At 42.8% G+C, this 115,343-nt stretch carries 101 protein-coding genes, 1 tRNA gene and 3 pseudogenes (2 of these 105 cut by a window edge); 58 read left to right on the plus strand and 47 right to left on the minus strand.

Annotation, left to right across the window (positions count from 1 at the left end; all coding sequences use genetic code 11):
- A protein-coding gene (gene serB / locus ACHEVO_RS09685) for a phosphoserine phosphatase SerB (protein ID WP_394124772.1) crosses the window boundary here: on the minus strand, positions 1 to 561 show its 5' portion. 630 nt of this gene lie to the left of the window's left edge; the window shows 561 of its 1,191 coding nt (coding positions 1-561); the start codon lies at positions 559 to 561; its stop codon lies beyond the left edge, outside the window.
- Positions 562 to 1,113: 552 nt separating this feature from the next.
- Here serB and ACHEVO_RS09690 point away from each other — a divergent pair.
- The 6 genes from ACHEVO_RS09690 (at position 1,114) to ACHEVO_RS09715 (ending at position 6,189) form a co-directional block, all read left to right on the plus strand.
- A complete protein-coding gene (locus tag ACHEVO_RS09690; RefSeq protein ID WP_394124773.1) occupies positions 1,114 to 2,571 on the plus strand; it encodes a hypothetical protein in 1,458 nt (485 codons plus the stop codon).
- A gap of 186 nt (positions 2,572 to 2,757) precedes the next feature.
- Positions 2,758 to 2,994, plus strand: a complete 237-nt coding sequence (locus tag ACHEVO_RS09695) for a PA3496 family putative envelope integrity protein (RefSeq protein ID WP_057761656.1) — start codon at positions 2,758 to 2,760, stop codon at positions 2,992 to 2,994.
- Positions 2,995 to 3,292: 298 nt separating this feature from the next.
- Positions 3,293 to 3,850: a YecA/YgfB family protein gene (locus tag ACHEVO_RS09700; protein WP_057761653.1), complete on the plus strand. Its 558-nt coding sequence runs from the start codon at positions 3,293 to 3,295 to the stop codon at positions 3,848 to 3,850.
- Between the two features lie 113 nt (positions 3,851 to 3,963).
- Positions 3,964 to 4,404, plus strand: coding sequence for a YbjQ family protein (locus ACHEVO_RS09705; protein ID WP_227522968.1), 441 nt, complete (start codon positions 3,964 to 3,966; stop codon positions 4,402 to 4,404).
- 48 nt (positions 4,405 to 4,452) lie between these two features.
- Positions 4,453 to 4,959, plus strand: a complete 507-nt coding sequence (locus ACHEVO_RS09710; protein ID WP_394124774.1) for a YbjQ family protein — start codon at positions 4,453 to 4,455, stop codon at positions 4,957 to 4,959.
- 306 nt (positions 4,960 to 5,265) lie between these two features.
- The gene (locus tag ACHEVO_RS09715; protein WP_394124775.1) at positions 5,266 to 6,189 is read left to right on the plus strand and encodes a bile acid:sodium symporter family protein; all 924 of its coding nucleotides are present in this window, start codon (positions 5,266 to 5,268) and stop codon (positions 6,187 to 6,189) included.
- A 173-nt stretch (positions 6,190 to 6,362) separates the two neighbouring features.
- Here the strand turns inward: ACHEVO_RS09715 and ACHEVO_RS09720 are convergent, their stop codons facing one another.
- The gene (locus ACHEVO_RS09720; protein WP_394124776.1) at positions 6,363 to 7,502 is read right to left on the minus strand and encodes a formate/nitrite transporter family protein; all 1,140 of its coding nucleotides are present in this window, start codon (positions 7,500 to 7,502) and stop codon (positions 6,363 to 6,365) included.
- Positions 7,503 to 7,762: 260 nt separating this feature from the next.
- Here ACHEVO_RS09720 and ACHEVO_RS09725 point away from each other — a divergent pair, with 260 nt between their 5' ends.
- The 4 genes from ACHEVO_RS09725 (at position 7,763) to ACHEVO_RS09740 (ending at position 14,123) form a co-directional block, all read left to right on the plus strand.
- Positions 7,763 to 10,732: a valine--tRNA ligase gene (locus ACHEVO_RS09725; RefSeq protein WP_394124777.1), complete on the plus strand. Its 2,970-nt coding sequence runs from the start codon at positions 7,763 to 7,765 to the stop codon at positions 10,730 to 10,732.
- A 172-nt stretch (positions 10,733 to 10,904) separates the two neighbouring features.
- On the plus strand, positions 10,905 to 12,026 hold the full coding sequence (locus tag ACHEVO_RS09730) for a hypothetical protein (RefSeq protein WP_394124778.1): 1,122 nt from the start codon (positions 10,905 to 10,907) through the stop codon (positions 12,024 to 12,026).
- A gap of 107 nt (positions 12,027 to 12,133) precedes the next feature.
- Positions 12,134 to 12,808, plus strand: coding sequence for a hypothetical protein (locus ACHEVO_RS09735; protein ID WP_394124779.1), 675 nt, complete (start codon positions 12,134 to 12,136; stop codon positions 12,806 to 12,808).
- A gap of 19 nt (positions 12,809 to 12,827) precedes the next feature.
- On the plus strand, positions 12,828 to 14,123 hold the full coding sequence (locus tag ACHEVO_RS09740) for a VWA domain-containing protein (RefSeq protein ID WP_394124780.1): 1,296 nt from the start codon (positions 12,828 to 12,830) through the stop codon (positions 14,121 to 14,123).
- A gap of 92 nt (positions 14,124 to 14,215) precedes the next feature.
- On the opposite strand, the gene ACHEVO_RS09745 is transcribed toward ACHEVO_RS09740, so the two are convergent.
- Positions 14,216 to 15,112: an ABC transporter substrate-binding protein gene (locus ACHEVO_RS09745; RefSeq protein ID WP_394124781.1), complete on the minus strand. Its 897-nt coding sequence runs from the start codon at positions 15,110 to 15,112 to the stop codon at positions 14,216 to 14,218.
- 235 nt (positions 15,113 to 15,347) lie between these two features.
- Here ACHEVO_RS09745 and ACHEVO_RS13425 point away from each other — a divergent pair, with 235 nt between their 5' ends.
- The 3 genes from ACHEVO_RS13425 to ACHEVO_RS09755 all read left to right on the plus strand — a co-directional run bounded on the left by ACHEVO_RS13425 (position 15,348) and on the right by ACHEVO_RS09755 (position 16,696).
- Entirely contained in the window at positions 15,348 to 15,551 is a 204-nt protein-coding gene (locus ACHEVO_RS13425; protein ID WP_449301509.1) for a hypothetical protein, read from the plus strand.
- A 269-nt stretch (positions 15,552 to 15,820) separates the two neighbouring features.
- Complete coding sequence (locus ACHEVO_RS09750) at positions 15,821 to 16,243, plus strand: YbaN family protein (protein WP_394124782.1); 423 nt, start codon at positions 15,821 to 15,823, stop codon at positions 16,241 to 16,243.
- Positions 16,244 to 16,486: 243 nt separating this feature from the next.
- Entirely contained in the window at positions 16,487 to 16,696 is a 210-nt protein-coding gene (locus tag ACHEVO_RS09755; RefSeq protein ID WP_045453470.1) for a cold-shock protein, read from the plus strand.
- A 240-nt stretch (positions 16,697 to 16,936) separates the two neighbouring features.
- Here the strand turns inward: ACHEVO_RS09755 and ACHEVO_RS09760 are convergent, their stop codons facing one another.
- On the minus strand, positions 16,937 to 18,058 hold the full coding sequence (locus ACHEVO_RS09760) for a YeiH family protein (protein WP_394124783.1): 1,122 nt from the start codon (positions 18,056 to 18,058) through the stop codon (positions 16,937 to 16,939).
- Positions 18,059 to 18,283: 225 nt separating this feature from the next.
- Here ACHEVO_RS09760 and ACHEVO_RS09765 point away from each other — a divergent pair, with 225 nt between their 5' ends.
- Positions 18,284 to 19,219 carry a LysR substrate-binding domain-containing protein gene (locus ACHEVO_RS09765; protein ID WP_394124784.1) on the plus strand — a complete coding sequence of 312 codons (936 nt, stop codon included), beginning with the start codon at positions 18,284 to 18,286 and terminating at the stop codon, positions 19,217 to 19,219.
- Positions 19,220 to 19,339: 120 nt separating this feature from the next.
- On the opposite strand, the gene ACHEVO_RS09770 is transcribed toward ACHEVO_RS09765, so the two are convergent.
- Positions 19,340 to 19,801, minus strand: a complete 462-nt coding sequence (locus ACHEVO_RS09770; protein ID WP_057761630.1) for a universal stress protein — start codon at positions 19,799 to 19,801, stop codon at positions 19,340 to 19,342.
- A 99-nt stretch (positions 19,802 to 19,900) separates the two neighbouring features.
- Entirely contained in the window at positions 19,901 to 20,362 is a 462-nt protein-coding gene (locus tag ACHEVO_RS09775) for a universal stress protein (protein ID WP_238052790.1), read from the minus strand.
- Positions 20,363 to 20,658: 296 nt separating this feature from the next.
- Here ACHEVO_RS09775 and ACHEVO_RS09780 point away from each other — a divergent pair, with 296 nt between their 5' ends.
- Positions 20,659 to 23,724, plus strand: coding sequence for an insulinase family protein (locus tag ACHEVO_RS09780; protein ID WP_394124785.1), 3,066 nt, complete (start codon positions 20,659 to 20,661; stop codon positions 23,722 to 23,724).
- A gap of 82 nt (positions 23,725 to 23,806) precedes the next feature.
- Here ACHEVO_RS09780 and ACHEVO_RS09785 read toward each other — a convergent pair whose 3' ends face one another.
- Positions 23,807 to 24,370: an NUDIX hydrolase gene (locus tag ACHEVO_RS09785; RefSeq protein WP_296208167.1), complete on the minus strand. Its 564-nt coding sequence runs from the start codon at positions 24,368 to 24,370 to the stop codon at positions 23,807 to 23,809.
- A 569-nt stretch (positions 24,371 to 24,939) separates the two neighbouring features.
- Between ACHEVO_RS09785 and ACHEVO_RS09790 the strand changes: the two genes are divergently transcribed.
- Positions 24,940 to 25,674, plus strand: coding sequence for an NUDIX hydrolase (locus tag ACHEVO_RS09790; RefSeq protein ID WP_394124786.1), 735 nt, complete (start codon positions 24,940 to 24,942; stop codon positions 25,672 to 25,674).
- Positions 25,675 to 25,806: 132 nt separating this feature from the next.
- Here ACHEVO_RS09790 and ACHEVO_RS09795 read toward each other — a convergent pair whose 3' ends face one another.
- From ACHEVO_RS09795 to nhaA, 3 genes are all read right to left on the minus strand, one after another.
- On the minus strand, positions 25,807 to 27,180 hold the full coding sequence (locus ACHEVO_RS09795; protein ID WP_394124787.1) for an oxygenase MpaB family protein: 1,374 nt from the start codon (positions 27,178 to 27,180) through the stop codon (positions 25,807 to 25,809).
- Positions 27,181 to 27,257: 77 nt separating this feature from the next.
- The gene (locus ACHEVO_RS09800; protein WP_394124788.1) at positions 27,258 to 27,860 is read right to left on the minus strand and encodes a DUF2799 domain-containing protein; all 603 of its coding nucleotides are present in this window, start codon (positions 27,858 to 27,860) and stop codon (positions 27,258 to 27,260) included.
- Between the two features lie 210 nt (positions 27,861 to 28,070).
- Positions 28,071 to 29,273, minus strand: coding sequence for a Na+/H+ antiporter NhaA (gene nhaA / locus ACHEVO_RS09805; protein ID WP_102091810.1), 1,203 nt, complete (start codon positions 29,271 to 29,273; stop codon positions 28,071 to 28,073).
- A 464-nt stretch (positions 29,274 to 29,737) separates the two neighbouring features.
- Between nhaA and ACHEVO_RS09810 the strand changes: the two genes are divergently transcribed.
- On the plus strand, positions 29,738 to 30,493 hold the full coding sequence (locus ACHEVO_RS09810) for a TSUP family transporter (protein WP_101206038.1): 756 nt from the start codon (positions 29,738 to 29,740) through the stop codon (positions 30,491 to 30,493).
- Positions 30,494 to 30,611: 118 nt separating this feature from the next.
- On the opposite strand, the gene ACHEVO_RS09815 is transcribed toward ACHEVO_RS09810, so the two are convergent.
- The 3 genes from ACHEVO_RS09815 to radC form a co-directional block, all read right to left on the minus strand.
- Positions 30,612 to 31,988, minus strand: coding sequence for a dicarboxylate/amino acid:cation symporter (locus tag ACHEVO_RS09815; RefSeq protein WP_057761609.1), 1,377 nt, complete (start codon positions 31,986 to 31,988; stop codon positions 30,612 to 30,614).
- Between the two features lie 514 nt (positions 31,989 to 32,502).
- Positions 32,503 to 35,433 (minus strand): acyl-CoA dehydrogenase, encoded by a 2,931-nt coding sequence (locus ACHEVO_RS09820; RefSeq protein WP_394124789.1) that lies wholly within the window; start codon positions 35,431 to 35,433, stop codon positions 32,503 to 32,505.
- A gap of 349 nt (positions 35,434 to 35,782) precedes the next feature.
- Entirely contained in the window at positions 35,783 to 36,466 is a 684-nt protein-coding gene (radC, locus tag ACHEVO_RS09825) for a RadC family protein (RefSeq protein ID WP_394124790.1), read from the minus strand.
- A gap of 128 nt (positions 36,467 to 36,594) precedes the next feature.
- Between radC and coaBC the strand changes: the two are divergent.
- The 3 genes and pseudogenes from coaBC to ACHEVO_RS09840 form a co-directional block, all read left to right on the plus strand.
- Positions 36,595 to 37,392 (plus strand): annotated as a pseudogene (coaBC, locus tag ACHEVO_RS09830) (bifunctional phosphopantothenoylcysteine decarboxylase/phosphopantothenate--cysteine ligase CoaBC); the annotation flags it as partial.
- Positions 37,393 to 37,506: 114 nt separating this feature from the next.
- Positions 37,507 to 38,013 (plus strand): annotated as a pseudogene (locus ACHEVO_RS09835) (phosphopantothenoylcysteine decarboxylase domain-containing protein); the annotation flags it as partial.
- A gap of 68 nt (positions 38,014 to 38,081) precedes the next feature.
- On the plus strand, positions 38,082 to 38,864 hold the full coding sequence (locus tag ACHEVO_RS09840) for a sulfite exporter TauE/SafE family protein (RefSeq protein ID WP_101206033.1): 783 nt from the start codon (positions 38,082 to 38,084) through the stop codon (positions 38,862 to 38,864).
- 33 nt (positions 38,865 to 38,897) lie between these two features.
- Here the strand turns inward: ACHEVO_RS09840 and ACHEVO_RS09845 are convergent, their stop codons facing one another.
- The 3 genes from ACHEVO_RS09845 to ACHEVO_RS09855 form a co-directional block, all read right to left on the minus strand.
- Positions 38,898 to 39,812: a histone deacetylase family protein gene (locus ACHEVO_RS09845; protein ID WP_394124791.1), complete on the minus strand. Its 915-nt coding sequence runs from the start codon at positions 39,810 to 39,812 to the stop codon at positions 38,898 to 38,900.
- Positions 39,813 to 39,956: 144 nt separating this feature from the next.
- Complete coding sequence (locus ACHEVO_RS09850; protein ID WP_379543196.1) at positions 39,957 to 40,781, minus strand: hypothetical protein; 825 nt, start codon at positions 40,779 to 40,781, stop codon at positions 39,957 to 39,959.
- 30 nt (positions 40,782 to 40,811) lie between these two features.
- Complete coding sequence (locus ACHEVO_RS09855) at positions 40,812 to 41,921, minus strand: hypothetical protein (protein ID WP_394124792.1); 1,110 nt, start codon at positions 41,919 to 41,921, stop codon at positions 40,812 to 40,814.
- Positions 41,922 to 42,096: 175 nt separating this feature from the next.
- Here ACHEVO_RS09855 and ccmA point away from each other — a divergent pair, with 175 nt between their 5' ends.
- The 5 genes from ccmA to ccmE all read left to right on the plus strand — a co-directional run bounded on the left by ccmA (position 42,097) and on the right by ccmE (position 45,584).
- Positions 42,097 to 42,726, plus strand: coding sequence for a heme ABC exporter ATP-binding protein CcmA (gene ccmA / locus ACHEVO_RS09860; RefSeq protein ID WP_394124793.1), 630 nt, complete (start codon positions 42,097 to 42,099; stop codon positions 42,724 to 42,726).
- 84 nt (positions 42,727 to 42,810) lie between these two features.
- The gene (locus ACHEVO_RS09865) at positions 42,811 to 43,518 is read left to right on the plus strand and encodes a heme exporter protein CcmB (RefSeq protein ID WP_379544889.1); all 708 of its coding nucleotides are present in this window, start codon (positions 42,811 to 42,813) and stop codon (positions 43,516 to 43,518) included.
- Between the two features lie 286 nt (positions 43,519 to 43,804).
- Positions 43,805 to 44,593, plus strand: coding sequence for a heme ABC transporter permease CcmC (gene ccmC / locus ACHEVO_RS09870; RefSeq protein WP_290175925.1), 789 nt, complete (start codon positions 43,805 to 43,807; stop codon positions 44,591 to 44,593).
- Between the two features lie 16 nt (positions 44,594 to 44,609).
- A complete protein-coding gene (ccmD, locus tag ACHEVO_RS09875; RefSeq protein ID WP_394124794.1) occupies positions 44,610 to 44,840 on the plus strand; it encodes a heme exporter protein CcmD in 231 nt (76 codons plus the stop codon).
- 243 nt (positions 44,841 to 45,083) lie between these two features.
- Positions 45,084 to 45,584 carry a cytochrome c maturation protein CcmE gene (gene ccmE, locus ACHEVO_RS09880; RefSeq protein WP_102091822.1) on the plus strand — a complete coding sequence of 167 codons (501 nt, stop codon included), beginning with the start codon at positions 45,084 to 45,086 and terminating at the stop codon, positions 45,582 to 45,584.
- A 100-nt stretch (positions 45,585 to 45,684) separates the two neighbouring features.
- Here the strand turns inward: ccmE and ACHEVO_RS09885 are convergent, their stop codons facing one another.
- The 7 genes from ACHEVO_RS09885 to ACHEVO_RS09915 all read right to left on the minus strand — a co-directional run bounded on the left by ACHEVO_RS09885 (position 45,685) and on the right by ACHEVO_RS09915 (position 54,171).
- Positions 45,685 to 46,533, minus strand: coding sequence for an aldo/keto reductase (locus tag ACHEVO_RS09885; RefSeq protein WP_394124795.1), 849 nt, complete (start codon positions 46,531 to 46,533; stop codon positions 45,685 to 45,687).
- Positions 46,534 to 46,859: 326 nt separating this feature from the next.
- A complete protein-coding gene (locus ACHEVO_RS09890) occupies positions 46,860 to 47,837 on the minus strand; it encodes a MetQ/NlpA family ABC transporter substrate-binding protein (RefSeq protein ID WP_394124796.1) in 978 nt (325 codons plus the stop codon).
- Between the two features lie 170 nt (positions 47,838 to 48,007).
- Positions 48,008 to 48,694, minus strand: coding sequence for a methionine ABC transporter permease (locus tag ACHEVO_RS09895; RefSeq protein WP_057761583.1), 687 nt, complete (start codon positions 48,692 to 48,694; stop codon positions 48,008 to 48,010).
- 19 nt (positions 48,695 to 48,713) lie between these two features.
- On the minus strand, positions 48,714 to 49,484 hold the full coding sequence (locus tag ACHEVO_RS09900; protein ID WP_057761581.1) for a methionine ABC transporter ATP-binding protein: 771 nt from the start codon (positions 49,482 to 49,484) through the stop codon (positions 48,714 to 48,716).
- Positions 49,485 to 49,740: 256 nt separating this feature from the next.
- Positions 49,741 to 51,879: an ATP-binding protein gene (locus tag ACHEVO_RS09905; RefSeq protein ID WP_394124797.1), complete on the minus strand. Its 2,139-nt coding sequence runs from the start codon at positions 51,877 to 51,879 to the stop codon at positions 49,741 to 49,743.
- A gap of 85 nt (positions 51,880 to 51,964) precedes the next feature.
- The gene (locus ACHEVO_RS09910) at positions 51,965 to 52,687 is read right to left on the minus strand and encodes a response regulator transcription factor (protein ID WP_057761578.1); all 723 of its coding nucleotides are present in this window, start codon (positions 52,685 to 52,687) and stop codon (positions 51,965 to 51,967) included.
- A 260-nt stretch (positions 52,688 to 52,947) separates the two neighbouring features.
- Entirely contained in the window at positions 52,948 to 54,171 is a 1,224-nt protein-coding gene (locus ACHEVO_RS09915; RefSeq protein WP_394124798.1) for an efflux RND transporter periplasmic adaptor subunit, read from the minus strand.
- Between the two features lie 678 nt (positions 54,172 to 54,849).
- On the opposite strand from ACHEVO_RS09915, the gene pilG reads away from it, so the two are divergent.
- The 9 genes and pseudogenes from pilG (at position 54,850) to ACHEVO_RS09960 (ending at position 67,951) form a co-directional block, all read left to right on the plus strand.
- On the plus strand, positions 54,850 to 55,227 hold the full coding sequence (gene pilG / locus ACHEVO_RS09920; protein WP_114701589.1) for a twitching motility response regulator PilG: 378 nt from the start codon (positions 54,850 to 54,852) through the stop codon (positions 55,225 to 55,227).
- A 170-nt stretch (positions 55,228 to 55,397) separates the two neighbouring features.
- Positions 55,398 to 55,760, plus strand: a complete 363-nt coding sequence (locus ACHEVO_RS09925) for a response regulator (protein WP_296208133.1) — start codon at positions 55,398 to 55,400, stop codon at positions 55,758 to 55,760.
- Positions 55,761 to 55,763: 3 nt separating this feature from the next.
- On the plus strand, positions 55,764 to 56,294 hold the full coding sequence (locus ACHEVO_RS09930) for a chemotaxis protein CheW (RefSeq protein WP_296208131.1): 531 nt from the start codon (positions 55,764 to 55,766) through the stop codon (positions 56,292 to 56,294).
- Positions 56,295 to 56,609: 315 nt separating this feature from the next.
- Positions 56,610 to 57,884 (plus strand): annotated as a pseudogene (locus tag ACHEVO_RS09935) (methyl-accepting chemotaxis protein); the annotation flags it as partial.
- A 70-nt stretch (positions 57,885 to 57,954) separates the two neighbouring features.
- Entirely contained in the window at positions 57,955 to 58,890 is a 936-nt protein-coding gene (locus ACHEVO_RS09940) for a CheR family methyltransferase (protein ID WP_394124799.1), read from the plus strand.
- A 30-nt stretch (positions 58,891 to 58,920) separates the two neighbouring features.
- Positions 58,921 to 65,784 carry an Hpt domain-containing protein gene (locus ACHEVO_RS09945; protein WP_394124800.1) on the plus strand — a complete coding sequence of 2,288 codons (6,864 nt, stop codon included), beginning with the start codon at positions 58,921 to 58,923 and terminating at the stop codon, positions 65,782 to 65,784.
- Positions 65,774 to 66,769: a chemotaxis protein CheB gene (locus ACHEVO_RS09950; RefSeq protein ID WP_394124801.1), complete on the plus strand. Its 996-nt coding sequence runs from the start codon at positions 65,774 to 65,776 to the stop codon at positions 66,767 to 66,769. Before ACHEVO_RS09945 ends, ACHEVO_RS09950 begins: the two co-directional genes overlap by 11 nt.
- Before the next feature lie 17 nt (positions 66,770 to 66,786).
- Complete coding sequence (locus ACHEVO_RS09955; protein ID WP_394124802.1) at positions 66,787 to 67,284, plus strand: hypothetical protein; 498 nt, start codon at positions 66,787 to 66,789, stop codon at positions 67,282 to 67,284.
- Positions 67,285 to 67,423: 139 nt separating this feature from the next.
- Positions 67,424 to 67,951 carry a cytochrome b gene (locus ACHEVO_RS09960; RefSeq protein WP_394124803.1) on the plus strand — a complete coding sequence of 176 codons (528 nt, stop codon included), beginning with the start codon at positions 67,424 to 67,426 and terminating at the stop codon, positions 67,949 to 67,951.
- Positions 67,952 to 68,036: 85 nt separating this feature from the next.
- Here ACHEVO_RS09960 and minE read toward each other — a convergent pair whose 3' ends face one another.
- From minE to ACHEVO_RS09985, 5 genes are all read right to left on the minus strand, one after another.
- Complete coding sequence (minE, locus tag ACHEVO_RS09965; protein ID WP_057762631.1) at positions 68,037 to 68,327, minus strand: cell division topological specificity factor MinE; 291 nt, start codon at positions 68,325 to 68,327, stop codon at positions 68,037 to 68,039.
- Positions 68,328 to 68,329: 2 nt separating this feature from the next.
- Positions 68,330 to 69,142: a septum site-determining protein MinD gene (gene minD / locus ACHEVO_RS09970; RefSeq protein WP_057761560.1), complete on the minus strand. Its 813-nt coding sequence runs from the start codon at positions 69,140 to 69,142 to the stop codon at positions 68,330 to 68,332.
- A gap of 289 nt (positions 69,143 to 69,431) precedes the next feature.
- The gene (minC, locus tag ACHEVO_RS09975) at positions 69,432 to 70,256 is read right to left on the minus strand and encodes a septum site-determining protein MinC (RefSeq protein WP_296208120.1); all 825 of its coding nucleotides are present in this window, start codon (positions 70,254 to 70,256) and stop codon (positions 69,432 to 69,434) included.
- Between the two features lie 71 nt (positions 70,257 to 70,327).
- Entirely contained in the window at positions 70,328 to 71,425 is a 1,098-nt protein-coding gene (locus ACHEVO_RS09980) for a hypothetical protein (protein WP_394124804.1), read from the minus strand.
- 381 nt (positions 71,426 to 71,806) lie between these two features.
- Positions 71,807 to 72,769 carry an acyltransferase gene (locus ACHEVO_RS09985; protein WP_394124805.1) on the minus strand — a complete coding sequence of 321 codons (963 nt, stop codon included), beginning with the start codon at positions 72,767 to 72,769 and terminating at the stop codon, positions 71,807 to 71,809.
- Between the two features lie 375 nt (positions 72,770 to 73,144).
- On the opposite strand from ACHEVO_RS09985, the gene ACHEVO_RS09990 reads away from it, so the two are divergent.
- The 7 genes from ACHEVO_RS09990 to ACHEVO_RS10020 all read left to right on the plus strand — a co-directional run bounded on the left by ACHEVO_RS09990 (position 73,145) and on the right by ACHEVO_RS10020 (position 81,974).
- The gene (locus ACHEVO_RS09990; RefSeq protein WP_057761553.1) at positions 73,145 to 73,801 is read left to right on the plus strand and encodes an OmpA family protein; all 657 of its coding nucleotides are present in this window, start codon (positions 73,145 to 73,147) and stop codon (positions 73,799 to 73,801) included.
- Positions 73,802 to 74,139: 338 nt separating this feature from the next.
- Positions 74,140 to 75,600 (plus strand): imelysin family protein, encoded by a 1,461-nt coding sequence (locus ACHEVO_RS09995; protein ID WP_394124806.1) that lies wholly within the window; start codon positions 74,140 to 74,142, stop codon positions 75,598 to 75,600.
- Between the two features lie 285 nt (positions 75,601 to 75,885).
- Positions 75,886 to 77,580, plus strand: coding sequence for a di-heme oxidoreductase family protein (locus ACHEVO_RS10000; protein WP_394124807.1), 1,695 nt, complete (start codon positions 75,886 to 75,888; stop codon positions 77,578 to 77,580).
- Between the two features lie 83 nt (positions 77,581 to 77,663).
- The gene (locus tag ACHEVO_RS10005; RefSeq protein WP_394124808.1) at positions 77,664 to 78,815 is read left to right on the plus strand and encodes an imelysin family protein; all 1,152 of its coding nucleotides are present in this window, start codon (positions 77,664 to 77,666) and stop codon (positions 78,813 to 78,815) included.
- Positions 78,816 to 78,818: 3 nt separating this feature from the next.
- On the plus strand, positions 78,819 to 80,381 hold the full coding sequence (locus ACHEVO_RS10010; RefSeq protein WP_394124809.1) for a DUF1513 domain-containing protein: 1,563 nt from the start codon (positions 78,819 to 78,821) through the stop codon (positions 80,379 to 80,381).
- 96 nt (positions 80,382 to 80,477) lie between these two features.
- Positions 80,478 to 81,131, plus strand: coding sequence for a M48 family metallopeptidase (locus tag ACHEVO_RS10015; protein ID WP_394124994.1), 654 nt, complete (start codon positions 80,478 to 80,480; stop codon positions 81,129 to 81,131).
- Between the two features lie 240 nt (positions 81,132 to 81,371).
- Complete coding sequence (locus tag ACHEVO_RS10020; protein WP_394124810.1) at positions 81,372 to 81,974, plus strand: methyltransferase domain-containing protein; 603 nt, start codon at positions 81,372 to 81,374, stop codon at positions 81,972 to 81,974.
- Here the strand turns inward: ACHEVO_RS10020 and ACHEVO_RS10025 are convergent.
- Both ACHEVO_RS10025 and ACHEVO_RS10030 read right to left on the minus strand, forming a co-directional pair.
- Positions 81,952 to 82,623 (minus strand): HD domain-containing protein, encoded by a 672-nt coding sequence (locus ACHEVO_RS10025; RefSeq protein ID WP_394124811.1) that lies wholly within the window; start codon positions 82,621 to 82,623, stop codon positions 81,952 to 81,954. The two genes, ACHEVO_RS10020 and ACHEVO_RS10025, sit on opposite strands and share 23 nt — an antisense overlap.
- A gap of 40 nt (positions 82,624 to 82,663) precedes the next feature.
- Entirely contained in the window at positions 82,664 to 83,575 is a 912-nt protein-coding gene (locus ACHEVO_RS10030; RefSeq protein ID WP_201568716.1) for a hydrogen peroxide-inducible genes activator, read from the minus strand.
- Between the two features lie 268 nt (positions 83,576 to 83,843).
- Here ACHEVO_RS10030 and ahpC point away from each other — a divergent pair, with 268 nt between their 5' ends.
- A complete protein-coding gene (gene ahpC / locus ACHEVO_RS10035; protein ID WP_057761534.1) occupies positions 83,844 to 84,410 on the plus strand; it encodes an alkyl hydroperoxide reductase subunit C in 567 nt (188 codons plus the stop codon).
- 170 nt (positions 84,411 to 84,580) lie between these two features.
- On the opposite strand, the gene ACHEVO_RS10040 is transcribed toward ahpC, so the two are convergent.
- Positions 84,581 to 84,829: a YdcH family protein gene (locus tag ACHEVO_RS10040; RefSeq protein WP_057761532.1), complete on the minus strand. Its 249-nt coding sequence runs from the start codon at positions 84,827 to 84,829 to the stop codon at positions 84,581 to 84,583.
- Positions 84,830 to 85,268: 439 nt separating this feature from the next.
- Here ACHEVO_RS10040 and ahpF point away from each other — a divergent pair, with 439 nt between their 5' ends.
- Both ahpF and ACHEVO_RS10050 read left to right on the plus strand, forming a co-directional pair.
- A complete protein-coding gene (gene ahpF / locus ACHEVO_RS10045) occupies positions 85,269 to 86,846 on the plus strand; it encodes an alkyl hydroperoxide reductase subunit F (RefSeq protein ID WP_394124812.1) in 1,578 nt (525 codons plus the stop codon).
- Between the two features lie 257 nt (positions 86,847 to 87,103).
- A complete protein-coding gene (locus tag ACHEVO_RS10050; protein WP_394124813.1) occupies positions 87,104 to 88,552 on the plus strand; it encodes an alanine/glycine:cation symporter family protein in 1,449 nt (482 codons plus the stop codon).
- A 74-nt stretch (positions 88,553 to 88,626) separates the two neighbouring features.
- On the opposite strand, the gene ACHEVO_RS10055 is transcribed toward ACHEVO_RS10050, so the two are convergent.
- The 6 genes from ACHEVO_RS10055 to ACHEVO_RS10080 all read right to left on the minus strand — a co-directional run bounded on the left by ACHEVO_RS10055 (position 88,627) and on the right by ACHEVO_RS10080 (position 93,835).
- Complete coding sequence (locus ACHEVO_RS10055) at positions 88,627 to 89,379, minus strand: glutathione S-transferase family protein (RefSeq protein ID WP_394124814.1); 753 nt, start codon at positions 89,377 to 89,379, stop codon at positions 88,627 to 88,629.
- A 195-nt stretch (positions 89,380 to 89,574) separates the two neighbouring features.
- Positions 89,575 to 90,438 carry a bile acid:sodium symporter family protein gene (locus ACHEVO_RS10060; RefSeq protein ID WP_394124815.1) on the minus strand — a complete coding sequence of 288 codons (864 nt, stop codon included), beginning with the start codon at positions 90,436 to 90,438 and terminating at the stop codon, positions 89,575 to 89,577.
- A 396-nt stretch (positions 90,439 to 90,834) separates the two neighbouring features.
- Positions 90,835 to 91,167, minus strand: a complete 333-nt coding sequence (locus ACHEVO_RS10065) for a TIGR01244 family sulfur transferase (protein WP_057761521.1) — start codon at positions 91,165 to 91,167, stop codon at positions 90,835 to 90,837.
- Between the two features lie 67 nt (positions 91,168 to 91,234).
- Positions 91,235 to 91,561, minus strand: a complete 327-nt coding sequence (locus tag ACHEVO_RS10070) for a beta-lactamase hydrolase domain-containing protein (protein WP_057761519.1) — start codon at positions 91,559 to 91,561, stop codon at positions 91,235 to 91,237.
- Between the two features lie 236 nt (positions 91,562 to 91,797).
- The gene (locus ACHEVO_RS10075) at positions 91,798 to 93,501 is read right to left on the minus strand and encodes a SulP family inorganic anion transporter (protein WP_394124816.1); all 1,704 of its coding nucleotides are present in this window, start codon (positions 93,499 to 93,501) and stop codon (positions 91,798 to 91,800) included.
- Positions 93,502 to 93,547: 46 nt separating this feature from the next.
- The gene (locus tag ACHEVO_RS10080; RefSeq protein ID WP_057761516.1) at positions 93,548 to 93,835 is read right to left on the minus strand and encodes an ArsR/SmtB family transcription factor; all 288 of its coding nucleotides are present in this window, start codon (positions 93,833 to 93,835) and stop codon (positions 93,548 to 93,550) included.
- Positions 93,836 to 94,213: 378 nt separating this feature from the next.
- Here ACHEVO_RS10080 and ACHEVO_RS10085 point away from each other — a divergent pair, with 378 nt between their 5' ends.
- The 3 genes from ACHEVO_RS10085 (at position 94,214) to trxC (ending at position 96,298) form a co-directional block, all read left to right on the plus strand.
- A complete protein-coding gene (locus ACHEVO_RS10085) occupies positions 94,214 to 95,086 on the plus strand; it encodes an MBL fold metallo-hydrolase (protein WP_394124817.1) in 873 nt (290 codons plus the stop codon).
- A gap of 30 nt (positions 95,087 to 95,116) precedes the next feature.
- On the plus strand, positions 95,117 to 95,737 hold the full coding sequence (locus ACHEVO_RS10090; RefSeq protein ID WP_394124818.1) for a class I SAM-dependent methyltransferase: 621 nt from the start codon (positions 95,117 to 95,119) through the stop codon (positions 95,735 to 95,737).
- Between the two features lie 123 nt (positions 95,738 to 95,860).
- The gene (gene trxC / locus ACHEVO_RS10095) at positions 95,861 to 96,298 is read left to right on the plus strand and encodes a thioredoxin TrxC (protein ID WP_394124819.1); all 438 of its coding nucleotides are present in this window, start codon (positions 95,861 to 95,863) and stop codon (positions 96,296 to 96,298) included.
- A 206-nt stretch (positions 96,299 to 96,504) separates the two neighbouring features.
- Here the strand turns inward: trxC and ACHEVO_RS10100 are convergent, their stop codons facing one another.
- The 4 genes from ACHEVO_RS10100 to ACHEVO_RS10115 form a co-directional block, all read right to left on the minus strand.
- Positions 96,505 to 96,900, minus strand: coding sequence for a hypothetical protein (locus ACHEVO_RS10100; RefSeq protein WP_057761508.1), 396 nt, complete (start codon positions 96,898 to 96,900; stop codon positions 96,505 to 96,507).
- Positions 96,901 to 97,065: 165 nt separating this feature from the next.
- Positions 97,066 to 97,425 (minus strand): SirB2 family protein, encoded by a 360-nt coding sequence (locus ACHEVO_RS10105; protein WP_057761505.1) that lies wholly within the window; start codon positions 97,423 to 97,425, stop codon positions 97,066 to 97,068.
- A 74-nt stretch (positions 97,426 to 97,499) separates the two neighbouring features.
- On the minus strand, positions 97,500 to 97,820 hold the full coding sequence (locus ACHEVO_RS10110; RefSeq protein WP_394124820.1) for a BolA family protein: 321 nt from the start codon (positions 97,818 to 97,820) through the stop codon (positions 97,500 to 97,502).
- Between the two features lie 284 nt (positions 97,821 to 98,104).
- Positions 98,105 to 98,917, minus strand: a complete 813-nt coding sequence (locus ACHEVO_RS10115; protein ID WP_057761502.1) for a M48 family metallopeptidase — start codon at positions 98,915 to 98,917, stop codon at positions 98,105 to 98,107.
- 530 nt (positions 98,918 to 99,447) lie between these two features.
- Here ACHEVO_RS10115 and ACHEVO_RS10120 point away from each other — a divergent pair.
- Positions 99,448 to 99,522, plus strand: a tRNA-Gly gene (locus ACHEVO_RS10120).
- 210 nt (positions 99,523 to 99,732) lie between these two features.
- Positions 99,733 to 101,139: a Na+/H+ antiporter NhaC family protein gene (locus ACHEVO_RS10125; protein ID WP_394124821.1), complete on the plus strand. Its 1,407-nt coding sequence runs from the start codon at positions 99,733 to 99,735 to the stop codon at positions 101,137 to 101,139.
- Positions 101,140 to 101,173: 34 nt separating this feature from the next.
- Here the strand turns inward: ACHEVO_RS10125 and ACHEVO_RS10130 are convergent, their stop codons facing one another.
- Positions 101,174 to 102,079: a LysR family transcriptional regulator gene (locus ACHEVO_RS10130; RefSeq protein ID WP_394124822.1), complete on the minus strand. Its 906-nt coding sequence runs from the start codon at positions 102,077 to 102,079 to the stop codon at positions 101,174 to 101,176.
- Between the two features lie 137 nt (positions 102,080 to 102,216).
- Here ACHEVO_RS10130 and ACHEVO_RS10135 point away from each other — a divergent pair, with 137 nt between their 5' ends.
- The 3 genes from ACHEVO_RS10135 (at position 102,217) to ACHEVO_RS10145 (ending at position 104,374) form a co-directional block, all read left to right on the plus strand.
- Positions 102,217 to 102,597 carry a DoxX family protein gene (locus ACHEVO_RS10135; protein WP_394124823.1) on the plus strand — a complete coding sequence of 127 codons (381 nt, stop codon included), beginning with the start codon at positions 102,217 to 102,219 and terminating at the stop codon, positions 102,595 to 102,597.
- Positions 102,598 to 102,943: 346 nt separating this feature from the next.
- Positions 102,944 to 103,657, plus strand: coding sequence for a pirin family protein (locus tag ACHEVO_RS10140; RefSeq protein ID WP_394124824.1), 714 nt, complete (start codon positions 102,944 to 102,946; stop codon positions 103,655 to 103,657).
- A 105-nt stretch (positions 103,658 to 103,762) separates the two neighbouring features.
- The gene (locus ACHEVO_RS10145) at positions 103,763 to 104,374 is read left to right on the plus strand and encodes a nitroreductase family protein (RefSeq protein WP_057761493.1); all 612 of its coding nucleotides are present in this window, start codon (positions 103,763 to 103,765) and stop codon (positions 104,372 to 104,374) included.
- A 201-nt stretch (positions 104,375 to 104,575) separates the two neighbouring features.
- Here ACHEVO_RS10145 and ACHEVO_RS10150 read toward each other — a convergent pair whose 3' ends face one another.
- The 3 genes from ACHEVO_RS10150 to nadR all read right to left on the minus strand — a co-directional run bounded on the left by ACHEVO_RS10150 (position 104,576) and on the right by nadR (position 107,301).
- Complete coding sequence (locus ACHEVO_RS10150) at positions 104,576 to 105,010, minus strand: Mpo1 family 2-hydroxy fatty acid dioxygenase (protein ID WP_394124825.1); 435 nt, start codon at positions 105,008 to 105,010, stop codon at positions 104,576 to 104,578.
- A gap of 221 nt (positions 105,011 to 105,231) precedes the next feature.
- Positions 105,232 to 105,963 (minus strand): nicotinamide riboside transporter PnuC, encoded by a 732-nt coding sequence (pnuC, locus tag ACHEVO_RS10155; RefSeq protein WP_394124826.1) that lies wholly within the window; start codon positions 105,961 to 105,963, stop codon positions 105,232 to 105,234.
- Between the two features lie 279 nt (positions 105,964 to 106,242).
- A complete protein-coding gene (gene nadR, locus ACHEVO_RS10160; protein WP_394124827.1) occupies positions 106,243 to 107,301 on the minus strand; it encodes a multifunctional transcriptional regulator/nicotinamide-nucleotide adenylyltransferase/ribosylnicotinamide kinase NadR in 1,059 nt (352 codons plus the stop codon).
- A 935-nt stretch (positions 107,302 to 108,236) separates the two neighbouring features.
- Between nadR and ACHEVO_RS10165 the strand changes: the two genes are divergently transcribed.
- The 4 genes from ACHEVO_RS10165 to ACHEVO_RS10180 all read left to right on the plus strand — a co-directional run bounded on the left by ACHEVO_RS10165 (position 108,237) and on the right by ACHEVO_RS10180 (position 112,620).
- A complete protein-coding gene (locus tag ACHEVO_RS10165) occupies positions 108,237 to 108,449 on the plus strand; it encodes a PspC domain-containing protein (protein WP_057761485.1) in 213 nt (70 codons plus the stop codon).
- A 492-nt stretch (positions 108,450 to 108,941) separates the two neighbouring features.
- On the plus strand, positions 108,942 to 109,928 hold the full coding sequence (gene glyQ, locus ACHEVO_RS10170) for a glycine--tRNA ligase subunit alpha (protein ID WP_394124995.1): 987 nt from the start codon (positions 108,942 to 108,944) through the stop codon (positions 109,926 to 109,928).
- Between the two features lie 9 nt (positions 109,929 to 109,937).
- Positions 109,938 to 112,031: a glycine--tRNA ligase subunit beta gene (gene glyS, locus ACHEVO_RS10175; RefSeq protein WP_394124828.1), complete on the plus strand. Its 2,094-nt coding sequence runs from the start codon at positions 109,938 to 109,940 to the stop codon at positions 112,029 to 112,031.
- A gap of 298 nt (positions 112,032 to 112,329) precedes the next feature.
- Complete coding sequence (locus ACHEVO_RS10180; protein ID WP_394124829.1) at positions 112,330 to 112,620, plus strand: hypothetical protein; 291 nt, start codon at positions 112,330 to 112,332, stop codon at positions 112,618 to 112,620.
- 78 nt (positions 112,621 to 112,698) lie between these two features.
- Here ACHEVO_RS10180 and ACHEVO_RS10185 read toward each other — a convergent pair whose 3' ends face one another.
- Together ACHEVO_RS10185 and ACHEVO_RS10190 are read right to left on the minus strand one after the other, a co-directional pair.
- Complete coding sequence (locus tag ACHEVO_RS10185) at positions 112,699 to 113,160, minus strand: cell division protein ZapA (RefSeq protein ID WP_394124830.1); 462 nt, start codon at positions 113,158 to 113,160, stop codon at positions 112,699 to 112,701.
- 108 nt (positions 113,161 to 113,268) lie between these two features.
- On the minus strand, positions 113,269 to 113,709 hold the full coding sequence (locus ACHEVO_RS10190) for a hypothetical protein (RefSeq protein WP_394124831.1): 441 nt from the start codon (positions 113,707 to 113,709) through the stop codon (positions 113,269 to 113,271).
- 212 nt (positions 113,710 to 113,921) lie between these two features.
- Here ACHEVO_RS10190 and ACHEVO_RS10195 point away from each other — a divergent pair, with 212 nt between their 5' ends.
- Complete coding sequence (locus ACHEVO_RS10195; RefSeq protein WP_057761477.1) at positions 113,922 to 114,575, plus strand: UPF0149 family protein; 654 nt, start codon at positions 113,922 to 113,924, stop codon at positions 114,573 to 114,575.
- A 48-nt stretch (positions 114,576 to 114,623) separates the two neighbouring features.
- Positions 114,624 to 115,343, plus strand: partial view of an acetylornithine deacetylase gene (argE, locus tag ACHEVO_RS10200; protein WP_394124832.1) — the 5' portion only. It continues 561 nt past the right edge of the window; 720 of the gene's 1,281 nt are visible here — the first part of the coding sequence; its start codon is at positions 114,624 to 114,626; its stop codon lies off the right edge, out of view.

Here is a 115,343-nt window from a genome sequence, read left to right on the forward strand (position 1 = left end):
AAAGCAGGCAAGCTTGTGTGTCCGTAGCATATGACCGACAGACAGGATATGACAGTCCACGACATTTAGGTTATCGGCGCTGTCGGCACTGCGTATATTGTTATATTCTTCAGTTAGGTCACGACGCAGGCGAGCGGTCAGCTGATCATCAATAATGTGAGCGGCTGCGGTTTTTTTACCAGGGTGCATCAGTGTGTCAGTGACTGGTACCAGCAGATAACGGTACACCTGAGTATGGGTAAAGGGTAGGCGCTGTGCGTCTGCTGCTGTAGGTTCTGTATCAGACACCGTGATATTGACGAAGCTAGCGTCAGTATCTTCGGCAACGGTCACTAGATGCCAACTTGGCTGTTCATCGACCCACGACTGAACGTATTGATGAATATCTAATGCGGACACCTGAGTCGGCAGTACTACGATGAGCGCAAAAACAGGTAGCGACTGTAGCGCATCAAAGTCTTGCAAATTGGTATCTTCGGGTAATAATGCCGCAATAGAATCAACGGCTTGTTGCCATGCTTTGCTGTCTTTTGGTAACGAATAAGATGTATTTTTTGGCATGGCTCAATTGTCCCTTGTATGCTCATATAAGATTAGGAATAATAACAGTTTTACTGGGCAGCGCCTATAGATGACGCGCAAAGTAACAATGATGCTAAAAAACAGATTTTATGGCGTAAGAAGCCATAGAAAATGCAATAAAGTTATTATGATAAATTTATAAAGTGCTCACGCTATAAGGCTTATTATGGTGATATAGTAGATGAGATAAGCTGGCTGTTTATCAAAGGTGCTTTCTTATTAACGATGCCTTCGCAAAAGATTGCAAGGTACAAGGTAGTAATGTTGGCAACTGTATTGCCGGTATTGTTAGCATCAATGTCATCGTTCGGAACCTGCACTAATATATAGATGCTATTTTGCACAGTAGTGCTTTGAGTGAAACAGTATCTCAGATGTGATAGTGCTGTTGATAGTCGTTAATAATCAGTACTGCTTTATCACTATGTGTGTACTACCATTGGCGCGCATCACAATTGTTTAAAAATTAGCCAAAAAATGAGCAATAGCCTCGTTTTTTAATTTCTTCTCTCCAAAAAAGTTTAACATATCATGACGTATTTAGCGCCGCGGCAAGGGTTGTTTGCCATTATTCTTCTGGTTAGTTTTTGTTTGCAGACGCTGTTATTGGTCATTAGTACTGACCAACAGCTGAGCAATAGTCGTGCGTTAAAAGGCGAGCAGATGGTCGCCCAGCTGATTGATGAAGCAAGGTTGTCTTTAGAAAATAAAGACCGTGTGAGCTTAAGCGTTATTGCCAATCGCTATACTAGCGAGCAAGACGTCACACGGATACTGATTAAAGACAACAACGATGATATCTTGGTGCCAGTAGGCAATGCGCCGATGCAGCAAGGTGACACCATTCGTCAAATCGCCACCAATGGCGATGCAGTCATCGGTAGCGTTGCACTGACCTTAAAAGACGTCAGCAAAGGCGAGATCATCGCCATGCAATGGCCGTTTGTCATCGGTACTATGCTGCTACATTTACTACTGTGGCTGATTTATGGTTACCTCGCTCGTCCGACCAAAGAGCAAATCAATGCGTTAAGTCGAGATATCCAAGAGCTGTATCGTGACCAATATAGACCAGTCGATCAACGTGGCTACGACCGTGAGCTTGAGCGCCAGTCAACGGGTCAATCAGCGTCTCATTTAGCAAACAGTCAAGTAGCGACAGATAATACGGCTAATGTCACAAATGACGAAGTGACTAATGCCCGCAAGTTTAATGTGCATAATGAAGTGAACGAGTATCTTAGAACTCAGCAAAACCAAGAGACAGGTAGCGATACTGACAATCTAGCGAGTGCGAGTGAAGGTAGCGAAAGCGAAATAGCAGATACAGACGGTGTTGCTTCTCAAGCTACCAGCCATACGTCTAAGTTATCTGCCACACGGTCTGTTGATAGCGTCAAAGTTCAAATCGTATTCCATGATGAGTTCAATATGCTTGAACGCCTTGCACCTGCGCAGCGTCTTCCGTATTTAGCGCTCTGCACTCAGCTGCTGAATCAGGCCGTGACTGAGTTGCTAAGACAACCATTGCTACTAGGTGTGAGTGCGATGAATGAAGCTCACTTCGAAGATAATGGCGCAAGTGTGGTACTAAAGGCTGATAATAGCCATGCAAAAGTGGCACTCGCAGGCGTGATGCTTGCCAAGCTATATTTAATGCTCAACAAAATTATCCACGATAAGCACATTGAGCTGTCGCGCTTTGCTTTGCCAGCGAAAGCGGGCGTGAGTGATGACGCGCAGTCAGAGCCAATGACCCATTTGCTCCAGAGTATCGGCAAAAAAGAGCAGCTATTAATACTATTGCCAAATGCCGGTCTCAAGCAAATCAGCAATCATGTACAAGTACATAACATCATGCGCCCAACCACTGTCTATGAGCGCGAGTGTGCGATATTTGATGGTGCTAACGACTCATTGATTCAGCGTTTGGCTGATGTGCGCAACGCAGTTCTAATGATTGAAGATGAGGATGAGCTACACATTTAATGCCGACTGTATTTGGTCATTTATATTACAATTGTCTGTTATATAGCCTACTGGACTATCTTAATCGTAGAGTTGAAATGTACCATATTGCGAAAAAGGATTGACAACATTCAATAGAGACTTTATAAGGCATATATATATTGATGTATTCTTAATACCCTTGCCTAAAAATGATAGGAGTTTGTCATGAGTGACGCTGATATTGACGACGATTTTGATGATGATTTTGTCGACGATGATGATGCAAAGATGGTTGAAGAAGCTGAGACGAGCGTACGTACACGTTTAAGTAGTCTTGAAAAACGTCGGCTAATCGATAATTTGCTAGAAGAAAAGCGTTTGGCTAAAGAGTTAAAAGACGATCTAGACGACATAGACAACTTCGATGAAGACGGCGATGATTGGGATGATGACGATTTTTAATTTGTCAGCATCAGTCGTTTCAGTGGACTAAAGTGCTTTAGTGGCTACTTTTATGGTAGTGGCTATTTTAATGACTAAAATCATTTAACCAGTCAAGTTGGTTGCCTTCTGTTTGCTACTTTTCTAACTTTCTATGGTTGCTCGCAACCCATTCATCTCGATAATACTTACCTGATAGAGGTTGCTTGAGTTTCATTAATTAAGCAGCCTTTAGTCTCTACTTAAGTACTCGTCCTCTTTTATTTAACCGATCGCCCACTGCGATTGATGACATCTATCTGCTAAGGAAAACCAAATTATGAGTAACCAACTAAGTTTTGATGAATTACTAGACTATTTGGACAATCAAGAAAGCCAGTTCGTGCTAGATAGTGTTGCAGCGCATGGTTTTTTGACAGCGACGGTCATCGGTCGTCCATTGCCTAACTGGATGGATGCCCTGTTCGAAGGTCACGTAAGTGAGATTCCAGAAAACGTCATCGACGGTATCAAACGCTGGCGCGATTCGATCATGGCTGAGCTAAAAAACGAGACGCCGATCGAATTACCATTTGGTGAAGATGCTGGTAACGAAGAAGTGGCAGTTGATTTCTCTGACGAGTCAGACATCGTTGCTTGGTCAATTGGTTTTGTCGATGCCATGTATGGTGATGAAGCAAGCGACTGGTTTGAAGATCAAGAAACGGCAGAAGACGTTGCAGTATTGACCTTGCCAATGATCGTACTTAGCGGTATCGATGATGAAGATCCAGAGCTGTCTGAGATGCGTAAAGACGAAGACAAAATGGTACAGATGGCCAATAGCATCGAAGGCAATTTGACTGAATTATTCTTACTATTTCATACCAACGATTAGTAATGCTAAGAAACAGCGCTGCTAGTAGTGCTGTTTCTGTCTTGTTTTGTTTATACTGTATCGCAGCGCTTTGATTTACTATATATTTTATAAGTCACCGATAAGGTCATCCTATGACTGTGCAACTCTCCAATCTTGAGCACCTACCTAACTATCAAATCACGGAACGCCTAGACGTGGTGTACGGTAGTACCGTGCGTTCAAAGCACGTCGGTAAGGATCTGTTCGCTGGGTTGAAAAATATCGTTGGCGGCGAGCTGACGGCTTATACCGAGCTATTAGAAGAGTCACGCCAAGAAGCAATCGATCGCATGATTGTCAAAGCAGAGGCGCTAGGGGCTGATGCAGTGGTCGGTCTGCGTTTTTCGACTTCTAGTATTGCCCAAGGTGCCTCAGAGTTGTTTGTCTATGGTACGGCGGTCAAGGTCGCGCCGATATCACAGCAGCAATATCAAAACCCACCAAGCGATGGTTACAACCATTCTAGTCAAAATGTGAGTACTCAGACCCAAGTCGCACCCGATGATTTACCGCGCTTCAATCCTTTTGGTTAATCCTATAATGCTAAAAGCACCGATGCTTTTTATGATGAGAAACGTGCTATGAATGATTCACTCACGCAAATGCTCATCAATTACGGGCCGTTTGTCTTCTTATTCGCGGCTGGCTGGTTCTTCGGATCACGCCATGAGCGTCAGCATTTGGCACAGCTAACAGTAGCAGAGCAAGCATTGGGCGATATCACTGTCTCAAGCGAACGTCTATACCGTCCCAAGTTAGCAGCGGGTAGTGAAGGTGAGCTAGTGCTTGGTAGTGTCGTCATCGCTCAAGATTACTTCAAAATGATCATCGCTCGCGTACTAAGCGTCTTTGGCAAAAACTTAACCACCTATGAGACTTTGCTAGATCGTGCCCGCCGCGAGGCCATCGTTCGTATGCGGACTGAGGCAAAAGCCAAAGGCTACACGCATATCTACGGGTTACGTCTTGAGGTAACCAATGTCAACCAATTAGGCAGTATGGTCGAAGCCATCGCCTACGGTACAGCTGTTATCAGTATCGACCATATTCACTCTACATCTGCTGTAAATCACAAAACCTTCGCTTAAATCATTTCTACGTTATTTTCAAGTGTAAAAACCTATAATTGACTGACGAGTAGTCAGAAAAATCAAAACCATGCACTTTTACAACGATATACTGAATTTTGCCGTTCCGTTATTATTTCGGTTCGTAGTAACCAGTTTTATCAAAAATTGTCGGTTTAAAAAACACGACTGTATGGAAAAGTGTCATATAAAGAGCTGACAACGTCGGTGGCTTTTACCCAAGATATCAGCAGGATTGGCTGATTGAGCATGACGAGGTTGTCATAAACCTGCCCGTGTAAGGGCACTATCTACAAGGATGTAGTTATGGAAGGTGTTGAGTTAGTCACGTTTGTAAATGCAAAAGTCATTCCTATTAGTATCTTTTTGATTATGATGGGAATGGGATTGTCCTTAGTTACCAATGATTTTAAGAGAGTCGTCAAATACCCTAAAGCAGTCGCCATAGGCTTGACCAATCAGCTAATATTCTTACCGCTCGTAGGTTTTGCTTTGGCAACCACCATGTCTCTCGAGCCAGAGTATGCCGTTGGGGTCATGTTGCTGGTATTGTGTCCTGGTGGCACGACATCAAATCTATTTACCTATTTAGCCAAAGGTGACGTCGCACTTTCGGTCACCATGACCGCTATTGCTAGTGTCATTACCGTATTTACCATTCCTATCGTCCTCAGTTTTTCGCTTGTATACTTCATGGGTGCGGGTAGTGAGTTTCAGTTGCCAGTGGTCAAGACCATGATCAGCCTAATTGCTCTGACTATCTTACCCGTCAGTATTGGTATGTTGATCAAACGCTATGCCCCTAACGCGGCAGATAAGGGACAGGTGATGGTGTCTCGTTTTGGCGTGATATTTTTGAGCTTCTTGGTACTTTTCTTAAGCTATGTGCAACGAGACATTATCGTTGAAGCATTAATCGCTACTGGCCCTGTGGCATTGATATTGAACGTATCGACGATGGCGCTTGGTTATTACACCAGTAAATGGTTCGGTCTAAATCCTGCGCAAAGACGCTCGATTACTATGGAAGTCGGCCTACAAAACAGTACGCTTTCAATGTTTATGGCACTGACGCTATTGGCTAACTATAAGATGTCGATGACGCCAGCCATTTATACGCTAATCATGTTCTTGACCGCGGGTATCATGGTCAGAGTATTCACTGCCCAGCATAATAAAGCCAAAAGAACCGAGATAGAAAACAGTGTATTGGCAGCACGTAGAATGTAAGAGGTTTAGGATAACCGTAGTAACGCATTGTTGCGCCCGTTGAGACAGTACTTGGCAAAAATCAACAATGTATGGTTTAGTAAAAAAGCCCATAATCCGCTTTTTATAATCAAGCGTGTTATGGGCTTTTGTGTTTAGTGTTAGTTCTAACTCAAACCAGTTTTGGCTTAAATCTAGAATCTTCGTCTGTCCATTTTCGCTCTTGCCTCGGCAGCTTGCTCTTTGACTTTTTCAATTTCAAATAAGAATGTGCGGTTTTTAAGCACCGCGACGAATACCACGCCGCCGACCGTATTGCCCACCAGTACCACGACTAAAAATACCAAATAGCGCCAAAGACTGACGGTATTGCCGTACAGTAATGCTGAAAACACCTCGATATTGCCCACGATACTATGATGCAAACCTAAAAATCCAATACTACCAGTGATAAGCGTCACCAGTACGATACGACTAAGCGTATCTCGTGCAGAGGTCACCAGCCATGCGGCCACGCCCATCATCCAGCCTGCCAGTACCGCGCTGCCAAAGATAACCCACCACTCAAAGCCCAAAATATGCTCGGCATAGACATCGATAGCATGGTCTGTAAACAGATGCATATGCAGCCCTAAACCAATCATTAATGCTGCAAATATACAACCGCCAACGATATTACCAGCGATGACAATGCCCCATAGCCGCAGAAGTTTGTGCAGCGGCTCAATTTTATTTAAGACAGGCAAGCTCAAGAGGGAAGTCTGTTCTGTGAATAATAACGATTGACCAATCACCACGATAATAAAGCCGATCGGATACAGTAACGACGACAGCACCATGGCATAGCGACTTGGTATCACGTCATTGAGCAAGGCAAACGCTGATAAAATCATAAAAAAGCTGATACCAATCTCTAGCCCAGCCGTAAAGGCACTGGTAAATAGCGAGCCAAGTGAGCGCTCAAAAGTTTCTTTTGCGTGGATAACTTGCTCGACTAAGATGCTGGCGTAGCTTTTTGCTTGGCTTAGATTGTCGTCGCTGGCAACCTTTTTGATGGTTTCTTTGTCTTCGTCGCTGATTTCTTTTGGCAGGTCATCGTTTTCTAAGTCTTCAGTGGCTTTGATAGGTTCGTCTACGTCGCCATCTGAAGTTTCGTTTGCATGACTGTCTGTAGTGTCGTCTGCGTCCTTATCTACCTCAATGTTTTTAGAAGGGCTGCTTTCTTCTAACGTATGATTATCTTTAGGCATAGGAGGGGTAGTGTTCACGCTCAGACGCTCGCTGTCTGATAGATTAGCCTGAGAATCATGGTCATGCTCGGTATCTTGGGACACGGTTGGCTCGCTCGTTATAGGCTAATGATTTTGCTGCATAAGTAATCTCTATTATATTTCCCATTCTTCTGATTGCTGTTGTTAATTGATTAACAATTTGAGTAATAAATCGCCTTCAGGCTTTATAAATTGCCTTACCATCTAACAAAATCTGCCTATCTGCGTTAAAATCACACTATCAACTATTTTTCCTGTTTTTATAGCGTTTTACGCTATCTCATTTTGACCACATTCATTATCAACAATAAGATCACCCTATTATGAGCAATCCTAATACCGATACCAGCATTGATAGCAATGCGAAAAACAATCTGACCCAGTCGATCCAAGCGGCGCTAAGCCAATTAGAGAGCGCCTATAACCCTGCGGAAGTCGAAGCAGGTATGTATCAAGGCTGGGAAGAAAGCGGCTATTTTCAGCCGACTTTTGATAAAGACGAGTCGTTTTCTATCGCGCTGCCACCGCCGAACGTCACTGGCTCGCTACACATGGGTCATGGTTTTAATAACGCTATTATGGATGCGCTCACCCGTTATCACCGCATGGATGGTGACAATACGCTATGGCAACCAGGTACGGATCATGCGGGTATCGCAACCCAGATGGTCGTTGAGCGTCGATTAGAAGCGCAAGGTATCAAGCGCCGTGATATGACACGTGCAGATTTCATCGATAAAGTATGGGAATGGAAAGAAGAGTCGGGCGGCAATATCACTAGCCAAATTCGCCGTTTGGGTAGCTCGGTTGACTGGTCGCGTGAGCGCTTTACCATGGATGATGGTCTATCCAATGCGGTAAAAGAAGTGTTCGTACGCCTGTTTGACGATGGACTTATTTATCGTGGTAAGCGTTTGGTGAACTGGGATCCAAAGTTCCAAACTGCGCTATCTGATTTAGAAGTAGAAAACCATGATGAAAAAGGTAGCCTATGGCATTTCCGCTACCATTTCACGGATACAGAACTAACTACTCAAGATGGTAAAAACTATCTTGTCGTTGCCACCACGCGTCCTGAGACTTTACTCGGTGATACCGCTGTCGCCGTTAATCCTAGCGATGAGCGTTACGCGCATTTAGTCGGTAAAACCATTACTTTGCCGATTACGGGCCGTGTCGTGCCTATCGTCGCCGATGATTATGTCGAAAAAGACTTCGGTACGGGTTGTGTCAAAATCACCCCAGCGCATGATTTTAACGATTATGAATTGGGTCGTCGCCATAGCTTGCCATTGATTAACATCCTTGATGAGCGCGCCAATATTTTGCCAGCGATGGAAGTTTATCCTGACTTGCAAACACGTGAGCCAGAGCTAGAGACCACGCCGAGCGAATACGCAGGACTTGAGCGTTTTGCTGCGCGTAAGTTCCTTGTAGAGCAGGCAGGTGAGCAAGGATGGCTAGAAGATATCGAAGACTATGCACTAAAAGCCCCGCGTGCTGAGCGTGGTGGCACGATTGTTGAGCCGTGGTTGACCGATCAGTGGTATGTCGCGGTCAAAGAACTTGCCAAGCCTGCGATTGACGCAGTAGAAGACGGCAGCATTGAGTTCGTTCCTGCGCAGTACAAAAACATGTATATGGCGTGGATGACCGATCTGCAAGATTGGTGCATCAGCCGTCAGCTCTGGTGGGGACATCGTATCCCTGCATGGTATGACGATGCGACAGGTGAAATCTATGTCGCCCGTGACGAAGCTGAAGTACGCACTAAATACAACCTAAGCGACGATGTAAAACTGCGCCAAGACGATGACGTACTCGATACGTGGTTCAGCTCTGGTCTATGGACATTCAGTACGCTTGACTGGGCAGACGTCAACGCCGATCCACGCGTGATGGACACTTTCCACCCAACCAGCGTGTTGGTGACAGGTTTTGATATTATCTTCTTTTGGGTTGCTCGCATGATCATGATGACCATGCACTTCGTGAAAAACGAAGATGGCACGCCGCAAGTACCGTTTAAGACCGTCTATGTGCATGGTCTGGTACGTGATGGCAACGGTCAAAAAATGTCAAAATCAAAAGGTAACGTCTTAGATCCGATTGATCTAATCGACGGTATTGAGCTAGAAGCACTGGTCGAAAAACGCACCAGCAATATGATGAATCCAAAAGACGCGGCCAAAATCGAAAAGCAAACGCGTAAAGAGTTCCCAGAGGGTATCCCAGCGTATGGTACCGATGCGCTGCGCTTTACCTTTACCTCATTGGCCAGTACTGGCCGCGATATCAACTTTGATCTAAAGCGTGTTGAGGGCTATCGTAACTTCTGTAATAAAATCTGGAACGCTAGCCGTTTTGTCCTGATGAACTGTGTGGATGGTGAAGGCAGTGCTAAGCCTATCGACCAAGCGGCGAACCCTGACGTATGGGAATTACCAGAAAAATGGATCATGAGTCGTTTGAACTCTAGCATCAAAGACATTCATCAGCATTTTGCTCAGTATCGTCTCGATATGGTCAGCCAAGATATCTATGAGTTCATCTGGAATGAGTACTGTGATTGGTACGTTGAGCTTGCCAAAGCCAGTCTAAATGATGACTCGGTGTCTGACGAGCGTAAAGCGCAAATTCGCTATGTGCTGCTACATGTACTAGAGACTGCGCTACGCTTCACCCATCCAATCATGCCGTATCTGACTGAGCAAATCTGGCAGACCATCGCGCCGCTACTGGGTCGTAAAAACACCGACAGCATCGTGGTCGCTGACTATCCACAGACCGATGCCAGCCAAATCAGTGAGCAGGTTGAGGCGGATATGGCGTGGCTACAAGAGCTAATCGCGAGCGTCCGTAACATCCGTGGTGAGATGAAATTGGGCAATGCGGTACGTCTGCCAGTGCTACTACAAAACGTCTCTAGCGATGAAGATGCGCGTCTGTCACGTATCAAAAACCAGTTTAAAGCGCTTGCCAAAGTCGAGAGCCTAGAGATTGTCAAAGAAGGCGATGAAGTGCCGCTATCGTCATCAAGTATGGTCGGTCAGCTACGTGTACTCGTACCGATGAAGGGGCTAATCGATCCAACAGCTGAGCTAGCACGTCTGGACAAAGCGCATGAAAAACTGCAAAAGCAAGCCGATGGTATCGCGCGTAAGCTAGGCAATGAAGGCTTTGTCAGTAAAGCACCTGCGGAAGTAGTCGATGCTGAGAAGGCGAAACTGGCTGAGCTAGAAGGGCAGTTGACGGCGATGACGGCGCAGATGGAGCAGTTGAAGGCGTTGTAATGAAACGGTTGTAATAATCTGATAATGGTAAAAAACGCCTCCGTAATGGAGGCGTTTTTTTTGGATTGGTAGTTGGTTTTTTAATAATTAGATAAATAATTGTGTGGTATTATTCGACTATATTTTATACTTCATTATTACTTTTTCAAGGTCAATGTATATGACGTGCAGCATGCCAGATTGTAAAAATGAAACATTTGAAAATTTAGATAAGTGTGCGTTGCACTGTTCTTATAATGATATTAATATAAGAAAATATTTAGATTATGAATCAACTTTTAGAAAGGAGTTTCATCAGTATATATTAAATAAAATAAAAAAATTCAATAGACATAAAGAAGAAAATAGTGAAGAAGAGAAAAAGATAAGAAATGGAATAATTAATAATATTAAAAATATAAATAAAGGATTTATTGATCAAAATATTGAACTAAATAAGATTTTAGAAGATAATGAAGTATGTATAGAAAATATAGAGTTTCCCGTTTTTATAGATGAATATTTATGTGGATACGGCTATGTGCTAAAAAATGTAGGAAAAGTTTTTTTTAAAAAATGTAAATTTTATAATATCTGTAAAAGCGAAGATAGTAATATTTTTTACGAATATTGCTTATTTCTGGATAAGTTAAATATATATGCAGACTCGATTTTCAATGAAAATGATGAATTTTCTTTGAAAGTAAATGCAGGTGATAGAGATTATAGATACAATAGATGTGTTTTTAATAAAGATGTAAGTATAGAAAATTATAAAAATATAAACCTGATAACTTATAATATATTTGATAGGTGTGAATTTAAAAAAGATGTATCTATAAAGAAAGTAAAAGTAGCTAAAATATTTTTGAATATTCCTGAGTATAAAAAAGAAGGCAGGATTATTGAAGAGTATGAAGTAGCTGATTATAAAGAAAAGGAAGAGATAAATAATATATTTACCTTCAAAAAAATAAGTATATATGAGTGTGAGTTTTTTTACAAATTCAAAATAAATGGTATAGGAAAATACGATAAGAAAAAGTATTTACAAAGTAAAAATAGAGGAGGTGATAGTCTACATATACCTAGTCTAGAAATAAAAAGTCTTAAGATAGAAGATACTAAGTTTAAAAGTAAGTTTGAAGTAAAAAATGCTACATTGGAAAAAATGGAGTTTTATGATTCTAATGTAGAGGGTATTTTTGATATAAGCGAGTGTCGTATAAAAAAAGCTAATTTTTATAAAAGTATATTTGAAGAGTTTGCAGTTTTAGTAACGTATATTTTGGAGACGATACTGAGAAAAATATAACAGATTTTACAAACACTACCTTCAAAGAGTTTTCTAGCTTTAGAGAAGCTAACTTCACCTCAGGATTGAGGTTTTCTCAGGCAAACACAAAGCAAGAGCCTAATTTTTTGAATGCTGATATAAATACAAAGTATACGGATAGAGAGACCTTAAGAATAATAAAAAACTCATTCGAAAAAGTAAATAATAAGATAGAAGCAAATAAATTTTTTATATCTGAAATGAAATATTATAAAATAAATATTAAGAGTAACATTTCTGATAAAATTCCTTTTTTTTATCGCGCTAAGATCATCTTGTTAGTTATCATATTAACGATAGTATTATTGATTTCTATAAAAATGTGGATGGCTTCGCTAGTAATCTTCTTGCTTTTGTTTATTGTTACATTAATAGCATTTTTCTCTTTAGATGATTTCTCAAGCTATTTTGTATTATGTGCTAATTATTATATCTCTAGATTTGGTGAAAGCTATATTCAGCCTTTTATAATATTCTTATCTTCGATAGGTGTTTACACTGGTATCTTAGAAGTACATAAATATATTTTTAGTGAGGAACCTATAGCAAGGTATGTTGTATCACTTAGAAATTTTGTAACACAAGACTGGTTTATATTTCTATCAAAACTTTTAAATGCTTGTGCCGCCAATGTTCCTCTATTCAGTAAGGCACTTGAAAAGAAAAGCGGTATAGAATTTATCAGCCTACTGTTTTTTATATGGTTCGGCATACTCACATGGCAAATCATTATTGCTGTTAAACGAAATACGCAACATTAAATAAGATTGGGATGACACCATGAACCACCTCACCGTTGGACAACGCGCGCCTTTAAGTAATCTTGCTATTGACGACACCGCGCCCATCACGCTTAAGTTCACTCGCCAAAGCCCAATAGAGATGGATATCAGCTGCTTTGCCTTAGATGCAGCGGGCAAGCTGATCAATGATGATTACATGGTGTTTTATAATCAGCCAACCTCACCTTGCGGGCAAATCAAGCTTACCCATTACGAGTCACAGCCAACGGCAAATAAAGGCATCCAAGCCGAGTTTGAGGTTAATTTATCCAAACTGGATGCGAATATAGACAGCTTGTTTTTTGTGTTATCAGCCGACACGCCGCTGAATCAAATTCAATCGTTAGAGATTGGCATTTGGCAGCAGTCGCAAAAAGCGCAGGCAGAATATCAAGCAGCAGACTTTGCCCAGCAGCAAGCCAGTATGTTGATGCAGCTTTATCGTAAGAGTGGGGTTTGGCGAGTATCTAACGTCGCGCAAGGCTTTAATGGTGGACTTGCCGCTATCGTCCAGCATTTCGGTGGCGATGTAGAAGAGAGCAGCCCACAAGTACTCGAGCCGACCGCCACGCCAGTTCAAGCAAAACCGTCGTTAGAGAAGGTCATGCTAGATAAAGCGCCAAAACTGGTCAATCTGGCCAAAAAAGCCACGATATCGCTTGAGAAACGCCAATTGCAGCAATTAACCGCAAAGGTAGCATTGGTGTTAGATGCCTCAGGCTCAATGAACAGACAGTACAAAAAAGGCCGCGTGCAAGAGGTAGTCAACCGCATATTGCCATTGGCAGTGAACTTCGATGACGACCAAGCGTTAGACTGCTGGGCGTTTGCCCGAGATCCGCAGTATTTGGGCGAGATTGGACTGAGCAACTATGATGGTTTTATCAACAACGCTCATGGCGGTTGGCGCAAATGGGCACTTGGCCCGCGCATCAACAACGAAGCCGAAGTCATGAAAGCCGTGACGGAGTTTTATCAAAAGGACGGCTTGGATGTGCCTGTCTACGTGCTATTTATCAGTGATGGCGGGGTAAATGACAATCGCGGTATCACCAGAGTCATGACGGAAGCGGCGAAACTGCCGATATTTTGGCAATTTGTAGGCTTGGGTGGTCGTGGTTATGGCATTCTAAAAAAACTAGACGACATGACAGGGCGCGTGATTGATAATTGCGACTTTTTTGAACTAGATGATTTGGACGACATTAGCGAAGAAGCCTTGTATGAAAATATGCTAGAAGAGTTCCCAATGTGGCTCAAAGAAGCGCGCCAACTGGGTATCGTGCAGCAATAATTTTATGATTCGATTACAGCTCAATAAAAAACCGCCACAGCAAATACGATGGCGGTTTTTTACTATTCAAAATATTGTAACTTCTAAAATCTCTATAGCGCCCAAAGCGACTGATATTGCTCATCAGTCAAGGTCACGATATCGATTTCGGCCAGCATCTCACGCAGCTCTTCCCACTTACTTGCACTTGGTTTGATTGGCGTGACTAATCTACCCAGCGTATTATCAATGATGGCATCCATCAGCGCATCGACTTCGGTTTTACTATAGTCGTAATACATACGGTGGGCAGTGGCTGGCTCATTTTTACACAGTTCGGTCATTTGATTGGTCACTTGGATAAAGGTATCTATTGCGTCTTTTTTCGCGCTATAGATCTCATCTGTCGTCAGAATCTCTAACGCCGAAAAGTTCGGATAGGGTGACAGATGCTGATCGATAAAGGTAAAGTCTAAACCCTCATGAGTTGCCTCAACACCCTCAAAGTTATAAAAGCATAACCATGCACCATCTAGGCTTGGGTCTTCTTGCAGATTTTTTATATGATAAAAGTCTTTTTGCACAAAGCTCACATTATCACGGCTGATACTAAAGCCATTTTTTTTGGCATAGCGCGCCAATATCTCAAAGCCAATACGATTGGTTTTTTCTTCAGCAGCAGGGGTGCAGATGCGAATCGGCTGATTGTTTTTTAATTTATTCATGCTAGCGCGTTGCATTAATATGCCGCCATCGGTCTCAAAAAAGCAGCCTAGCGCACGTAGATTAGGCGCGTAATGTTCAAACAGATGGATAGGCTCATTGACATGCAGATCGATGCTCTGGTTCTGTAGTTCGGCAAAGCCATCATAGTGGTCATCTGGCTCGATGATAGTAATATCAAGCCCTGCTTGCTCATATGCGCCCGTGGTCACACCAGCGATAAAGGGCAGATGATCAGGGTTTAAAAACCATTCGAGGGTCAGTGTAAGTTTGGTAGTCGGCTGCATGGTTGTTTCCTTTTTAAGTATAGAAAACAATCAGACTGATACGATTAAGTAAAACAAGAAAGGCCAAATAAGAAAGGTGAAGTCTCGATGCTAACTGTCAGATGCTCGGCGTTTGATATGGTTATCACCAGTACATCGTATATAGACTGCGCTTATTTATAGACCTCTGAGGGCGTGTCACGCTTGTTTCCTACGTCAGTGCTAACTGCTTCAGGTTCACGGGTATGTCTCAGCGATGATGTGGGCTGTATCTACAGCGTTAAATCAAAGCACCCCGACAAGATTGATTGGTATTGCATTGTTTTTGATCAGTACTGCTAATGTATCCGTACTGCTAATGGCTATTATCGATAGCTACTGCGTCATCATAGACGACTTACAAGATGGGATGCAAGCGTATCGGGAAAGACGATGGCAGGTGATGACTGATGTTCGATAGTCGTGCTTTATAACAGCTGTTGCTTATCACGGCTTTTTATAAGCGCTTTCAATCGACGTGTTAATAGAAGAGTACAGCATTTATTATTGGTACTTACCCAATTACTAACCAAACACACCTATCAATAGCAAAAACCTTATATAAACAGTCTTGTGCACAGACGGGCGATGTTGCATGATTAGCCTTCTATGCCGCTGCTTATCTAATAGGCGCTATTCTAGACAATCGACATTTGGCATAACTGACAACTTATACGACCGACAACTTATATGACCGACAATAAAAAAGCGTTCTATTACCGACCTAAGACCGATCAATCCAACAGCCCTATGCTGCGTTGGACCTTTGTGACGCTTGGTTGGCTGTTTTTTATCTTAGGTATTATCGGTATATTGTTGCCAGTGATGCCCACCGCGCCTTTTATTTTGCTAGCAGCAGGTTGTTGGGCACGTAGTTCTCGACGCTTTCATTTTTGGCTGATTAATCATAAATATTTTGGCAAATTTGTCCGTGATTGGGAAGAGAGTCATGCCGTTCCGCTTTATGCTAAGTGTTTAGCGACGATTATGATGGCAGCATCAACAATTATGTTATTTTATCGTTTACCTGCCGATATGATGTGGGTGGCATGGGCGGTAGCCGCTGTCTGTAGTGGGGTAGCGATATATTTGTTCCGTTTACCAAATGCTTAAATCCGTTGCAATTTGCGCCAAAATCGGTCAATAAACGGCTCTGGTTACACGAAACATGAGATAAGACTTGCGATACTGGGATGTACCCCTTATAATACGCCCAAGCTTAAGAGCAGTTCTGCACCAAATCATTACCTCGTAGTATTAGTTATAATCCTTCGTTTTAATATTTATCGTTCAGTAGCTATTTGCAAGCGTTACCGGTCACTAGACCATTAATAAATTTAAAAGTAGGATTATACTATGTCAGACGTTCAAAAAGGTACAGTTAAGTGGTTCAACGAAGCTAAAGGCTTTGGTTTTATCGCTCCAGAAACTGGCGCAGACGTTTTTGCTCATTACAGCGAAATCACTGGTTCAGGTTTCAAAACTTTGGCTGAAGGCCAAGAAGTTGAGTTCACTGTAACTCAAGGCCAAAAAGGCCCACAAGCACATAACATCGTTGCTATCTAATTTGTCTTTATAGACAGATAGATGAATAGATGTAGAAAAGCGAACCTTCGGGTTCGTTTTTTTTCGTCTGCTATTTAATATTTAAGATATGAGTACTTAAGCGAGTAGAAGTCTTATTTGAAAGGTTTTAATTAATCATATTAGACCGCGACCAATGCAAAAAGGCCTCCGACTATAGATAGTTGGAGGCCTTTTATATTATGCAGTGAAGTAAGAAGCTAAAAATAAAAATTCGGATTACTACATAAAGCTAATGCCGATATTAATCAGACCACCGCCCAGTATTAACCAGCCAAACATAATAGCACCCAAGATAAGCGGTCTAACGCCAGCTTGCTTGATCGCACTTAGATGAGTGGTCAAACCTAATGCAAACATAGCCATCGTCAGTAATACATCATCTAGAATCACCATATTGCGTACGACACTCTCAGACATCGGCACCCAAGTATGTATCAACACAATGCCGATAAAGATAAACGCGAACCATGGCACTTTGACTTGTTTGACCCGAGTCATAAATGACTCTGTCTCGTCTTTATTATCTTCTTCTACAGCTGCACTATCTACGGTGCGCTCTTTGGTTAGCGCAAACGATAACACAAGCAGGAAAGGCGCGAGCATCATAACGCGTATCATCTTGGTCACGACAGCAGTATCGCCAATCTCGGTATTGATTGCATTGCCCGCGACCACGACTTGCGCTACTTCATGGACGGTTGAGCCAGTATACATGCCGTACTGCTGGGCGCTTAGCCAAGGCTGTAACCAACCAAGATGATATAAAAAAGGATATAGCAGCATTGCGATAGTGCCAAAAACCACTACGGTTGCCACGGCAATAGTGACTTTGTGAGCTTGCGCGTTGACAACTGGCTCTGCAGCAATGACGGCAGCAGCACCGCAAATACTCGCGCCTGAGCCAATCAAAATAACCGTTTCTTTATCGACTTTTAACCATCTAGTACCTAACCAATAGGTCAGCAAAAAGGTTGACGTCAATACGAGCGCGTCAGTCATAATTGCTGGCATACCCACGCTAGCCACTTGCGTCATCGTCAGCTTAAACCCATAAAACATAATGGCTAAGCGCAATATTTGACCTTTGGCAAAGCAAACGCCGCCGTTTAAACGCTCAGTGAATTTGGGATAGATGGTATTGCCTAATATCATGCCTAGCAAAATCGCTAGCGTTAAAGAGGATAGTCCAACGATACGGCCGTTTGACCAGATATCCAAACTGTTGTCCAACCATAAGCAAAACAAACTACCAATCAGAACAACTACCAATCCCGTTAAGTGACGTTGATTGGGGGTATAGTTGTGAACGGAGTTGCTGACTGATTGGACGAGTGTGTGCATGACGCGGCATCCTATTACTTATATTAAGATAAGCTTATGAATAGACAGTATATGCCCGCCACATTTATAATAAAAACAGATTAATAAGATATAAACTATCGATTTTTTAGGTTAGTGTCTATTATAGAAATAGATATACCGCACATGAGTAGCGAAGAAAGATACGCATAGTGAATAAGACAGGCTAAAAACTGACATAAAGCAACATAGGGCATTATTAATATTATGAAAAAATCTGTGCAGACAATGCCAAAGATTACGCTTAAGCAGCTTGCTGTTTTTGTCAGTATTTATCAGACAGGCAGCACCAGTCGCGCCAGTGAGGAGCTACATTTATCACAATCAGCAGTTAGCAGCGCACTGACAGAGTTAGAGTCTAGACTACAGATGCCGCTATTTGAGCGCGTCGGTCGCAGGCTCAATCAACACCCCAATGCCCATCCCATTTATATACAGGCACAGGCTATTTTGGGGCAGTCGCTCACGCTTGAGCATTATCATCAGTATCAAGCAGGACAGATTCACATCGGTGCCAGTACCACTATCGGCAACTACGTGCTGCCATCTTTACTTGGTAAGCTGTATGAGGCGCTGCCCGATGCCAATGTCGATATGTATATTGCCAATACGCAAGAGGTAGTGAGCGAGGTTGAACAACTAAATATCGATATCGCGCTGGTAGAAGGAATGCCGCGTCCAGTAGATATGAAAGCCATTGAGCAGCGTGAATGGCGTACCGATACGCTAGTGGTATTTGCCAAGCGCGATAGCAAGTGGCTGATAGATATCGCGGCCTATAATGATGCGAATAAGTGTTACGAGCTTAGTATCGAACAACTGGCACGATTACCATTATTGGTACGAGAGGCAGGCTCAGGTACGCGGCAAATCATCGATGAGCAATTACTAAAGTATCTACCCAATGTAGAAGTGGTAAAGGCCATACATCAATCCGAGGCCATCAAACACATGGTGAGTGCAGATATCGGTCTTGGTTGTCTATCGCAGCATGTGATTGAGACGGAATTGGCGACAGGTGAGCTGGTACAAGTAAATGTAGCGGGAATTGATTTATCGCGTACATGGTGGCTGGTCTGGCACAAAGCTCGGCACCAGAGCCCCATTTGGCAAACCTTTATAGATATTATTCAACAAGATTAAATGATGAGATTGTATGAACCTAAAATCTATTAGCCATAAAAAAGCGCAGCGTTGTAGTTTACGCTGCGCTTTTTTGTTTAGGATATGCTCTAGATGACATAAGACAATCAAAGCGTATTGTTATGCTGAAACAGGCTTGTCCAGTCGCACTACGAAGCTATCGCAAGGTACATTGGGCAAGATATTATCTGCTGTCGCGCCACTGATCCATGCAGCGATACCAGTACGCTTATGACGTCCGATGACCAATAGATCGACATCGTGTTTATGACAGTAGCTGACGATACCTTCACTGCTAGAAATGGCCGTCGTGACTTCCGACGTTGCTGCATTTAGCTGATTGCGTTCAAGGAATTGCGCCAGCTTTGCACGTGCTTCTTGGCAGCGTTCATCATCAATCTCATCGTATAGGCTAGAGGCAGGCACCAGCTCATAGCCGAAGCCAACCATGGTGTCTTTGACAATATGCAAAACAGATAGCTTAGAGCCTGGACGGTTTTCGACGATGCGCTTGGCCTTTTGGGCGACTATATCTGCATCAGAGAGTAAGTCGGTGACCAGTAAAATATGTTCGTAACTCATAGCGTCTTCCTCATGTCAGATAGTATTTACTATAGCACTACTCTAGGGCGCTGTTAAGTAAAGCTTGTCGTCTTTAACAGCGGATGGGAGCGATGCCAATTATTCCAAGACAGGCTGATCAAGTTTCACCACTAAGCTGTCGCAAGGGACATTTGGCAAGATACTATCGGCAGTGGCTCCAACCAACCAAGCAGCGATACCATGGCGCTCATGGCGTCCAATGATAAGTAAATCGACGTCTTTTTCACGGCAATAGTTAATGATACCTTTGCTATTAGAGATGGCAGCGGTGACCTCAGAGTTGATCGCTTCTAGCTCGTTACGTGCCAAAAATTGCGCTAGCTTAGCCCGTGCTTCTTGCCACTTTTCACTATCGACATCACCCGAGAGGCTAGAGGACGGCACGAGCTCGTAACCGAAGCGAACCATGTCATCCTTGACTATATGCAAGACAGACAGTCTGGCTTCAGGAGAGCCTGCGAGAATACGCTTGGCTTTTAGCGCCACTTTGTCCGCATCAGACAGCAAGTCAGTGACCAGTAAAACGTGTTGGTAGCTCATAAAATACTCCACTCCTGTTAATAGTTAACTTTATAGTAGCAGCGCAGGCTGTCTTTGTTAAGTGATAAATCCATAATAAAATTGTGGATATTGATGAATTTGTAACTATAAGGGATTAATAGTTAAAGTTGATAGCCGCGTAGATTATGTGGTGGATTATTGCATGGCTGTTGCCTTGACTTATCCATGTCGCAGCCCCACTAATAGCGCTAAGCCAACTCTTTTTTAGCCAATTTATTACTCTATTTTCCCTGACAGTCAGGGCACTATACGCATAATAAGCGATAAGGATAACTATGACGGACACGCCATTTACTGCTGATTTAACCTTGCATCCAGCATTTGAGCTGATTGAGCATCGCCATATTGAGGCGCTATCGATGGATGTGCTGATCAGTCAGCATGTAAAAACAGGAGCGATGCATTATCATTTGGCACACCCAAGTGATGAAAATGCGTTTTTGGTCGGTTTTCGCACCCAGCCAATGGACTCAAAAGGCGAGGCGCATGTTTTAGAACACGTGGCATTATGTGGTTCGAATAAATTCCCAGTACGTGATCCATTCTTTTCGATGATTAAACGCTCGTTAAATACGTTTATGAATGCGATGACCGCAGCCGATTGGACGGCCTATCCGTACGCGACGCAAAACAAAAACGACTATTTTAACTTGCTCGCTGTCTATCTAGATGCGTCGTTTTTCCCCAATATCCATCCGCTCGATTTTGCCCAAGAAGGCATCCGTGTGGAGCTTGATGAAAATGATAAGCCGCAGTTTAAGGGTATCGTTTTTAATGAAATGAAAGGCGCGATGAGTGGCGAGATTGATCAGCTATATCATACGGTTGCCCATCATCTGTTCCCAACGACGACCTATCACTATAATTCAGGCGGAGATCCTGCTGATATTCCTGACTTGACGCACACTGAGCTGACCGAGTTTCACCAGAGCCATTATCATCCGTCAAACAGTGTCATCATGAGTTTTGGTAATATTCCTGTTGCCGAGACGCAAGCGAAAATACACGAAGATGCTTTGATTCAATTTGAAGCAGGCAAGAAGCATGTATCGCGTCCAGAGCAACGTTTGTCTGCACCAATCAGTGCGGTGGATACTTATACTGCTGACGAAGCTGGCCCAGATCAGACGCATCATGTGGTTGCTTGGTTGCTACCATCGATTACCGATCCTAAGCAGCGCTTAGCATTGCGTCTATTAGAAGGCGTATTGATTGAGCATGCAGGCTCGCCATTGCGTGCTTATCTTGACAGCCATCCACTAGGTAAAGCGCCAAGTCCGCTATTGGGTCTTGATGACAGTCATTATGAGATGGTCTTTTATACGGGACTGCGCGGCTCTAACCCTGAACATGCCGAAGCGGTTGAGCAAGGTATTATCGACTTACTGACCGAAGTAGCCAATTCACCAGTCGATGATGAGACAATCGAAACCATTCTGCATCAGATTGAAATTGATCAGCGTCATATTGGTGGCGATAGCATTCCTTATGGTCTAAATCTTATGCTAGAAGGCTTTAGTACCGCCATTCATGATGGCAATCCTATCGACGTTTGGGAAGTAGACGAGCACCTACAGTGGCTACGTGAGCAAGTCGTCGATCCACAGTGGCTACCGAACTTGATTAAGACGCATCTATTGGACAATCAGCATCGTGTACGCGTAACGATGACGCCTGATAGCGAAAAAACAGCCCGTTTGGCAGCAGCTGAGCAGACTCGTTTGGATACTATCGCGATGGATTTGACCGCTGATGACAAGGCTATTTTGAAGCAACAAGCCTTAGATTTGGCTGCACGTCAAGCTGCGCCAGATGATTTAAGCTTATTACCAAAAGTAGGTCTAGAAGACGTCCCAACCGATATCAGCTTTAAAGAAGGCACGCAAAAGCAGGTGCGTTTGAGCGGGCAAGACAGCACGCTATTTGAATATGAAGCTGGCACTAATGGCATTTATTACTATCAAGTGATTGTTCCGCTTACTGAGGCCATCGGTAATGCGAGCGCAGATGAACTACCAGTTAATGATGTAATTAATCATCCATTGCTGCCTATCTATTTAAGTCTATTGTCTGAGCTAGGTACGGACTCGCTCAGCGCTCATGAGATGCAGGCCAAGCAGGCCGCGCACTCTTCTGGTGTGACCGCTCGTATTAGTCAGCGTACCAACGTCGATGATAGCCAAGCGATTAGCAGTTATTTTGTAGTGGCAACGCGTGCGCTAAATCGCAAGCCTGAAGCGATTGATTTGCTCAAAGAAGTCATGGAGCATAGTATCTTCTCTGAGCATGACCGTATCAAAGAAATCTTGCAACAGCGTCAAGCAGGTTGGCAGTCAAACCTAGCGGGCTCAGGGCATTCTTATGCCATGCAAACGGCCAGTCGTGGTATGAGTCGCCAAGCGCAGTTGGAATATGTGCGCAGCGGCCTACCGGCATTGAACGCACTTAAAGATTTCTTGGTACATGCTAGTACAGATGATATTCAATGGGATCAATTGGCTACGAGCTTGATGGATTTACATCAACGTCTGATCAGTTTGCCTAAGCATGCCGTTATTATCTGTGAAGCAGAGCAAACCGAACGTTTAAGCAGCTTAATCGTCGATAGCTGGAAAGACAGCCGAGCGACGACCTCTTCTAATGATTTAACCAAGGTAGCAGCAAATATCCCAAGTGAGTTTGCAAACCTGCAATTAGATACTGCGTTAAATGGTGCGACTGATACAGTCAAAGCATTAGAAAATGGGGCGGCGCTCGAGGTTGCAGATCTAGCTTGGCTAGTACCAACCAACGTCTATCATAACGCCAGTGCTTATACCGTACCTGCTGCTGACCATCCTGATACCGCTGCACTCATGGTATTGGCGCCTTACTTACGTAACGGCTATTTGCACAGTGCGATTCGTGAGCGCGGCGGTGCCTATGGCGGCGGTGCAGGTTACGATGCCAACGCTTGTGCTTTTAAGTTCTTTAGCTATCGTGATCCACAGTGCGCTGAGACCTTTGCTCACTTTGACGCCAGTATCGAGTGGTTATTAAACGAGCCACAGACCGATGAGCAATTAGAAGAAGCTATCTTAGGTATCATCTCAGGTATGGATAAACCGGGCTCTCCTGCAGGCGAAGCAATCAAAGCCTGCTTTGCAAATCTACATCATCGCGGTGTCGACTGGCAGCGTAAAATGCGTGCGTCGATATTAGCCGTCACGGTTGCTGATTTGCAGCGCGTTGCCAAGCAATATCTGCAAGGTCAAAAGCATGTACGTGCAGTGCTAGCGCCTTACGACAAAGAAGAGGCAGTAAAAGGTCTTGGCTTTGAGGTTTGTAGAATAAAGAGCTAAGACAAGTAGGTTTGTTCTTGATTAAAAGTTAAGCACAAAAAAGCCAAGCATTATGCTTGGCTTTTTGCGGTTAGGTAATTGACTAATAGCGCTTGATACTCAAATCTTTGCCAATTTTGTCTTGATGAATCGGAAATTCTGACAATTCACTGAACTGCTTACGATCAGCAAAGTAGCTTTTTAAAGTACGACGAATGGCTTCAAACGCCAGTGTATCCCATGGGATATCTTCTTCGCTAAACAGTGCACAGTCGAGACTTTCTGAGCCAATACCATACGCGCCATCTTTTAGATCGGCCAGATAGATAGAGTAGATCTGCCCAATATCTGGCAAGTCATAAATGCAGTATAGATGCGGATTCAGTACGATGGCATCAGCCTCTTCGTAGCTCTCGCGTGCTGCGCCTTCAGCCATGGTCTCGCCATTTTCCATAAAACCTGCAGGTATCGTCCATAGGCCGTACTGGGGCTCAATGGCTCGGCGGCAGAGTAGCACTCTGTCTTCGTGTACCACCAGCGAGCCACAGATAACTTTTGGGTTTTCGTAGTGGATATAGTGGCAATTGGGGCATACCAAACGCGGCATATTGTCCGTAGGTGGGATTTTTCGTTCTGCTTCATGACCGCATTGGAGGCAATAGCGCATATCAACTACCTTGTTATAAAAGTTATTGTGTATGATGTTTTTTATAGGTTATAAGACCTACATTTTGAAGTGCTGCTGTCATCGTTTCGAGATAAGTTAGATACAAGGACGGTGAGACAAGTACCACAAGCAGTAAACTGCGTAGACCTGACAATAAATCTAACTTAAATGTACCTGACTTATATAAGATCGACTATATAAAATATGATTCTAAAGAGCAGCTATCATCTTAAGATAGCACATATTATCGACGGACAGAATCACGATAACAGTAACGCATCATTTCACAGATAGGCTTACTGTTATTGGTCAACAAGGCCGTTATTGAGCATTGATAAGCAATGAATCAGTCACATAAATAGCATGCAGCCACTATTATATTGCGCTAGTCTAGTGAGTGTTCAGTAATTATTGATATCAAAGCCGCTAACAAAACGAGTGACCGAAAACAATAGATAGATAGATAAATAGATTGTTGGTTTTATTTACTAGTCGCGATTTTAATAATAGAAAACAAGAAAGATGCTGTTTGTACCGCTTAATAACGATAAAAATATAGGGCAATTATAATGTTATTCCCACCGGAGGCTGTAAGTTTCGATAACCTGTCAGTTGCTGTACCTACTTTTATTCGTCATCCGACGCTTCGTCAATTAGCTGAGCGAGTGCAACATGAGACCTTAAATGCGCTGACAAGTCCAGCGATGTACGAGACTCATAATGCCTCTCATAGTAGCCGCGTTTTAGATAGCCTATATCAGACACCGATTGCCGATGCATCAATACTGGTCGCTATTACTCATGAGCGCAGACCTAAACTATTATTAACACGCCGCGCCGCCCACATGAACAGTCATGCGGGTGAAGTGTCTTGTGTGGGTGGTAAACATGATCGAGGCGATGGCAATAATGTCGTTACCGCATTGCGTGAAGCCTGCGAAGAAACAGCACTACCACCTAATAAAGTCCAGTTGCTTGGTCAGCTACCGATCCAAACTTCAAAAAGTGGTATGAGCGTACGCCCAATCGTGGCACTCATTGCTCCTGGCTTGGTGCTCGTACCTGAAGCGGGAGAAATATCACGTATCTTTTGGGCAGACTTAGAGTCATTAGTCACTCAACCAACGGTAGAGTATGAAATTGAGTATAAAATGCAAGAGCAAATGGCTACCATACTGACGCCGAGCTGGCAGGTCGATGGTGAGACAGTATGGGGACTAACAGGACGGGTAATTGCTAACCTATTAGAAACAGGGTTTGATCGACAGCTCGAATGGTATTACCGCGTAGAAAATAAACGCTAATAAATGTCATCTATTAATAATATAGTCGATTCAATTTAAAAGTAGTACAAGGCAACCGAGTGTAGATGTATATGTGATACTTCAAACGAGGTTAACGCAGTAATGATTTTATAGTGGAATGACTATGGTCATCTACTTATAATAATCATCGTTCTTTTTAAGCCACCAGTTCATATTGTCTTGGCGCTTGGCACGGAATGCTTCTAGCTTGTGGGCTACGGACGCATTATGCTGCCGTGCAGTATCGAGCGCAAAAAGAATCGGTACAGAAGACAACACGCCAAAGCGTATCTTTGATTTTGGTAAGTCTAGCCCATCGCCTATATCATCACCGACCAAAGTGCGAGTGACACTTGCGTTGACCATTTCCACAAAACGTCCACGGCGATTGTCTTCACCCATGAGCTGACGCGGTAAATCATGCAATGCTTTTGCCAATGGCTGACCCATCTTAAAGTCTAGCTGCTGTATCGATAGATAGGTATAGAGCCATTCCCAATATGCGGCCTCATCTTTTGGTAAGCGATCTAAATCAACCCCCATCCAATAACTAGCAAGGTTCCATAAATGTAAGATACCTTCAGCTTCTTCTGTACTAATACGTGCGCCCAGTAATCGTAGACCGCGCATAATAAGTAATGAGAACTGTAAGTGGGTGGCAATCATATCGGTTTGATTGATAGGGATGCCCCAATAGTCAGTATTCCAACTGCCGTCAGGGTTATGATGTTGCTCGGCGTTTGGTATCACGCCTGTAGCAGCATTGCCTTTCCCTTTGAGTAAGTTTTGCCGTACCAAAGTATGTATTTGACGTACTTGGATCGATTGTCGCCAGCCCTCAGAGCCAATGGCCAATACTTGATCAATAGGTTTGTTTTGATTGCGTGTGCTCATATTAGATGAGGGGTGTTCAGACACGGCCAAGATATAGGCATAAGTACGCATCAATCGCGGTAGCGCATCGTGCATCAGTGCGCCCGTCTGAATGAGCGGTAGCGAGAGTGCAGGGATGCTATAGCCAGCCATCAGAGCAACATTACGCAGTAGCCAAATGAGCATGAGTGGATAGCGCCGATAGGCAACCGCACCTATCTGAGCAAGCTTTGGGTCGAACCAGTCAGGGTGGCTGCTAAATTGTTCAGTGAGCGCGCTAAATAATGGGTTGGTTGCAAGGTCGTTGTTCGTAAGTTTATTGTTTGGACTATCGCCAAGAATAATATGCTGTAAGGGCTTTGCAAATTTTATGCTTTGAGTTGCTAGCGCGTCTGCGAGTGGATCGCCAATGTCATAACCTGCCACGATTTCATCAAGTAGAGCAGGCGATATCGTAAAATCTTTTGGCAATAGATAACGTTTAATGCGTTTTAAAACCTGCAAATCGCTATGGTCATCGATAGCAGTGGTACGTCCATGACGCTGATAAGCGTTCGATGATTGAGCATTCGATGATGGAAAGTCAGGTTTGTCAGTTGGAGTACTTGCCGTATTGATGATTTTCTTATCCATAGTTATCAAGTACCATTTTCAGAGTTAGAGCGTGCTTTAGAACGTAAAACTTGCATTGCGATAGCTTCGCATCCCAGTCATTCGTAAAAATTACTGGATTGGTTCAATGAATCTAATTGCTGCTGTGTTATTCGGATACGGCGTTTGGTATCGCGAATCTCATCAGATAGAGATAGTAGCCGTGCACGGGCTTCTTTTTCATTAGCAAAATCTAGCATTTCACCATTTTCTAGCTTATCGAATTCTGATTGATAAGTATCTAAGAGGCGACTGTCTTTGTCTAACTGACTGTCTAAGGCGTAATAATCTAGACCTTTTTGATTAGCCGTTTGCAATGTATTAGCCATAGCAATTGGGCAAACATTGTTCAACTGACGACCACGTCTACCGATGTTATAGGCATTATTGATGGTGCAGTATTGTTGCAGACCAAGTTTACGACCTCGCTCCCATGCCTGATAGTCAGGGGCGACGCTGGCTTTGGCACAGGCTTTTGTATGAGATGCTAAGCGGTCTGAATGGTAACCTGCCACGCCATCGTTATAGCCGATAGCTTGCCAGTCACCGATGAGACATTCTTGCTTGGAGAGTGTTGCACAGCCTGCTAGCAGATAGATACTACCGAACACAGATAACCCTAATGACAATTGACGCACAACGCGGTGTATAGGTCGGTACATGGTTAGCTCCGATAGCTGTGATAACGATAATAACTATGAACACAAATAAATGATGCTAGCAATCAATCACATTATGCAGCCTTGTGATTGATTGCTAGGTCACTTATAGATATCTCGATAACGCATATACAAATAAAATAGAGCAGCTTATAAGTGGCATTAATATTAAGCAGTACCACTATAAGCTACTCTATATCTCAAAGGTATTCATTAATGCGGGCGAGTCAAATCGACCGATGTACCGCTAGCATTGTCTTTTAAGCTCATTTTCAGCATGATGTAACCTGCAATACCAGAGACGATTGAACCCATAATAATACCCAAGCGCTCATCAAACATAGTGGTGTCGCCAGCAAATGCCAAGCCACCGATGAACAAACTCATGGTAAAACCAACACCGCACAATAGAGCTGCACCGTAGATTTGCTTATAATCCATACCTTTTGGCATGGTTGAGATACCAAGCTTAAAGATTAACCAGCACATGAACATGACGCCTAACTGCTTACCAATAAACAAACCAGCGGCAATACCTAGCGGCACTGAGTGGAATAACTCAGCAAAACCTGCGCCTTCGAGCGAGATACCCGAGTTGGCAAAAGCAAAGATTGGCAAAATACCAAAGGCGACGGTATTGTGCAGATCATGCTCTAGCTCTTCAAGCGGAGAGTGCTCAGGATCAGTGCGGTCGAACATCGGGATAAACAGTGCTAATACCACACCTGCCAATGTTGCATGGATACCAGACTTGAGTACGGCAATCCACATGATCAGACCAATGAGTAGATATGGCGTGATGTTGGTGACGTTACGGCGATTAAGAACATATAAGAATGGCAAACATAAACCAGCTACTGCCAATGACTCTAACGACAACTCACTGGTATAAAACAAAGCGATAATCAGAATCGCACCAATGTCATCGAAGATAGCAATAGAGACTAAGAAGACCTTTAGGGAGTTAGGTACACGATTACCTAAGAGACTCAAAATACCGAGTGCAAAGGCAATATCTGTCGCAGCAGGAATGGCCCAACCTTTCCAAAACTCAGGCTCATTGTAGTTAAAGAGCAGATAGACAATCGCTGGCATAATCATGCCACCCAATGCGGCACCTGCTGGCAGTATTATCTGCTTGACGTTGGACAGCTCACCGATGAGTACTTCACGCTTAAGCTCTAATCCAACTAAGAAAAAGAAAACTGCCATCAGACCATCGTTGATCCAGTGATGAGCATCTTTTGCAATCGCAAACTCACCAATCTGAATGGCGACTGGTGCATGAATAAAACCTTCATACCAAACATTAAGAGGGGAGTTGGCAATGATCATTGCAGCAATGGCAGCCAATGCTAAGACGATACCGCCTGCTGCCTCAAATTCAAAAAATGCTTTAATCCTTCGTATTGCCATATCATCCTCATTCGCTAAATACAATTTACTAAATAACCTCAAATATCCATCAATGTCTGCGCTACCTATAATTTTGAGGTAGCAAATAGACAGAAACAGTTTCTCATACTCTTATCAATATAGACAACAAAATACGTTGAGCCAGTGCCAACGGTCTACTTTTTTATATTCACAATAGCAATATTATAAAGAGGATTTGACGAGCACAATAGTTGTAAGTCGTTACATCTTTTTAATAAGTCGCTATTCGGTTGAGCATATTCGGAATGTTATTAGACAAATTTAGCAGACTTTGTTACGTTTTTGGCTTTTTTTACGGTTTTATCTTTATAATGAGCAGCGCTGTGCAACGTGTCATTATTTCTTTTGCTAGCACTGGTAAGCTATCAGCTTATCGATAACGATATTTTAGCCTTATCTCAGAACTCCTTTTCTCTTCTTATCATATTTTGCAGGTCAGTGTCATGGACTTAACTTTCTCGTTAGAGATTATTTTAATGCTTACTGCGGTGGCCGCATTGGCAGGATTTATTGATGCTATCGCTGGCGGCGGTGGATTATTGACCATCCCAGCTATGCTACTGGCCAATATCCCACCAGTATTAACGCTTGGTACCAATAAACTCCAAGCGGCATCAGGCGCACTAGCGGCGTCTATTACTATGATTAGGAAAGGAGTCGTCAAACCGCAACGTATCAAAGTAGCTATCATCGCCGCTTTTATAGGTTCCGTTATCGGCACCATCGCTGTACAAATGTCACCACCTGACTTGCTTGAAAAGGTGATTCCATTTTTGATTGCTGCTATCGGTATCTATACATTATTTGCCCCTAGGTTGGGTGAGGTAGAGGCTGCCCCGCGTATCTCAGAGAGCAAATGGCAAAAAGTCGTGGCACCGTTGATTGGTTTTTATGATGGTTATATCGGTCCAGGTACGGGTATGTTTTTTGCGCTTGGTAATGTGGCATTACGTGGTCGTCAAATTATTGAGGCAACAGGTGCGGCAAAAGTATTGAACTTATCGACCAATATTGGCTCGTTAATCTTCTTTATTTTGGGTGGCAACGTACTGTGGAAAGTGGGGCTAGCGATGATGGTCGGACAAACCATCGGTGCCTATTTCGGCTCACATATGGTGGTTAAAGGCGGTAGCAAATTGATTCGTCCAGTAATTGTATTGGTCTGTCTGGCGATGTTGACCAAGTATGTGTTTGGCTAATTAGTTGTTGATAGAACCGTATCAATCATTATTATTTACTGATTATTAATCATAAAAAAACCTCAGCCAATTTGACTGAGGTTTTTTATTTTATGCACTTCCATCTAGCAGGAGTGGGTTAGCGGCGACGATCAACATCATCGTATTCACTACCCATGATGCCATCACTAAAGACTTCAGAGAACTCACGCTCATTGTCTTCATCGATATGACCATCAAATACGTCTTTTGCACCAGCGTTAGGATCGTTGTAAATAGCCAGATCCATTTTGCCTTCTGATTTTGCCACGATAGTAGTTACAGCAGCATCACCACCGACGTTTACAGCAGTACGTAACATATCAAGGATACGATCCACACCCAAGATTAGACCGATACCTTCGATTGGTAGACCCACTTGAGCGAATACCATAGACAGCATGATTAGACCAACACCAGGTACACCAGCCGTACCAACAGATGCCAGTACTGACATCAAGATGACGGTTAAGTATTCGGTCACGCCCAAATCAATGCCATAAATGTTGGCAATAAAAATGGTCGCAGTACCCTGCATAATGGCCGTACCATCCATATTGATGGTAGCACCAAAAGGAACAGTGAACGACGCAACTGAGTTGTTTACACCCATACGTTTGGTAACCGTACGCAAGGTAATAGGAATCGTCGCGTTTGAGCTTGAGGTACTAAAAGCAAAGATCTGTACTTCACGCATTTTTGCCAAGAACGTCTTGATAGACAGGCCTGAAGATACTTTAAGTACAATCATCATAGTGACAAAGAAGTGGAAGGCCAATGAACCGACCAATACCGCGACATAACCCAGTAGTGACCAAATCAAGTCTAAACCTAGCTCTGCCATTGCTTTGGTTAATAGCGCAAATACACCATATGGTGCAAGGTTCATGATGATCGTGACCATCTTTAAGATGACTTCGTTGATTAGCTCTAGGCTCTGCACTAAGCCTTTGGCAGGTTTACCTACCATCAAGATACTGACACCGATCAAAATAGCAAAGAAGATGATCGATAACATATCGCCATTTGCCATCGCGCTGATGGGGTTCGATGGGATAATGTTAGAGAACACATCAAGTAGAGGCGGCGCTGACGCTGCTTCAAACTCGGCTTCCGTTCCGATATTCATGCCTTTACCGATACCGAATAACGAGCCAAGACCAATTGCAGTCGCAATAGCGAGTGCAGTGGTTATCATATAAATAATGAACGTTTTGGTACCAATACGTCCAAGTAGGCGAATATCACCAATACCGCATACACCGCAAATCAGTGAGATAAGCACCAAAGGTACGACCAACATTTTTAGCGAGTTGACAAATAGTTTACCAACAATGGCAAGGAAGCCATTGGTGATGTAAGTGTTAACAAAGCCACCTTCGCCGTTCAATCCTGAGTAGTTTAGAAATAGGCCCAGTCCAATACCGAGCACCATGGCAACAATGATCTTGCCCGTCAGTCCCAAATTCTTCCACATAATTCATATCCTTTGTGTGCATAACAGCTTTATAGTAAGTGTTCATTAGCCAACATGATTGTACTTATCAGCCTTACTACAAAGCTTGTTATGACTATTAAGTTCCCGTGATTGTCGCTCGATGTCACATTTTCGTGGACAATATAAAAGAATAGCTAAGGGCACTGCAAGATTTTTTTCTGATTTTATTCTAAATGTACATTCCTCGTTACAACTATGTGCCCATAATATAGTCAATATTTATTCTAAACGGTTTGTTTCCCATATGAAACAAAATATTCATGAAAGAGTTTTTAGGGTAAGCAAATATGTCAAACTATTGATATCAAACCGTTGATTTTAAATTATCAAAATGCAAAGGAAGGAATATGATTAATTAAGCTTAAGGTTTTCAATAGACCAAAAAAAGCCAGACTATCGTTTATAGATAATCCGGCTAATAAAAAGTAAAAGTTTTACTATAAATCTAATAATATTTAGTTTCTAATGCTAATGTTAGAAACAGAATAAATTATTAAACCTTATCGTCTTCTTCGCGTGATAGAGGTGATTGGCGCTTTAAAGGGTTGATATCATTATCACTTGCTTCAGCATTTATCTCATCAGGTGGTGCAATATGACGATTGTGATTATTGCCCATACGCTCGTTAAGATGTGATTCAGCATCACGATGGCGATGATCGAGCGCCTCTATCTCAGGCTCTGACTCTTCAAAATCTGTCTGAGAATTTACTTCTTTGACAGTATCTTGCTCACTGACCAACTCTACATCGCCATCACTTTCATAACCATGATTAGGATTGGCATCGCCAGTATGGTCGTCTGTATTTGCAGTACTGTCTAGATCGTTAATAGTTGGTTCGTTAGTGGCTAGCTCCTCAACGTCAGCTGCATCGGTATCCACAGCGATACCGTTTTTACTCTGCGCTTGTCTTTTTAGCTGTGCATAATCAGTCAGTTGATGAACTGCATTTTCAAGCGCATGTGGATTATCACGTTCTAGCGCTTCCGATAGATGCTCGTCAAACGTATCAGTCAATAATGAATCAAAACGCATGGCGTTATATTGAATCAGAATTTCTGCCTCTTCTTCAGTAATGCCACCATTTTGACTGGCGTGTACCACATGGTCTTCAAAGGTTAGACCTTCAAAGCTGTCTTGATGCTCTGCCTTTTTGAACTTCTGCCACAATGGTTCGATTTCCACCAACGTCTGATAAGCATGTTCCATACGACCAGTTACATCGTCTGCATCTGTGTTGTAATAAACCATTGTTTTCAGATAGTCGCGGAACGGGTTGGCTGCAAAATCATCCATGAAAGTATCACCCAATTGGCGTTTCAGCTCATCGCTTGCTGGGGTAAAGATACGTCCACTTGGAAAAGTCACAAAGCTAACCACATTGGCTGCCATACGATTCGGGAAGTTGGCAAAGAATGATACAAAGGCTTCTTGAATCGTATACAAACTGTTTTGTAGCGCAACTTCGGCATGCAGTCGCTCAGACTCTGACTTACTACCATGCTCATAGAACTGCAAAATAGCAGTCGCAATAAATAGATGACTATGAATATCTGCTAAGCGACCAGATAACATCTCTTTACGCTTTAAATCCCCTGCTAGTAGTCCTAATGCCATATCAGCAGTTAGGGCAAAGCTCGCACTTAAACGGTTGATATGTTTGTAATAGGGACGGGTAAAGGCGTCTGCGAAATTCGGCGCCTTATCGCTACCACCGATGTAACCTGCGACAAAGGCTTTTGCACCACGGTTAAACGTGTAGCCCAAATGTTTGAAGAAAAGGGTATCAAATTTTTCAGTGGCAGCAGCTTTGTCTTCGCTCTGTAGTAACTGAAGCTCGTCGAATAAATAAGGATGGCAACGCATCGCACCTTGACCAAAGATCATGAGTGAGCGGGTCAAAATGTTAGCGCCTTCTACCGTGATAGAGACAGGAATCGCCTGATAAGGTGTCGCTAAGAAATTGCGCGGACCCATCTGTACAGCACGACCACCGACCACATCCATACCGTCGTTGACGACGCTACGCATGGTTTCAGTCGCATAGTATTTTGCCATGGCAGTCATGACAGAGGGTGTGCCACCTTGGTTTAATCCGCAAGTGACCAAATGACGGAACGCTTCTAACATATAAGTGTTACTCGCCATACGGCTAGTGGCGTCCTGTACACCTTCAAATTTACCTACTGATATCTTGAACTGTTCGCGAACTTTTGCGAACGCACCGACAGACAGATAGGTCATTTCACTGGCTGATGTCGATAGAGCCGGCAGAGAAATACCTCGACCAACGCCCAAGCATTCCATCAGCATGCGCCAGCCGCGACCAGCGTTCTCGACGCCACCGATGATATAATCTAATGGAATAAAAACATCTTTGCCATCGACCGTACCATTCATAAATGGTGAGCCGATTGGATTATGACGTGGTCCTGTTACGACACCTTCGTGATTAGCTGGAACGAGGGCACAGGTAATGCCGTAGTCGGTTTTTTCAGGATTACCAAGCAGACCTTCAGGATCGTGCATTTTGAACGCTAAACCAACGACAGTGGCGACAGGTGCTAGGGTAATCCAACGCTTAGAGAAGTTCATGCGTAGGCCAAGCACTTGTTCACCTTCGTGCGTGCCGTAGCAAACTACACCTGTATCAGGAATAGCACCTGCATCAGAACCCGCTTCAGGCCCAGTTAAACCAAAGCAAGGCACTTCATCACCTTTGGCAAGACCTGGCAACCAGCGCTGCTTTTGCTCGTCCGTACCGTAATGCATCAATAGCTCACCAGGGCCGAGCGAGTTGGGAACCATACAGGTTACAGCGGCAGTCGGCGAGCGCGAAGCGATTTTACTCATTACACGGCTTTGCGCATAAGAGCTAAACTCTAAGCCACCAAATTCTTTTGGAATGATTAAACCTAAGAAACCATTACTTTTAATGAATTGCCATGCTTCAGGTGATAGGTCTTTATCTTTATGCTGAATTTGCCATTCATCAAGCATGGCACATAAGGTTTCTACTTCATTATCGATGAAACCCTGCTCTTCTTCTGAGAGCTGCGGATAAGGATAGTTGGCAAAGGTATCCCAGTTTGGCGCACCCATAAACAGCTCTTTTTCCCACCAACTAGTACCCGCATCAAGCGCTTCACGCTCTGTATCACTCATACTCGGCATCGCACCACCCAGCGCCTTATAGACAGGCTTAGTGATTAACGATTGGCGAAGCGGTGCGACGAGTAAGACCAAGCACAGTAGTGCCATTGGTATACCCAAAATGAGCGACCATGGGCTGATAATTGCGGTGACGATAACTGTAATCAGGGCGACGATGCTACCGGTGACCCGTGATAAGGACAACAAAAAGATGGCCAAGACCACGGCTAACTGAATGATGACTGCCAAAATAAACAAGCCAATTGCCATGACTATCTCCTTTAAAGCGCTGAATAAAAAATGCGAAAAGTACGTAAATGAAAGAGCTAACTATAATTATTTTTCGTCTTGCCACTTACTGTCTTATAAATATGTCGAATGATTCTTTAATTACTAAATCCTTGGTTCTATGTCTCTTAAGTACTAGTATTAACGGTCTAGTAAGTAATTGACAAATAAATGACAAGAATGGCTACTAATATGAAACAGTTGTCGATAACTATCAAGAGCCAAAATGCTACGCTCTGTCGATGATATGTATCAAACATAATTGTTTGCAGGTTAGTCATATGTCTAGTTGGAACACATAGCTAGCTATTATCGAGAACTAGCCAAAGGGCTAACTAAAAGGGGCAAGGCAGCTCTCGGCATAAGACAAAGTATCGTTTCGTCCAACTATAATGTGATCGACAAGCGAGATATCTAATAGGTCGCAGGCTTTTTTTAGCTCATAGGTCAGTAAGTTATCTGCCGTCGATGGTTTGGCATCGGTATGAGGATGGTTGTGCGCGATGATAAGTTGGCTAGCAGCGTGGCTTAGGACATGCCGCAGTACGTGCTTGATGCAAACGGAACATGATGAGATGCCACCTGTAAATAATATCTCGAAGTTTAAAAGGTTAAGGGCATTATCCAGACAGAGTACCGCAAATACTTCACGGTGCTCACCGCGCAACTGAGTGCTGATATAGTCTTTGACCGCTTGTGAGCGTCCTAGTGCTTGCCCAGTTTTGAGTTGGCTGTCCAGATAGCGCGTACCCATCTCGAGTGAAGCTAATATTTGGGCGTACTTTGCAGGACCCATACCATGGCAGGCAAGAACCGTCTTTTGAGGGGCGGCCAATAGCTCGGCTAAGCTACCAAACTGATCAATCAAATGCCGCGCTAATTCAATCGCTGATTGAGACTGAGTACCCATACGCAAAAATATGGCCAGTATCTCGGCATCAGACAAATGAGCTGCACCAAATTTTAAAAGTTTTTCGCGTGGCCTGTCATCCTCGTGCCAGTCTTTGATCGCCATTGTCACTCCTTGAAAATGGGTTGATACTCGTTATCTGAGATAGATACGGAAAATCTTACCCAATTTATCTCATAATTGTTACTATAAGCGCAATTTTATCTTTTTACTTTTTTGTTGATGCCACGCTTATGTCCAATATTGTGCTTGCTATTACTGGCGGTATCGCCGCTTATAAATCTGCTATATTTGCCCGCTTGTTAGTTAAGGCAGGCTTTGATGTGCGCGTTATCATGACGACAGGCGCACAAGCATTTATCACACCGCTGACTCTACAAGCATTAACGGGTAACGAGGTGCATGTATCGTTGCTCGATGAGCAAGCCGAGGCAGGCATGGGGCATATTGAGCTGGCTAAGTGGGCCGACTTAATCGTGATTGCACCTGCTTCAGCCAATACGCTTGCGCGTCTGGCCATGGGTATGGCTGATGATCTATTGACCACAGTGTGTCTGGCCACTACTGCGCCCGTCATTATTGCTCCTGCCATGAATCAGCAGATGTGGGCGCATCCAGCAGTCAATCTAAACGTGCAAACATTGCGCGATATGAATTATCAAATTATCCAACCAGCTAGCGGTGAGCAAGCGTGCGGTGATGTCGGAGCAGGGCGATTGCCTGAGCCTGAGCAGTTATTGGATGAGGTGTTACTGTTCATAGCGATGAATACAACGCCGCAATTGCTAGCAGGCAAAAGAGTAGTCATTACCGCAGGTCCAACAGTAGAGGCGATCGACCCTGTGCGTTATTTGTCTAATCACTCTTCAGGAAAAATGGGCTTTGCATTGGCACGCGCCTGCGTGGCTGCTGGCGCAGACGTTGTCTTAATTGCTGGTGGTAAAGTGGCATTGCCCACGCCGCTTAATGTCACACGAATCGATGTGCTGTCTGCCGAAGATATGCTGATAGCCGCGCAGCAATGTGTGGAAGGTACGCATAGCGAGCTTCAACTAGTCTTTGAAGATGAGCATGACCATTCTCATGAGCACCCACATGAACATGAGCACTCTCATAACCATTCTCACGAGCATCATCATGGCGACTGTGGTTGCGGTGATGATGATGTAAGCGACCATGATCACAACCATAATGACTCGCTACAGTCTTATGATGACAACCAATTTGTAAAAGCAGATATCTTTATTGCGACCGCAGCCGTGGCAGATTATCGTACGGAAGAAGCTGCACCGCAAAAAATTAAAAAGACACAAGACGCCATGACGCTCAGTCTGGTTAAAAACCCTGATATTCTAGCGACGATTTCTCTTGCGCATCCAGAGCTATTTGTCGTTGGTTTTGCCGCAGAGACACAAGATGTTGAGCGTTATGCCCGTGGTAAGTTGGTCGCAAAAGATTTGGATATGATTGCTTGCAATGATGTCTCACGTGCAGATATCGGTTTTGCCAGTGATGACAATGCGATGCAGGTGTTTTTCTCTGAGCGCTATGAGCGTGACACGGTAACGCTTGAGAAGACCAGTAAAGATAAAATTGCTGAGCAACTAGCTAGCATCATCGGTCAAGTAATCGGTCAACGTAAAGATAGTTAGAGCTACAGGCTCAAAGCGTGTAGCTAGCATATAGATATAGACGCTGAGCCTAAAATGGTGTGACCGATATGATGAATATAGCTGGTAACGATAGCACTCAGATGCTAGTGCTGACGATCATTTTTGCGCTTGCCTCACTGCTGCATGGTATTAGCGGACTTGGCGCAACATTAGTGACGACCACTGCGCTTGCTAGTATGTACCCATTGCAACACGCCATTGTGTTAGTGATTTTTCCTTCGTTAGTCGTTAATGTGATGACCTGGCTAGTAGGCGGTGAACGCACCATTTGGCAAAACTTTATCTACTACGGCAGACGCTATTGGTTGCTTGCGCTTACTAGCCTATTAGGTAGCATTTTAGGTGCGAAACTATTGCTATGGGTCGATAGCGCTTATATCCTCTTATTGTTGGCCGCGGTCATTGCCTTCTACGTTGTGAGTAGTTTACTCGGCAAACAAATCCGTCTACCAAATACCAAGCCTATGTTAATTGCCGTTGGCTTTGGTGCAGGTGTCATCGGCGGCTCGACCAATGCGATGTCGACCATCCTGATGATGTATTTGTTGTCTGCCAGTGACGATAAAAACACCATCGCCAAAGTCGGTAACATGTGCTATTTCTTAGGAAAGATTGCCCAAATTATCGTGTTGCGTGAGCCTATCATGGCACTGAGCAGTGGTGAGTGGCAGCTGATTACTTTTTTGAGTGTGCTGTCTATAGTGACTCTTTTGGTTGGAATCCGTTTGCGTCGTTATTTACCGCAAGCGCGTTTTCGTCAGCTTATTTTATTGATTTTAATCGTGCTTGGAATACGCGTTGGCTGGCAAGGTATTACCGCATTGTTATAGCTAAAGTATATAAGCCTTTTCAGCGATATTTTATTAGACGAATTCTTCAAAAAATATCTGCTGTGCCAAACGAAAGGTATTACAATGCGCTTCAACCACATCTTCGATATCTTCTGAGTAGCCGCCACCCATCACGATAGCGACAGGGATATTGGCGGTTTTTGCTTGCTGCAGAACGTATTCATCACGTGCCTTGCACCCTGCTTGTGTCAAACCAAGTTTGCCGAGCTTATCGGTAGCGAGCACGTCGACTGCAGACTGATAAAAAATCATATCTGGTGCAACCTCAGCGATTAAGCGTGGCAGCGTATCTTCTAATATCTGTAAATACTCAGCATCGCCGGTATCATTGTCTAGCTCAATATCTAAGTCTGATACTTGCTTACGAAACGGATAGTTCTTTGCACCGTGCATACTAAAGACAAAGACGCGTGGTTCATTTGCCATGATACTGGCATTGCCATTGCCTTGATGAACGTCCAAATCGATAACTAAAATTTTCTTTGCCTGTCCACGATTTAATAGTAAGTTGCTAGCGATACAGACATCATTAAAAACACAAAACCCTTCTCCATGACCAGCAAAAGAGTGATGAGTACCGCCTGCAACATTCATAGCCACGCCATATTGCTGAGCATATAGCGCGCACTCATACGTTGCATGGGCAATATAACGACCGCGTTCTACCAACTGCGGGGTCATCTCAAATCCGATCGCACGAGCAGCCTTGCGCGGCAGTGTTTGGGTTTTAAGCTGATACCAATACTCTGCGGTATGCGTGGTCAAAATCTCATCTTCGCTTAAGCGAGCAGGGGCAAAGAAGTTATCTTGGTTGATCGTTCCTTCTGCCAGCAAACGCTCAGGAATCATATTGTACTTCTGCATGGGGAAGCGGTGCTTTTCGGGCACGGAGTAGCGAAAAACGTCAGAGTAGGCAATTTTTAGCATAAGAATTCTAGCTTAATATTGATGGTTTTTGGATAGAAAAATAAAGGGACAAGTATCAGCTATCGTCGATTATGGCTTGATTGAAAAACCAGTTTATCGAATGAACTGAGCTGTTGAACAAACTGAGTTATCGAACGGACTGAGCTATTGAACAAACTGAGTCGGTAAAAAGAACGTGCGCGCGTCGGTCTGTTGACGTAGCTCTACAAGTAGCGTTTGCATGTCTTCAGCAGGGTCTTGATTATTAACCAAGTTGCCAAATAGCTCGTTGGCAACCGTGGTCATCGCGACCACGCTTTGTAGTAAATGCTCAATAATCTCATTATCTATACCAACTGCTTCGACATCGATAGCATTTTTGTAGCGTATCTCACCATCGTTGACATCCATCTCTAGATTACCGACTAGCATGTCATAGTTGATTTGGGTGATAAGTAGCATTGCGGCACTTTGATGAGTTTCTGGTATCAAAAATGGCAAGATGCCATAGATGGCTAATAGTTTGTTTTTTTCTTGAACCCGAAACAGATAGCCACAGTTTATTTGCTTATGACGCATTCTCAAGGATAAGTGATGCGATTTTTGGCTGTCGTTGGTTTTGGGTCGATAATGCGTGTAGTGCCATTGTTTGTCATTGAAGTATTGCTTTAAGCAGTCGACGATAGGTGTGTCACTCTGGTTTTGAGGTTCTGCATTTGCGCTATCGGTTTTTAAGTTATCGGTTTTGAGTTGAGATGTATTTGTTTGCGCTTGTGCTTGAGGGTTATTCTGTTCGCTGCCCTGATTCGCCTCTAACTCATGAGAGATATCAGAAATATCAGCTGATATATTTTTTGTATTATTAACCTCGCTGTCAGCAAGTGATGCAGGCCTTTGCTCGCTTGCAGCATCGACGACTGACTGCGGTGCGGCAGCAGTCAGTAACCGTTTGATCTTTTGCCACAAGCTGAGTTTATTGCGTTGACTCATAATAGTATGCTGACAAGTAAGGGTTATAAATTAATCGTGAGTGAATGCCAAACCTTCTTTGATAGCAGGCTGTGCATAGAACGCTGCTAGCATTTCACGAATATGAGCCGTTAACCAAGGCGTCTCAAGAGCATCGTACACGATAGGCAGTAGGGTAGTGCTACATTGCTTCATGGCCGCTTCATCAATGTGCAAGCTCGCCGCGATGGTCGCCATCGTGTCAGACTGATGATTGGCATACCAAGTGTCAATGCTTGCCGTTACCAAACTGTGCAGATACGGTGACAGTCGCAGGCGGTTATAGCTTTGTTGGATACTGGCTTCGATATGGTCGATGCTACTATTACCAGGCTCATCGCTTAAGTAGGTTTGCAGCTCGCTGATCGGTTGGTCTTTGATGCGATCCCAGCCCATAACCATCAGACGTGCTACCTCTTCGTTTGACAAGTGTTCTTGGGCATTGGCTTCGGCTTTGCGCGTCAAATCTTTGATATTGCGATGCAGGTACGTTTGCAGTTTTTCATCGAGGTTTTTGTTGGTCGCCTTTTCAAAAGAGCTGCGCCCAAGCTTCATTAATTTACCAACGCCACCTGCTTTATCGAGGGTGCTTTCCATGAAATCATTGATAGCGTGATAGAGTGTTTGGGTCAATAAATCTGCAAAGGTTTCGTTACCGACTAGCGTATGAATCAATATATTGCGCTGCTGCTCGTGACTACCGATATAGTTGGCCAAAGTTTCAACTTGGGCATCATCGACCAGCTCAGATAAAGGCACATTATCATTAACTGGGTGATAAATAATAGTGTGTAAAATATTACGGATATCGGTACGCATCACCTCAGTCATCGGCTGATTTAACAGCCAGTCTTTCATCAGCTGTTGTAAATGGTCACAGGTAATATATTTGCTTAAAGGCTGCGCACAAAACCATTGCCAAGCTTCCATCGCTAGTGGCTCAGCTTGATTGTGCAACCACTGCTGCATAAAGTTGACTTGAGCATCAATCAAGCTATCTACTGTCAAACGGCTGGCTGATGGCTCTTTTGACAAGCGAGTGTCTGCGTTGTCATTGTTAGTCTCTGCAGCAGTATTAGGTTTTTGGCTATCTTGTGAAGTCGGCATAGGTTTTGAAGTCATATTTTAAAGTCATATTTTAAAGTCATGTTTTTTTGAGGTCGTACTTTTTGAAGTCAGAGTAATCGACAATTTGTTATACTGTGTGTTTGTAGCGAGCATAGGGTATTATGCCACGAACATTGCCTTTGTTTGTGATGAATATTGACTGCTGCTTGATAAATAACCAGAGGTTTTGATGACGGTTTTGGATACGCCTTTACTTGCACTTGATGAGCTGACGGTTCAGCGCGGTGAGATACCGCTGTGCGAAGGAGTTGCGTTACAGCTATCTGCGGGTAGTATTTGCCATCTAATCGGAGCAAATGGGACGGGAAAGACCACGTTACTTATGCAATTGGCTGGATTGTTACCTGTTTTGTCAGGTGAAGTTACTTATCAAGGACAATCGGGTCTGCCCATCCAGCCTTTATATGTCTCGCATCAATTAGGCATCCATCCAAATCTGACAGTAGCCCAGAATCTGACGTTTCTACTGAACTTATATGGCATCATGCCAAGCGCTGCTGATATTGACGATGCACTCACATGGGTTGGGCTGCAAGGGTTTGAAACGATCAGCTCCAGTCATTTGTCCGCTGGGCAAACGCGGCGCATCACGCTGGCGCGATTGTACCTACTAACTCCTGACGTGACACCGCTCTGGTTACTTGATGAGCCTTTCACGGCGCTGGATGTCGATATGGTGGCACGTATGGAAGAGCGGTTACGCGAGTTTGCACAGGTTGGCGGGTCGATACTAATGACCAGCCATCAGGCAGTTGGAGTCGCCAATCAGGTGCTCGATTTGTCAAATCACATGGTATAAGTTCGATTGCTATCAGTACCATCAGCATATGTGAAAGGACAAATAATGACAGACCGTCCAATACAAGTAGGATCAGTAGCCGCTATGAATAAAAGTCCAAATGCTATTGTTGCAGCGCCTCGCAGTATTGGCTTCCTGCAGCTGTGGCGCCGTGAATGGCAAGTCAAGCAGCAAGGAGCGGTACAATGGTTGTATCCGTTAGTACTGTTCTTAGTTATTATTACTTTGTTTCCGCTGGCAGTCGGTAGTGAGCCTGCGCTATTGCAGCGTCTGGGCGTATCAGCAGTGTGGATTGCTGCATTGCTGTCACTGGTAATGGGCGTTGATGGATTGTTCAAGCCTGCGCTTGATAATGGTACGCTTGCGCAATTGGTCGTTGCCAAAGCGTCACTACCGCTATGGGTGCTGATTAGACTGGTAATCCATTGGATTTTTAGCAGTGGTATTGTGGCGGCGCTTAGTTTGCTTGCCGTGCCGTTATTTCAGCTCAGTTGGTTTGAAGCGTGGATATTGATGGCGTCTATCGTGACAGGTAGTCCAATGCTCCTAATGCTATCCGCGATTGCCAGTAGCTTGACGCTATCGTTAAAGAATGGGGCAGTATTAGTTCCCTTGATTGCTTTACCGATGCAGCTGCCAGTATTGATTTTTGCTACGGGTGCGGTTGATTTATTTGCCTCTGGGCTGAATGGTTTGCCAATTTTGGCTTTATTGCTGGCAGGAAGTATTGTTTCTGTCTTGGTCATGCCATGGGTGATTGCTACAACTTTAAAAATGTCATGGCTTAATTAAACGATTTGCTTGTTGCAATCCTAAAGTCCAGATTTCGAAATTTGATTATTTAAGCCCAGTTATCTAAATCTAGTTATCTAAGCATAGCCATCTAAATCCAGTTATCTGTATCACATGTATTAACATCGTGGTGAAAACTGGCAATTTTGCTATAATAGTCAATTGAATACGTAAACAGCTCTTTGTAGATTCTATCCAGTGTTTAACGCCAGCAGGTGAGTTAATAGTGGTGCTTTTATAGACCGCATTCTTTATCGCCAGTAAGCTGTGTAATAGGTTTCTTCCCATGCCCAACCTGAATAACGTCTCATCCCCTAGCTTGTGGCAGCGCATTTGGCAGGGTTTCTTGACCACTGTGGGTACCAAGCAGTTTTTTCGTATCTTTAGCCCTTGGGTTAAGTGGTTAGCGATATTGGCCGGTCTCTGTTTGCTCATTGGTAGCGTATGGGGCCTTGCTTTTGCGCCGCCTGATTATCTTCAGGGCAATAGCTATCGCATTATCTTTATCCATGTTCCAGCGGCCAGTCTTGCCATTTCTATCTATTTTTCCCTTGCAGTTCTAGGGGTGATTTATTTGGTGTGGAAGATTAAGACGGCCAGTTTGGTCGCGCAGGCACTTGCCCCGATGGGGTTTTTGCTGTGTGTCATCAGTTTGCTTACAGGCTCTATCTGGGCGAAACCAACGTGGGGTACTTACTGGGTGTGGGACGCACGCCTTACGTCAATGTTGATATTAGCGTTTCTATACGCGGGCGTGATGGCACTGTTTGCTGCGTTTGAACATACAGCCAATCGCGGTAAAGCGGCTGCTATTTTATCTATCGTGGGCGCAGTGAACCTGCCTATTATCAAGTACTCAGTAGAGTGGTGGAATACCTTGCATCAAGGCGCGACCTTTAGCTTGACCGCCGCACCGAAGATGTCGGCAGATATGTGGATGCCCTTATTACTGATGATTATCGGCAGCTATTTACTGGTTGCGACATTAGCGATTTATCGTACTAACACGCTGATTCTATACCGTGATCAAGGCAAAGCGTGGGTTAAAGAATACATTCGTGGTCAACACAAATAACGGCTAGGAAAATACTATGCAGCCTTACTTTTATAGCGTATCTGAGTTTTTCGCCATGGGTAAGCATGGGGTTTTTGTGTGGTCGTGCTGGGCGATAACGATCGGCGTGATGTTGGCCTTTGTTATCTATAGCCGCAGACAACGACAGTCACTTATCAAACAGCTGACTATTCAGCAAGCGCGACAAGCACAGCGAACCACCAAAACCTCAACGCCTGTGAATTCTGTGATTAGGCAATCTGAATAAAAATCATTTTAATATCATGGTTTTAGCGTAAGAAGCCGTATCCTTTTACTGACAAAAATATGACCTTGCGAGTAGCGATGGGGCTTATTGATTTGTCTGAAAAATGCTACCATATAGCGATTAGAAGAGTACGATTAGAAAGACATTTTCAAAACGTTTTTCTAATGGTGGTTTCTTCAAACTTTTCTGTTTTATAGATTGATTATGGATCCTAAAACAGTGACTCATTAATGGGGTAGTGGTATGAATGCAGTTCGTCGGAAAAAACTGACGTGGGTTATGTTTACGCTGGCAGGGGCGGCAGTAGCAGTTATGTTGGTTATCTATGCCATCGGGCAGCAAACTGACTACTACTTTGATGCAACCGCTATTGCCCAAGGTGAAGCGCCTCAAGACAAACGTATTCGTGCTGGCGGTATGGTGGTTGCGGGTAGTGTGCAGCGTGCAGCAGACAATCCATTAAATGTTGAGTTTGCGATTACTGACTTTCAATCAACCGTGCCAGTGACTTACCAAGGTATTCTGCCAGACTTATTTGCTGAAAACTCAGGCGTCGTGGCCACGGGTAAAATGCAGGGCGATACTTTCGTCGCTGGTGAAGTACTGGCTAAACATGACGAAAACTATATGCCACCAGAAGTCGCCAAATCTATGAAAGAAAACAATCGCAGTGGAGCGATACCTACTTCTGAACAGTATAATCCTGCTGAAAAAATACATGAGACTGAAACGCTACAACAGTAATGATTGTGAGTTTTTATACCACATAAAAAAGCCACCGATAATCGGTGGCTTTTTATTGCGCTTTGTTTAGCTAATCAATTAATCCTACTTATTAACCCTGTTAGTCATCCCATACTGGGCTATAGTCAGGGTGCTCGATCTTACGACCGTCAGAGCTGGCTAGGTTACCGATTTTTTCTAATTCGTCTGCACTTAACTCAACCTTGATAGCATCTAGATTACCTTGCAGGTGATCAGGGTTAGACGTTTTTGGAATAGCCACACGATGCTTGTCTGATAAGATCCAAGCTAGTGAGATTTGTGCTGGGGTTACGTTGTGCTTATCTGCAATCTCTCTAATCACTTCGTTATCAAATACATCACCACGCGCTAATGGCGAGTAGGCTTCTAGTAGAATATGATGATTATTCAAGAAGGTCTGCAATGTGTTTTGCTTAATAAAGGGATGAAACTCTACTTGGTTCACGACGATAGGCACATCAGCATATTTCTTGGCTTCAATGATATTAGCAATATTGAAGTTTGAAACACCAATATGACGCGTCAAGCCTTGCTTTTGGAGTTCACACAGCGCAGGAATGGTCTCAGATAATGGCACGCGGTCATCAGGCCAGTGCAATAGCAACAGATCGACATAATCTGTACCCAAATCTTCCAAAGAACGTTTCGCCGCTGCGACCAGTTTTTCTGGTTCAAACTTCATGTCATCTGGAAAAATCTTGGTAGTCAAAAAGAATTTATCGCGAGCCACACCTGATTGTCTGATACCTTCGCCAACTTCCTTTTCATTGCCATAAGCTTGAGCGGTATCGATATGCTCATAACCCATTTCTAACGCTTTTTTGACCACGTCCACGCAATCTTGTCCTGTTGACTGCCAGGTACCTAGTCCTAGGATTGGGATATTTGCTTGTCCAGCGGTACGAATATTATAGTTTTTAGCACTCATATTATTACCCTTGTTATGTGTATCTTATAATTTTTCATTAGTTTTAAATGTTATCAATAGTATGGTCTAACGAGTAAATTACTATTGAGCCTGTCCACTATAAGAAAAACTAAAGACAAGTGGAAGAGTGAGTGACGGTTTCCTACAAAGGGCAAACAGGCTGTAACGTGATTTTTAATAGTTATTTAATACTCAGTTAGTATTTTGATAACCTATTGGAAAACAGCATTCCTAGAATAAAAGACAAAAAAACGCCCATCACTCTAAGTAATGGGCGTTTCTATTAATCATAACACCTAAAAAAATAGGTACTTTGATTTAAAGTCTTATTGAGCAGCAGCTTCTGTAGTTTCTGGAGCGTCAGCGCTTTCAGTTTTAGCAGCAGTGTCCATGTGTGCGCTATGGTCAGTACCCCAGATTTTTGGGTACTTGTAGCCAGGGAACGTTTCATGAGCGTACTTTTTGAAAGCTTCTGAGTTATAAGCGTTGGTCACATCTTCAACCCATTTTTTACCAGTATCAGCAGATTTGATCGCTGACCAGTTTACATAAGCAAAGCTTGGCTCTTGGAACAATGCTTCGGTCAATTTGATACCAGAGTCGGTAGCATAGTTACCATTGATAACCGCGAAGTCAACTTCATCACGTGCGCGTGGTAATTGAGCAGCTTCTAGTTCAACGATTTCGATATCGTATTTGCTGTTATCAGCGATATCTGCTTTTGATGCTGTCAATGGATCAATGTTGTCTTTCAATTTGATCCAGCCAAGATCGTTCATCATAACCAAAGCACGTGCAAAGTTACTAGGATCGTTTGGTGCAGAGACACTCATACCTTTGAATGCAGCATCAAGACTGGTCTTTTTACCTGAGTAAATGCCAAGCGGAGCCGTTGGTACTTGGAATGCTTCTACTAGATCAAGATTGTTTTCTTTTTTGAAATTATCAAGATAAGGCTTGTGCTGGAAGATGTTGATATCCAAATCGCCTTCAGCCAATGCAAGGTTAGGACGGACATAGTCAGTAAAAGCAATCAACTCAACTTCGTAACCTTGAGCTTCAAGCGTGCTCTTTACTTGGTTACGAACCATATCAGCAAAATCGCCTTCAGTCGTACCAATAACGATTTTGGTATGGTCAGGATCGATATCGCTAGCGGCAGTTTCTGCAGTGGTACCTTCGGTTACTGGCTCTTTAGTTGCTTCTGGCGCTGATGAATTGCTGCAACCAACTAAAACTAGGCCTGATACACCAACAGCGGCAAATGCGGTAGCTAACTGACGGCTGATATCTGTTAATTTCATAATATGTCCTTAATAATGAATGGGATTGAGTAAAACATTTATCGTCTGAACATTAAAAAAGCAACATTATAAATAGTAATGCTGCTTTTGTTGTAAAAGCTGAGATAAGGGTTGAGTGTTGCCAAAAATAAACCTAGTCGCTCGTAAAGTCAAGTATTCTCTAAAGCGGTTTAACGTTTATCTAAACGATTGGCGAGCCAGTTACCAGAGGCTTGAATCGAGACGACCATGATTGATAATACAATCACGATAAAAATCATTACCTCGGTCTGATAGCGATAATAGCCATAACGAATGGCCAAATCACCCAAACCGCCACCACCGATCATACCAGCTGCCGCTGAATAAGAGAGCAAGCTGATACAAAGAATAGTGACTGACAATACTAAACCTGAGCGCGCTTCATTAAGTAGTACTTTAATAATGGTAAAAGGTCGTGCACCCATTGATTCGGTTGCTTCGATAATACCGCGCGGCACTTCACGCAAATTTTGCTCGACCAAACGCGCAAAATAAAACGAACCAGCGATAGCAAGTACCAGTGATGCAGCGATCGGTCCGATACCTGTGCCAACAATGGCCTTGGTAAACGGACTCATTGCAATCATCAAAATCACGAAAGGGAAAGCACGCATAAAGTTGGTAATACCGCCAAGCACACCGTACAAAGTCTTGTTTTGCAAAAACTGTCGATCACTAGACAAAAACAAGAATACGCCAAACAGTCCACCGATGACGATTGCGACTGTGGTCGAAATACCGAGCATCACAAACGTATCAATAAACGCGCTCACGATCTCTTTGCGTAACACAAGTAGCTTGTCTATAGAGGCGGATAATTCAGTACCAGTTAACATATCTATTTCTCCTGCCTCATTAGTCCTCGACGACTAGGCCTTTGCCAATCGGGGTGGTTGCTTGAATCAGACCGTCTCGCACATCCGCAACTTCTAATAGTTGTCCTTGATGCAATAATGCTGCGCGATCGCAAAGTCTACGAATAACACTCATCTCATGGGTCACGATGACGATAGTCACGCCAAGCTGCTCATTGATATCGCGCAGACAAGTCAGCAAACTACGGGTCGTTGCAGGGTCAAGCGCACTGGTTGGCTCATCGGCCAACAATACTTTCGGACTAGGGGCAATCGCGCGGGCAATACCCACACGCTGTTTTTGTCCGCCTGATAGCTGCGCAGGATAGTGACCAGCACGATCGGTTAGATCGACAATCGCAAGACAATCCATGACGCGCTTATGAATGTCGCGACTTGGATAACCCGAGATTTTTAAGTTAAATGCCACGTTGTCAAAAACCGTTTGATTAGACATCAGATTAAACTGCTGAAAAATCATACCGATATTATGACGAGCAATACGCAGCTCACTGGCAGACAGCGTGGTTAGGTCAGTACCGTCTATCACGACTTGACCCGAATCTGGACGTTCAAGCATGTTGATTAGGCGCAATAAGGTAGATTTACCTGCACCTGAATAACCCATTAGACCAAAGATTTCGCCTTGTTTGATAGTCAGAGATGTCGGCTCAACAGCGGTAAACCAATGTGGTTTGCCGTCTTTGTCTTTGATTGATCGGTCGCTTAAAAAACTTTTGGTCACATCGTTTAAGACAATCATATCATTCATGGAGGGCTCAAAATTTAATAAATTTTTTAATGGTTAAAAACGCGTCATCAGGCCTCTTTCAATATGTAAGAAGCTCGTCAAAACGACAATAGTCAATAACCGTATAATAAGGGGCGGTAATATAGCATATTATCAGGCACTTTGGATATGCACATACGTGTCCGGCTTATGATTAATAGCTATTAAGAATAAGCAGTTAAAATGGCAAGTGTGAAGGCGATAGCTTGATAGCTATCTATATAACGATGGGAATTGATTACTCGTGATAGTTGTAATGAGGGTCATGATGAATTGGGATGGTCACCAAAAATCTAGTATGACCATTTAGCGTATCTGTAATAATGCGTCCTTGATGAGCGGTAACGATTTGTGAAACTAGGGATAACCCTAATCCAGAGCCTTTGTTTTTCTGCTGCAAACGTACAAATGGGCTAAAGACTTCTTCTCGTTTGCCTTCAGGGATGCCATTGCCTTCGTCGATTACAGCCAGTACCGCATATTTTGGCAGTGGACGTTCGGGTTCAGTTTTGGCTTTTTTCATATGCTTAGCAAATAAGCCTTCTTTACGCACTACTGCACCTGAGTTCTCATTGTTTGAGCTATTAGATTTAGCGTCATCTTTCGTATTATTTGAGCCATTATTTTTAATAGCGGTATCAGTAATAGATTTATCTGATTTTTGAGCACTATTATTAACAAGAGTGCCAGTATTCTCGCTTTCTACGTTGCTTATAAAGTTTGTGGATGCTACTTCAGTCATGTCAGTATTACTAATACTGTCAGCATCGTTCGTATTATCGGCGTGATTAACAGGTGTAGTAGAATCTGGAACAGCCTTCCAAATAACTTTCTTAATTCTGTCGGTCAACTCACTGGTAAAGCTGTAATAGTCAGCAAGTAGTGATGATTCGCCAGTAGCAGGTTGGCGTTTGCTAGCATTGTCTATCGAGCTTTCATCTGAAAGGCCGTTATCAATACTGACTTCATCATTGCTCTCATTGTGAGCAGCTATGTCCTCACCGTTTTTGTAGATGATAGGCGTCGGTAGCTCTGCTACTGAGTCAGTCGTTTCGGATTTATTTTTATCAATCGAACTAGTAGCTTCGTGTTTAGCGGTTTGGTGTTCAATTACCTTGGCATCAGCGTTTTCTTCATAATCGTCAAAGTCTAAATTGTTGTAATCGACAAAGCTGCTGCATAGCACTGTTTGTAATAGATAGTCGGGCACAGTTCCGGCTTCTTCTATGCTCTGAACACCGTATAGCAATACCGTAACGGGTGGCTTGCCATGTAGCATAGCGTTGGTAAGTAAGTTACGAATCAAATGAGTCAACATTGATGATTGACCATCTATCACGATGTGCTCACCAATCAGCGTGGCTTCAGGATAGTGCTGACGTTCTTGATTTACCAAATCGTATAAATCGAGGTTTTCAACTTGCTGTAAAGCATGTCCCGCATCCAGACGGCTAACCAATAAGATACTTTCTACTAAGTCATTAAGACCTGACAAGTCTCTATTGATCGCTTGTGCCCGTTTATCGAATTTTGCTTTGGTATCAGTTGGTAGCGCACCAGCCAACATATCCATCATTTCAATCTGTAGACGGATACGCGTAATCGGTGTACGTAGCTCATGAGAGGCATGTGCTAATAGCAAGTTATTGGCATCAATTAAGTGTTCAATTTTTTGTGCCGCTTGGTTGAATCCGCGTGCTAGTGCAGCGATTTCGTCATTACCACGTGCATTCACTCGCACCGTAAAATCACCATCACCCAATTGAGTCATTTGTTGGCTCAACTGGTCAATCCGCCATGTCATCGTCCGGGCAATCAACCATAGTACACCTGCCATAATGAGTAGCAGTAGTAACGTACCAGTGAATAAGTTCAAGGCTGCAGAAAGGACAGGTTTTTTAGGTGTTAGACGTGATTCGTACAGTAAGGTATAACCCGTACTGCTATACACTTGAGCTTGCTTGGTAGGTGACGTGTCTGCAAGTGATGGAAAAACGCGCGAGAACAAAGACGGGGTAGGGGGAAGCTCTAGGGGTAGGTCGCTATTGTCAGTTTGCATGAGTAGCCGACCTTCGCTGTCATACAATCCCATTTTTGCTTGCAGTGATTCATCAAAAATATCAAAGCTTTTCTTAACGACAGCCAGCATGAAACGCGACTGCAAACGATTGTCTTTGCTGATAGAAATATTCAATTCATGCAAGAATGGATCGATTTGCCCCAGAATCTGTGTGGCTAATATTTCTGAGCGAATACCAGCGTCTTTGTCATGAACAAGTTGGGTCAACAGCACCATTGCCACAGCAAATAAAGTAAGTGCCAGCATAACGCTGGCAAATAGTTTGGCAAATACGGAACGAAAACCCAATTGCTGCATTAAACGATCTCTGTTATTAAACGCTTGTACTAACTCATGGTATAGAGTTTACACCATGAGTCAGCTAATTAGGTATCCTTTACAATTACACCTGATCAGTGGCAAATTGATAGCCGACGCCGCGTACGGTAATAATACGTTTTGGCTGACGTGGATTGTCTTCAATCAAAGCACGTAGACGCGAAATATGTACATCAATTGCACGGTCAATATTGTCTGAGCTGTCATCGTTTGGCATCGCTTGCCAGAGTTGCTCACGATTCAACACTTTGCCAGAATGAGTGGCGAAGTAGTGTAACAACTGAAATTGATGCGTGGTTAGGCGTACCGGTTGGTCATCGATAGTGACTTCATGACTGTCAGGGAACACACTCAAACGGCCAAAGGTTAAGCTGTCTGATTGGCTATCGGCTTGATTTGGTTGCTCATGACGACGAATAACCGCACGAATACGAGCTAAAAGCTCACGTGGTTCAAAAGGCTTGGCGATATAATCGTCAGCACCCATCTCTAGCCCCAACACGCGATCGGTTGTATCACCTTTTGCGGTTAGCATAATAATAGGCACTTTATTGGTCATGTTGTTCTTATTGCCACGAATCTTTTGACATACTTGCATACCGTCCATATCAGGTAGCATAAGATCCAATACAACCAAATCAATATCGCGCTCTTTGGTGTCTAATAAGTCGAGACCTTCTTGACCAAGACCAGCATGATGCACGTCATAATAGTTCATGGTCAAATAATCGCTGATCAGCTCAGCTAAATCTGGATCGTCTTCAATCAACAAAATCTGCTTACTCATGGGATGTCCTCTAATTGTTATTGTGATTTATAAAAAGTATAACGTTTCTGGTAATGATGAGCTGTTGGTAATAATAAACAGTTAAACTATTAAGCCTCTACGTTTTCAAATATACAGAATAGCGCATAATTAAATGTGAGCCGTATTTTAATACTCGGATAATGCTATATATAGCAGGGTCATATTGCCTAATTATGCTGTTACAAAACAAGAGAAGCTTTGTTAATGTTTCTACGTAATGTAACTGTCAGCATAAGCTATTATGACACAATGACTTTTTTACCTTTAGAATCAACAGGTAAGTCAGCCAAACAAATTAAGCTATCATTGCTTACACCTGCTATCAAATACTGCTGCGTAGTAGGATCGTATTCAACTACCTCAATAGGTTGACGCGTTAGACGCTGATCTTGGCCTATAATCCAAACATTTGCAGTCAATGGTTGTAGCGGCATATAAGGAGGAGTTTGTAACTCTGTCAGGTCTACATCATGTAGCGCGCGCTTAGGTACGATAGTGCCTACATCTATTTGACCATAGTTGACGCGCCCTGTGACTTTCATATTTGGCAGTAACTTATCACGACTAACCTCGTTGTCGATGACATTAACATAGACCAAGAGCTTTTTGGGCTGACTGGTCGATACCAGTTTGCTGACCTGTCCCGTAAACTTGTCTGAGATACCTTCGGCGGTAAAATTGACCGTTTGGCCAACTGAGAGCTGTGGTTTTGCTTGTATAGGTAGAGTAGCCATAAAATGCAGCTTGGTCTCGTCACTGATCTGTAGTAGAGACGCGCGCGCCGCTAGCTGTTGTCCTGCACTAGCAGACAAGTTTTCTACCCGCCCTGAAAAGCTAGCATGAATGGTAATCGAATTATACTGCGTATCTTGTTTAGAAGTATTAACGTTTGCATTTTGATTAATAGAATTCTTGCTATCAGTATCTATCGCAGAGTTTGCTTCTAACGTTTTGTCACTATCAGTTTTTCTTACAACAGCAATGTCTGTGTCTGGCGCAGCTTGTGCGGAGTTAGCATCAGAGTTTTTCGTATTTTCTGGATTGGTTTTGTTAACATCGTTTGATTCTACATTACCTTGTTCAGGCTTCTTTAAATTTTCAGTTTTGCTAGCCGTACCCACACGCCTAAAGACAAGCAATGGCGTGCCTTTTTCAACCCATTGACCTTCACTAACCAGTGTCTTTTCTATACGAATCGGATGTACCGCAACAAATGTGGTCTGCTTGATAGGTTCGATATTACCTTGTAATCCGAGACTCGGCTGATACCTTGAAGGTTTGATACTCAAGATATGTTCTGGTGTCATTGTGACACTGTCGCTTGTGATGATAAGTGGCGTGTCTGCGGTCTCTTCTTCAGTGTCAGTAACAGCTGATTCATTTATAGGTGACGGCTGACAAGCAGCGATAAATAGCACGCTGAATAAATAGAGGCTCTTTCTTAAATATCTAGAAGCTGTCATAGCAGTCACCATTATAATCGTCATATCATTATATAGTGAATTGCAATGTGGTGGAACGACTGTAAAATATTTACTAAACTTAAGAAAGTTGATGATCCAAACAATAGGCAAAGTTGCAGTTACACCTTTATAAATAAGAATAGCTATTTATGATACTAGCGAGTTCGAACATAATTTCACTAATCACTGGCAAAGTGAAAGTAACTGTGCTAAAACAAACACTATAGAATATCTTGATACATTTTTATTACAAATGAAAATTATCCTGCAATGTTTTCATCGTTTATATATAATGCAGAAATATCATATAGTTGTTTGTCTCGTTAATTGAACCTTTTATCTTTAACGAAGGTTGTTTTGAAAGTACTTTGTATATGCTTAACGTCAATATTATTTCACTTGAGGTTTATGAATGTAGAGTATTATGTCCAAAACTATAAGCTCAAAACCTGATTTTTTGAGTTTACAAATAATAAAGTGCGTATAGTAGCTCATGTTTACACTGTGCTTAGTAGGCAGATACTAAAAGCAAATACTCGCTGTTGTGGTGAATTTTAATGTAAATCCAATCACTCATATTTGTCTAATAATATGTGATATAGCAGTTTAGGATAGTTATTTAAAATTTATATTAGTAGATAGCGTTACGAATAAATAGCCGTTTATAGGACAATGAGAATGGAAAATAATTTTGATGGTTTGAAAGTAATGGTGATTGATGATTCAAAAACCATCCGCCGTACTGCAGAAACCTTATTACAAAAAGCGGGCTGTGAAGTAGTAACCGCTATAGATGGTTTCGATGCATTAGCAAAGATTGTAGATAACAATCCAGATATCATTTTTGTTGACATCATGATGCCACGTTTAGATGGTTATCAGACTTGTGCATTAATAAAAAACAACCCTGATTACGCAAATAAGCCAGTGATTATGCTTTCATCCAAAGATGGATTGTTTGACAAAGCACGTGGCCGTATTGTTGGCTCTGATGAATACTTAACTAAGCCGTTCAGCAAAGATGAGCTTTTTGATGCCATTAATCAATACCGCTAATCGATTAAATATAGACTTAAATACGTTGGTTGTTATTATTGACATAGATTGCTCAATACTGAGGAATCATGATTAAGAAATTGCTAACAATAAAATTTTAGGTAATCGTTTTAATCGTTTTAATTGAACAATATATCCTCGTGGTATCTTAGAAAATAAAGGAAACTCCTATGGCTACCGTTTTAGTCATTGACGACTCGCCATCAGAAATGGCGAAATTTCGCGATATGCTTGCCAAAAATAACTTCCAAGTACTGGAAGCGACAAACGGTGAGCAAGGCTGCCAAATGGCAGCTGATCATTTACCAGATGTTATTTTGATGGACGTGGTAATGCCTGAAATGAATGGTTTTCAAGCCACACGTAAGATTACTCGTGGTAAAACTACTGCTCATATTCCTGTCATTATGATTAGCACCAAAAATCAAGAGACAGATAGAGTTTGGGGCAAGCGTCAAGGCGCTAAAGAGTATATGAACAAGCCAGTTGATGAAAGTGGATTGGTCAATATGATTCGCAAAGTGATGGAGTAACTTGTGGCTTCTAGAGGGTTTATTGAGCTTCTGCGTCTAGCAGACTTGGCACGTGCACGTAAAAGTGGCCGCCGTGGTGGACAAGAGTTTGACTGGCAAGGTGTGGTATTTGAAATAGGGGGTCAGCGCTTAGTTGCTCCTATGGGTCAAGTATCAGAGGTATTAACTATGCCAGAATATACTAGCTTACCTCTAGTCAAGCCATGGATGCTAGGTATAGCTAATATTCGTGGACGCCTACTGCCTCTAACGGACTTATCACATTTTTTGCAAGTACCTAGTCGCTTGACACAAATGAGCCAACGAAAGGTTATTGTTATCGATTATGACAATATTTTTTCAGGACTGCTGGTTGATCAAGTACTTGGTATTGAACAGTTTACTCATGACCAATACCGTCCAGAAGCCATCGATCATGACTCGCCATTTGCGCCTTATAATCATGGTAAGTTTTTTAAAAATGACCAAGACTGGTATGTTTTTATGCCAAGCTTGCTTGCGCAGGATACTCAGTATTCAGATGCTGCAATATAATTGTCGATAATAGAATACCTGTCTTTTAAGTAACGACAGAATAATAGCAACTGACAAGATACAGTTTGATGTCAGCATTTATACAGGCTTTGCTAATCATTGTTTAGATAACAACAAGATTTTCAAAGTCGGTCACGATTAGACTTTGACGATTGTTTGAAAGGAATATGCAAGATGAGTGATGTTATAAAGAAACCTGTAGCTGGTATGGCTAACACAACAGCAGACAGCAAAGATGCTGATGGTACGTGGAAACTATTATTAGGATTTTTTGTTTTATTAAGTTTGGCTTGTCTGATTTGGTTGATTAACTCTCTATCATCAGTAAGTCAGTATTTTAGTAGCTTTAATCAGTCGGTTATCATACCAGCGGCTATATTTGCCCTTGGGGCGTTAGGTATTTTATTTGCTTCGTATCAGCTATTGAAGCAGCGAGGTGGTTCAGAGCGATTGCTTATTGAGAAAGAAACGCTGCGTCGTCGTCAAGAAGCAGAAGCTGAGTCTGAACGAGCTCGCCAAATTCAAGAAGAGAACGAACGTAATCAGATCGCTATTCTACGTCTGCTTGATGAGTTGGGTGATTTGGCAGAAGGTGATTTGACCGTTAATGCAACTGTATCAGAAGACTTTACAGGGGCGATTGCCGACTCGGTCAACTTTGCAATTGACCAATTACGTCAGTTGGTTTTGGTTATTAACAGCACTGCTGATCGCGTATCGCAATCTTCAGATCAAACGCAGATGAATGCTGTTGAATTGGCTGAAGCTTCTGAACACCAAGCACAAGAAATTGCTGGTGTATCGGCTGCTATTAATGAGATGACTGTTTCAATTGATCAGGTTTCGAACAATGCTGCAGAATCTGCAACGGTTGCCCAGCGCTCAGTTGCTATCTCCCATAATGGAGCAGAAGTTGTACAGCGCTCTATTGAAGGTATGAACGTTATTCGTGATCAGATTCAAGAAACGTCAAAACGTATCAAACGTCTCGGTGAGTCTTCGCAAGAAATTGGTGATATCGTTGGACTAATTAATGATATTGCCGATCAGACTAACGTTTTGGCATTGAACGCCGCTATTCAGGCATCGATGGCAGGGGAAGCAGGCCGAGGCTTCGCGGTTGTTGCTGATGAGGTTCAGCGTCTGGCTGAGCGTTCAGCGAACGCTACTAAGCAGATTGAAACATTGGTAAAAACCATTCAGGCCGATACCAATGAAGCAGTTATGTCAATGGAATCAACAACTTCTGAAGTTGTGCGCGGTGCACGCTTAGCGAAAGATGCGGGTGAAGCACTAGAAGAAGTACAGAGCGTTTCTAATACTTTGGCTGACTTGATTCAAAACATCTCAAACGCTGCATTACAACAAGCTGAGTCTGCTGGTCATATTTCTCACACCATGAATATCATTCAAGATATTACTTCACAAACCTCATCTGGTACCATGGCGACAGCCCGCTCTATTGGTGAGCTAAGTGAAATGGCAGCAGCGCTACAGGAGTCAGTGACTGGTTTTAAAGTAACGAATGATGACGAGCTGTTAGATGATGAAATGCTAAATACTGAGCATGAGTTATCAGAAAGTGTCTAATGCTAGCTTTTACCATAAAGTAATGCTGTGAGAAGTTTAATTATGTGCAGCACAAATTATAGTAGGTAACGTGAATAAACTTACTAAAGCAGATAAAAAGCCACTGAGTACAGTCGAATTTGCATCGAGCAATTCCTTAATGCAATACGATCATTTTGACGTACAAAAGTGGCAAAAGTACATAGAGAAAGAAATCGGTTTTGTGCTTCCAGATATACAGCTACAGTGGTTCATTAATGCAATTGAGTGTGTGGCAAAATCGAATGGATCAACTGCTGAGCAGCTATGGTATAACCTACCGAAGGACAATGAGTTACGTCAGCGACTATTAGATAAGGTACTGATTCATGAAAGTCGTTTTTTTCGTCATAAGCCTTCTATAGATTTTGTCATAAAATGTGCATCGCAGTATCGAACAGTAGACAATAATAAAGCCTTGTTCCGTATTTGGAGTGTGGGTTGTGCAAGTGGACAGGAAGCTTGGTCATTAGCTATGAGTCTATCAGCACAGCAATTTTCAAATTATTCAATACTAGGAACGGACGTTAGTGAAGAGGCAATTAAAAATGCACGTCTTGGACAGTATGACAAACGCCAACAGTGCTTAATTCCGCAACTGTGTCAGCAATTTATTCAACCGCTTCTAACTAAAAGTGAGACAAATAATACGAATGATAGTTTGTCTCCTACGCCAGAAGTGAATGATAGTATACAGCCAAACTGGCAAGTAGAGCCTAAATTACGCCCACACGTCAGTTTTTCTGTACATAATATTATTGAAAAAACCCCACCTACCGCTCACCCTCAACATGTGATTATTTGTCAAAATATGCTGCTATATTTTCGAAAATTCGATCAGCGTGATATTTTGACTCGGCTAGCAGAGCAGTGTACGTTAGGGGGATATATTATATTGGCTCCAGGTGAGGCGTTGTTCTGGCGTCCTTCAAATATGCGCCGTATTGCGCACCCACAGGTTAATGTGTGGCAAAAAATTAGTGCCTAAATTAGTGCATAGACGAGTTAGGATAACCCTATGAAGAAACAGCCCAATGACATAGTGACACTTGAATGGTTACTACCATTATTTAATCAGCAATTATCACAGGTATCTGATGGTTGGCAATTGGGTGAGTCCAATATTGATCATAAGCAACTGACATCACATTATCACCAGATTAGTGGTGCGCTAATCATACTTAACCTTCCTTTGTTGGCAAGTATCGCTAGCAATTTGAGTCAACTTGCAACACTAGCAAGTAACGATGACTTTTCTATCAAAGAGCGTCGTGTAGGCCAGTTTTCTCACCGGTTATTGCAACGTGAGATCAACCAATATGCACGTACAGGAAGTTACCATACTGGCTTAGTCACTAAAGCTACTCATGAACTGACTCGAGCTTTGTCTCAACGAGATATAGAAACTAACTTATCTATAAAAGTTAATGATATTGAGCATGAATATGCTAATAACGAAAATATTATCAATAGTATTGAAGTGGTCGTACCAACGGGTCCAGCTACTTCTACTTTAACCAATGAACAGTATCAGCAGTTGCTACTCGTATGGCGTCAACAAGTACAAGAGTTATTGATCACTAATACAAACCAATCATCTTTACTAAGTACTCTAGAAAAAGTTAGTCAATACTTATGGCAGACTACACATGATAAGGGACTACAGAGACTTTGGTACTTAACTGAACTGTTGCTAAGTGATCTTACTCACAATGAAACACCGATACCTGAGCATTACTCACCATTATTGAGTCAGCTTGATCAAATTATAGAGTCCTATATCTATTCAGATGTGTTGCCTTCAGGTACGATTTTCAGATTGACTACGGAAATATATATAGAACTAAGCTATCTAACTTATAGTAGCAAACGCACTCAATCTATTTTGGATGAAGTAACACGAAATGCAACGACAGCCCCACGTTTTTTACCAAGATTATTGAATGAACTTGAAGAACTTATCTTCAAGCTAGATGAGCCAGATACTTTGGTAATACCTCTAGAACGCATCAAGAGCCAACTTAAAAACCGAGGCTGGACTTATTACGTGTCTCAAGTGGAATCAATTCTTGCAGATTTAGAACAGGCTTTTTCATCCGAAATGGGCTTTGCGCAAGAGCAATGGCAAATTGAACGCAAGCTGCAAGAGTTATATAACGCTATTTATAGTACTGAAAAAACAATTTCACTCAAAATTGGGGGGGCGACTTCTTTTACTACTTTGCCAGATATAACGGATGGCGAAGAGAGCAATTCGATAGGTAAGAGTGAAATTATTCCAACCGATGATGGCATACGTGAGCTGCGAATCGCAGTAGAAGAAATAAAGCAAAGTTTTAATGAGTATATACAGCGTCAAGACATTCTATTAATACCAGCTAATAATGATTTTATTAGTATTGGTCAAGCTTTTGATGATATGGGGCTGCCAGTAATTCGTAAAACAATAGAAGACATAGGTAGCATATTTGAACGATTGAACACTCATCAAATTACGACACCAAGTTGGAGTTTGGTTCAAGCATTGGCTGAGAGCTTAACCTCTATTGAGCTATTACTTGATTACCTCGCACAGCAGGTTTTCGATCAGCAGTTACTTACACTGGCAAATGAACATACAGCCAAAGCAACACAGCTTCTAAATACTTATATTGAAACACCAGAGATGCTTGATCAGACAGTGCCTACTCAAAAACTGTCAGCGAACGATGTTGTGCGTTATGACGATAGTGGTGAGGTTGAACCTATTGTCAATGGAGATGCGGAGCAGGTGGCTAGTCAAAATAGTGTGCATTTATCTAATAATATCGAAAGTGATTTGTTGAAACAGGCTCGTCAGCAAGTCAAACCTGACAGTTTTGAGACTGATGTAGAAATTCATAATATTTTCATTGAAGAAGTGACAGAAGTAATTGCGGATCTCAGAGACTTTTTACCAATTTGGCAGCAAGACTCACAAGATTTGACACCACTGACCGAAGTGCGGAGAGGGTTTCATACTCTAAAAGGTTCAGGTCGTATGGTTGGTGCTTTTAGTATCAGTGAAATAGCATGGTCAATCGAAAATCTACTCAATCGGTTATTGGATAAGACGCTGCCTGTAACAGATGAAATTGTGAGCCTAGTGATTGATACGACAAAAAGCTTACCAACACTGGTAACAGATTTTGAAGCGCAGCGCTTACCAAGCTTTGATCCTGCGATTACTATCTTACAAAGTAGCAATCTAATGCGCCAACAGCCTCTTAATACTGGACTGGTGATAGCTGAACTTGCTCCTAAAGAGATTATGTCGGATGATGCAGAATTAGAAAAGGCATTACTAGAGATCGATGATGCTGATAGCGATTCTAATAACGATATTACCGAGTTGGTTACCGACTCGAATAACAAAGAAGCGAATATCAACGAGCATCTATCTACATTGGAAATTCCAGAAGTTCTTACACCTTTTATTAAAGAAACCAATCAACTACCAGCTGATGCCAACGATGCAGATCTTGATATCAAAGAGATATTTATAGAGGAAGCCAGTGAAGTATTGGCAGAAATTGTGCCATTGTATGAAAGCTGGCAGAAAACACCGAGCGATCTAGAGGGCTTAAAGGATATTCGCCGTGGTTTCCATACCTTAAAAGGTTCGGGTCGCATGGTAGGCGCTAACTATACAGCTGAACTAGCATGGTCTATAGAAAACATGCTTAACCGTGTTTTGGATAACAGTGTCGCTATCTCAGCTGATATGCGTCAGTTGATTATAGATGTACTGGCAGCTTACCCCAAGATGCTTGTAGCATTTGAACAGGGTACTCAAGACTATCCAGCTGTAGTTCCAGTGTGGATTGCGTGTGCTGATGCATATAGCAAACAGCAGGGTAATGGATTTAGCTATTCTACTTTGTTTGCACAATCAGTAGATAGTTCTATAGATGAGATGGAAGAAACGAAGCCATGGCCTGATACGGCTAATACTGGCAATGCTTACGATGACAACAGTAATGAAGCAATAGATTCTACCTTACAGACCTTTCATTCAGTTAACGAAAGAATGGCTGAGGCAGCGGTTGTTCTTACTCCTCAAAGCGAGGAAGAGAAAGTATTTTGTAAGATATTTATTGATGAAGCAGAAGAGTTGCTTGATCGTATCGAACAGTTTGTCAAAGACAACAGAGAGCAACATTGTATAGAAATCACAGATGAAATCGTACGCGCATTCCATACTTTGCGTGGCGCCTCTGGTTCTAGTGCTTTGGCCGCTATCAGCGAAGTCAGTGCAACTATTGAACATAGCCTAGAGTTATTACAGCAGCAGGATACTGGGATGAATGCTCAACACCTAGAGGCGTTGGCTCAGTCAGCGAAACTAATAGATGGCTATTTAAATAATTATAAACAAAATACAGAACAGCATGATGTATCAGTAGAGAACAAGGATTCGCAAAGTCAACAAGATATAGCATCATTACAAGCAATGCTAGACGAACAATATGTTGTCAGTGATACTACCGTGATGACAGATAGGAAGCCGTCGATAGAAGAGCTATTAGATAGTAATATTGATGCCTTGTTAGATGCTGAATGGGAATTGGAAGATGCACTTAACCATACTGAAATAGAGCATGTCCAGAGCTATGTAGAGCAGCAAGTTTCACAAATAGCTGCTCTCATGGAAAAGGCGCAAGCATTTCCAAAATTTGTCACAATCCTTGATGAACTTGGCAACACATACCGTTATTTGAGTAATTATATCGATAAGGCTCAAGATAAAGACATTCAAGCAATATTACATGCAGGTCACGCTCAACTGATAGGCTTGTTCGATGCTTTAGCCGGAAGTACCTCCTTAAAAATAGATAAACAAGTCATTGATGAGCTACGAAGTATTTATCAAGAAAGGGATGAAAACGAAGACGTTGGTTTTATCGTTAGAGCCGTTCCAGCACCTGAGCTACAGTTTGAGACTATTGATACTGATATCGAGCTGTTAGAAATATTTTTAGAAGAAGCACAAGAGCTTGATACTGCACTAGATGAAAGCTTTAATAAGTGGCGTGCCGATATCACAAATACCAATGCTCTAAAGGTTCTACAGCGCCATTTGCACACGATCAAAGGCGGTGCACGGATGGCTGGTATCCGTAGTATTGGTGATTTGACCCATGAAGCAGAAAGTGTCTATGAGTCGTTTGTAGAGAACCGAAGAGCGCCAACCGCGCAGTGGCTTGAAATCATGCAAATGGTGCAAGACACGATGTCACTGCAAGTGATGCATATTGTGAGTCATAAGAAATCTTTCTTTACTCCAGAGCTGATTGAACAGTTGCGCCAGCTTGAAAAAGCGAAAACGTTACCAGAGGTAGTCGATTTAGTCATACCAGTACCAAAAAATCATTTTGAACCTACAGAGCGTAGTATTGCTGCCAATGTTGTTGACAGTGATAATGAGGTATTGAGTACCCTAAGTCTGGATAGCATGATTAAACAATCATGGGCTAACGGACTCCCTGATCCTGATATATTAGCAGTATTTTTGGAAGAGGCAGAAGAGCTTACCAATCGTAATAAGTATCTGCACTTGTTCTTAAAAGACACGAGTAATACCACAGCGTTACAAGCGCTCCAACGTGACTTACATACCATAAAGGGTGGCGCACGCATGGTCACTGCCTCTGGTATTGCTGACTTAGCTCACGAAATGGAATCAGTTTATACGGACTTTGTTAGTAATCGACGTCCAGCCACTAAAAAAGTATTAGAGTTGCTGGTTGCAAGTCATGACTGGCTAGCTGATGCAGTATTTATTCTTCAACAACATGTTAATCCACCGACGCCTACGCTGTTAATTGAAGCGTTGGAGCAGTTTGGTAGAAACCCTGATAGCCTAAAAACGATACCTAAAGAGTCTCTACAAGCCCAGCGTGAAGCAATCTTGATTGCCAAGGAAAACCAAGATTCGCAGTATCTTGCAAAAGATATCAGTGAAATGCCGTCTATGCTTAGAGATATTCATGAGGAAGATCAGAGCGCTAGTAGCAATGAGATGATTCGTATCTCAGGTGGTTTGATTGAGCACATGATTAACTTGTCTGGTGAGTCAGCGATTAACCGTGCTCGTATCGATATGGGTATCAGTAGTCTAACAAACAGTATCGAAGAGATGGGTACGACAGTACAACGCTTGGCAGATCAGCTACGTCGTATGGAGATCGAGCTAGAAGCACAAATTTTGTCTCAGATAGATGAGGAACTCATCGATAATGAAGACTTTGACCCTCTCGAGATGGATCAATACTCATCTTTGAATCAGCTGTCTAAATCTTTAACAGAGTCGGCCTCAGATTTGGTTGATATTAACCATACATTATTAGAAAAGACCCGTGATAGTGAAAGCCTGTTGCTACAGTTATCTCGTACCCAGACGGAATTGCAAGATGGTTTGATGAATTCACGTATGGTGCCATTTACGCGCTTGACACCACGTCTGGAACGTATCGTACGTCAAACAGCTAACGAGCTTAATAAGTCTGTTGAACTGACCATCATTAATGCTGATGATGAGATGGATAGAACCATCCTAGAGCGCATTACGTCACCGCTTGAGCATATGTTACGTAATGCTGTCGACCATGGTATTGAAACCACGTCAACCCGTCTGAAGTCAGGCAAAGAGCGTAGTGGCCGTATTACCCTTGAAGTCCGTCGTGAAGGTAGTGAAATCGTCATTCAATTAACAGATGATGGACGAGGTATTGATGTTGAAGCAGTACGTAGTAAAGCCATCTCTCAGGGTCTAATTGATGCAGACGATAATAGTCTGTCAGACATTGATATTATGCAATATATTTTCAACGCTGGATTGAGTACTAGTAAGCAAGTAACTCAGATTTCTGGACGTGGCGTTGGTATGGACGTTGTTATTAGTGAGATTCGCCAACTAGGTGGGGCGGTATCCGTCGTCTCAGAGTTGGGTAAAGGCTCAAGTTTCACAATGCGCCTACCATTGACGGTAGCCGTGTCGGACGCGTTGGTTGTTCGTGCTGCAGATCGCTACTATGCAATTCCATTGGTACAGATTGAGCGCGTGGTTCGAGTGAATCCAGAGAAGCTCTATGACTATTATCAATCAAATGATGCCACATTGAATTTTGAAGACACTGAGTATCGAGTACGTTATCTAAATGAAATTTTATCAGGCAATAAGTTGAATGAGTTGGTCGTAAATACCAATACCAGCTTACCGCTTATCATTATTAAAAACCGTACCGGACAGAATATTGCTTTGCAAGTGGATCAGATTGCAGGTTCGCGCATAGAAGTTGTTGTTAAACCTTTAGGCCAACAGTTATCAAATATTCCAGGGGTTTCAGCTGCTACTATCATGGGTGATGGCTCGGTCATGCTCATCTTAGATCTGATTGCTCTTATGCGTAATGCGCAATTGGTCAAGAATATTACGAAAGCTGCTGATGCTAAAAGAGGTCGTATAGAGTCTAAATCTACCATTCTAGTTGTCGATGATTCAGTGACAGTGCGTAAAGTAACCTCACGTTTCTTAGAGCGCCAAGGGTTCAATGTGGCCGTCGCTAAAGATGGTATTGACGCAATTGAGATATTGCAGGATATGACACCAGATATGATTTTGCTTGATATCGAAATGCCTCGTATGGACGGCTTCGAGGTTGCCACTCAAGTCAGACATAACAATCGTTTAAAGCAAATTCCAATTATTATGATAACGTCACGTACTGGCGAAAAGCATCGTGAGCGTGCCTTGGAGATTGGTGTGAATGACTATATGGGTAAACCATTCCAAGAAAAAGAGCTGCTTGATAAAATGCAAAAATTACTAGGTGAAGGGGTAAGCCTGACTAATGAAGGATAATGCACGTGTTTTAGCGCTGCGAAAAAAAAATAGAAACGATATTAAAGTGATGGTGGTGGCAGAAGATCACCGCCAGCGCATGGCTTTTTCAGATACAGTCCGTGGGTTCGGCTTTATACTAGTCGGCTGTGTGTCACGAGCACAGTGGCAGGAGAAGTGCGAACTTTCTAATTCAGCTATCGATATTTGGCTGATAGACAGTGATTATGATGACAGTGTGGCAATAGCGACGGTGGCATCCAAACCAGCAGCAGTACTGGTTGGCTTCAGTCAAGCACCGTATCTAAATGAATCCCAAGAATATGCAAAGTGGCAACGTAAGTTAAAGCGTAAATTTGCCCAATTGCTTGACTTGCCAATATTGGTAGATGCTCCAGCTTACAAGAGTGCTGATACTGACTGGCATTATGTCGTATTTTTGGGTGCTTCTATGGGTGGCCCTAGTGCAGTTAAAGAGTTTTTAGATAACGTACCAGCCACACTACCAATTTGTATTTTATTGGCACATCATTTTAATCAGGCTATGATTGGTACGTTGCCCCGCATACTTAATCGTCATAATGACTGGCGCTGTAAGATTATCGCTTCTTCACAGCGGCTACGAGCAGGAGAGTGTCTGATAGTACCTATTGATAAGCAGGTTGTCTGTGATTCAACAGGTCGCGTGATACTATTGGATCAAGATTGGCATGGTGAATATAAGCCTGCAATCGGGCAGCTGCTCAAAAATACCAGTGATGTTCATGGTAGCGAGCTTATTAATATTATATTTTCAGGTATGGGTAATGATGGCTCTCAGTATCTAGACTTAATCCAAGACAATAACAGTCAATTATGGGCACAAGATCCGAGCTTGAGCGCATGTCCAAGTCAACCTCAGGCTATCATTGACTCAGGGTATTGCAACTTTGTTGGTAGCCCTACCGATTTAGCAAAAAAACTAACCGATTACATTGGTGAAAGGGCAGCTAGCCGTTCACATTAACTTATTGCGAGTGACGTATGACACAAATTTTGAAACATTCGTTTGAGGCTGTGAGTCTGTTGACTACCAACAACGGTATGCTTGACGTCACTATTGTTCCAGCCGTTAACCAGCCGGACTGGATCATTCCAAGTAGCCTAATTTTGAGTGTGGATGAGCTCCAACAGCAGGTTTCTAGATACGACTGGCAACAACAAAATTTGGCTGTAGTTAATTTGCTACTGCAAGATCAAGCTCCAGACAAAATGATTGTTTTGGAAGGTAATACGACTAATCACCGATTTGCCTTACAGACGGCAGGTAATTTGCGTCAGCTGCAAGCACGAATTTCTGAAGTGAAAGATGTAGAGACACCGGAACAGTTTAGTACTACCAATGGCGAAGATAGGGAAGAGTATTTTGATAAAAATGACGTCTCATCCTACCTATATCAAACAGTGATGATTGATGACGAAATCTATTTAGTGCCAGATTTGGATAAAATTGCCCATCACCTGATTGATTTAGATGGCTAGATTCTCACCTGTATTTAAGGTATTCTCCATTCTATAAATAGTAAGCCAGTAACGTTAATGACTTCATCCGTTGAAGAGTTATTAACTGGCTTATAAAATTGATTAGAGATAATTCCTGATAAAGGTAGTAGAGTCACTCATGAATAATGCCAACTCGAATATATCAAAGTGGTCGGTTAGTAGCCGTATTTTTCATTGGATTAGTGCAGCCTTACTGTTAGTCACATGGCTAATGATACTGCTATATGAGAATTTAGATAGCAATCTGTTTATTGGATATCATAAAGCGTTCGGCGTGAGCTTATTATTTTGGATGATTGCCCGAGTCATCAACCGCGTTTTTACCAAGGTGCCACCACCGTTAGCCATGCCAAAATGGCAAATGCTCATATCTCAGCTGTCACATTTTGCTCTCTATGCCATACTGATTGCTATGCCACTGGTTGGCTTATTGATGGCAGTATATGGCGGTCGACCAGTTGATATTTTTGGTATCTTTCAGATCCCTGTATTCGTGACCCCAGATAGAAGTTTGGCTCGTTTTTATAATAACTTGCATACTGAGATTATCTGGCCAACGATTATTGGTTTTACGGTCTTGCATATAGCAGCCGCGTTATACCATCAGTTTGTCAAAAAAGACAATCTTATTGCCCGTATGAAATAATCTATAATCGATCAACATTAAAAAGCCCCAAGTATCAAACTTGGGGCTTTTTTTATTCATTGTAGAAATACGTACTGTTAGAACGTTATTTCTTATGCTCAGGCAAATTAATATTCATCTCTAACACATCTAAGCTGTCTTCAGAACGATGGTTGATATTGACATCATCAATCTGCACACCGTTAACGTATTTGTTCACGACTTCTAAGATTTCACGTTTCATTTTTTCGATACGATCAACCGTTAAGCGATTGTTCAATCTGTTTTCGCTAGCAACGATAACTTTTAAACGCTCAGTTGCTAAATTTGCGCTACCTGCGTTACTGTTGTCGTCAGTACCAAATAGGCTACTCCAAAATCCTTTTTTCTTAGTCATCATTATCCCCCAAACCAGCGCTGTAATAGACTCTTTTTCTTCACGTCAATATGACGTAGTGGACGCTCTTCACCCAAGAAACGGGCGACAATGTCTTCATAACATTGACCAGCAACAGAGTCGGTATAATGAATAACTGGTTCGCCATGGTTGGACGCTTCAAGCACTGAATGGCTTTCAGGAACAACCCCAAGTAGTGGAACTTTTAGAATATCATTTGAGATAGTATCGATATCCATCATCTCATTGGCAGCCGCACGTTCAGGATTATAACGAGTGATAATCAAATGCTCACGAACAGTACCTTGGTTCTCTTCTACCTTTTTCGTCTGACTTTGCAGAATACCGATGATTCTATCTGAGTCACGCACTGAAGAGATCTCAGGGTTAGTAACAATAATAGCTTCATCCGCATGATACATCGCTAACTGTGCACCGCGCTCGATACCGGCAGGTGAGTCACAAATAATATAGTCAAACTGCTTTGAGAGTTCAGCCATTACCTCTGATACCCCTTCGTCTGTCAATGCGTCTTTATCACGCGTTTGACTGGCGGGCAGGATATACAGGTTTTCAAGCTGTTTGTCTTTGACAAGTGCTTGCGACAAGCGCGCGTTTCCAGTGATGACATCTACGAAGTCATAAACAATTCTGTTTTCGCAACCCATGATTAAGTCTAGATTACGTAGACCTACATCAAAGTCGATAACAACTGTTTTATAGCCACGTAACGCCAAACCAGCGGCAAAAGAAGCACTTGTCGTGGTTTTACCCACACCGCCTTTACCTGAAGTGATTACAACTATCTTCGCCACAATGGCACACTCCTATGAATCAATGGGATATCTTTTATATAAATAGCAAAATTACATGTTATTTACCTAACATATATATACTATCTTCGAAGCTAGCCTAGCATAAATAAACAAAAATTTATAGCAGCTCGATACTAAAGCAGAAAAACAACCTATGTATCGCTCAATTAGCCTTTCTGCGTGGTATTAGTAGGGTTATAACTATGCTTTTTGGCTTGTCGAATAGAGCAGCTTAACTACCTTAGTTTTCTATAAAGTCACTTCACGGTGTATTATTTTTAATGGTGTCTTAAGCTTCATCCATCACGGTAAACACTAAGCCTTCGCCTTCTACAAATTTTACTTGCACGGACTTGTCGATAACATGCTCAGGTAAATTGTCTCGTAAGCAATATGTCCCTGCTACTGACACCAATGACGGATTAAAGACTTGGCAGAATATACGGGCATCTTTATCACCTGTTGCGCCTGCCACCAAACGCCCTTGTGCACGGCCATATACATGCAAGCTATTGTCAGTAATCGCTTCAGCGCCGCTATTAATACTACTGGTCAAAATCAAGTCGCCGCCAACGTGATTGAGGCTTTGTCCTGAACGCAGCATTTGATCATAGATTAAGCTAGTAATATGCTGAGTACTTACCAACGTCTCGGTGGGCATATTAGATAGTGTGGTTTCAGTGGCAGGTTCGCTCGTGGTAGAAGCATTATCGACTTTGTTAGCACTAACTGCTTCAGCGTTGTCATTCTCTGCTGATAGTTGGGTAGGAACGGGGGCTTTTTTACTTGGTAATATACGCTCAATACGCTTACCATCTGCTGGGAATATCGCTAAGCGCTGCTCACGTGCTTGCGCATCAAGCATACCTGTCACCACGCCAATAGGCTGCAATCCCCATGCCCATAACAGCTCTACTAGTGCTGATAAATCCTGCTCAACGTCACTATCAATAAGGATAGGAATATTGCTCGATTTATTGCTGAGCGTTTCAGTTAGCTGAGCTTCTATAGCTGCTAGATCGCTTGTACTAAACTGTACGCGTGAAAACGTCAGCATCTTGCCGTAGAAAGCTAGCGCTGGTGCAGTCTGGTTATCGTTAGCTGAAACTGTCATATACAAACCCTTAAAAATAATTCTGTCACGGTATTATGTCTCTTATTACATCATGCTATTAGATAGCTAAACTATAGATTTAGCATATCTTGGTGCTTCCATTGCTGCACTTTTACTTGCGCTTCAAACGCAGTCAAACTGTCATCAATGATACTAGAAATTAAAGTATCTAGCGCTGTATTATTGGTATCTATTTGCGCAATACCGCTAGCAATTTCCATCATTAATATATCCAAGCGCTTAGGGTCTAAAAGTCGCTTGTTTAATGCATTGACGACATTCTCACCGATATTGTGCCCAACGTGATGTAGCTGTGACTCAATCAGGCTGCCCGCAATAGGTATCATGCGTAGATAGCGGCGCAACTCAGGAGTGTTGGCCAATCCTTCTTCAATAGCATTGCCCATTTCGCTAGCCAATATACTGCCACCACCTGATGAGGCGGTTAGTTCTTGCAGCTTCGGTGCAAGCTCTGTACGCAGTACGGACAATACGGCCGCTTCAATTTCATTTCGATTTTTTGCAATCGTCGACTCAATGAATGATTTATGTGTGTCTGAACTGGTTAGCTCTTGCCGAAAGTTTTGTATCGCGGTCAAAATAACGCGATCAGAGAGCTCTTCTAACAGTAGGTCAATGTAGAACTTGATTCGGTTGATCCACGACTGCGGTAGCACTTGATAACCAAGCTGATATAGACGTCGTCCGATAACGACCGCTCGCAGCAGTCGCAAAGCACGTAGCTGCGGAAAACAGCCTAATACTTCGTACCAATGAACGAATGGGAAAAAGAACCAGCGATAATAGACTTTTTGTTTGATGGCAACCGCCCAGCGCAATAGCAACTCAACGACCAAAAAGATAGTAAAAAAACCTCCAGCAGTACGTAGAGGATCATGTAGAGTGCTTTGATACCAATTGAGCGCTTCACTGATGGTTAGCCATTCTGCAGCATTACTACTAAAATTGCTCATCAAAATAGCATCGATACTGATCAATAGCAGATCAATACTGATGGCAATAATCATGACGATATCGTAAGTGAGCTTAAAGCGACTCGGCTTTGGATGGTTCGGTTTTGGTGGCTCATCACTTATTGGATAAGGAGGCTGACTCAAAACAGATTCGGTAGCTAACGGCGAGCTAGTAGTAGAGGTGGGCACAGTCATACCTTATAAGTAATAAATGGCACAAAAAATGGGTAAGAGTTCGATATTTACTACTATTTACTATTAAAGTAGACATCGAAAATCTATGAGTTCATGATTAGTCACATTATCAATGAATAAGGCTAAAAAACAACCCATCTTTGATTAAAATTTACTTATGATGCATGGCTGTTTTAACAGTAGGCATCATAAGTAAGATATGACTATTGTGACATTTGTACCCGCAACTTTGTTGTCCAATAACTTTTTATCTCGTGCTCGATGTTTATTACATCAACGTTTGTTACATCGATATTTACTACTTAGTACGCTTGCATAGACTGTGCTTGGTATTTTATAAGGTCTAACAGTCAGCCAGTTTAGTATTGCTGAGCATCTTTGTTAGGCATCTTGCGCTTTAGGATTGGTTTCAAAATCTGCCAACATAGTGCTAATACGTTCATCTTTTTGACGCCACACTTGTTCGACCCAGTCGAACATTTGAGCTTTTGTATCCTTGTCATTTTCGTAGCCACCTTGCTTGATACTTTCGAACAACGCATCTGGTATGTCGATGTAGCGCAAGTCAACGCCCAAACGTTTAATATTGCCTTTCCAAAGGTCCCCGTAGCTTGGCACACCATCAGGATATACGATTGTCATGTCTAATATGCCATCGATATCTTCACCTAGTGCGCTGATAGCCAATGATAATCCGCCTGCACGAGGTTTTAATAAGTGCGTATAGGGCGATTTTTGCTGAGCTTGTTTGGCTTTGGTAAAACGAGTACCTTCCAAATAATTTAATAAGGTAAAAGGTTTGTCTTTTAATAGGGCGCAGGCACGTTTGGCTTCTTCGATGTCTTTGCCTTTTAGCGCAGGGTTTTTGGCGACGGCCTCTTTTGAGTGTCGGCGCATCATTGGAAAATCTAAAAAGTAAAAAGCTTGACCAACGATAGGGATATAAATCAGCTCAAACTTGGTAAAAAATCGCGTAAGTGGCAAGCGCTTTTCGCCAATATATTGCACGATGCTGGTATCAACCCATGATTGGTGGTTGCTCACCAGTAGGTATTTACCATTGGTATGAATATCGTCCGGTAGGTTGATACGCCAATCTTTGCGAGGCAACATGTTATCGATTAAAGCACTGTTGCTACTGATCCAGTGAGTAGCAATTTTGATGACAGCTTTGTCTGCAATAGAGGCACCAGTAATGACCTTACCGACGCCCATTAGCCATAAAGGAATACTACCACCGAAGCTATTGGCGGCGATGACACCAGTGGCTGTTGCAAGCGACACAGCTTTGCCCAATTTAGGCGAACGTTTATGCATTTTTCGAATGGTAGATGTCAATCGCATGCTCAATCCTTTTCAGTCTATCTGATTAATAATAAGCCGTATGTCGCTGAATCTGTCCTAGTCAAGTCAGGAATATTATGAACGTAAAGCTTTAAGTCATGACTATTTAAAGCCGACAAGTTCAGCGATATAATTTTAGCAGAAACATGTTGTAGTGTACGGTTGTAAACGTGACTAGTGGTAGCAAGGCGCGAAGGTTTGACCTATAAAATCATTGAAATATAACCTGCACTTCTCATACATAGGTATGACAAAATATTACACAGAGATAGGTTGTAGTTGCCATAATAATGGGGAATGTAGATAAGTACTTAAAAAAGATTAATGGACAATCTTTATAAAAAGCACGATTTTTTAAACTTAAGAGGAAATATTATGCGTAATACTTTAATGATTGCAGCAGTAGCATCAGGTCTAGCACTTAGCGGTTGTACAACAGATCCAAACACTGGACAACAGCGTCTAAATAAAGCTGCTTTAGGTGGTTTAGTTGGTGCAGCAGGTGGTGCAACTATTTCAAAAGCAACAGGCGGCGACAAAACTGGTCGTGATGCGGCTATCGGCGCAGCACTAGGTGCAGGCGTTGGTTACTACATGGAGCGTCAAGCTCGTCAGCTTGAGCAGCAAATGGCTGGTACAGGCGTAACTGTTGAGCAGAACCCAACCACTGGTAACATTGATTTGGTTATGCCAGGTAGCATCACGTTCTCATTTGATGATGCAACCCTTAGCTCATCATTCAAGCCAACGCTTGATAAGCTTGCGTCAACGATGAACCAGTACAACCAAAACACAATTACTATCGCTGGTCACACTGATAGCAAAGGTTCAGCATCTTATAACATGGGTCTGTCACGTGATCGTGCTTACTCAGTTGCTAACTACTTAACAGCTCGCGGTGTTGCTTCAAACCGTGTAAACGTTGTTGCTTACGGCGAGTCACGTCCAATCGCAGACAACAACACTGAATATGGCCGTGGTCAAAACCGCCGTGTTGAGTTAACAGTTAACGCACCACAGAGCGTAAACTAATAAATAGCTATATAGCTATTAAGTATGTGCTAGATATTTGAGCACATATATTTCAAAAAGAGTCAGCAATATGCTGGCTCTTTTTTTATGTTTTCAGTTTGAATAAAACATCGATTATTGATAGATATAGTTAATATTAAATTAAATATTGATAATGATTATCAATAACACTATAATTTGTCAGTGTTTGCTATTGATACAATATTAAACGTCTTATCGTGCGCACTGAGAGTCAATGTGCATGGCTAAGATAGCCTGCTGTAACATGGCTTGATTATCAAAATAATTGAGGCTACTTAACCAAAACGAATTTTTTGCTATATTTCTTGAGGATATGTATGACGATTACCACAGTAACGAGCCGTAAGCTTTTACCAACTACTTTAGCTGTTGCACTTGCAGGATTGTTAATGGTGTCGGGCTGTACAAAGCAAGCCGATGAAGACACCAATGCTGCGACAGAAACGCAAACAGAAGTAGCAAACACAGAGACGGCTGATAATACAGAGATGACTGCTGCCGAAAAAGCACATATTGATAGATTGATTATCAGTTATGCAAATATGGCACACGCCGCTTATAAAGACTCGTTGGATACGGCTAAAGCGCTACAAACTGCGGTAGAAACTTACGTAGCCACCCCAACACAAGAGAACCTTGATGCTGCAAAAGCTGCCTATAAAGCAGCACGTCAACCGTATTCACAAACTGAGATTTTCCGTTTTGATGAAGGCTTTGTGACTACTAATGACAAACGTGTTATCAACAGCATCGATAGCTGGGAAGGGCAGATCAATGCTTGGCCACTTGATGAAGCATTGATTGATTATGTTGGTGATGACTATGAAGGCGAATATAACAGCCAAGAGAATATCATCAATAGCGATAGTATTACTGTCGGTAGTATCAAGCAAGATACCAGTACGATTACGCCTGAGCTACTCGCAGAAATGAATGAAATCGGTGGTAGTGAAGCTAATGTAACGACTGGCTATCATGCGATTGAATTTATGCTGTGGGGTCAAGACAACAATGGCGTAAAAGAAGGTGCAGGTAATCGCCCAGTCACTGACTATGCGACTGAAGCCGGACAGTGTACTAGTGGTGAGACCGTCAATGAAGATGCCAGTATCTGTGAGCGCCGTGGTGAATTCTTAACTGCTGCAACTCAACTATTGGTCGATGATTTGACCGCGATGGAAGCTCAGTGGCAGCCTGATACTGAAAATACCTTACGTAGTGATTTGATAGCGCGCAAATATGACAATGGTCTGCGCCAAATTATGTATCAAATGGGTAGCCTAGCATTAGGTGAGCTTGCTTCTGAGCGTATGCAGGTCGCTTTTGTTACTGGTTCTACTGAAGATGAGCACGAATGCTTTAGTGATTTAACTCATTTGAGCTATGCCAATAATGCGCGCGGTATCCAAAACGTCTTTAATGGTAGCTATACAACAGTCGCTGGTAAAACAGTGGGCGGCTACGGTATCAAAGACTATCTAACGGATAACGGCCATACAGAAGCTGCTGATAAATTGGCTGCTGAATTCAACAAAGTAGAAGGCGCGTTCAACGTTATCGTTGAAAAAGGCGAAAAAGACGGCATCAAGATTGACCAGATGATTGCAACTGTCGGTCAAGCCAGTCAAGAAGGTATCTCTGCTGAAGAACAAAACGTCCGTCGTGGATGGGTTGAAGCGGGCATCACTAGCTTACAAGAGCTGACGGCCAGTATCGAAAATGCTGCAAAAGCCGTTGGAATTGATAATCTAGATGCAGATGCAGGGTCACAGTTTTAAGGAAAATTTAAGCTAGCGGCCCTTATTTAAAAGCCTTTAATGAGCTTTGAGACGTTTTATTAGTCGTTATAGGTCAGTAACCGCTGTTTATTAGATACTTAGATTAGATATAATACGTGCGTTGTCAGCCACCGTTGGCAACGCATTTTTACGAGCATTAAATGAGCCAATTGGCTGGTGTACCGTCTCATTATATGTCGATAAGCAATGATTGTGACGACATATAATGAGATGGTATGACAAAATTTTCATGGTTCTACTCTAGCGCTAAGGCAATTAATTTCTATGAACGCCAATTATGTTAACCCCTCTGATTCTCCTCTTGCTACTCAAATCCTACGACATATACCTTCTAAGCTTGCGCTAATTATCGCGAGTGCAATGGCTATCAGTGCGTGTCAACCATCTGATAGCGTTTCTGACGACACTTCTGATGATGTTTCTGATGTTTCTGATGTTTCTGATGTTACTTCAGAGCAGGCCTCAAGTAATGAAAGCAGCAGTGAAAAAAGCCAAGCACTGTCGTCCGAACACGCTAAAAATATAGAAACACTGGCAGGCGTGCCGATGCAGCAACTGGTAAGCTTTGACCCTCAAGAGATCAAGCAGGGCGGTGACTCTGGTATTAGCATTAGCAGTGCTGAGAGCTACTCGAAGCCTTCATCGAATCTAGCAGCTTCTCGAAAAGGGTCGTTCTTTATCGGTAATGCGTTCTTTAAGCAACCGTGGGTCGTTGCACCTGCTAGTACTGATAGTCGTGATGGACTGGGCGCATTATTTAATGTGGCCGCTTGCCAGTCCTGTCATGTCAAAGATGGGCGAGGTCATGCGCCGATGACGGCGGATGACGATGCTGATAGTTTATTGATTCGTCTGTCTATGCCAGCGACGACCGATGAGCAGCGCCAGCAGCTACAGGATTCGCTAATTGAAAAGGTAGCCCATCCTATGTATGGTGGCCAGCTACAAGATCGCGGTATTCAGGGCGTGCCTGCTGAAGCAAGAATCGCAGTGCAGTGGACAGACAAATCAGTTACCTTTGCTGACGGATATGTTGAGACACTACGTGCGCCAACTTTCAATTTGACCAAACCTGGTTATGGTGCTTTTGATGAGGACATGATGGTATCGCCGCGTGTGGCGCTACCGATGATTGGGCTTGGGCTGCTAGAGCAAATACCTGACGATGACATTAAAAAACAAGCCAGCGACAGTAATGATAGCGATATCAGTGGTAAGTTTAACTGGGTCATGGATCCACAAACGGGCAAGCGTGCGCTTGGACGATTTGGGTGGAAAGCGGGTCAAACCAAACTTATCACCCAAAACCAAAGTGCCTTTAACGAAGACATGGGTCTGACGTCGAACATCCGTCCTAATGAATCCTGTATGCCAACGCAGACCGCTTGCCTAAATGCAGCGACAGGGGCTGATGAGCAGGGCAATGGTAAATCACCTGTGGAAGTAAACGATGAGGTTGCTAAGTTTGTAGAGTTTTATACTCGCAATTTAGCAGTGCCGCATCGCCGTAATGCAGATGATAAGCTCGTGCTGGCTGGCAAAAAGCGTTTTTATGACATGGGTTGTCAAAGCTGTCATACGCCAAGATATCAGTTGCCAAAAACCGACGATGATCATCTTGAGCAGCATGGACAAGTGATTTATCCTTATACAGATTTGCTATTGCACGATATGGGCGATGATCTCGCTGATCGTACGATTGCTGGTAAGCTACCACCGAAAAGTGCCCAAGTTGAATTTTTAGCCAATTCTTATGAATGGCGTACGCCAGCACTTTGGGGCGTAGGACTTGCGCAGACAGTTGATCCTCAAGCAACGTTTTTACATGATGGCCGTGCCCGTACATTGATGGAAGCTGTTTTGTGGCATGGCGGAGAAGCCGAAAAGCAAAAGCAACAAGTATTGAAGTTGGACAAACAAGGTCGCGCAGAGCTTAATGCGTTCCTAAAGTCGCTATAATAAAATCACTGTAATAAAATCGCTATTATAAAATCAGTATAAAAACGCTATAAATTACTACCTATAACATTACCGAGAAACCTATGAAAATAAACCACGCTTTGGCAATGGCGCTATCTGCATTAAGTGCTGGACTGTTGATCAGTTGTGTCAAACCTGCCGATGACAACACAACTGCAGATGTAGACAGCCAAAAAGTTGTGCAAGACAGTGCAGCTACTGACAGCTCAGTAGAAAACAGCAAAGAAAGTACTGAGCAAATCGTTGCAGTAGATATCAGCCCTGAGACTGCAAAAACGTATTTGACGCATGTGGCAGACGATATCGTGATTCCTGCGTATGCTGATGCAGCCAAGCAAAGCGATCTGTTGAACGAATTGGCGCAGAAGCATTGTACCCAAGCTCCAGTAAGTGGGGATGAGCTACAAGCATTACGTGCACAGTGGCTAGTATTGGCACAAGCATGGTCAAGTGCTGAGATGGTCAACTTTGGTCCTGCGACTGCTAGCATGAGCAATCTATATATAAACTACTACCCTGACGAGCGCGGACTCGTACACAGTGGCGTGGCTGATTTAATCGCTGCCAATCCAAAACTAACGCCAGAGCAGCTAGCTGGCGAGAGCGCTATCGTACAAGGCGTACCAGGGTTGGAAGAGGCTTTGTTTGCCAATGACAGTTTAGACGCTGGTCAGTGTGCTTACGTGATTAGTGCCAGTAGTGCGTTGAGCACGCGTCTAAAAGACATCGAGAAAAACTGGCAGCAAAACGCGACTGATTTATTGGCGATAGACAAAACAGCAGAGAGCGATAGAGGCCTAAATCAGTGGATTAACTCTCTACTATCATTGATTGAGACCATGAAGTCTAATGCCATTGATCAGCCACTCGGTCTAACAGGGAAAGCAAAAGGTCATTTACCTGCTGCTACTGCTGGTCAAAGCCGCGCTATCATCAATGCTAAGTTAGATACGATTAATAAAGCCATGACTGACCCTGTGTTGACGGCTATTCTTGGCAGCAATGACGAAAACAAAGTTTCGGATAATCTATCAACTGCATTGGCTGATACAACCGCATTATTGGCACAAATGCCAGAAGATTTATCAAAGGCTAGTAAGGACGACCAACAAGCGTTATACGATCATCTGACTGATGTCACTCGTCTGATTAAACGCCAGTTAATCCCAGCACTTGGTATCCGCGTAGGCTTTAACAGCACTGATGGCGATTAGACAATGTCTACTATCGAAGCGGGTACAGCAGTGTCATTAGCCCAGACTCATGACCAGTTAAATAGGTCTAATCGGTCTGGGACAACTTCGTCAACTCATGAGCTTTTGACGACTTCAGTGCTGACAGCAGTGGGTACGGCAGCATTGGTTGGTATTCACCATCGTTATCGTAAGCAGCAGCATCCAGATGCCAGTCTACAAGATTATGTAGATGGTATTCGTACACAGTTGCAGGCATTACGAGCGGCATCTGATTCAACGCCGAAACTTTCGCGCTTGCGCTATGCTTGTGAGCAAGCAGCGGTAACATGGAAGCAGGCTTATCATGCTGTAGGTGATGGTAAAAGTAACACGCCTGACTTTGCTGTCATGCATACGACAACGATGCTGGCACGACCAGTCAGTTGGGTCAGTGGCGTCGCCTCCATGCCAAAAGATCAGGCTACATCAAGCCAGAATGAGCACGACTTTGGTGTGGTAGGTATTGATGCTGACAGACAAATCGTTTGGCAGACGACTATGCCTGAGCGCGTCCATGACATCGTTGTTCAGCCTGTATCTGTTAATGTATCTGAAGCTCAAATTCAGCATAGTAGTGTCGTTCAAAGACGTGATGTCGTTGTCATGGGTCGCCGTCCAAGCGAAAAATTCTGGGTACTTAATACATCAAATGGGCAAGTTCAATATGCGATTACAGCCGATGTAGACCGTCACTTCTATGGTCATGCTTGCTACAGTTTAGATGGTAGCTTGCTCTACATAACTGAGAACGACACAGTGAGTTTGGCAGGCAAAATTGGTATTTATGATGCTAATGACGCTTATCAAAAAGTAGCAGAGTTTGACTCATATGGTATCGGCCCGCATGAATTAATTATGCATCCTGATAGCGAAACGCTCGTCATTGCAAATGGTGGTATCAAAACCGAGCAGGCCTCACGCGAAGAGCTAAATCTAGATACCATGCGACCATCACTGGTTTATCTGAATCGTCATGATGGCACATTGCTTGAGCAAGTGACTCCAGAGCATAATCAGATGAGTGTGCGCCACTTAGCCATGCATGATGACGGCACAGTGATGATCGGTATTCAGTTCCAAGGTGAAAAACATATCAATGTACCGTTAGTGCTGACTCATAAACGTGGTGACGCCAGCTTTACACCACTCACTATGCCAAACAATCAATGGCAACGCTTTCACCAATATATCGCTAGCGTGGCGGTAGATAGTGAGCGTAACTTACTGTGTGTGACCACGCCGATTGGTGGCTGTGCGGCGATTTATGATTTGCATACTCGCGAGCTGATTGATGATGTAAGTCTGCCAGATTGTGCAGGGGCTTCGGTGTTAGCTAATTCTAGTGCTTCAATGAGTAAAATTGATAAACATGCCGAGCCGACAGGTTTTATCGTTAGTGATGGTCAAGGACAGTTAACCGCGCTAAGAGTAAACACTTTGCCAGAAGTAAAGTTAGACGTAGGCGACATTGAACTTCATGAGCGGATTATAAAAGACAGTCAACTGCATATGATGTCGTTTGACAACCATTTGCAAGCACTATAATACATGACGTTCAATAAGAACGGCAGATGAACAGGTATGGCGATTAATAACGACTATTACTAGAACGGTAGTAATAGTCAGCCAAGGAGATAGAGCATTAGCTTAGACACCAATTTAGATACGGTCAGACAGCAGCTTGCACAGGCAGGTATCGAGCTACATATCAGTAAAAAGCGTGTTAAAAATATCAATTTTCGCTTAAAGCCTTATACGTTGATGGTCTCTGCACCGATGCATATCAGCGCATTACAAATGTTGCATGCTGTGGCTAAGCGGGTGCCTTGGGCTATTGCAAATCACCCGCAGGTATTAGAGCAATACAAACGTAGACAGAGCACGTCGTCAGACTTTTCAACTGCTAATAATTCAGTTTCATTATGGGGTGCAGAGCAATCATTTACGCTCAGTCCTGATGAAAAAATCACCTACTATCGGCAACAACTCTCCGAAGTCGCACCTGCACTATTTAAAAAGTGGCAGCCAATCGTTGGCACTTATGCCAATGAAGTAAGATTAAAAAAAATGCACACGCGTTGGGGCAGCTGCAACACACGCGCAAAGCGAATTTGGCTATCGGTTTATCTTCCTGCCTATCCTATTGAGTGCACCGAATACGTAATCGTTCATGAGCTGTGCCACTTGCATCATGCCAACCATAGCCGAGCGTTTTGGCAAACGGTTGCAACAGCGATGCCAGATTATTTGCAATGGCATAATACCCTAGCGGGCAAGACAGGGCAGCTGGACTAAACCTATCATCTAAGTATCTAACTATCTAACTATCTAACTATCTAAATAGCCCTAATAAATATCTCGATATCATCTGTGTAACTTTCATTATGCTGAGCAACAAGTCCTATTTTTATCATGATTTTTTAAAATAGGGACACGCCTTTAAAATAAGGACACGTATACATAAGCCTGATATGATAAGGAATAATGGTACAAATCGTTTCGTTTAATCAGCAGGTTTATATACAGGGATGTCATATGGAAAACGTCAACCAAGCGGAGTTTTGGCAGCAGCGCTATGAGAAGAACAGCATCGGTTGGGATATGGGACAGGTATCACCACCGCTCAAAGCTTATATCGACCAGTTACCTGAGAGCGCGAAAGGTCAGGCGATACTAGTGCCAGGTGCAGGTAACGCCTATGAAGTAGGTTACTTATATGAGCAAAGTTTTACCAATATCACGCTGGTTGACTTTGCCCCTGCACCGATTGAGACGTTTGCAGATCGCTATCCTACTTTCCCCTCTGAGCATTTGATCTGTGCGGATTTTTTTAGTTTGTCAGATGAGCAATGTCAATTTGACTGGATACTTGAGCAGACGTTTTTTTGTGCGATTAATCCATCGCGCCGTGATGAATATGTGCAGCAGATGGCAAAGCTGTTAAAGCCACAAGGCAAATTAGTTGGGTTGTTGTTTGACACGGATTTTGGACGAGAAGAGCCACCATTCGGCGGCAGCAAGGAAGAGTACCAGCAGCGTTTTCAAAGCCATTTTGATATCGATATTATGGAGCCTAGCTATAATTCACATCCAGCGCGGCAGGGTAGTGAGCTATTTATAAAGCTGCGAGCAAAGTAAGCTCATGCTTGATATTATCTCGAGCTTGCGTTTCTAACTGATTATAGTAATGGTCAGTCAGATAAAGTTTGGGATGCGCTAGTAATCCTTGTAACACTGCAGTGCGCCCATCACGGTAATCGTCATCGGCAACATGTGCATATTCTTGACGTATCGCCTTTGCATACTGCTCATACGCAGACCACTGCGCACCCAAGATACTCAAATCCATATCTAACAGATACGCCGCATCGTTATATTTGTCACTGTCTACCAACGTATCTAGCTGATGATTAGCGGTCATCATAATGACAGCGTGAATCTGTTGGCGTTGCTCTTGACTGAGATAAGGGCCCAAAGCATCTGTCGCAAATTCTGCACTTTGCAGCTCGTTGTCGGAGCGTGTTGGGTCGTATATTACATCATGATAGTACAGTGCTAATGCAATGATATGCGGCTCAGACAGAACCTGCTTAATATTCTCAAACTCTACCAATAACTGCTGAATATGATTGAGTGTATGATAAGCACGTTGTGGTTCGCCATAGCGCATCACGATATCTTGCCAAAGCCTATCTATTTGCTTTGGCGAGATATCGCTGGTCATAGCTGACAAGTGCTGTGCAAAGTACTTGCCAAGCTCATCATGCTTATTTGAGACAGTTTTCATATGTCATTTTTTCACTATGACCGTGGTAAAAGTGGTTTGGTTATTCTTTGTTAGCTACCGCATCTTTAAATGCTTTGTTAAAAACCTCACCAAGCAAGCTAACATCATCGACACGCGCATAGTTCAGACGGGTGACAAAGGCAATATGGCGATGCGGCCCGTCTTCAGCCAATGGTATGGCGACGGCATTTTGGTTTTGCAGGTGTAGCTGATCGAGCGCCATTTCAGGCACTAGCGTTGTGCCCATGTTGGCAAGTGCCATTTGAATCAAGGTATTTAAACTGGCATCTGAGAAGCTTGACTTCATCTGGGCACGGTCAAAATGACAGACAGACAGCGTCTGGTCAGTTAGACAATGTCCTTCACCAAGTAACATGAGATTGGCAGTCGCCAGTTCATCAGCATTGATGGTATCAAGCTTGGCATGTATATCGTCCTTTGGGAACACGGCAAAGAAATCTTCACTCCAAAACTCAAAACTGTGTAGTCCATCTACCGCATAAGGTAGCGCAATGATAGCGGTGTCGATATGCCCGTAACGTACTTGTTCAAGCAAACGCTCTGTCTGTTGTTCGACGATGGTCATACGGAACTCTGGATATTGAGCACGCAACGCAGGCAGTACTTTTGGCAGCAAATAAGGCGCAATCGTTGGGATGATACCCACAGTCATAGGATAGGCAAGCGGCGTCTGATGGCTATGAGCACGCGTGGTCAAATCGCTCACTTCAGAAAACACTCGCTGCGCACGCGTTAGGATGTCTTGACCGATAGGGGTAATCAATACTTGCTTATTATTACGCTCAAAAATCTGAGTATCTAGCTGTTTTTCTAATTCTGCGATACCCAAACTCAGTGCAGATTGCGAGATATTGCAATCTTCAGCCGCACGTTTAAAATGACGATGTTTGGCGACGGCTAGGGCAAACTCAAGTTGTCGTAAAGTAATCATAAAACCTCTCTATTAGTGGGTTTTTAATGCAATTTATTATGTTTGGTCAACCTTTATAAGGTAGCAAATTACCAATTAAGCACCAATGATAAAATGTAGAGATAATAGTTTAACAAGTTTAATAAAACAAAACATCACATTAAAAACTTTTAACTGGATTAACCGTAGAATTCGCGTATAGTTTGTCAGGTAGCCCAGAGAGCTAGAGGGCTAATTGAAAAAACCATATAAATAATTTCCAATTTACTTAACTATAGAGGAGCCAACCATGGCGTCTATCATCAATCAAGAAATCCCAGAATTTTCAGCAGATGCATACGTAAACGGTGAGTTCAAAACCATCACTTCAGAAGACGTAAAAGGCAACTGGGCGATTTTCCTATTTTACCCAGCTGATTTCACGTTCGTTTGCCCAACTGAGCTAGAAGACATGGCCGCTCATTATGACGAGCTAAAAGGTCTTGGTGTTGAAGTATACTCAGTATCTACTGACACGCATTTCACGCACAAAGCATGGCATGATTCTTCAGAAGCTATCGGTAAAGTACAATACCCAATGATCGGCGATCCTACTGGCAAAATCACTCGCGGCTTTAACGTGATGATTGAAGAAGCAGGTTTGGCTGAGCGCGGTACGTTCTTAGTAGATCCTGATGGCTTGATCCAAGTCGCTGAAATCCATGCTGGCGGTATCGGCCGTAGTGCAAAAGACATGCTACGTAAAGTGAAAGCAGCACAGTATGTTCGTGAAAACGACGGCGAAGTTTGCCCAGCAGCTTGGGAACAAGGCGGCGACACATTGAAGCCAAGTCTTGACCTAGTTGGCAAAATCTAAGTAGACATTTCATACTTAGATAAAAGTAGTGCTGTATCTTAAACATCTGATTTAAGTCAGTGCTACAAATAAAGACCCCATTAACATAAGTTGATGGGGTCTTTTTACGTCTTAAACATAGGTATTGTTAGTATTATTTTTTCAGCATATCTCTAAGTATAGACGCAATATTAAGCGCGAGACTGTGCTTTATTTTTATCAATGGTTTTATAAATCTCGTCTTTAAGCTGTAGCTTTCGTCGTTTCATCTGTTCGATTTCTTCGTCGCGACTGGCATGCTTGACCACATCGTTTTCAAGCTTATTAATTTGCCTATCTAGAGTCGTATGCTCGTCAAAGATACTCGCAAAATGCGTGTCCTTTTGTTTTAGCTCATCAATAATATCACTGTGATCTTGCCATGTGTCTGTCATTGTCATGTTGTCATCCTTGTTATTTAGTGCAGGCTTAGAATAAGCGTAAGCACGTTATGATTAAGACGCTTATGATGGTGAGACTTTGTTTGGAAGGGGTGAAAGTTTAATGGTAATAAAGATAGTTACTTCACGATATTGATAATGCATATTGCTATCAATACCATTCGATTGTAGCGAAAAAATAGACCATGTACCATCACTATCATTTGCTTATGTATTTATATTTAATTATTTAAGTTAATAAACGATTGGTTTTATAAAACATAAAGTTTGAGTTTCTCAGCTTGCTGAAATTCGCTAAACGCTTGATAATAGACACATCAAAGGGCAAGAGCCCACTATATATAACCTTTTATACAAAATTATTAACACCAACTATTTTATATTTAGACGCGTAGCATGACAGCTGCCGTTACATATTCAGTCATAATGAGGAACAAACATGATAGATCAGAATTTATTAGATGCCGTTAAGAGCTATAGCGAAAATATGACACGCCCAATTACCTTTATATTGGGTACTGGTACGCATGCAAAACGTGCAGAATTGGTAGATTTTTTGACCAAGATTGCTGGAACAACAGACAAAATCAACTTCGATGCAGAAGCAACTGACGATAGTTTGCCTAGTGCGATTAGTTTTAAAGTAGTCAGTCATATTGATGGCGCATCAGATGATACTGGTATCGTATTTAGCGGTATTCCAGGTGGTCATGAGTTTACTTCATTAATTTTGGCTATTCTGCAAGCGGGTGGTCATACGCTAAAGTTGGATGAAGGCATCCAAAAGTTAGTTAAGCGCTTTAACAAGCCATTACAGTTCCAGACCTACGTGTCATTGTCATGCCATAGCTGCCCAGAAGTCGTTCAAGCATTGAACCAGTTCGCGCTATTAAACGATGGTATCAGCAATGAAATGATCGATGGTGCATTGTTCCAAGAGCAAGTAGAGGCGAACAAAATCCAAGGCGTACCAGCTGTATTTTTAAACGGTAAGCCATTTGCTAATGGTCTGATCGACACTGCTAAATTGATTGGAAAATTGCAAGAGCAGTTCCCTGATTTACTGTCAGAAGTAGAAGACGATGCTGAGCAATTAGAGCAGCAAGACGTTACTATCATCGGTGCTGGCCCTGCAGGTGTGGCTGCTGCCATCTACACAGCGCGTAAAGGCTTAAAAGTTACAATGGTTGCTGATCGTATCGGTGGACAGGTAAAAGACACGCAAGATATCGAAAACTTGATCTCAGTACCGCTCACTAATGGTACGGATTTATCGACCAACTTTGTTAAGCACTTGGCTGAATACAACATCACATTGAAAGAGCATGTGAGCGTTAAAGAAATTGGCGAGACTGAAGAAGAGAACTACAGTATCCACCTAAATACTGGTGAGACTTTTAATACTCGTAGTATCATCTTGGCGACAGGTGCTCAGTGGAGAAAGCTTGGTGTACCGGGCGAAGAAGAAAATATCGGTAAAGGCGTGGCTTTCTGTGCGCATTGTGATGGCCCATTCTTTAAAGGTAAAGATATCTCAGTGATCGGCGGTGGTAACTCAGGCGTTGAGGCAGCACTAGATTTGGCAGGTATCGTCAATCACGTTACTGTACTCGAGTTCGCTGATGAATTGAAAGCTGACCAAGTACTGATCAATAAAGCCAAAGAGAAAACTAACATTGAGTTCATTACTGGTGCAGCGACACAAGAGATCAAAGCGACTGATGGCAAAGTATCGTCTATCGTCTACCAAGATCGCAGCACAGGTGAGACTCATGAGCGTGATTTATCAGGGGTGTTTGTACAGATTGGTTTAGTACCAAACACTGGATTCATCAAAGGCTTCGTTGATCTAAACCGCTTTGGTGAGATCGAAATCGATGAGCGCTGCCGTACAGATCGTAAGGGTATCTTTGCATGTGGTGATGTAACCACTGTACCATTTAAGCAAATTAACATTGCGATGGGTGAAGGTAGTAAAGCGGCATTATCAGCGTTTGAATACTTGGTCATGCAGTAAGCTGTTTAGTTTAGTTTCAGTATAAAAGGCCACCTCGGTTGAGGTGGTTTTTTTATGCTATCGCATAAATACGTTTATATAAAAAATCCTGATATTTAGAAAATGGACTCTTAAGTAAACAAATAACGCGATTTCACTCAGAAAATATCAGTATTTACGTTACAAACTCGACATTTGCATTACAAACTGGTGTTGTTGATGCAATAATGTATGCAATAAAACCTAACATAGCGTCATGAACTATAAGGAAAGTAGGCATGGAATACATTGAAGCTTTTTTTGCCCTAATCGGGGATCTAACGTGGGGCTGGGCACTTGTGCCTATGCTAATTATCTTTGGTTTATTATTTACCATCGTAGGTAGGTTTGCCCAGTTTAGATATTTTAAACGTATGTTCCGTGTGTTCAAAACGGATGAAGTAGGAGACGACGGGATTTCTGCCCGTCAGGCGTTGCTCGTTTCTATCGGTGGACGTGTAGGCGGCGGTAATATTGCTGGCGTTGCGGTTGCCATCTCTTTAGGGGGTCCAGGAGCGGTATTCTGGATGTGGGTTGTGGCCTTAATTGGCATGATGACCAGCATTGTCGAGTGTAGCTTAGCCCAGCTTTATAAGCGTAGAGACAATGATGGTAACTTTCGCGGTGGCCCTGCGACCTATATTTTACATGGGTTAGGTAAAGACTATCGCTGGCTTGCTGTTATTTATGCGATCTCGCTACTACTGTCTTTTTCTATCGGGTTTGTGGCGTTTCAGGGCAACACAGTAGCAGGCTCAGCGCTTGAAAGCTTTGGGATTGACCGTTGGATAACGGGTCTGGTTCTGGTGATTGCAGGTGGATTTATTGTCTTTGGCGGTATTCAGCGCATTGCAAAAGTAGCCGACGTTGTCATTCCTGTTATGGCATTAATCTATATCAGTATGGCACTTATTATTATTGCGTTTAACTTTACAGAACTGCCTGCACTGATGGTAATGATTGTCAAAAATGCTTTTGGCATTGAATCTGTCGTGGGTGGTGGTATTGGTGTGGCGATTGAGCAAGGTATGAAGCGTGGTTTATTCTCTAATGAAGCAGGTTTGGGTTCTGCACCTAATATTGCCGCCACCGCTTACGCCACTCATCCTGTGAGTCAGGGTATCTCGCAGTCATTGTCCGTGTTTATTGATACGATAATCGTATGTAGTGCCACAGCATTTATGATTTTATTGAGCGGCGTATATCAACCAGGTGCTGAAGTCGATGGTATTGTACTGGCACAGCAAGCGCTCACGACCCAGCTTGGGGATTGGGCGCAGTATATTCTCACCATATCGATATTGCTATTTGCCCTAAGCTCTATCATGTATAACTATTATATGGGTGAAAATGCCATTAATTTCTTGATTAAAAAGAATATTAAAATGGCGACTCTGGTTTTGCGAGTTGTGGTGATTGCGGTATTATTCTTGGGCGCAGTGGCTCCTGCAGCAACCGCAGTGTTCTTCTTCGCTGATCCGTTGATGGGCGTGCTAGCGTTAGCAAACTTATTGGCCTTGATAATGTTATTTCCACGAGCTAAGCGTCTACTTGACGACTTTGCAAGTCAGTTAAAATCAGGGGTTAAAGAGCCGTTATTTGATGCGCAAGAGTATGAGAAGTTGGATCTCGATTTGAGCGCATGGGGTAAAAAAGCAGTGAAAGAAGCGTTAGACCAAAAACAGTAGTACCCGTAGGCTTTACTTCTCATGAAAGAAAAAACCACTTTAACGTAGTTAAAGTGGTTTTTTTATGCAAGATATTATTTATTCGCCAATACGCCAGCTAACGACATGATCTCGCCTGCTTCATCTTCTTCAATAATACGAGTTTCTGTCAGTGCTGATTGTTGCCACGTCTGTATGTGCGGATGATTTAACATAGTTTGGCAATACTGCTTGGTAAGTGGCTGCAAAGTAATATTGGACGTATCAGCATAAGTCTGTAATCGCAGCACCACTGGAGCGAAGAAGACATCAGCTACTGTGAAATCTCCGAATAAGAAACTGTCTGCTGAGCGATCTTTTAAACAATCGGCAAAAATGTCTTCGATACGAGCAATATCAGCCAAACAAGCATTACTTGGTTGTATCTTAGCCGTTGCTCGTATATTCATCGGCATCTCGTTACGAACACCTGTCAATCCCGAATGCATCTCAGCCACGATGCTTTGGCAATAAGCGCTATTTATTCTACTTTGGTTATTATTTCGTTTTTCAGCGTTGGATTTATCAATACCTGTCCAAATATCAATATCCGTAAAGTACTCATTGACATGCATAGCAATCGCTAAGGTGTCCCAAACGGATACTTTATTATGTTTTTTACCATAGACTAAAATAGGCACTTTACCCGTTGGTGAATGCGCTTCAAGCGTTGGACGTGCTGATGGATGAAACAACTCGACAAGTTGCTCATCAAAATTAACATTGAAGGCTTTGAGCAACAGCCATGCTCGTAGCGACCAAGATGAGTAGTTTTTATTACCAATAATTAATAGCGGTTTTTGCATCATAGAGTCCTATTAAGCGATAACAGTAGCATTTTATTATGTACTCAATATTGAGCCTTGAACAGTCTATAACCCGAGCCGTATTTCTATCATTTAAATCCTATTCCAAAAAAAGTGCCCCTCCAATGTTTGGAAGGGCGCTTATTTAGACGGGCACTTACTGAGAAGGACGCTTTTTATTTATTACATTCGCTATCATCAGTTCTTGTTCTTGTTTTTGATTAGGAAAATAACGGGCAGCGCAACAACATACATCAGCACACCGTACAAAGCAGCAGGCAGCGCGATGACGGGTAGTGTGCTCACACCCATAATGATAGGGGCTAAGGTAATAGCCGTCGTGCTATTTTGGATACTGGTTTCTATTGAGATGGTTTTGGTATCAAACCAGCTGAGCTTTAGGACTCTAGAGATCGAGATGCTAATAGCAAATAAAACAGCAATGATAAAGATAAGTTCTAAACCAATTTGAGTGAACTGTGATTGTAGTAGTTGCCAGTTAGAGGCAATAGCAGCGAAGACAATTAGTACAAAAAACACACTAGCCAAGCCGTTTAGAAGGCTGCTATGACGTACCATAAAGTCAGTAAATTTGTGGCGAGCAAGCATACCAAGAGACACTGGCAATGTGGTCAATAAGAACATGACTAGGCCAATCTTTATCGCGCTAATAGAGTTCGCCTGATCTTTCATGAAATGATCAAAAGCCAACGTAATTAAAATGGGCAGCGTAATTACCGACAATATGCTGACCACACCAGTCAACGCGATAGAGAGTGCGACATTTCCTTTGGCATAGTAGGTCAGCATGTTGCTAGTGACGCCACCGGGGCAAAAACTAATCAGCATAATCCCAAAAGCAATGGCTGGTGGCGGTGCCGTCACTAACACGACTACTAGCGCAACCAACGGTACCAGAACAACTTGATTGATTAAGCCAACAAAGAACGCTTTTGGATATTTGGCAATGACCTTAAAATCACTAAGTTTTAATCCTGCTCCTAGAGTGAACATAATGTAGGCAAGGGCTAGTGGCAGTAATGCTAGCGCGGTATTATTCATCAAACATTCCTTGTAAAACTAAAATGCCATACCAAGATGGCGTTTTGAAAGTAAATAGCAGCGGGGCAACCTTGTCACCATACAGCTGCTCACATTCCATGTGTTTAGGTATTTAATCGTCTAGCTATTTAGGTGTCTCAACCACCAAGCTAGATCAAGCCTATCAAGTGATAATAGCGGTATTACGCTCGTATAGTAACCCACTTGTCGTGACTATTGAGGTTGGTCGAGGTTGTTGGAAGCTATCGGGAAATGATCAGGCAGTGACTAGGTAGTGATTGGGCTGTTTGTGGCTAATGAAACTTTGAGCATATTGAGCATAATGATAAGCACAATAAAAAGCCCACAAGATTCTGTGGGCTAAATACTCTAACTGTCTAGTCTGTTTATGCTGTACTAGTCGTCTAGTAAATCCATTTGCTTAGCTGCTTCATAGATACCGTTTGAGCGGTTACCCGTGCGGCAAAAAATCAGCATTGGCTGCTCAGCTTGATTAAAGAAATCTGCAAACGTTTCGACGTGAGTTTGGTTCAGCTCATTACCTGCAAAAGAAATCTCTTTATAAGCAAGTCCAGCTTCTTTGGCTGCTGCTTCGATTTCGGCACTGGTTGGCTGATTTGGCTCTTCACCATCAGGACGGTTATTAATAATGGTTTTGAAACCATTTTCGGCAATCATAGGCACTTGGTCAGGCGTGATTTGTCCGGTAAAGCTAACTTCATGGCTCATAAGAGCTCCTTTTTTTTATTGGTGTTGTTGGGTTTATAAAACGTGTTAATTCGAGCTACGGTTGTTGTTATAACAGACCTTGCATCAATGCGCTTTGGTACAGTAGCTTGGCGCGTGCCCCAGTACCGCAAAACATTAATATAGGTTTGGGCATTGAGTGATAGAAATCGGCAAACTGCTCGACTGTCAGCATACTTAAACGCTCATCATCAAACGGTAGATGTTGATACGCTAGGTTTGCCTGTTCGGTAGCCGTTGCCAAATCGCAGCTATTAGGCTGTGTCTCAATCTCGGCATCTGGCCGAATGTTAAGCACTGAGCGATAACCAAGCTCAGCAATCTTAACGCATTGGCTTGGGTATATTTGCTTATAAATCGTTAAATCATCGGTCATAAAGTAGGTTCAGTTATATTTGTTAAGGTATATTTATTATTGAGGGTTGGGCTAAGAATATCAAAGGACTATAAACCAGCATTCTTTAGGCCGATTTCTAGGTTAATTGATTCCCTATTTAGTGCGTCTAGCATAACACAGGCGCTATCATAGCGATATTGTGTTGTAGGCGACAATAGTAATTGAGGTTGAGTGAAATTAATGTAGCAGCAGATTTGTTGTGGTCAAACTATAGATTATTTTAACGCATCGACAGCATCTAAAGTACTCAGATAGACCTGCCCTGATAGCTCACTAATCAATGGGGTGTGACCGATGATGTCCATCACAGGACCTTTGATAAAGCTGAAATGTAAGCGCTTGTTCTGTAACGCCAACTCGTGGTTTAAGGTACAAAGCATTTCTTGGGCGGTCAGATCTATATGGTTGACGGCAGCCATAATCAATATAATTTCATTGGCATCGGGATATTGCTGCATGGCATTGAGGATACGTCGATGTACAGATTCACTATTACCAAAGAACAAACTCTCATCGATACGCAACATCAATAAGTTGTCAAAAGTTACGACGTCGTGGCGATTAATATTACGAAAATGCCCTGTGCCGCCCAACTGTCCAACGACAGCCACGTGCGGCTTACTCGACTGCCAGATGAGACTGGCGAATGACACCATTAGACCAATGACCAGTCCCGTGTTTAGTCCAAATATAAGCACACCGACGAACGCAGCCAAAAAGCTAGCACCATCTAAGCGATCACGCTGCCATGCAGATTTCAACGTCGCAATATCTATCAGGCCAATGATAGAGGCCATGATAGTTGCGCCCAGTAGTGCATAGGGTAGTGGAGCAAGCGCATTGCTAAAGGCTATGAGCGCGGCAATCATTACCAGTACGGTAACGAGACTAGCTAGTGGTGTCTTCGCGCCTGAGTCGGCATTGATAGCCGTACGCGAAAAACCTCCTGCAACCGCAAAACTTTGGAACAGTCCACCAGACAGATTGGCCAGCCCAAGTCCAGTTAACTCACGATTGGCATCAAAGCTTTCACCACGCAAGCGCGCATAAGTACTGGCAACTGAACTGCTCGATACAAATACGATCAGTGCCATCAATCCTGCGGTCGGTAAAAGCTTCAGTGCTTCTTGCAGGTCTGAGATATGCGGTAACGTAAAGCTCGGTAGCCCTTGTGGAATACGACCGATGGTCGCCACACCATGTGTGCTCCAATGCAGTGCCATACTGAGTAGGATAGCGATGCCAAGTAAAATAAGCGGGAATAAGCGCTCTGCCCATTTAGCATATGACGATGATAGCCACGTCTGCCATATCCACTCACTTGCATAGCGATTGGCAACCAATAGCGCAAATGCGGTCACACCAATAGCTAAGGTCAATGGATGCAGCTGGCTGGCATAGCGTTGCATGGTAGTCAAATACCCAATCAAACTATTGCCAGTGACCGGAATGTCTGTCAGATATTTGAGCTGACTGACAAATATAAGGACCGCTGCACCGCTTACAAACCCTGCGGACACACCGCGACTGATAAACTGCATGATCCAGCCAAGTTTTAACCTGCCTGCAATCCAGAGCAGTGCACCTACCATCAGTGCCAATAAGCTAGCCATCAGTGCATACTGTTCGGTACCTTGCTCGGCATAAGGCAATAAGCCACTGGCGGTCATGATGGCGGTAATGGCAACCGGTCCTACGGCTTGCACGTTGCTAGAGCCGAGCCACGCATAAACGAGGACAGGTACGATCGCTGCATATAGGCCATAGACAGGTGGCAGTCCTGCAAGCACCGCGTAACCTAGGCTCTGCGGTATGACCAACACGCCCACCACTATGCCTGCGACGAGATCAGTCGGCAACGCTGAGAGCTGGTATTGACGCAGCCAAGCTGGAATCAGACGAGCGACGATAGAGGACATATCAATCACCACAGTAGATAGTATAAATAATTAGGCGAGGGCGGCGTTATTCTGCTTTGGCACAAAAACGTTGATACAGTAGATCGAGTACAGCTAGCGCATCCTCGCTTGCGATACTATAGTAAATTTGCTTACCTTCGCGGCGTGTGGCGACCAGTTCGTCTTTACGCAATATACCCAATTGCTGCGATAAGCTCGGCTGTCCAACCCCGACCAAATCCTCCAGCTCACCGACACAGTATTCACCTTGGGTCAATTGACAAAGAAGAAGTAGGCGATCAGGGTGCGATAGCGACTTTAATAGTTGGCTGGCTTGTAGCGATGCTTGCTGCATTTGCTTAGCAAGATCGGCAGGTACTAAATCTGCAGTATCAGATGACCCATCGTCAGTGGTACTGCGAGTAGGTGTACCTTCGGCTGAAATAGAAATAGTCAGAACAAATTCCTTACATTAGAGGGTAACAAATACCATGATGTTTTGAGCAATATATAGTTGATTATCAATGATATCACGCCACATAGCAAGTTATCATTAATTACATTATATAAATTGATAAATTGTATGGTGGTTGTTATATTGGTGGCATCAGATAAGTCGTAGGAACGCATTATATACGACTGAATATCATACTTAAGGGTTAATTAAAGATAAAAATCCCTATGACCAAAATATGTATAAATAACTTATGTATAAATAATCAAAGAGGCCGCCATGCAAGTTCATTCTTTTTTAGATAGCGATACAGAAACCTATACCCACGTACTTGCTGATACCGAGCAAAAATTATGCGCCATTGTCGATCCTGTATTGAACTTCGATGCTAAGTCAGGCAGAACCAATACGAGCAGTGTCGATGAGGTGATTGAGTTTGTACGTGAGCAAGATTGGACGCTCAAGTACATTATCGAGACCCATGCGCATGCAGATCATTTATCAGCGGCTATTCATGTAAAAGAAAGCCTTGGCGGACAGTTAGTCATCGGTCAGCATATCACCGAAGTACAAAAAATCTTTAAGCAAATTTTTAACTTTGACACCAGTTTCCGCACTGATGCCAGCCAATTTGATATTTTAACAGACGAAGGCGAGACCTTAGAGCTTGGCAACATTACTATTACTGCGATGTATGTACCCGGTCACACACGTGCCGATATGGCCTATCTAGCCGCTGATGATGAAAAAACAGTAGTATTCGTTGGAGATACATTGTTTGCGCCTGATGTCGGTACAGCGCGCTGTGATTTCCCTGGCGGCGATGCCAAAACGCTTTATCAGTCTATTCAAAAGCTGTTAGCACTTCCTGAAGATACGGTCATGTATCTGTGTCATGATTATCCAAGCAAAGGTCGTCAGCATTGTCCAACGACGACAGTAGCCGCACAAAAACTAGAAAATATCCATGTCAAAGACAGTATAAACGAAGCAGAGTTTGTGCAGATGCGTGATCGCCGTGATGCGACTTTAGATATGCCCCGCCTTATCATTCCTGCTGTACAAATCAATATCGATGCCGGACATTTCCCCGAGCCAGAAGACAACGGTACGCGTTATCTAAAAGTACCAATTAATGTGCTCGGTGAATAAACCAGACGGTGCAATAAACGGGAGATAGCCATGAATCCTTACGAGCGTTATGTATTGCCCAAGCTGATCGATGTCGCCTGTAGTGTGGGCAATGTGATGAAAGCACGTTCCAAAATTGTTCCGCAAGCGCTCGGTAAGGTGTTGGAGATCGGCATTGGTAGCGGTCTGAACTTACAGTTTTATGATGCTAACAAAGTCTCCTCTATCATCGGTGTGGATCCAGCAGCTCAGATGCAGTCGCTGGCTCGTGAGCGTGCAGCTGACATTAGCATTCCGGTTGAAGTGATAGCCGTCGATGTACAAGGTATCCATGCCGATGCAGATCAATTTGATACGATTGTGATGACTTTTACCTTGTGCAGTATTGATGACCCAGTAGCCGCGCTCCGAGAAATGGCGCGCGTGTTAAAACCTAACGGTCGCTTATTATTTTGTGAGCATGGCGTAGCGCCAGATTCTTTAGTTGAGCGTTGGCAGCATCGATTGACGCCTTTTTGGAAACCTATAGCAGGTGGGTGTCATTTAAATCGCGATATTCCGGCGCTTATCAGAGAAGGTGGTTTTGCTATTGATGAATTGAGCGAAATGTATTTGCCCGGCCCAAGACCAATGAGCTATGTGTATAGCGGTGTGGCACAGCAACTGGCATAAAGGATAAGCCCAATTAACTATGCTAAAATTATTCATGTAATCAATCAACGTAACTAGCTTTTATATAAAATGGTTCATGAACAGTATTTGAAATAACAAAATAATTAGAATAGGAATTAAATAATGAGTGAGCAAAGTTTTCATCTAGTATGCCCACATTGCCAAGCAACTAACCGTGTACCTGCTGCACGATTAAGTGCTGCGCCAAAATGCGGTAAATGTGGTCAGCCATTATTGACTGCCAGTCCGCATGAGCTAAATGCGCAAACGGCCAATAAGGTCATCCAAAAAAACGATGTGCTGACTATCGTGGATTTTTGGGCGAGTTGGTGTCAGCCTTGCATCATGATGGCGCCAGAGTTCAAGAGCGCTGCTAGCCAATTGCCACAGGTGGTCTTTGCCAAGGTACAAACGGATAAATACGAGCAGGCATCCGCTCCTTACAATATTCGCAGCTTGCCAACGATGGTTGCTTTTAGAAATGGTAAAGAAGTCGCGCGACAATCAGGCGCGCTACCAAGTCATCAAATCATCCAGTGGGTGCAAAGCTTACAGTCGTAGTATGAACCAGATAAGTCTTTTTATCATCCAAACTATTTATACAAATACTCATGTTTTCTTACAGAAAACCGCAGCAATAAAAAAGCCAATATGCGATCTGCATATTGGCTTTTTGCTATTTCATGTACTATTTTATGGTGTCATGTACTATTTTACGGCGTCATACACTATCTTAGTCGTGCAGATAGCCTTACATTTGCTTAACTTTACTCACCATAAATCTTGATGCCATTGGCAAAGCTACAACGCTGAATGCGCGCCGACTGGACAATTGCATCACGCTCACCGTAGAGACGCGATAATTTTGCATCGCGTGCTTTGGTATTGTTGCTCTTGCCTAGACCAAAGCTGATATTCGGCGAGATACCCCAACGTCCAGCAGAGACACCAACACCGACGCCAGATGCCGATAGCGTAGATTGCTCATTGCGAGCCGCTTCGACATAGCGGTTGACGCGAGTGTACTCTTGGCTAAGTGCTTGGCAATTATAATTTTGATAAGTACTTGGCGGTACATATTGCGGGGTGATGTTACCAGTAGAGGCACAGCCTGAGAGCGCAAAAATGCCAGCTAGTAGTGTCGCTGTCGTAAACGTTTTCATAATGGCTCCAGTGGCTAAGTGATTGTATTTATATCTATTTAAGATAGCAAAAATAGCGCAATTAAGATATTGAAAATCCATCGATGATGAAAAATTTTCGCATCATATCATCAACACATCGACAGCTTTCTAAAACGGTTGCTTATTAAAATAGAAAATCGCCTATTAAAATAAGTTTGCTGGCTTGGCAAAGGCAAGTATCACGATACCAATATAGGCAACGGCAGCGATAAGAATACCTGTTTTTCTTTGCACAGGTGTCGCATCAACCTTAAACGCTTTGATACTTGAGCTAATAGCCGCGATAAGTAAGATGATTTTGGCAAACACCCACTGTACAGGAGCGTTGGCACCCATCAATTGCATTAGCATCATTGCACCTGACAGGATAAGCAGGGCATAGATGATATGTGTGGCTATTTTGACTGCTCGTGGTGCGCGTCTATCTGCGCTGAGTACTAAGTAGCTTTGATATAAAAATAGCGCAACAGTCAGCGCTGCCATCAGCATATGTAGATGTTTCATTGAATATTGCTCCCTCTAAAACTGCATTATATAGGCTAATTTAGAATAGTTAGTTGCGATGCAAACATAATTGTCTATTTGTTTTGACCAGCACATAATGGACTCGCAGGGCTTTGACCTTGCCATTCTGTCGGAGTATAGGCATGGATAGCGAGAGCATGTACTTGGCCGCCTTGTGAAGTGAGTAAAGGCGTGACTAAGCCGTATATCAGCTGATGACGCCCGACCAGTCTTTTGCCTTCAAATGCATCGCTAACGATAGTGAGCTTAAAGTGGCTTTCTTTACCTTCAAAGTAACCGGCATGCGACATCGACTCATTGATCAGTTCGATGTGCTGCGGCGCAAGTGCCTGTAATTCGGTATGAAGTGCGTTGGCAGTAGGTGTGGTACTCATAACAATCCTTCAATGTATTTTGTGCAATTTGATTGGGCAATCTGCAAATAATATTTATCGGCATTATAACAGACACGGTAGGCGGGATAGAGTGTGATTGCCAAATCGAACAATTGCAAACCCTGCCGATTAAAATGCTTATCAACTGCAATGCTTGCCAATTATAAAACCTGCCATGTATGGCTATAACTAAAAAAGCAAAGCACAACGCTTTGGCTGCACTTTGCTTCTATGATATCTAAACACGCACTGCTACAGCATAAAGGTAGCTAATTAGCTACTTATTAGCGGCGCGACTGTTGATATAGAGGTGTAACTTTTGGCATTAATGACTGTAACTCTGCGATACGGCTGCTACTCGTTGGGTGAGTGCTGAGGAATTGTGGTGGCTCACCTTGGCTGGCTTTTTGCATTTTTTGCCACAGGGTAACAGCCGCCTGAGGGTTATAACCTGCACGTGCCATCAGCTCAAGACCGATCTGATCAGCTTCACTTTCTTGAGTGCGACTGTGGGGTAGGCTCAAGCCTAAATTACCCGCAGTACCAGCTAACTCAGCCTGTCCTTGTGATAAGCCAAATATACTAGCAGCCAGACCAATACCAGTTTGAGTTGCATACTCGCGTGACAGACGCTCGCGAGAATGCTCACGTAATGCATGAGAGATTTCATGACCCATAATGGCAGCAATCTCATCATCAGTGAGGTTCAGACGATCGATGATGCCCGAATAAAACATAATCTTACCACCCGGTACCACAAAGGCATTTAGATCGTTAGACTTGATAGTGTGTACTTCCCATTGCCATTTGGCTGCATCTGCGCGGTAGACGCCAACTTGACCGACTAGACGGTTCGCAATATTTTTTAAGCGGTTTAGCTGAGCAGTATTGGTATCTAGCACACCTTTTGATTTTGCGTCTTGTATTGTTTTAGCATAGCTTTGGGCAGATAGCGCCAATACTTGCTCACTAGACACTAATAGCAACTGCTGACGATCAACACCAACTGCGCCAGAATTGGTAGTGCTGGTACAACCAGTTAAGGTCAGTGCTGACAACGAAGCGGCCATCACTGTCGTGGTTAATAACTTCTTCATAAAAATATCCTCTCGATAAGATGGAAAAACATAAAGTCAAACAAGTTAAAAAATAGTGCAGCAGATGTTGGAGCCATGTTTATTAATCTTTTAGTAGTGGTTATTCATCTGCTTAAACAGTAAAAGTTTACCTTAACTGCCATTGGACATAAGTATAATAATATTAACCAACTAAAACCAAGATAGGAAAAGTAACAATAAAGCGTATGATTGTAAGTGCGATATCTTTTTATTAGAGTAAAAATAGTGAGTTTTTACTTTATCGATTGTCTTATGACCACTATAAAACTAAAGGAAGTAGAGCCCAGACTTAAAGTTCTATGATTAATGTGAAATATTTTTCATTTAGCTAAAAATAATTCCTGTTTTTAAATCAATTGCTTATGTTGACTTATCCGATAAAAAGGGCATTTAGCTAATAATATTAGAAATAAATTCTAAAAAAGGTGTTGACACCCACAGAATATTTGCTAAAATAGCCAGCCTATCGAGACGGAGTAGTTGTTAACAACGCTACGGGTTGATACTAAGCGGGAATAGCTCAGTGGTAGAGCATAACCTTGCCAAGGTTGGGGTCGAGAGTTCGAATCTCTTTTCCCGCTCCAAATATGGCTTGAAAAAGCGCAAAAAGCCTCACTTCACAGTGAGGCTTTTTTTTATGTGTAAAATCTGTCCTAAGTCAGCTAATAGCGAAAACATAGAAATCAAAAACTAAAGCTAACTATCAGCAAGACAGAGATTATCGATATTGAAGAATAGATGCGCACCCCCGAATACCTGAACGAATTAAACCTATAGCAACATAAGGGCATCCAATGCCACCAAAACCGCTTACATTAATCAGTGCCAAGCTCGCCTTTATCATATCCGCCATCGTCATCGGTATCATGGGTATCACCATGATCGGCTTTGGCTGGGTGCCGCACCTATCTCTTATCTTGGCTATCTGTGTACTACTGGCTATTGGTATGTATAAAGGACTCAGCTTTGATGACATGCAAGCGCAAATGGCCTCAGGTGTTATGCGCGGTATTGGTGCCATCTACCTGTTCTTCTTTATCGGACTGATGGTTGCGGCTCTGATGATGTCAGGAGCGATTCCTACGCTTATGTATGTAGGCTTTCAGCTGATATCACCTGAGTACTACTATATCTCTGCCTTTATCTTAACCTCTATTATTGGTATTGCTCTAGGCAGTAGTTTGACCACCGCTGCAACACTTGGTGTGGCATTTATTGGTATGAGTAATGCCTTTGATGCCAATGTGGCGATAGCGGCAGGGGCAGTAGTATCAGGTGCGTTCTTCGGTGATAAGATGTCGCCCTTGTCTGATACTTGTACGATTGCGTCTTCAGTAGTCGGTATCGATCTGTTTGAACACATTCGCAATATGATGTATACGACAGTACCTGCATGGATACTGACGGTGATCCTGTTTTGGATGTTCTCAGGACAGACGACCAGCGCTGATCTGAGTCAAGTGACCATATTGCAAGGTCAGCTGATAGACAGTGGTCTGGTACATGGGTATTCAGTACTGCCATTTGTGATATTGGTTGGATTGGCACTGTTTCGGGTCAATGCCATTTATACGATTATCTGTACTATTGCCGCGGCATTGATTATTACTTATGTACACAGCTCACCAAGCTTTGGTCAATTGGGTGGTTATCTGTTTGCAGGCTATGCACCTGCTGAGTCATTAGAGTTAGGGGAAGTAGGTGGTATGTTGTCGCGTGGCGGTGTGCAGAGTATGTTTTTTACTCAGGCGATTGTGATACTGGCATTAAGTTTGGGTGGTCTACTAACGGCATTAGGGATTTTGCCTGCACTGCTATCTGGTATTAAGGACACACTGACGACATCAGGACGAGCTATCTTTGCGGCAGCGATGTCTGCACTGAGCATTAACGTGCTGATCGGTGAGCAGTATTTGAGTATTCTATTATCAGGTACGGCATTTCGTTCAACGTTTGAGCGCTTACACTTACATCCTAAGAATTTGTCTCGGACGATTGAGGATGCGGGGACGGTGATTAATCCATTGGTGCCTTGGAGTGTGTGCGGGGTGTTTATCAGTCAGGCGCTAGGGGTGCCGGTATTAGACTATCTACCTTATGCATTCTTCTGTTATTTGTCATTGCTATTGACGCTGCTATTCGGGTTCACGGGGCTGACGATTAGTAGAGTAGCAGAGAAGAAGGTGACTCAAAATCAATAGCAATTGATATCGTTAGGGATAATAAGAGTGTTGATTAATATTGATCCCAGTACGGATTGTCACCGAATTGCTCGGCAATAAAATCAATCAAGTAACGACAACGCTGCGACAAAAAACGATTTTTTGGATAAACAGCATAAGCGGTTAGGGTTGGCAATTGATAGTGTTGGAAGACAGGTACAAGCTCGCCCAGCGCCAGTTGTTTATAAGCTATAAAGGTTGGCACAAAGGTAACGCCATGGCCTTTGACTGCCAAATCCACTAAGAACTCACCATTGGTGGCTTTGATTTTGGCATCTATCGTACGATGATGACTTCTGCCTTCAGTATCCACCAAGTTTATACTATTGGTTTGACCGAGACTGTATTGCAACAGCGCATGGTTGTCTAAATCGTCTAGCGTTTCAGGCGTGCCCATTCTTGCTAAGTAATCGGGACTGGCGCAAATCACACAACGAATCAATGCAAGCTGCTTGGCTTGATAGCTAGAATCTTGTAACTCGCCGATTCGAATAGCCAGCTCATAACCTTCTTCAATCAAATCGATACGTCGGTCAGAAAAATCCAGATCGAATCTCAGATTGGGATGTTTATTGGCGTATTTATCAATCACATCGTTCAAGTGCATGAGTCCAAAGGACAACGGCGCTGTCATTTTTAGCGTACCTTCAATACGCATGGGAGCGTCAGTAGCATGCTCATTGACAGCGTCAACCGCACGCAAGATATTGTTCACTTGCTGATAATACTGCTCACCAGCTTGCGTCAATTTAGATTGGCGGGTAGTACGGCTGATTAACTGACTGCCTAAACGCTCTTCCAATTCTTTGAGTCGGCGACTGACGGCTGATTTTGCAATATTTAACTGCTCAGCAGCCTTGGTAATACTACCTGCCTCAACAATGCGTACAAACATCGCCATGTCTTCTAATTGACCCATTATCGATGCCTCATGATTGTTCTTACACCAAGAACTTATATTTGTGATTATTGCTGTTTATCCCATGCTAGTCAACGCCTATAATCGCGCTATTCTCTACTTAGAGACATGATTAAACACACTTTTGGAGTATCATTATGGACAAATTACAGCAATTTAGCGCACCGCTCGGTCGTCTATTATTATCAATCATTTTCATCTTTGCAGGCATTGGTAAAATCACAGATTATGCGACTACTCAAGGCTATATGGAGTCAGTAGGTGTGCCTGGTATGTTATTACCATTGGTAATCGCGTTTGAGGTACTAGGTGGTATCGCTATCTTGCTAGGTTATAAAGCTCGCCCAATCGCTCTCTTGTTTTCCGGGTTTAGCATCGTGTCAGCTATTCTTTTTCATCAGTTCTGGACTGATGAATCACAGATGATCTCATTTATGAAAAACATTTCGATCGCAGGTGGGTTTTTGATGATTCTTGCTCATGGTGCGGGTGCTTACTCAATAGACAATAAGCGATAAACAATCAGTAGCTGAGTTACCTCTTATACGCTTACGAAGAACAATCATGAATGGGTACTTTCAAATAAAGAGCGTCATGAACATTTTCACAGAAAATCTCAACAGCAGACAGTTTTTTATATAAGCATAACTTAAAGTAATTTATATAAAGTTAGCTGTGCTAATATATGTAAAAAATCTATATTACGTTAAAACCGCTCTGATTGTTCTATAAAAAAGAATAGTTAATTGCATTTAGTGTTGTTTATCTATGTAGAATTAATAATTATAATAAGCCTATTGTTTAAATAGATTAATCGATAAGAAGTATATAGAGGATTAATCTGTTGATAGCTAAGGACGAATTATGAAAACAATCTATCATGCAGCAGACTCACGTGGCGATGCCAATCATGGCTGGCTTAAAAGCAGGCATACCTTTAGCTTTGCCAATTATCATAATCCTGAGCGCATGGGCTTTGGTGCCTTACGCGTTATTAATGATGATTTCGTCATTGGCGGTCAAGGGTTTGGTAATCACTCGCACCGTAACATGGAAATTATTAGTATTCCTCTATCCGGCAAGCTCGCTCATGGCGATAGTATCGGCAACGAGGGCGTCATAGAAACTGGTGAAATTCAAGTGATGTCAGCGGGTACAGGCATTACCCATAGTGAAATGAACGGTGACGATGCAGAGGCTGTGAGGTTTTTGCAAATTTGGGTGATACCAAACAAAATGAATGTCGCACCGCGTTATCAGCAAGTGCATATGGGCGATATCATGCGACCTAACGAGTTTAGCCAAGTGCTATCACCTAATGCTGATGATGCAGGTGTTTGGATTCATCAAGATGCTTGGTTTAGCATGGGTGGTTTTGACGAAGGTATATCGCAAACTTACCAGTTACATAATCCTAACAACGGTGTCTACGTATTTGTCCTCAGTGGTGAGGTCGTGATAAATGGCCAAGTCCTGTCTACTCGTGACGGTCTTGGCATTTGGGATATTCAGAACTTTACGATGGACGCAATAGTAGCTAGCCGTGTACTAGTGATGGAAGTACCACTATTTATATAGTCAAGAGCAAAGCACTTCATCAATTAGAATGTTCTTACCAACAATCATTCATATTAAAAATTATTTCCATTAACAACTATTTTACTAACAACGTGGAGAAACACTATGTCAGATTTAACAACACTACAGCAGCTAGCAGAGAAACGTCGTTCTATCTATGCGCTAAGCAACCAGCTACCAGTAGCTAATGACGAAATCGTAAAAATAGTTGAGCATGCTATTTTGCACACGCCATCGTCGTTTAACTCGCAATCTACGCGTATCGTTGTATTGTTTGGCGATGATCATCGTAAGTTGTGGGACATGACCGAAGATACGTTACGCGAAATCGTTGGTGACGAAGAGAAGTTCAAATCGACCAAAGAGCGTGTCAATGGTTTCCGTAATGGTGCTGGTACTGTATTGTTTTTCGAAGATCAAGCAGTCGTCAGAGGCATGCAAGAAGCAGCGCCACTATATGCTGACAACTTCCCAATTTGGGCAAGTCAAACCAGCGCCATGCATCAGTATGTTATCTGGACGGCACTCGCCAGTATCGATGTTGGCGCAAACTTACAGCACTACAATCCAGTAATCGATCAAAAAGTAGCTAGCGCTTGGGATATCGATAAAGACTGGACGCTAAATGCACAATTGGTATTTGGAACGATTGAGCAGCCAGCGGGAGAAAAAGCATTTAAGCCAGTCGAAGAGCGTATGAAAGTTTTTGGTGCGTAAGATAGGGTATAGGGTATAGGGTATAGGGTAGTCTATTCTATATAGCCCTAAAAGCTTACGTAAAACAAAAAGCGCCACTCAGTAATTGCTGGGTGGCGTGTTTTATTGGTGACATTATTTTGTTAATGGTCAAGATTGTAGAGGTTATCAATAGCCTACAGCTAAGCTAAATTCCTGCAAAAATTACGCAGAGATTAACGACTATTTACGCTGCATCAAACTGTTAGCCACCCATGCTGGACCGATTAATAAAAACTGTAAATCTTTAAAGAAAGAAGGTTTTTTACCTTCGATTTTATGCCCGATGAATTGTCCAATCCATGCAACGATAAATACCGCTGCCCACGCTTTAAAGCCCCATGGCATCGCTGCCATCACTGACAGACAGATAAGAATAAACATCCCCATCGCTAAAAACAGTGGCGTAGATAAACGTACATAAAACAATAATACCAATGCGCTTAGTACCAAGGTAAACCATACGGATAGTGACATGCCCATACCTAGCAGACTAACAAAGATCGTCGGTACACATAGCCAATGGATTTTTTTATTGACCAAGTTTTGGTGACTGACAGAGTATTCACTAAGCCATTGCTCTAGCGTGCGTTTGGACATTTTTGGTTGACGAGACATACTAACCTCCCTGTTAGTAATTGAAATGAGTAACGGTTATTCGCTAACGGACTCGCTACTAAACTCAATGCGAAGACAATTGTTAATATCAGTTGTAGCACTAATTGCGCCTGTCTACCACGTTATCTGATAGACGGTACAGTCAATTTCACTTGTACTATTGATACTATATCAGCAAGATTTTATTCAAACTTCCAAGGGGTTTTTGTATAAGAGACGCGTTATCCTTGCTCGCTACGATGCCATTCATACAGGCCGATAAAGGCGTTTACTTGATACACCATAGTCTGAATAGCAAAGATATAGTTGCCAGACATGAGGTTCACGATGAGCCAGACAAAGTTGACGATAATCCATAACCACCAGTTAAACGAATAACGCAGAATCATAGCTGCCTGAGCGGTAATAGAAAGCACAAAGGCAATGACGTTAATCCAAAAGAAAGAGATAAATCCCAAAAACAGACTACTATCATCTTCTACGACTGCATAGCCATAGCTTGCTAGTAGATCATTTATCGTGGGAAAAAGGGCAAGACCAATGATAATAAATGCAGCGGTGATTAACCAGACAGCTTTACTCGCTGATTTGGGTATCATGTCGCCATCAGGATCGGTGTGTTTGGACCAATAAAAAATACCGTAAACATGGGTAAAAAAGTTAAATAGTGGAGCAAGCATCAAACCAACTGCACCAGACGTTGCCTGCACGATGACTTCACCTGCGGTTGCTCCCATACCGAAGCCATTGCCCATGACGTTTTTGCGGAATGATAACGAGACCACGCAAACCAAACCAATAAATGAGACCGCCAAATAAAACCAATCAAGCGTGGTATGGTCTGTGGTGAGCCAAAAACCTGCGGACAAGGCCATAACGCCGCAAATAAACCAAATGATAATCCATTGCATCGCCCATTTTCCGGTGATGTTGTCCAATAGCTGAATACGCATCGCTTTTCCCCTAAAGTAAATACTGATATCAATATAGTGCTAACTACCATGCGCTAGTTGAATAACATGTGCTAGTGAATAAATTATTATAAATATGCTTAGGGCGTGTCCTCAATTCAAACGAGTGTCCTCTAAATGGGCTAAAAACAGCTAAATTTTGCCAAACATCGTCAAATAGTTGGTCAATATCTCGATATTATCTGCACTATTTTCCTCGTTTGACGGCAATTTATCTCATTTTCATCACCATTTTTAAAATGAGGACACGCCCTAGTAAGTTTATGATTTTTTGCCATAGATATATTGATCAATCAATAGTAATGCTTGCTGGTAGCGAGCATCATAGTCGGGCTGATCGATCATATGCGGCGCAATATCGTGACGTGCAAAAATATTTATCAAACGCTGCTCAAAGCGTCCACGAGCTTCAGGCGTACCCAAAGATCGCATACCATCATCAACCCATGGTGTATTGTTATCTAACATGATGGTGTGGTCTAAACGAAACTCATCAATACAAGCAGCCACAAAGGGATGCGTGCGACCCTCATACTCTTCACAAAATGCTTGCGTAGTGACAAAGTCAGTATCAACGATGGTGATAGGGGCCGTTGCATTGGCTTTGGCTTCTCGGATTGCCTCAGCATGATCGAGACAAATAGGACCATAATCACTGTACTGTAATCCAACCTCGCTACCACCCAAATCTGTACCGACATACAGACGCCCCATCTCTAAGGCAAAGCTGGCACCATAATAATTGGCAAGCTTATGGACTAGCGTTGTCTTACCTGAGCTTTCACCGCCGACGATAGCGACAGTCTTGGTATAGTCGACGCGCGCTTGCGGATGAAGTGCTGACCAATGGGCAACTGGATCACGCGCAATCGCATAAGAGTCAAATTCAGACTGTAGCGGCGTAGTAACTACTGGCAAAAGCAGCTGCTCTTGTATGTCATTGCGAGTGAGCGGATGGTTTTCCGCCATAAACAATACAGTCTCTGCTGATAGTGATAGTGCGTCCATTAAGCGTTGCAATTTGGCATTACTAGCAGCGACATCGATACTGACATCATCGCTAGTGCTATACAGATGTTCGTGCAGCGGTAGCTCTATCTCATGGGTAGTATGAATATGAATAAATGGCAAGTCGGCACAGGCCATCTGTAGCCAGCGCGCTTTGTCTTGTAGGGTGATGGTAAAATCAGGATGCGGCGATGGATGCGCCATAATGACGATATGCAAAGTTTTGGCTTGTCCTGCTGCATCCAATATGCTGCGCATCTGTCCTAAATGTAGGGGTTCGAAATGTCCAATCATTAATCCAGTATCGTACATAGTTATCCTTATTATTTTTTTATTCTAATCTTAGGGCGTGTCCTCAATTCAATCGATAGTCATCTAAATGGGCTAAAAACAGCTAAATCTTGCCAAACAGCGTCAAATAGCTGACTAATATCTCGATATTATCTGCGCTATTTTCCTTGTTTGACTGCAATTTATCTCATTTTTATCACCATTTTTAAAATGAAGACACGCCCTAGTGTTCCATGTCTATTCCAAAAAATACGGCTAATACTGTCTAAGTTAAATGATCCAAACTAGACATCTATCAAGATCCAAAGTAGATACCTATTAAGAATCGTAATACCAACCACGTTACTTACTTCTAGTATTCTTCGTAAAGGTATTTTTACCTAATAGTTGAGCAGTGTCCTAGTTTTCATAGTAGAACGTCTGAAAACCTAAGTTGCTTATCAGCATAGTATACTTATCAGCATGGTATAAAGGTTTTGGATGATTTGCAGGTGGGTTATTGTAAAAATAAGGTATATCGGACGTACACGGAATCGCAGGTTTTTTAATTGAGGATTCTTTTAATCGAGTAAACTTGGTTAGCTAAAAGATTATTCAGACTATCAAAAGTTTCACTCGATTTTAGCGTTATAAGGCGAGCTTATCTCTTTGATTAAATTAAAAATAACAAGATATGTAAAGCGAAATTGCAAGGTTATAGCAACAAAGTCGGTTTTGAAACATTTTGAAATAACTATTTAAAATCAGGGGCTTGCATGGTGCTATGACAGATTAGGGTAAGCTTGAGTAGCATAAACTCACAAAGTACTGCTATACCTTCAACAGATAAATCCTGAATTATTGATATACTGATTCGTAAGTTAGCAAAGCAAGATAATGTTTTAGCTAAATATGTAAGACAATCAGAAAAATAGAATAAAAAATAAACAAGAATAGAAAATAGAGAGGTATTTGATTTGGCTAAGTTAGCAAAATTACATCGCTCACCAAACAATCGCATGATAGCAGGTGTGATGGGTGGCATTGCAGAATATGCTGGTTGGTCACCAACATGGGTGAGAGTATTATTCGTCATCATTTCATCGTTAAGCGCAGCAGTACCAGGCATTTTGATTTATATCATCCTATGGATAATTATGCCAAAAGCCAATAGTCAGTCCTATCAATAATAAGAGCCTGTCAATAATAGGAGCCTGATAGTTATTTTTAAAATTAGCTTTTTTAGAATTAGGTTTTCTGAATCAGTTAAAGAATTAAGTTTAAGTTAGACGTAGTTGCTAAAAGCAGTAGACCTCCAAAAAATAAAAAGCCTGATCAATCAGGATGCCCAAGATACAATTTTCCTCCTGCCCGAATGCTAGCGCATTTGGGTATTTTTTTATTCATTATATTAGTGCGACTTCTATGATGATTTGCCTGAAAATACGCTATACAACTGAGGTTTTGTGCTCACTATGCAAATTTAGTTGATGTAAATATGGATAAAATAGTCAATTTTTAGTAAGGTGAGCAGGCAGATAGAGTCGTTGCCGAATAGGTCGCGCGAGCGCTATCAGAGATTTATTTAATAATACTCATTTCACAGTGGCTTTACTATGAAAACCGAAACTATGACATCCCAAGCGATAACCCCGATGACACAAGATAAAGACTCTCAACCGATGACTTTTCAAGATTTAATCTTAACTTTGCAAAATTATTGGGCCGATAAAGGCTGCGTGGTATTGCAGCCTTACGACATGGAAGTCGGTGCAGGTACTTTTCATACCGCGACGTTTTTGCGCTCGTTAGGTCCTGAGCGCTGGAATGCGGCTTATGTACAGCCATCACGTCGTCCTACTGACGGGCGCTACGGTGATAATCCGAACCGCCTGCAGCATTATTATCAGTTCCAAGTTGTACTAAAGCCAAATCCACCTAATATCCAAGAGCTGTATTTGGACTCACTACGAGCCATTGGTATTGATCCGTTGGTGCATGATGTGCGCTTTGTAGAAGACAACTGGGAATCGCCAACGCTTGGTGCATGGGGACTTGGTTGGGAGATCTGGCTAAACGGCATGGAAGTCACGCAGTTCACGTACTTCCAGCAAGTCGGCGGTATCGAATGTTTCCCAGTCACTGGTGAAATTACTTACGGACTTGAGCGTTTGGCCATGTATGTACAGGGCGTCGATAGCGTTTATGATTTGGTCTGGGCAGATGGTGAGTTTGGTCGTGTCACGTATGGTGATGTGTTTCATCAAAACGAAGTCGAGCAGTCTACCTATAATTTTGAGCACGCTGATGTGCCAATGATGGGCGAGATGTTTGATTTTTATGAGCAGCAAGCCGACAAATTGGTCGATGCAGGATTGCCGTTGCCAGCTTATGAGATGGTATTAAAAGCATCTCACGCGTTTAACTTGCTTGATGCACGCGGCGCTATTTCAGTGACTGAGCGTCAGCGTTTTATCCTGCGTGTGCGTACGCTTGCTCGTAAGGTTGCTTTTGGTTATGTCGAAGCTCGTGCCAAATTGGGCTTCCCATTGGCTGATGAAGAACATCGCCAAGCCGCGCTTGATAAGTATTTGCCAAAAGAAGACGTGGCAGCAGACAGCTCAGCAAAAGAAACTACCGACACTAACCAATCTACTAACCATAAATAGGAGCATCCCATGAGTACTATTCTATTTGAACTGGGGTGTGAAGAGCTACCTCCAAAGAGCCTAAAACCACTACGTGATGCGCTACAAGCCAGTATCGCTGAGCAATTAACTGCAGCAGATATCACCTTTGATAGTATCAAAGCTTTTGCTGCTCCGCGACGTTTGGCCATTCAGATTCAAGGTATTAGCGATAAGCAGCCTGATCGCACTGAGCAAAAACGCGGACCAGCGATTAAAGCGGCGTTCGATGCAGAGGGTAATCCAACACGTGCGGCCATGGGTTTTGCCAAAGGTTTGGGTATTGAAGCTAGCGAGCTTACAACGATTAATACCGATAAAGGTGACTATGTCGGTTTTGAGCAGACTATCCGTGGTCAAGCGACAACTGAGCTACTGCCTGCTATTTTCCAAACCGCGCTAGATAATTTGCCAATTGCTAAGCGTATGCGCTCAGGTGCTAGCCGCAACGAGTTTGTACGTCCAGTACAGTGGGCAGTATTGATGCAGGATGATACTGTCATTGATGCCACTATTCAGGGTCATCAGACTGGTACGCAAACGCGTGGTCATCGCTTCCACAGCCCTGATTATCACAATATTGCTCATGCCAATGATTATGAGAAATTGCTAGACGGTCTAAAAGTGGTGGCAGATTTCGATAAGCGTCAAATGCTGATCAAAAACCAAGTCAAAGCTTTGGCAGATGAAGTCAATTCTGACGCCATCGTACCGCAAGATTTGTTGGACGAAGTCACCGCATTGGTCGATTTTCCAATTGCGCTACGAGCAAGCTTTGAAGCGCGCTTTTTACAAGTACCGCAAGAAGCGCTTATCTCGACCATGCAAGCGGATCAAAAGTATTTCTGCTTAACTGATAAAACTGGCAAATTGCAGCCATATTTCATTTTTATTACCAATATTGAATCAAAAGATCCTAACCAGATTATCGAAGGTAATGAAAAAGTTGTACGTCCACGTTTGGCTGATGCAGAGTTTTTCTTCTTGCAAGATCAAAAGCAGCCATTGTTTGCGCTTACAGAAAGCCTAAAAAATCGCGTATTCCAAGACAAACTGGGTACGATTTGGGAGAAGTCTGAGCGTATTGCCAAACTGGCAGCATTCATCGCCACGTTGATGCAGCAGCAAGGTCACGATATCAATGTCGATGAAACCGTACGTGCGGGCATTCTATCTAAAGCAGATTTGGCCAGCTCGCTTGTCGGCGAATACCCTGAATTGCAAGGTATCGCAGGGACTTATTATGCACGTCTAAATGACGAGCCAGAAGCGGTCGCCGCCAGTTTAGAAGAGCAGTATCTGCCGAAATTCAGTGGTGATGTATTACCACAGACACCGATTGGCATTTGCTTAGCGTTAGCGGATCGTTTGGATACATTGGTTGGTATTTTTGCGATTGACCAAGCACCGACAGGTTCAAAGGATCCGTTTAGCTTACGTCGTTCTGCTATTGGTATCTTGCGTATTTTGATCGAAAAGCAGTTGCCGATTAATCTGGTAGCGCTCGTTGAGCAAGCGATTAAAGGCTACAGCGATGCTGAAGGTAGTAAGATTGCCAAAATGGGCGATACCTTTACCCAAGTCATGGCATTCTTAAACTCGCGCTATCGTGCAATGTATACAGAGCAGGGCGTTAGCGTCGATACGATTCAAGCAGTGCAAGCGATTAACCCGCATATGCCGCTTGATTTTGATCAGCGTATCCGTGCAGTGCAAGCATTTAGCGAGCTGTCACAAGCGTCGATGTTGGCTGATTCAAACAAACGTGTTGCTAATATATTGGCCAAGTCAGAAGTGAGCGTGGCTGATACAGTCGATGAAGCACTACTGTCTGAATCTGCTGAGCAAAACTTATATGCAAATGTGCAGCAAGCACAGACAGTGGTACAACCATTGCTGGAGCAAGCGGACTATACGCAAGTATTGCAAACGCTGGCTAGCTTAGATGAGCCGTTGACACAGTTCTTCGATCAAGTAATGGTCAATAGTGAAGATGCTGCGCTTAAAAACAATCGCTTGGCATTGCTAAAGCAGGTTCGCGCCTTGTTCTTGACTGTAGCTGATATCAGCGAGCTACAGCTGTAACTCTGCTAAAAGCTGATAGTTACTTTAACTTGATTGTTGTTTTAACTTGACGGTTACTTTTGATAAAAAACCTGGCTTATCGTGGCCAGGTTTTTTGTTGTGCAGTTGGCTGGTTTATTCGTACAGTTATCCAGTAGATAATAACCAGTCAATTAGTACAATCAGCAATTAAACGGTAAAGGCATTGTATTATCGCTATTATTGACGGTAAAATTTATGCTATCAAAACGTCTTAAATAATCTTATTTAATAGATTTCGTTATTTCTCGCGTTTACCCATAATCGAAGGAGCACTACTGTGTTTGCTGTTATTATCGTCATCCTTATTATCTGGGCTTCAATGTGGGCTTTTTATAAGTTTATGTACCCACGTGCGCCTAAAAGCATGATGCCAAAAGAAGGGGATGTGACCACTCCGCGTCAGTGCAATTTCTGTGGCAACAGCTTGGCTGAATATCGCGGCGTACTCGAAACCAAACCAAGTACAGCTACCGATGGCAATGTTAAAGCGAACCAAGAGTTATTCTTTTGCAATTATGAGCATCAGGCAGACTTTCACGCAGGCAAGACCTACACGCCTTATGCATAACTAGACAAATAATTGACCATAAAAAAGCGCCTAACTTTATTGGCTAGGCGCTAGTGTGTTTAATACCGTACGATGCATCTATAGAATAGAATGAGCATCCTTCATAATTTTATTGAGCAATGCCTCAGACTGTTTGTCTTTCTGCAAGCGATCTTCATCACTTCTTTGATTGGCATGGATTTTTTCATATAGGTTCAAGCAGCACAGTACCAGTATGCTTTCTTGACTTAGGCTTGGCGCATCTCTTTTTAGATCGAGCGCATAGTTGTTGATATACGAAACCGCTGACAGTAGCTCTTCTTGCTCATGTACTGGACAAAAGATTGGATAAGTAACCCCAGCAATCGCAATATCAACTTTTTTGATTTGTGGTTCTGGTGCTTTAGGTGTTTTGGTATTAGATTGTGCCATGGCGCTTGATATATTTGATGCTGCTGGTGTCGTTTTTTGCGCTGGCACTGGCGCACTTGTTACTGGCGCACTTGGTGCTTGAGTATTTTTTGGTTGTTTTTCTATCGATTTGCTTTGGTCATCGGTCATGATAAATCCTACAATGTCTGGTCAGTGAAATGAGTGATATCAGATTTTACAAATAGCGTTATGCAGTTTAATAAGCAGTACGTCTTTGCTATCTATTGCAAGAACGCGTTAGCCTTCTGCTTGATCGATACGGGTTAGGCGTTGTAATACGACTTGCGTACGCTCGGCTGCCAATTGGTTCTTCTTTTGTAGTTCACTGTTTTGTTGTTTGATATCGCTATACTGCTGCTTTAGCTCATTATTGTGTTGTTGCAGCTCACTGTTTTGTTGTTGTAATTGGCTGATCTGTTTTTGCAGTTTGTCTTGTTCTTCACCAATCATATGGTGCGCTTCTGCAAGACTCTGATAGCGCTTGTCGAGATCGTTCAGTTGTTTTTTGGCACCGTCACGTTCGTTATGACTGTTATCTAATTTGGTTTTTAATGCGGAAAATTCTTTTGAATCAGTAACAGGATGTTGTTTTAAGCTGCTAAGTTCAGCACTGACAAGCTGATACTGTTTTTTGATGTCGAGTACCATTTTTTCTAATATTCTAAGTTGATCATACATAGTCAGTTTTTATCCTTAACAAGTAAGCGTGAATGAATTTTGTTCGCTGCATTTAATAATGCCATAGGTGACCGCATAATATCTATATCAACAAAGTAATTACAAGCATCAGGCTTTGTCTTTTCACTTTTATTTATCGATGATTTGTCCATGACATTTTATCGCGACTATTTTTATTTTATGAGCAGTAATCAATTACTAGGACATCTATTATGAATGATAATATCTCTGGCTGGAATACTTGGCTGACCGCGTTTGATGATTGGACTGACGTGTCTATCAGCGAAGTGCATGGCATGATGACAGGGCTTATGACGGCTTGTAATGCACCCGACGAAGCAACTTGGGCTAAGGTGTTTGAAGAGCTAAGCTTTGCTCCATTACCGGAGCCTGCATTGACCTTACTGACAGAAGAAGCGGAAGACATCGTTTTTCAGCTAAAAGACAAAGATGATGCCTACGCGTACATGCCGCTCATCCCAGATGATGAACATGATTTATACGAGCGCGTGATGGCGTTGAAACAGTGGGCAAACGGTTTTATGACCGGTTTCGGCATTACTGATTGTGGTTTGACCAGTGAAGAAAACGAGATGCTATCTGATTTGGCTAAGATTGGCGCAATTCGTCTCGAAGATGACGAAGATTTTGAAGGTGGGGAAGAGTCTTATCTTTACATCTATGAATTTGCTCGTATGGTACCTGTAAGCTTTGCCACGCGTAAACGCAAGGCTGTCAAAGATATCGCGCTCATCGCTGGTTTGTCTATCGATGCCAAAACAACCAAAGAGCTACAGGCAGAAGGTAAGCTACCAAAACCAATGCCGCCAGTGGTTGATGTGATGAATCATAACAATCCATCGTAAGTCAGCTCTGACACATCATAGTTCTGAAAATTGTAGTAAGGATATTTTATGATCCAAAATAACAGTAGTAATAGCGATAACGTCAGTAATAGCGATAACGTTGACAGTAGCATCGATGTCCAGCTGAAAAATGCTGAGCATCCTACTCAAAGTCTCGATTGGCTAACACGTCTCATCGCCTTTGATACGGTCAGTCGCCATTCTAATTTGGCTTTGATTAACGATGTAAAGTTGTACTGTGAGCAGTTAGGTTTGACGGTAGATTTGACCTTTAATGAGGCTGAAACTAAAGCCAATTTGTTTGTGACCGTACCAGCTGGTGAAAATGCTGATATCGTGAATAACGGTCTGGTCTTATCAGGCCATACTGACGTTGTGCCTGTCGATGGACAAGCATGGTCTTCAGAGCCGTTTACCGCGACAATACGTGGTGATAAGCTATATGGTCGCGGTGCGTGTGATATGAAGGGCTTTATCGCTTGTGTACTAACGGTATTGCCGCAAGCCGTGCAGTTGTCGAACAGTGGTCAGCTACGTCGTCCGTTGCATTTGGCATTGTCGTTCGATGAAGAGGTTGGCTGCTTGGGTGCGCCATTGATTTTGGCAGACCTAAAAGCACGTGGTATCACACCTGATTATTGTATCGTCGGTGAGCCGACCAATATGGCTATGGTGGTCGCACACAAAGGCATCGCAGTTTATCGCTGCCGTGTACATGGCAAGTCGGCGCATTCTTCATTAATCGCACAGGGTGTCAATGCTATTAGC

This window comes from Psychrobacter nivimaris (assembly GCF_043419765.1).
Taxonomy (GTDB): domain Bacteria; phylum Pseudomonadota; class Gammaproteobacteria; order Pseudomonadales; family Moraxellaceae; genus Psychrobacter.

Excerpts from the sequence above, each read along its gene's own strand:
- ACHEVO_RS09900 (WP_057761581.1), bottom strand. The coding sequence starts at position 49,484 with ATGAATGATATGATTGTCTTAAACGATGTGACCAAAAGTTTTTTAAGC.
- ACHEVO_RS09960 (WP_394124803.1), top strand. The coding sequence starts at position 67,424 with ATGAATAATGCCAACTCGAATATATCAAAGTGGTCGGTTAGTAGCCGT.
- ACHEVO_RS10075 (WP_394124816.1), bottom strand. The coding sequence starts at position 93,501 with ATGTCCTCTATCGTCGCTCGTCTGATTCCAGCTTGGCTGCGTCAATAC.
- ACHEVO_RS09945 (WP_394124800.1), top strand. The coding sequence starts at position 58,921 with ATGAAGAAACAGCCCAATGACATAGTGACACTTGAATGGTTACTACCA.
- ACHEVO_RS09740 (WP_394124780.1), top strand. The coding sequence starts at position 12,828 with ATGAACCACCTCACCGTTGGACAACGCGCGCCTTTAAGTAATCTTGCT.
- glyQ (WP_394124995.1), top strand. The coding sequence starts at position 108,942 with ATGACTTTTCAAGATTTAATCTTAACTTTGCAAAATTATTGGGCCGAT.
- ACHEVO_RS09915 (WP_394124798.1), bottom strand. The coding sequence starts at position 54,171 with ATGACAGCTTCTAGATATTTAAGAAAGAGCCTCTATTTATTCAGCGTG.
- ACHEVO_RS09730 (WP_394124778.1), top strand. The coding sequence starts at position 10,905 with ATGCCAGATTGTAAAAATGAAACATTTGAAAATTTAGATAAGTGTGCG.
- ACHEVO_RS09695 (WP_057761656.1), top strand. The coding sequence starts at position 2,758 with ATGAGTGACGCTGATATTGACGACGATTTTGATGATGATTTTGTCGAC.
- ACHEVO_RS10055 (WP_394124814.1), bottom strand. The coding sequence starts at position 89,379 with ATGATGCAAAAACCGCTATTAATTATTGGTAATAAAAACTACTCATCT.
- ACHEVO_RS09760 (WP_394124783.1), bottom strand. The coding sequence starts at position 18,058 with ATGCACACACTCGTCCAATCAGTCAGCAACTCCGTTCACAACTATACC.
- ACHEVO_RS09810 (WP_101206038.1), top strand. The coding sequence starts at position 29,738 with ATGGACTTAACTTTCTCGTTAGAGATTATTTTAATGCTTACTGCGGTG.
- ACHEVO_RS10025 (WP_394124811.1), bottom strand. The coding sequence starts at position 82,623 with ATGAAAACTGTCTCAAATAAGCATGATGAGCTTGGCAAGTACTTTGCA.
- ACHEVO_RS09705 (WP_227522968.1), top strand. The coding sequence starts at position 3,964 with ATGACTGTGCAACTCTCCAATCTTGAGCACCTACCTAACTATCAAATC.
- ccmC (WP_290175925.1), top strand. The coding sequence starts at position 43,805 with ATGCCCAACCTGAATAACGTCTCATCCCCTAGCTTGTGGCAGCGCATT.
- ACHEVO_RS09895 (WP_057761583.1), bottom strand. The coding sequence starts at position 48,694 with ATGTTAACTGGTACTGAATTATCCGCCTCTATAGACAAGCTACTTGTG.
- ACHEVO_RS10010 (WP_394124809.1), top strand. The coding sequence starts at position 78,819 with ATGTCTACTATCGAAGCGGGTACAGCAGTGTCATTAGCCCAGACTCAT.
- ACHEVO_RS09865 (WP_379544889.1), top strand. The coding sequence starts at position 42,811 with ATGAATAAAAGTCCAAATGCTATTGTTGCAGCGCCTCGCAGTATTGGC.
- ACHEVO_RS09840 (WP_101206033.1), top strand. The coding sequence starts at position 38,082 with ATGATGAATATAGCTGGTAACGATAGCACTCAGATGCTAGTGCTGACG.
- ACHEVO_RS09780 (WP_394124785.1), top strand. The coding sequence starts at position 20,659 with ATGACGGACACGCCATTTACTGCTGATTTAACCTTGCATCCAGCATTT.
- ACHEVO_RS09950 (WP_394124801.1), top strand. The coding sequence starts at position 65,774 with ATGAAGGATAATGCACGTGTTTTAGCGCTGCGAAAAAAAAATAGAAAC.
- ACHEVO_RS09770 (WP_057761630.1), bottom strand. The coding sequence starts at position 19,801 with ATGAGTTACGAACATATTTTACTGGTCACCGACTTACTCTCTGATGCA.
- ACHEVO_RS09750 (WP_394124782.1), top strand. The coding sequence starts at position 15,821 with ATGACCGACAATAAAAAAGCGTTCTATTACCGACCTAAGACCGATCAA.
- ACHEVO_RS10115 (WP_057761502.1), bottom strand. The coding sequence starts at position 98,917 with ATGAAGAAGTTATTAACCACGACAGTGATGGCCGCTTCGTTGTCAGCA.
- ACHEVO_RS10005 (WP_394124808.1), top strand. The coding sequence starts at position 77,664 with ATGAAAATAAACCACGCTTTGGCAATGGCGCTATCTGCATTAAGTGCT.
- ACHEVO_RS10060 (WP_394124815.1), bottom strand. The coding sequence starts at position 90,438 with ATGAATAATACCGCGCTAGCATTACTGCCACTAGCCCTTGCCTACATT.
- ACHEVO_RS10110 (WP_394124820.1), bottom strand. The coding sequence starts at position 97,820 with ATGAGTACCACACCTACTGCCAACGCACTTCATACCGAATTACAGGCA.
- ACHEVO_RS10030 (WP_201568716.1), bottom strand. The coding sequence starts at position 83,575 with ATGATTACTTTACGACAACTTGAGTTTGCCCTAGCCGTCGCCAAACAT.
- ACHEVO_RS10050 (WP_394124813.1), top strand. The coding sequence starts at position 87,104 with ATGGAATACATTGAAGCTTTTTTTGCCCTAATCGGGGATCTAACGTGG.
- ACHEVO_RS09845 (WP_394124791.1), bottom strand. The coding sequence starts at position 39,812 with ATGCTAAAAATTGCCTACTCTGACGTTTTTCGCTACTCCGTGCCCGAA.
- ACHEVO_RS10080 (WP_057761516.1), bottom strand. The coding sequence starts at position 93,835 with ATGCAGCAAGCATCGCTACAAGCCAGCCAACTATTAAAGTCGCTATCG.
- ACHEVO_RS13425 (WP_449301509.1), top strand. The coding sequence starts at position 15,348 with ATGATGTGGGCTGTATCTACAGCGTTAAATCAAAGCACCCCGACAAGA.
- ACHEVO_RS09790 (WP_394124786.1), top strand. The coding sequence starts at position 24,940 with ATGTTATTCCCACCGGAGGCTGTAAGTTTCGATAACCTGTCAGTTGCT.
- ACHEVO_RS10105 (WP_057761505.1), bottom strand. The coding sequence starts at position 97,425 with ATGAAACATCTACATATGCTGATGGCAGCGCTGACTGTTGCGCTATTT.
- ACHEVO_RS10190 (WP_394124831.1), bottom strand. The coding sequence starts at position 113,709 with ATGTATGATCAACTTAGAATATTAGAAAAAATGGTACTCGACATCAAA.
- ACHEVO_RS10090 (WP_394124818.1), top strand. The coding sequence starts at position 95,117 with ATGAATCCTTACGAGCGTTATGTATTGCCCAAGCTGATCGATGTCGCC.
- glyS (WP_394124828.1), top strand. The coding sequence starts at position 109,938 with ATGAGTACTATTCTATTTGAACTGGGGTGTGAAGAGCTACCTCCAAAG.
- ACHEVO_RS10065 (WP_057761521.1), bottom strand. The coding sequence starts at position 91,167 with ATGAGCCATGAAGTTAGCTTTACCGGACAAATCACGCCTGACCAAGTG.
- ACHEVO_RS09765 (WP_394124784.1), top strand. The coding sequence starts at position 18,284 with ATGAAAAAATCTGTGCAGACAATGCCAAAGATTACGCTTAAGCAGCTT.
- ccmD (WP_394124794.1), top strand. The coding sequence starts at position 44,610 with ATGCAGCCTTACTTTTATAGCGTATCTGAGTTTTTCGCCATGGGTAAG.
- ACHEVO_RS09745 (WP_394124781.1), bottom strand. The coding sequence starts at position 15,112 with ATGCAGCCGACTACCAAACTTACACTGACCCTCGAATGGTTTTTAAAC.
- ACHEVO_RS10185 (WP_394124830.1), bottom strand. The coding sequence starts at position 113,160 with ATGACCGATGACCAAAGCAAATCGATAGAAAAACAACCAAAAAATACT.
- ACHEVO_RS09785 (WP_296208167.1), bottom strand. The coding sequence starts at position 24,370 with ATGCGCTATTGCCTCCAATGCGGTCATGAAGCAGAACGAAAAATCCCA.
- ACHEVO_RS09850 (WP_379543196.1), bottom strand. The coding sequence starts at position 40,781 with ATGAGTCAACGCAATAAACTCAGCTTGTGGCAAAAGATCAAACGGTTA.
- ACHEVO_RS09995 (WP_394124806.1), top strand. The coding sequence starts at position 74,140 with ATGACGATTACCACAGTAACGAGCCGTAAGCTTTTACCAACTACTTTA.
- ahpC (WP_057761534.1), top strand. The coding sequence starts at position 83,844 with ATGGCGTCTATCATCAATCAAGAAATCCCAGAATTTTCAGCAGATGCA.
- nhaA (WP_102091810.1), bottom strand. The coding sequence starts at position 29,273 with ATGGCAATACGAAGGATTAAAGCATTTTTTGAATTTGAGGCAGCAGGC.
- pnuC (WP_394124826.1), bottom strand. The coding sequence starts at position 105,963 with ATGCGTATTCAGCTATTGGACAACATCACCGGAAAATGGGCGATGCAA.
- ACHEVO_RS10020 (WP_394124810.1), top strand. The coding sequence starts at position 81,372 with ATGGAAAACGTCAACCAAGCGGAGTTTTGGCAGCAGCGCTATGAGAAG.
- minE (WP_057762631.1), bottom strand. The coding sequence starts at position 68,327 with ATGACTAAGAAAAAAGGATTTTGGAGTAGCCTATTTGGTACTGACGAC.
- ACHEVO_RS09905 (WP_394124797.1), bottom strand. The coding sequence starts at position 51,879 with ATGCAGCAATTGGGTTTTCGTTCCGTATTTGCCAAACTATTTGCCAGC.
- ACHEVO_RS09715 (WP_394124775.1), top strand. The coding sequence starts at position 5,266 with ATGGAAGGTGTTGAGTTAGTCACGTTTGTAAATGCAAAAGTCATTCCT.
- ACHEVO_RS10145 (WP_057761493.1), top strand. The coding sequence starts at position 103,763 with ATGTCAGATTTAACAACACTACAGCAGCTAGCAGAGAAACGTCGTTCT.
- ACHEVO_RS09755 (WP_045453470.1), top strand. The coding sequence starts at position 16,487 with ATGTCAGACGTTCAAAAAGGTACAGTTAAGTGGTTCAACGAAGCTAAA.
- ACHEVO_RS09955 (WP_394124802.1), top strand. The coding sequence starts at position 66,787 with ATGACACAAATTTTGAAACATTCGTTTGAGGCTGTGAGTCTGTTGACT.
- ACHEVO_RS09795 (WP_394124787.1), bottom strand. The coding sequence starts at position 27,180 with ATGGATAAGAAAATCATCAATACGGCAAGTACTCCAACTGACAAACCT.
- radC (WP_394124790.1), bottom strand. The coding sequence starts at position 36,466 with ATGGCGATCAAAGACTGGCACGAGGATGACAGGCCACGCGAAAAACTT.
- ACHEVO_RS09800 (WP_394124788.1), bottom strand. The coding sequence starts at position 27,860 with ATGTACCGACCTATACACCGCGTTGTGCGTCAATTGTCATTAGGGTTA.
- ACHEVO_RS10150 (WP_394124825.1), bottom strand. The coding sequence starts at position 105,010 with ATGTCTCGTCAACCAAAAATGTCCAAACGCACGCTAGAGCAATGGCTT.
- ACHEVO_RS10100 (WP_057761508.1), bottom strand. The coding sequence starts at position 96,900 with ATGAAAACGTTTACGACAGCGACACTACTAGCTGGCATTTTTGCGCTC.
- ACHEVO_RS10130 (WP_394124822.1), bottom strand. The coding sequence starts at position 102,079 with ATGGGTCAATTAGAAGACATGGCGATGTTTGTACGCATTGTTGAGGCA.
- ACHEVO_RS09710 (WP_394124774.1), top strand. The coding sequence starts at position 4,453 with ATGAATGATTCACTCACGCAAATGCTCATCAATTACGGGCCGTTTGTC.
- ACHEVO_RS09725 (WP_394124777.1), top strand. The coding sequence starts at position 7,763 with ATGAGCAATCCTAATACCGATACCAGCATTGATAGCAATGCGAAAAAC.
- trxC (WP_394124819.1), top strand. The coding sequence starts at position 95,861 with ATGAGTGAGCAAAGTTTTCATCTAGTATGCCCACATTGCCAAGCAACT.
- ccmE (WP_102091822.1), top strand. The coding sequence starts at position 45,084 with ATGAATGCAGTTCGTCGGAAAAAACTGACGTGGGTTATGTTTACGCTG.
- minC (WP_296208120.1), bottom strand. The coding sequence starts at position 70,256 with ATGACAGTTTCAGCTAACGATAACCAGACTGCACCAGCGCTAGCTTTC.
- ACHEVO_RS09690 (WP_394124773.1), top strand. The coding sequence starts at position 1,114 with ATGACGTATTTAGCGCCGCGGCAAGGGTTGTTTGCCATTATTCTTCTG.
- ACHEVO_RS10140 (WP_394124824.1), top strand. The coding sequence starts at position 102,944 with ATGAAAACAATCTATCATGCAGCAGACTCACGTGGCGATGCCAATCAT.
- ACHEVO_RS10000 (WP_394124807.1), top strand. The coding sequence starts at position 75,886 with ATGAACGCCAATTATGTTAACCCCTCTGATTCTCCTCTTGCTACTCAA.
- ACHEVO_RS09985 (WP_394124805.1), bottom strand. The coding sequence starts at position 72,769 with ATGCGATTGACATCTACCATTCGAAAAATGCATAAACGTTCGCCTAAA.
- ACHEVO_RS09990 (WP_057761553.1), top strand. The coding sequence starts at position 73,145 with ATGCGTAATACTTTAATGATTGCAGCAGTAGCATCAGGTCTAGCACTT.
- nadR (WP_394124827.1), bottom strand. The coding sequence starts at position 107,301 with ATGTACGATACTGGATTAATGATTGGACATTTCGAACCCCTACATTTA.
- ACHEVO_RS10125 (WP_394124821.1), top strand. The coding sequence starts at position 99,733 with ATGCCACCAAAACCGCTTACATTAATCAGTGCCAAGCTCGCCTTTATC.
- ACHEVO_RS09815 (WP_057761609.1), bottom strand. The coding sequence starts at position 31,988 with ATGTGGAAGAATTTGGGACTGACGGGCAAGATCATTGTTGCCATGGTG.
- ACHEVO_RS09700 (WP_057761653.1), top strand. The coding sequence starts at position 3,293 with ATGAGTAACCAACTAAGTTTTGATGAATTACTAGACTATTTGGACAAT.
- ACHEVO_RS09885 (WP_394124795.1), bottom strand. The coding sequence starts at position 46,533 with ATGAGTGCTAAAAACTATAATATTCGTACCGCTGGACAAGCAAATATC.
- ACHEVO_RS10085 (WP_394124817.1), top strand. The coding sequence starts at position 94,214 with ATGCAAGTTCATTCTTTTTTAGATAGCGATACAGAAACCTATACCCAC.
- ACHEVO_RS09855 (WP_394124792.1), bottom strand. The coding sequence starts at position 41,921 with ATGACTTCAAAACCTATGCCGACTTCACAAGATAGCCAAAAACCTAAT.
- ahpF (WP_394124812.1), top strand. The coding sequence starts at position 85,269 with ATGATAGATCAGAATTTATTAGATGCCGTTAAGAGCTATAGCGAAAAT.
- ACHEVO_RS09980 (WP_394124804.1), bottom strand. The coding sequence starts at position 71,425 with ATGACTGTGCCCACCTCTACTACTAGCTCGCCGTTAGCTACCGAATCT.
- ACHEVO_RS09910 (WP_057761578.1), bottom strand. The coding sequence starts at position 52,687 with ATGAGTAAGCAGATTTTGTTGATTGAAGACGATCCAGATTTAGCTGAG.
- pilG (WP_114701589.1), top strand. The coding sequence starts at position 54,850 with ATGGAAAATAATTTTGATGGTTTGAAAGTAATGGTGATTGATGATTCA.
- ACHEVO_RS09820 (WP_394124789.1), bottom strand. The coding sequence starts at position 35,433 with ATGGCAATTGGCTTGTTTATTTTGGCAGTCATCATTCAGTTAGCCGTG.
- ACHEVO_RS10195 (WP_057761477.1), top strand. The coding sequence starts at position 113,922 with ATGAATGATAATATCTCTGGCTGGAATACTTGGCTGACCGCGTTTGAT.
- ccmA (WP_394124793.1), top strand. The coding sequence starts at position 42,097 with ATGACGGTTTTGGATACGCCTTTACTTGCACTTGATGAGCTGACGGTT.
- ACHEVO_RS10135 (WP_394124823.1), top strand. The coding sequence starts at position 102,217 with ATGGACAAATTACAGCAATTTAGCGCACCGCTCGGTCGTCTATTATTA.
- ACHEVO_RS09925 (WP_296208133.1), top strand. The coding sequence starts at position 55,398 with ATGGCTACCGTTTTAGTCATTGACGACTCGCCATCAGAAATGGCGAAA.
- ACHEVO_RS09775 (WP_238052790.1), bottom strand. The coding sequence starts at position 20,362 with ATGAGCTACCAACACGTTTTACTGGTCACTGACTTGCTGTCTGATGCG.
- ACHEVO_RS10040 (WP_057761532.1), bottom strand. The coding sequence starts at position 84,829 with ATGACAATGACAGACACATGGCAAGATCACAGTGATATTATTGATGAG.
- ACHEVO_RS10070 (WP_057761519.1), bottom strand. The coding sequence starts at position 91,561 with ATGACCGATGATTTAACGATTTATAAGCAAATATACCCAAGCCAATGC.
- ACHEVO_RS09890 (WP_394124796.1), bottom strand. The coding sequence starts at position 47,837 with ATGAAATTAACAGATATCAGCCGTCAGTTAGCTACCGCATTTGCCGCT.